Consider the following 115,343-nt stretch of genomic DNA (forward strand, 5'->3'; position numbering starts at 1 on the left):
CATCACGCTCATATTTTACTTCTGTCGCTTTCCCAGCACGATCTTGGAATCCAGCACGTAAATCCGTCCATTTGGCTGTATCCTGTCCGTTGACTGAGATGATCCGGTCACCTTCAACAAGTCCTGCTTGATCGGCAGGTGAACCTTTTTGTACTGTACCGATGACGCTTTCCCCTGTCGGAGAGCCATTATATAAGGCAAGACCGAATAAAATGACGAACGCGAGGACAAAATTCATGAACGGTCCTGCAGCAATCGCAAGGACGCGTTTCCAAACGGATTTCGAACCAAATGTGCGATCATACGGCGCAATTTGTGTCCGTGTCTGACCTTCGACAAGAAATGCTGTCGGGGAGACAGGGTATCGGACCGAGGTCTCATCCTGTAACCCAACGAGTTCGAGTTGACGCAACAAGTCAATCCGCTCGACAGTAACGACTTGGTCGACTTGTGGCTGATCTGAATCGAAATAAATCGTCTCGATGACACCGTCTTTTAACTGTAATCCGACGGTTTGACCTGATTTGATCTCAACGAGTTCAGGTTCTTCACCCGCCATCTTGACGTAACCGCCAATCGGCAACAGGCGTACCGTATACAACGTCTCATTCTTAAACACTGAAAAGATCTTCGGTCCAAATCCAATCGCGAATTCCCGACAGAGAATACCTGCCCGCTTCGCCATTACGAGATGACCCCATTCATGGACGGCGACGAGTACACCGAACATCAGTACGATTGAAATAAAGGTCGTCATTACTTATCCCATCCTTAGTTAGCGAATGTAAGAGACGATACGAACTCACGCGCCCATCGATCGGCTTCAAGGATTTGATCCAAGGAAGGCTCGTCGATAAGGGTATGAGCTTGAAGCGCCGCCTCAACGCTCGCTTCGATTTCTAAAAAGCGAATGTCCCCTTTTAAAAAACGGTCCACTGCTTGTTCGTTCGCAGCATTGAGTACTGATGGCATCGAACCACCGGCTTGACCCGCTTCAAAAGCAAGTCGTAACAACGGATAACGTTCGAATGAAGCATCAGCAAAGTGTAAGCGTCCGATTTCCTTTAAGTTTAACCGTTCTCCCCCTTGGATTTCAAGGCGGGACGGATATGTAAGAGCGTACTGAATCGGCTCCCGCATGTCGGGCATACCAAGCTGCGCCATGACGGCACCATCGTTGAACTCAACCATCGAGTGGATGATCGATTCACGATGAATGACGACATCGATATCCGCATAGTCGACATCAAATAACCAGTGCGCTTCAATGACTTCGAACCCTTTGTTCATCATCGTCGCCGAATCAATCGTGATTTTTGCTCCCATCGACCAGTTCGGATGCGCCAGTGCTTGTTCGACCGTCACGTCTGCCAGATCTTCCCGTGATTGATCACGGAAGCTTCCGCCTGACGCCGTTAAGATGATTTGACGCATATCCTCTCGCCGCTCCCCGTTCAAGCATTGGAAGATTGCCGCATGTTCACTATCAACAGGTAAAATCGTCACGTTTTTTTCGCGCGCGAGCTTCATGACAAGGTGCCCTGCCGTGACGAGTGTTTCTTTGTTCGCAAGACCAATCGTCTTACCCGCCTCGATCGCGGCAAGCGTCGGACGTAAGCCGACAGCTCCTACGACCGCTGTAATGACTGTATCGACTTCAGGATGCGTCACGATATCAAGCAATCCTTCTTCACCGATGACGATCGTCGGCTGATAACTCAACTGCTGCTCGAGTTCTTGACGTGTTGTCTCATCTTGAACTCCGACAAGCATCGGTTGCAAACGATTCAACCACGGTACGGCGACCGTCGTGTTGCGACCAAATGCAAAACTCGTCAATTCAAAAAGGTCTGGATTAGCCGCAATGACATCAAGTGTCTGCGTACCAATCGATCCCGTTCCACCGATGATACTGATTTTCTTCATAATGAAGTGCCTCCTCAAGCAAAGATATCGAGTACGACGAGGACCGTAAAGACGATCATCATGCTGTCGAACCGATCTAGAATACCACCATGGCCCGGTAGTAACGTTCCAGAATCCTTCACACCATAATGGCGTTTGTAAGCGGACTGGACCAAGTCACCAAGTTGCCCAACGACGGCAACGATGATGGCAAGGACAATGACTTTCCCAAAACCGACTGTCGGTTCGATACTTTCAAACACGACACCGAGTAAGATGGCAAGTAGCACGCCACCGACTGCCCCTTCAATCGTTTTGTTCGGGCTGATTGACGGCCACAGTTTATTCTTACCAAATCGTTTCCCGACGAAGTACGCCCCTGAATCCGTAAACCAGATCAAGAGAATGATCAAGAGCGACCACGTTAATCCATGTTCGAGTAAGCGGATGTAGGCGAACGATGCAAAACCGACACCAACATAAACCGCAGTCAGAAGTAAAAAGGCGACATCATCGAACGTAAAGACATTTTTCGAAAACACGTTCCAAAAGAGACCGATCAATAAAATGATCATTGCCCAAGCGATTGGTGAAAGTCCGATTGGGAGTGTCCGATCGACTGCCTCTTCATAGATACCGACGAATGGTAATAACGTACCGATCCCGAATAAAATCCGTGGAATGCGCGAGCCGCTCCATTGTCGCATCCGGACGAGCTCGGTATAACCGAGAATCGTTAGTACTGCCATAAACGCTAAAAAGGGAAGTCCACCGATGTACAAAAGCGCCAAAAAGATGGCGCCTGCCCATATCCCTGTGATAATCCGAGTTTTCATAAGCTAGTTCCTCATTTAATCAGACGCCGCCAAATCGGCGTGTCCGTTGATTGTAATCTTCAATTGCTGCCAAGAAAGCATCCCGACGAAACTCTGGCCACAAGACATCTGTAAAATAAAACTCTGCGTACGCCGCTTGCCAAAGTAAGAAGTTCGATAACCGTTGTTCGCCACTCGTTCGAATCACGAAATCGACATCGGTTACGGATCCTGTCATTAGCTCGCGCTCGATCGTCTCCGGTGTAATCGCATCCGGTGACAATGTTCCTGCCTGAACCTGTGCGCCCAGTTTTTGCATGACTTGCACGAGTTCATCGCGTCCTCCATAATTCAGAGCGAAAATCAGACGAAGTCCTGTATTGTGTTGCGTATCCAGTTTCGCTTGTTCGACCGCCTCACGCGTGAAATGAGGGAGGCGAGATACTTCACCTGCTACCTCGACCTTAACATTTTGGGCATCGAGTTCTTTCAAATCTGATTCTAAAAACTGAGCTGGGAGCTTCATCAAAAAATTAACTTCTTCTTCTGGACGCGTCCAGTTTTCAGTTGAAAAGGCATATAGTGTCAAGCTTCTGATACCAAGCTCATTTGCAACTCGAACGACTTCTCGAATCGATTTCATCCCTTCACGATGTCCCATAATTCGCGGAAGCCCACGTTTTTTTGCCCATCGTCCATTTCCATCCATGATGATCGCAACATGTTCTGGCACCCGTTCATAGGTTTCGGTTTCTTTCGTCTGATTCAACCATTGAAACATTCGCACTTCCTCCTCTCTCAATTATGAAGAAAGGGACTCTTCGTGTGACAAAGAGTCCCCCACATGACGATCCGTCGCGTCATACTTCCATGATTTCTTGTTCTTTTTCCGTTGCCGTTTGATCAAGTTGTTTGACGAACTTGTCTGTCAACGTCTGAACATCTTCTGTATAACCACGTAGATCATCTTCTGTCAATGCACCATCTTTTTCTTGTTTCTTCAACTGTTCGTTCGTGTCACGACGAATGTTACGGAGGGCAACCTTGCCTTCTTCCGTATACTTCTTGACGAGTTTAACCAGTTCCTTCCGACGCTCTTCCGTTAATGGTGGAATCGCAAGACGGATGACCGTACCATCAGATGATGGTGCAAGACCAAGATCAGCACGTTGAATCGCTTTTTCAATCTCACTCACCATTGACTTATCCCAAGGAGTGATCAAGATTAGGCGTGCCTCTGGTGTGTTGACATTCGCTACTTGATTCAGCGGTGTTGGTGAACCATAGTATTCGACTTGAACGGGATCCAAAATCGCAACGTTCGCACGACCTGCACGGAGTGTCGCAAGTTCCTTCTTAAGTGAAAGATGTGCTTTTTCCATCCGTTCTTCGGCTTGTTTTAAGATTTCTTTTGACATATTAGTTCCCCCTTACGATTGTCCCGATTTCGTCACCGATGACGACACGTTTGATGTTACCTTCTTCCATCAACGAGAAGACGATGAGCGGGATGTCATTGTCCATACAAAGTGATGTAGCTGTAGAATCCATGACTTGGAGTCCATCTTTTAAGACATCCAAGTAAGAGAGCGTCTCGAATTTTTTCGCTTCTGGATCAACGTTCGGATCCGCTGAGTACACACCATCGACATTGTTTTTCGCCATCAAGATGACTTCTGCTTCGATTTCTGCTGCACGAAGAGCAGCCGTTGTGTCAGTTGAGAAATAAGGATTTCCGGTACCTGCTGCAAAAATAACAACTCGTCCTTTTTCAAGATGACGCATTGCACGGCGACGAATATATGGTTCTGCTACTTGGCGCATCTCGATCGATGTTTGAACACGTGTTTCAACACCTACATCTTCTAAACTGTCTTGAAGCGCAAGCGAGTTCATGACTGTCGCTAGCATCCCCATATAATCGGCATTGGCCCGGTCCATCCCAAGTTCTGCACCTGTTTTACCACGCCAAATATTTCCAGCTCCGACAACGACCGCTACTTCAACATTTAATTCAATCAATTCGCGAATCTGTTCCGAGATGGATTTGACGATGACAGGATTAATCCCAAACCCTTGATCTCCTGCGAGCGCTTCTCCGCTCAATTTTAACACAATCCGGTTATATTTCGGTTGCATGACTATGTCCCCCTTGCTAAATTCCGTAAAAAAGGAACACGAACCACTTCCACACGAAAGTGGATTGAAGCATACGTGTTCCTTCTCTTGTCATCAGGATGATCCCGATTCTTATTTTTTAAGTTGGTTCATAACTTCTTCAGCGAAGTTCTCTTCGCGTTTTTCCATACCTTCTCCAACTTCGAAGCGTACGAATGACACGACTTTACCGCCTTTAGATTCTACATATTTACCAACTTTGAAGTCTGGATCCTTAACGAACGTTTGATCGACGAGGCAGATTTCCTCGAAGAACTTGTTCATACGACCAACGATCATTTTTTCAACGATGTTAGCTGGTTTTCCTTCGTTCAATGCTTGCTCAGTGAGGACTTTTTCTTCACGTGCTTTTTCTTCTTCTGTGACAGAAGTACGGTCAACGTAAAGTGGACGTGCTGCTGCGATGTGCATTGCAACGTCTTTTGCAACTGTTTCGTCTGTCGTACCTTCGATAACGACGACTGAACCGATGCGACCACCCATGTGGAGGTAAGAACCGAAGACTGCATCATCTGCTTTTGTGAAGAGCGCTACGCGACGGAGTGAGATTTTCTCTCCGATTGTTGAAGCTTCTTCTGAGATGTATGTGTCGATTGTTTTGCCTGCTTCGTATTCAGAAGCAAGAGCAGCTTCTGCTGTCTCAGAACCGTTACGGAGAACAGCGTCTGCGATGTTTTGAACGAGTGTTTGGAAACGTTCGTTTTTCGCAACGAAGTCTGTTTCTGAGTTGATTTCAACGAGTGCCGCTTTGTTGCCGTCAACTGCAACTGCAGTCAACCCTTCAGCTGCGATACGATCGCCTTTTGCTGCTGCTTTAGCAATCCCTTTTTCACGCAAGAAATCTACTGCTGCGTTCATGTCACCGTCAGTTTCAACGAGTGCTTTTTTGCAGTCGAGCATACCTGCACCTGTTTTTTCACGAAGTTCTTTAACCATTGCTGCTGTAATAGCCATTCGATATTCCTCCTTATAACATCCTTAGTTTCAAAAAAAAGGTGATAAAAGGTCGATTCCCTTTATCACCTGGCATCACGAATTACTCAGCGTCTGCTACTACTTCTTCAGTAGTTTCAGGTGCTACGTTATCTTCGCCTTGTTTAACTTCGAGGATTGCGTCAGCCATTTTACCAGTGAGCAATTTGACTGCACGGATCGCATCGTCGTTCGCTGGGATGACGTAGTCGATTTCGTCTGGATCACAGTTCGTATCAACAATCGCAACGATTGGGATGTTGAGTTTGTGTGCTTCTGCAATCGCGATACGCTCTTTGCGTGGGTCAACGATGAAGAGTGCATCCGGAACGCCTGGCATATCTTTGATACCGCCGAGGAATTTCTCAAGACGAGTCATTTCTTTTTTAAGAATGATGACTTCTTTTTTAGGAAGAACTTCGAATGTACCGTTCTCTTCCATTTTTTCGAGTTGTTTCAAACGGTTGATACGTTTTTTGATTGTAGAGAAGTTCGTGAGAGTTCCACCCAACCAACGTTCGTTGATGAAGTATTGACCTGCACGGATCGCTTCTTCTTTCACAGTGTCTTGAGCTTGTTTTTTCGTACCAACGAAAAGAACGTTTCCGCCTTCAGACGCTACTTCACGGATGAAGTTGTATGCTTCGTCTACTTTTTTGACCGTTTTTTGAAGGTCGATGATGTAGATTCCGTTCCGTTCTGTGAAGATGTATTTCGCCATTTTTGGGTTCCAACGGCGTGTTTGGTGACCGAAGTGTACACCAGCTTCTAACAATTGTTTCATCGAGATTACTGCCATGATGAATTCCTCCTTTTGGGTTTTGGATGTCCTCCGCGATGATCGTCTGTCCAGCTAACCTATTAAAGGCACCGCAGCTGGCGATACATGCGTGCGTAATTAACACCGTAAACTAATATAGCATAAAGATTAACGAGGAGCAACCTTCGTTTGACGAGAAAGTTTAGCAATTAAAGCGACCTCACCCGTTCCCCGGTTCAAAGAACGAGCGAGTGTCTCAAGATCTGTTCCTTCGCGTAAAGCCTGCTCCACATCTGTTAAGACCTGTTCTTCGTTCTGTACTTCAGAAGGAACTGGTGTTTCAATATATGATTCAGCTCGTTCATTTTGTACACCATTTTCCTCAGGTAAAACTGATTCTATTGATGGATTCTGATATGTTTCATTTATAGGATTAGATGATACCTCAGATTTTACGTTCTGCTCGGTCATTTCATTTACTTGCTCCATAAAGCTTAATAAAACTTGCTCTGTTTCGCTTTTTTCAAGCTCTAAACGGGATATACGATCTTTTAAATCCGCTTGCTGACGAAACAGCACAAGTAGTGCGTAGCATATAAGAGCTGCTAAGAGTATATACACGACTGTCATGATTGATTTCCTTTCACATTGCGACACGATCTGCTAAGTAGGCACTTCCCAATGCATTTTTTAATTTACGGAGAGCCTTAGAGTGGATTTGAGAAATTCGAGATGTTGACAATTCAAGGATTTCGCCAATCTCAGTCAATGTTAATTCTTCATAGTAGAACAAGGAAACGACGAGTTGTTCTTTTTCTGACAGCTCTTTCACTTCCTCTGCTAATTTAGCAATCAACTCACGCATTAATAACATGTCTTCCGGAGTCGCAGTATCAGGGTCTAGATAGGAAACGGTCATTGCTTTCCCTTCATCTTGTAAAGTGACGGCTTCGTCAATCGATAATATATTTGCAAAATAACTTTCAGCTAACGCACTCTTCACTTCATCTGTAGACATTTCTACAATCGAAGATACTTCTTCAATCGTCGGAGTTCTTTGAAGAGATTGCTCTAGTATTTCAACAGCTGCTTCGACCCGCTTTGCTTTTTCTCGTAAAGAACGTGGTAACCAATCGATTTTTCGCAATCCGTCTAAAATTGCTCCTCGAATCCGAAAGGCGGCATACGTGTCGAATTTATTATTATGATTTTGATCGAATTTTTGAAGAGCATCGTACAATCCCATCATCCCTAAACTTTTCAATTCATCCCGATCGACACTTTTAGGTAATGTTGCACTTAGTCGTTGAACATGATACTGAACGAGAGGCTCGTAATTCAAAAGTAATTCATCTGCTACCGTGATATCACGTGTCGATAGCCATCGATCCCAAAGTTGTTGTAATTCCTCACGCATGACCATTCCTCCTCTATATTTCCAACGTCCCGACATTTACTGTCCGGATAACGAGACGTCCTGACTTTGAGTGGAACTCGATCGTCCGCCCATTCGTGCCACCTACATCTTCTGCAACGAGTGGGATTCCTGTCTTTTGTAACATATCTTTGACGGACGCAATGTTTCGTTCTCCAATTCGCATCGATTCATGTTCGTATTTGAATTGGAACATCTGTGCACCACCAGCAATCTTAGCACGTAAGCGTAATGCACCATTTGCTCGTAAGCGTTTTACGATTTCTAAAATAGCAGTATCTGCAAACTTACCGATTTCTGCCTCGCGATTACGACTAATGGCCGAATCTGGCAACATCACATGTGCCATGCTTGATAACCCTCGCTCTTGATCATAGATGACGACCCCAACGCAAGAACCAAGACCAGCAGTGCGAAGAATGACAGGCTGTTTGCTGATTGCGTATTCTGCAATTCCAATACGTATGAGTTCATCCATCAATGTCCACACCCAATCGCTGAAAAACTGTCTGAAACGCATTTGCTTCTGGAAGGAGAAGCAAGTGTCCAGTCAATTCATTCCCGGCACTAGAAAGATGAGTGTCGATATACAAAGCCATATTTCCCGGTGTTGAAGATTCAAGCAATGCCACCTCGAGAAGTGCGCCAACCATATCAAATGCAGAAGCAGGAACACTGACTTGGAGGGACAAATCCAACCAATCTGAAATCGATCGTGCATATGCCCCAATTAGTATATTCCCGATTTCCTCCCAGGCAGAAACCCCCATTTCATGAGAATCAGAGAAAAATTGGAATTCAGATTTCATTAGCTGTCCAATTAACTTTTCTGCATCATGGAGTGGCATCAAAAAAAGCAAGGTCGCTCGAATATCACCTGAAAACCGTAACAATGCGCCAGCCGTGTAAGCTTCTGCACCGCCCACACGATCTATGATCGTTGTAAACGATTCTAATTCGGCAGAAGGCACTTCGATTTCAATTGGTTTCCCTAAAAGTGTAGACAATGCTGTAGCAGCATGACCTGCTCCGATATTTCCAATTTCTCTGAAAATATCTTTTTGATCTGAATTAAGCATGAACGATATCCTCAAATAATCGATTTGGTTCGATTAAAGAAAACAGTTGGTCTTCTCCTTTTGCGACTGCCGTTAGGTAAGATGCATCTTCCTGTTTTTGTTCGCCCAAAGGCTCGATTCTAACTTCAGAAGATTCTACGACTTCATTCGCTCGATCAACGATGAATCCAGCGTCTCCGTGCTCAAGTGTTGCAATGATGATCCGTGTTTCTTCTGTTTCTTCGATCACGTCAAAACCTAAACGTGAACGTAAATCAATCACAGGTGTTACGACTCCACGCAAATTAATTACACCTTTAACGTAAGAAGCAGCATTTGGAATTCGTGTGATGGGAATGAGACGTTCAATTGAACGAACAGATTGTACGTCAATCCCATATGAATTCTCTTCTAGTTGAAAAACAACCCACTTTTGTTCCATCTTCAATTCCCTCACTTTCGTAATAGAGCGTTACTGTCAATGATTAATGCCACTTGCCCATCGCCAAGTATAGTTGCTCCGGAAATAGCCCGAATACCTTCGAGATAACTACCTAGCGGCTTCATGACAATTTCTTGTTGTCCAATCAGTTCAGAAACGATTAAACCTGCCAGCTTTTCACCACTACGAACAACAACAACGGAGTAAGCCTCCGCCTCATGTTGCGGCAATCCATAGACTTCATTTAATGAGATCAATGGAACCAATTGTCCACGGAAATCGAATACTTTCTCGCGATGCGCCTGTAAGATCGAAGAGCTTCTTAACGATGTTGTCTCAATGATTGCCGTCAACGGAATAGCATACGTTTCTTTACCAAGTTCAACCAACATTGCTGAAATGATAGATAACGTAAGTGGTAGACTAATTCGGAAAATAGTACCTTCACCACGACGTGTTTCTACAAATACTTCCCCACCAAGAGATTCAATCTTGGATTTCACAACATCGAGTCCTACACCTCGCCCGGACAAATCTGTCACCGTTTCTGCTGTCGAAAAACCTGGAGCGAATAATAACATCGATGCTTCTTCAATTGTTAATAGTGCCGCCTCTTCTTCCGTAATTAGCCCCTTTTCAATCGCGATTCGTGTGACGCGCTCGTGGTTAATTCCAGCACCATCATCTTCGATTTCAATGAAGACTCGATTTCCCGAATGATAGGCGCGTAATGATAAATTCCCTTCAACAGGTTTTCCAGCAAGAATTCGGTCCGCTTTGTTTTCGATTCCATGATCGATTGCATTACGAATCAAGTGAACTAATGGATCTCCGATCTCATCGATGACTGTTCGATCCAACTCTGTCTCAGCACCAGTGATATGAAGTTTTATGTGTTTTCCGACATCTTTCGATACAGAACGTACCATTCGTGGGAAACGATTAAATACTTGTTCAATTGGCATCATACGTAAAGTCAATACGAGAGACTGTAATTCGTTCGTCCCACGCTTAATTCGCTCAACAGTATCCGTCAATTCAGGAGAACCTACTTCTGCCGCAATTCGTTCTAAGCGACCTCGATCGATGATGAACTCCTCAAATAAGTTCATGAGGCGGTCAATCCGTTCAAGATTGACACGGATCGTTTTTGAAGCGACTGGTGCAGTGACATCCATTGGTTCACTCGTCGTAGAAGTCGCCTCTTTTTGAATCTCTTCAGTAACAGGTTCTTGTTGCAACGTAGAAGTGGCAACTTCTGCTTCTGACGTCGTCTCAAAAGGGACGATGGAAACATTCGCCACTTCTGATACGGCTTCAACTGCTTCTCGAATCGTCTCTTTTTCACTTTGTGTTACGAATAAAATCTCAAATGATGTATCAAAATGTTCTTGCTCTAAGTCATCTGAAGTCGGATTTGATAAAATGACGTCCCCCAGTGATTGAAGACGATCAAACACCATATAAACGCGAGCAGCTTTTAAGATGACATCAGCTGATAGTTCGACTGATAACACGTATGCTTGATAGCCTGCTGCAATCGATTGTTGGACAACCGCTTTTGAATAGACATCACATTCAAAATTCTGTTGCGTAGTAGGTAGAACATTCGTTTCAACTTGTACATCATTCGGTTGAATGAATCGCTTCAATCGATTAACCGTCTCCGTTACATCTAACTTTCCTTTTCCGCCTCGACTAATATCTTCAACCATCGTTTCAAGTTGTTCTGCCGCGACGAATAATACATCAATCAGTTCGGAAGTAGCTGGTTGTTTTTTAGAGCGAACTAAATCGAGAGCACTCTCCATTTCATGCGTTAAGTCAGCGATAGCATCATACCCCATCGTTCCTGCCATTCCTTTGAGTGTGTGAGCTGACCGGAAAATTTGATCAATGACAGCTTCGTCATCCATACGTTGTTCGAAATCCAATAAGCTTGTATTGATTGCTTGAAGGTGCTCCATTGATTCATCAAGGAACAATCCTACATATTCATTTAAGTCCATGAATGATTTCCTCCTTTATTTCCAACTTAATGGACATGATCTTTCCCATGCTTTAGCCGACTTAATAATCGATCTAAAAACTTTCGTTCTTTTACGCGAACACCCGTCAATGAAGTAGTAATGTGATCCATTCGCCAACTGACATGACTTTTTCGATCCATGATATAAAATGGCATTTGGGCTTTGACCGCTTTCACTACTGTTTGATCTTCAGGTAGAAAACCAATGAAACGTAGTGATTTTCTTAAAAATTGAGAGCTGACTAATTCGAGCCGATCAAATGTTTCAAGAGCTTCTTCACCATTCGTAGCTCGATTAACAATCACGGAAACAGGCAATTCATTCGCATGATGATGGGCTAATTTTACAAACGCGTACCCATCCATGATGGAAGTAGGTTCTGGTGTAACAACTAGCCATGCTTCATCTGCACTACCAATGAAATCAAACGTTTGATGATTAGCACCGGCACCTAGATCAAGTAATACATAATCATATTCATAGAAGAATCGAAATTCACGTAATAAAAAGGTAATGTCATCACTCGTGAAATTCGTCAATTCAGCAAATCCACTTCCCCCATGAATGAACTGAAGGGTTGGTGAATATTCTACAATTGACTGTTGTAGTGATTCTCTTTTCTTCACACATTCCATCAGTGATAACTTAGAAGATTTACCGAGTAAAATACCAATGTTGGCCATACCGATATCTAAATCGATAATAAGTACCTTCTTGTTTTGAAGAGATAGAGCAACACCTAAGTTGACAGCGACGTTCGTTTTCCCAACGCCACCTTTACCACTAACAATAGCAATCGTTTTAGTTTCATTTACGGATAACTTAGAGCGTAGGACTCGAGCTTGATCTTCTTGCATCATCCCATTCCTCTCTCGACGATCATCTGGGATATCTCTTCTACAGAACTAAACAAGATATCTTCAGGTACTTCTTGACCAGTGGTTATACAATAGATGGGTACATCACTTTCTTCCGCGAGACCAACGATTGACCATAATTCACTTGTCTCGTCCGCTTTTGAGAAAATAATTCCAGATACAGGTACGGATTGAAAGCGATCATACATACGAAGTAGATCTTGATATTTCGCAGTCAGACTGAGTACGAGAAATACATCCGTCTCTTCAAAAGTATGCCGACTTTTTAATTGTTCAACATACCCGACATCAAGGAAATTCCTACCCGCTGTGTCAATCAGAACGATATCGCATGATTGTAATGCTTCTTTCGCTTGTTCAAAGTCATTCAGATCGTATGCAACATGAATCGGGATACCTAGTATATCTGCATATGTGTTTAATTGTTCAATGGCAGATATCCGATATGTATCCGTCGTAATAAGACCGACTCGTTTTTTTTCTGTTAACGTAAAATGTGCTGCTAGTTTTGCAATCGTAGTCGTCTTTCCGACACCTGTAGGACCTGTTAACATAATGAATTTCGAATGCGTCGTTTTCGTCCGAATCTTCGCTTGAACCTCTTCGAGTAATACCGTGTTCAATTCAGCTTGCTGCGTTTGATAATAAGTTGACACAAGTTTCTCGTGTAGGTGTTCTGCCAACTGATTCAACGCTGGCTCCACAAGTAACTTAGCGTACTGTCTTAGTTCTCTTGGTAATGGTCTTTCCCCTGTCGTAATAATTGTAGGGCGTTCTACGATTGATCGCTGTTCTATTTGGTTTACATGAAGGTTCACTCTATTCGGCTGTTCTACTTTAACAGTCCTTTTATCCTCTACATGTTCATCCACCGAACCGACCAATTCTACTTTTCGTTTTGCAAAAACCCCGAAAATACCACCGACTTTTATATGCCGTGTATTCAAGATGATAGCTTCTTCGCCTAACTCCTGTTTAACTCGCTCCATTGCTTCAGCCACCGTATCTGCTACGATTTTTTTCACTATCATTGCTTATATCACCCCAATACTCTTCACTTCGATCGTCGGCATCAATTCGTTATACGATAAGACCGGAATATCCGGGAAGTATCGTTCCGTCAACTGACGAACGAACATTCGAATACTTGGAGAAGTCAGAATGATTGGATGTGCGCCATAGCGTTCAAACTCCATCGTCCGTTCTTGCAGCGTTTCGATGAAGCGACTCGCTTTTTCGGGATCAAGCGCTAAATAATTACCAAACTCTGTCTTCTGGATCGCCGACTGGATATCGAGTTCCATCTCACTTGAGACTGTTACGACGTGTAACACCTCTCCTTGCATGACTTGTTCAGTGATTTGACGTGATAAGGATTGGCGAACATACTCTGCTAGTAATTCACTATCCTTGGTTACTGCGGCATAATCAGCAAGCGTTTCAAAAATTAAAGGTAAATTTCGAATCGATATTTTCTCTTTTAGTAATTGAACGAACACTTTTTGCAAATCCCCAATCGAAAGTAGTTGCGGCGTAACTTCTTCCACTAAAATCGGATGAGATTCTTTTAAATGATCGACCAATTGTTTCGTTTCTTCTCGACCAAGTAATTCAGCAGCATGTTTCTTTAAGAGTTCTGTTAAGTGCGTAGCAACGACAGATGGTGGATCAACGACCGTATAGCCTGACATTTCTGCTCGGCTCCGTGTCTGTTCATCAATCCAGAGTGCCGGCATACCAAATGCCGGTTCAACTGTCTCGATCCCTCGAATCTCTGGATCGTCGACACCCGGACTCATCGCTAAGTAATGATCAAGTAACAGTTCGCCGGTTGCCATCTCACTTCCGCGAATCTTAATCCGGTACTGATTCGGTGATAACTGTAAGTGATCCCGAATCCGAACGGTCGGAAGAACGAATCCGAGTTCAAGAGCTAGTTGCCTACGAATCATGACGACACGATCGAGTAAATCGCCACCTTGCGCTTCATCAGCAAGCGGAATCAAACCATAACCGAATTCGAATTCAATCGTATCAACATTCAGTAAGGAAATAACTGATTCGCTTGATCGTAAATTTTCGCTTGGTGCTTCTTCGACAGCAACTTCTTCTTGCATCGTCTTCGTCGCCTGCTTCATTCGCCAAGCAAAGAATCCAAACAGTGCAGCGATCGGCATCGTGACGTAATCCGGAATCGCCGTGAACAGTCCAAGTAAGAAGATCGCTCCTGCTGCAATTCCAACGAGGAGTGGTGTCCGTGTCAATTGACCGATGACATCCTCTCCAAGATTTCCATCAGACGTTGAACGTGTGACGATAATACCGGTCGCAACCGATATCAAAAGGGCTGGAATCTGACTGACAAGACCGTCACCAACTGTTAGCAACGTATACAAATTGACGGATTCCATCATCGGTAAACCCTGCTGGACAACACCGATGATCATCCCGAAAATCAAGTTGATGATGACGATGATGATGCCTGCGATTGCATCTCCTTTAACGAACTTCGACGCCCCATCCATCGCACCATAAAAATCCGCTTCCGACTGAATTTTTTGGCGACGAGTCCGGGCTTGCAATTCGTCAATCATGCCGGAGTTCAAATCAGCATCGATCGCCATTTGTTTCCCTGGCATCGCATCGAGCGTAAAACGTGCCGAGACTTCCGAGACTCGTTCTGAACCCTTTGTGATGACAAGAAACTGGATTAAGACGAGAATCAAGAAGACGACGAAGCCGACAAGCGCGTTACCTCCGACAACAAAACTACCGAAAGCCTCGATGACTTCGCCACCGTTTCCGTTTGATAAAATCGCCCGTGTCGTTGAGACATTGAGCGCAAGACGAAACAGCGTAACGATCAGTAACAATGTCGGAAATACAGAAAACTCAAGTGCCTCTTTGGCATTCATCGCAACGAGTAGTACCATCAAGGCAATTAAAATATTGATGATGATTAAAAAATCGAGCATGATAGCGGGCAGTGGAATGACGAGCATGAAGACGATCATGATGACGCCTAGCAGAACCGTTAAATCTCGTGTTGATATACTCATGATGCTTCATCCTTTCATTTTGCTTGTTTCAGTTGATAGACAAAGGCGAGCGTTTCAGCGAGCGCCTGATAGAACGTTTCATCCACTGCCATACCAATTTCTGATTGAGCGAATAACGCCCGCGCCAGCGGACGATTTTCAACAATCGGGACATCAGCTGCTGTCGCCTTCTCCCGAATCCGGAACGCGACAGCATCTACGCCTTTAGCAACGACAATCGGTGCCATATGTTTTCCGTCATCGTATTGAATCGCTACCGCATAATGGGTTGGGTTCGTGATGACGACGTCGGCATTTGGTATTTCTTGCATCATCCGCCGCATCGCCATCTCCCGTTGTTGTTGTTTGATTTTCCCTTTGATTTGAGGGTCACCCTCTGTGTTTTTATGCTCATCTTTTAAATCCTGTTTACTCATTCGGATCGACTTCTCGAAATCAAATTTTTGATAAGCGAAGTCCAAAATGGCTAATGCAATCAAAGCGATACTAACAGATAAACCGAGTAAAAATGTTAAATGACCAATGATAGCTAATGCATCACCGATTGGTTCCGAAGTCAACCGTGAAATTTCGACCTTGTTATTCCATAAGACCGTGCCGCTCGTCACACCGATGACAAGCAGTTTAAAGACCGATTTTAAAAATTCGACGAGCGCTTTGACACTAACAATTCGTTTGACGCCTTGTAGTGGATTAATCCGATCCAGTTTCGGTTGGATCGCCTCGCCACTCAAAAGTACACCAATTTGAACAAAATTCCCGAGAACACCGATGACGACCGCTGTTAAAAAGAACGGTGCGACGAGAATTCCCATTTGAATCAGCATCTCGACTAAAATCTGTTCAATTCGTCCCTCCTCAACAGCCTGCAACACTTGACTTGCACTTAGACCATCTTGTAGAACGAGGACGAATCGTCGTCCTAGAAATGGACCAAAAAAATAGAGGACGAGGAACATCGCGAATAACATAAAACTACTTGTCAGATCCGCTGATTTTGCGACTTGCCCCTTCTTGCGGGAATCATCCCGCTTTCGAGGTGTCGCCTTCTCCGTCTTCTCACCAGCGAAGTACTGAAGGTCAAGGCGTAATCGATATGAATGCATGTCCTCAACCTCCTAGTAATCGAATGGCATCTGCAAGTACATCTTGTAGTAATGGAACGAATCGACCGATTCCTGTGATTGTCGCTCCTGCTAATAAAAACAGAATCGCGTATCCCATCAATAGTTTGACGGAAAAACCAATCGCAAAAATGTTGAATTGGGGAGCCGTTTTCGCTAGGAAACCGAGCGCGAGATCCACTAAAAAGAGTGAAACGACTAGTGGCATCGCCATTTGTAAGGCAGTCAACATCGCAAGCCCAACGACACGGATGACAAGGCTCATTCCTGCGTCGCCCGATACCGCAATCAGGCTACCTGGCGGAAAGATTTGAAAACTCGTATAGATGCCGTCAAGTAAAATCAGGTGCATATCAGAAGCGAGCAAGACGAGTAACGTCAGCATGTAATAAAAACGACCAACGATGGGTGACTGCCCACCAAACATCGGGTCATAAGCGGAAGCCATTGCAAGCCCCATTTGCAAATCAATGATGGAACCGGCAATTTGTGGCGCATACAATAAAAAACTGGCAAGTAACCCAAGTGCTAGACCGACTAAAACTTCCGTTCCCATTCGAAAGAAAAAATCGAAATCTTCTACGCGGACATCTGTTTTGACGGCATAACTTGCAAAGTAAGCTAGGCCTGCCGCCAATGCTAATTTATGTTGTGCTGGTAGTTGCTTTGAAGAAAACAACGGAGCTGCAACGAGAAAGCCGACGATCCGACCAAAGATGAGTAAAAAAACACTCAAGAAAGAAAGTAACGTCATTTGCGGGAAACCTCAGCGATTTGTTTGAATAGATCAATCGTAAAGGTCTGTAGCTCCTGCATGATCCAAGGACCAAAAAAGACGAGTGCTAAAAATACGGCAACGATCTTTGGAACGAACGATAACGTCTGTTCCTGAATTTGCGTCGTCGCCTGCAAAATACTAACGAGCAGACCTACGACGAGCGAGACGAGTAGCAAGGGAGCCGATACCTTGAGTAATGTCCAGACGGCAGAACTTGCAAGCTGTATGATCATTTCTTGAGTCATTCGGATCCCTCCCTAACGCATACTGACGAGCAACGATTCAACGATCAGGTGCCAGCCGTCAACTAAAATAAATAACAATAATTTAAACGGTAACGCAATCATGACCGGTGGCAACATCATCATTCCCATCGACATCAGGACACTTGAGACGACCATATCGATGACAAGAAAAGGTATGAAGATCATGAACCCGATTTGAAAGGCCGTTTTTAATTCACTGATCGCATAAGCTGGAACAAGTGCGACAAGTGGAATATCTTCAATTTTTTCTGGTTTTTCATAATTACCGTACTTTAAAAACAACTCTAAATCGTTTGTTCGCGTGTGTTTCGACATGAACCGTTTCATCGTATCTCCCGCTTTATCAAACGCTTCATCTTGACTGATTTTATCTGCCATATATGGTTTTAAGGCCGTCGTGTTTAATTCAGATAAGACAGGCGACATAACGAATAATGTAATGAACAAAGCGAGTCCAACGAGGAGCTGGTTTGGTGGCGTCTGTTGTGTTCCAAGAGCAGAACGGACAAAAGACAACACAACGACAACACGCGTAAAGCAGGTCATCAAAATGAGCAGTGACGGCGCAAGTGATAACAACGTCAGTAACACAAGTAGCTTAATCGATGTCGCTGTTCCTGACGGAGTATCAAGTGATATCAGATTCTCAATCGTATTCATGAGCGACCTCGATTCTTTTGCAGTTGTTCGAGTTGTTGTTTAAACGTCTCAAGAAACGGCGAAGGTGAGGATTTCGGGGAAGACTCTTCAAAATCCGTTGGTTCATATCCTTCCAGATCATCCAATGTATCTAATAATTGTACGTTTTCACCGACACCGACGACGTAAATCTTATCTTGTATCTTGACTAACTGAACCGATCGATCTTTCCCGAGTGGTACTCCACCTAAATGGGTCAATCGTCCGGAATGTCTGACACCTCGCGTTCGTTCGTGAATGAATCGTGTCACAAGGATGAATCCGCCGATCAAGACGATAAGAACGACGACTCCTTTAAAAATAGTCAACGCCATGGAAGGACTCTCATCGACTTGCTGAGTCGCCGGTGCATCGTTCTGAGTTGGATTTAATTTTTCTTCGACTGTTTCTGCACTTACGGGAACCGAAAGCAAAAACAGCAGACAAATCAGCAAAGTCACTTTTTTCATGACGAGACAGTTTTCGAAACCGCTTCTAGTACACGATCTGCTTGGAACGGTTTAACGATGAAATCTTTAGCACCTGCTTGAATAGCATCGATAACCATTGACTGTTGTCCCATTGCTGAACACATGATGACTTTAGCAGCCGGATTAATTGCTTTAATTTCCTTTAAAGCAGAGATTCCGTCCATTTCTGGCATCGTGATATCGAGTGTGACGAGATCTGGTGTTAATTCCTTATACTTTGAAACAGCCTCTAATCCATTCTCCGCTTCGCCAACGACATCGTAGCCATTCTTCGATAAAATTTCCTTGATCATCATTCGCATGAAAGCAGCGTCATCTACGATTAATACTTTTGCACTCATTTTATAGTTCCTCCTTAGAACATCCGAAGACGTTCTTTTGTATTTACGATTTCTGTAATGCGTACTCCGAAGTTTTCTTCAATGACTACAACTTCTCCGGTTGCAATCAACGTGTTGTTTACAAATACATCTACTGGTTCACCTGCTAATTTATCAAGTTCAATGATGGAACCTTGCGTCAGTTCTAGGATATCTCTAACCGATCGTCGTGTACGTCCTAGTTCAACCGTGACGTTCAACGGTACGTCATACAACATACCAATATTAGCCGGCGTACCGTCTACTTGTGCATCACTTAATTGACCGAATTGGACAGGACTGACAGCAACACTTTCTTTCACTACTTGTTCCTGAACTGGAGCAGGTTTTGCTGGCGGTGGAGAAGCTTCAACGGCTGGTGACGGTTTAGGTTGCGTTTGTGCTGCAGGTTGAGCCGGTGAAGGCTCATTTGATACTTCAGTACTCGCTAAGAACAACTTTTGAATGAGTTGTTTAGAAAACTCGAGCGGTGCCAACTGTACGATTTTCGAATCAATCAATGTCCCGATTTTCAAATCGAACTCAATGATGACCATACTGTCCCAAAGAGAGAAACTATCTACGATACTTTTCTCTTGCGAAAAATCAAAAATTTCAACAGCTGGAGGTGAGATATCAATTCTCATGGAGAATACCGTGGACATCGATGTAGCGGCAGCTCCCATCATTTGGTTCATTGCTTCTTGTACAGCTGAAAGCGCAATCGGCTCCATCTCAGCAGTTTCATCAATGACACCATCTCCGCCCATCATTAAGTTCGCAATAATGGAGGCATCCCGTTGTGTTAAGATGAGGACATTTTCACCTTTAAAACCTTCTGTATATCCAACGCGTAAGGCAACATGCGGAATGGGATAACGACTTCTTAATTCATCCATCGTAATCATTCGAACATGTGGCGTCGTAATTTCTACTTTTTGATTCAACAATGCGGATAAAGCGGTAGCTGAATTTCCTAATGAAATATTCCCTACTTCTCCAAGCGCATCGATTTCCATCTCATCTAAAACTTCTTCATCCGATTGGGTATCGCTTGCATCATCAGAATCAGATGGTGTTCCTCTTAATAAAGCATCGATCTCATCTTGCGAAAGCATATCGCTCATGTTATTCCTCCTCAATTCGTTGTATGACTTGTAAAGCGAGATGCTTCCCATTTAGACCTGGTCGCGCCTTGAACATTTTACGATCATCGACGAACAGTTCAACCGGATCAGATGTACGTGTCTTCAGGGATAGACAGTCGCCAACTTCGAGGTGTAACAACTCACCAAACGACAGATCCGTCTGGCCAAGCACTGCTTTCAAATCGACGACAGAACTCATTAATTGAGTCTGCATATGTTCAGACGCTTGATCATTGATTGACTTACGCTTATCTTGTTGCATCCAAAAATGACTGGATAGTTTAGGTAAAATCGGTTCTAATGTAACGAAAGGTAAACATACATTTAATGTGCCACTCACTTCACCGACTGTTACATAAATGGACACAAGAATAACCGTTTCGTTTGGAGAGACGAGCTGGAGAAATTGTGGATTGATCTCAAGATCATCGTATTCAGCTTCTAATTCTGTAATCGATTCCCAAGCCGCTCCATATTGCACAAATGCTCGTTTAAACAGTTGCGTCAATATACGTGTTTCAATTTCAGTTAAGTTCTCAATTTTGTTCATTCCTTCGCCCGGTCCACCAAGCAGACGATCTAACATTGCATAGGCAATATTTGGGTTCACTTCAAAAATGACTTTCCCGTCTAATGGTTGAAGGTTGACCAAATTGATTAATGTCATATTTGGAATAGAATGAATGAATTCGTCATAAGGCAATTGTTCCACTGTATTCACTGTGAACTGGACATATGTTCTTAACTGAGCTGAAAAGTGAGTCGTTAGCACTCGAGCAAATTGCTCATGAATGCGCGTTAAGTTTCGTAATTGGTCTTTAGAGAAACGAAGGGCACGTTTGAAATCATATACCTTAACGCGCCGCTCTTCTTCTTGACTCCTGATTTCCTCAACTTCCATATCTCCACTTGAAATAGCTGATAGCAAGGCGTCAATTTCATGTTGTGATAATACTTCGCTCATGCTGCCACCTCACTGGATGATTTTTTTCGTAGTGTAGACACGTTGGACATCACCCTCTTGGATGAGTTTTTTGAACTGGACACGTAATTTTTCTTCCAGTTTCTCCATGTCGGCTTTCGAATCCAAATCCGATTTTTTCATGGTAGATAAATCCCCAAGAATGATATTGTTAATTTGGAATTTACGTAATTCTAAATCATCCCGTGTTTTTTGGTCATCGGTTACGATTGTAAATTGTACATTCAAGAAACGTTCGTCTGAGATGTTCGTCGTCAAATCATCAGTCTGAAGACTACGTGCATCAAGCTCTTCTCCAGTCGGCTGTTCTACTTTTGCTTTCGTTTCATCTGGAGCAATCAAATATTTCATTACCATGTACCCAGCTCCAACCATCATGAGAGCAACGATGACCATGATCAATGGTAATTTAAGCTTACTTTTCTTTTTCTCTTCTTCCGCCATCATCGATCCTCCTTACACTCGTCAAACCGGTCAATCCGATTTGACGATAAAATTGAATTGCTGCCTCCGTCACTTCCTCCATCGATTCTTGTACGACATACGTTTGTCCACCAATGAGGTGAATCGTCGTATCAGGAGTCGAACGAATGGATTCAATCAAGCTGGCATTAATGACTAATGGTGTTTTCCGTAACGTCGTTAACTGAATCATCGTTTCAGATTGACGAGTTCTTCTAACACTTGGTCACTCGTTGTAATGATTCGTGTGTTTGCCTGGAAACCGCGCTGTGCAATGATCATTTCCGTAAATTCTTCTGACAAATCGACGTTTGACATCTCGAGTGTTCCAGATGTCAATTGACCGAGACCTTTAGTGCTCGGTGTTCCTGTTGCTACCGGACCCGAGTTTTGTGAAGCTGAGAATAAGTTCACACCTGATTTTTCAAGACCACCCGGGTTAGGGAAGTTTGCTAAGGTAATGTACCCTACCGTAGTTAGCGCACCCGTATTATTTACATAAGTGACTAATCCATCCTTCCCAATCGATAAGTTTCGTGCATCGGTAGGGATTTTTAATTTTTGATAACCAGCAGTCGGCGTTGCAGGTGCATCCGGTAAGCCGTTAGGAACAGGACCTGTTGGAACAGCAGCTGTTCCAGTACCAACAACGTAGTTTCCATCACCAGTAACGATGTTTCCGTCTAAATCCGTATAGAAGTTTCCAGATCTCGTATAGCGAATACCTTCCGCTGTCATGACTTGATAGAATCCTTCACCAGAAATCCCGACGTCAAGCGTCCGACCGGTATTTTGAAGTGCTCCTTGGTTGTAGACGTTATCGACTGTTGACATCGATGCCCCAAGACCGACTTGTTTCGGGTTTGTTCCCCCGACATTACCACCCGCACCAGAAGCAGATCCGACAGATTGGTTAACTAAATCCTTGAACGTAACACGCCCTTTTTTGTAACCGAATGTATTAACGTTTGCGATGTTGTTACCGACGACATCCAATTTCGTTTGGAAGTTTTTCAATCCACTGATTCCTGAATACATTGAACGTAACATTATTTTTCCTCCTTAGATTTGATTTGCGTCAGGTCATACACACTGACCCGTTTACCGTTCGATAATTCAGCGATGACATCCACACCATCTCGTTTGACACTTAGTACAGTTGCTGTCTCTTCCGTTGAAGACGTTTCACCCTCAGCGTTAGCAGACGGTGTATAACTGACATCTTTCCCAATCAGGTTACTGTACGTCATCAACGCACCCGCATGCTGATTTAGGATCATCGTTTCCATTCCTTTTCCAATCGATTGCATCTGTTCTAACGAAGAAAACTAAGCCATTTGGGCAATGAACTCTTTATCTTCCATCGGAGCTGTTGGATCTTGGTTCGACAACTGGGCGATTAAAATCTTCATGAACATATCTTTATCCATCGAATTGTTGGATACGGTTTGCTTTTTTTCAGGTAACTGAAACGAAGAACCGTCATTTTTAATCCCTTCCGTCATCTTCTTCCTCCTCTCGCTCTTTTTCTTGCTGATGTGAAGAAGATTCCTGTTTTTCCTGTTCACGTCGTTCTGAAGAGAATCCTTGTTCAAATTCTCTTGCAGCAGTCGCAATGATACCTGTTTCGATTTTCACAACCGGACTCTGTTGATGTAGTGTCGTATGTAGTTTTCCGAGTTGTTGTTCGATCAATTGCTTCGTTTGCTCATTCGCCATGAAAAGCTTAATCGTAAGTTCATTTCCTTTTCGATCTACTTGAACGACTAGTTCACCTAACTGTTCAGGATATAAACGAATAGAGATTTTTGAAGAACCATCTTTACCGTTTATAAAAGGTGCTTGCTTTAACGCCGCTTCGATTCGATTCATAATTTGCTCATCGACCGGTAAAAATGGAACTGTGCGATTCACGCTATTGAAAAGGAGCGCATGATTCATTCGATTTACACTTACTGCCGGTGCTGCTGTATTCGCTTTAATATCTTGTTCCAGTGCTGAGGAGGGCTCTTGACTTTGTTTCTGAATAACATTCACTATTTTATTCTGACCCGTTTCCATGAACTTTTCTTTTGACGGCGTCAGTTCATTTTTGACGGGTAAAATCAACTTCTCCATGTTTTCTTCTACTGGAGCCGTTCCAATACTTTGCACGGAATTTACTTCTGGCTTCAATTGCTGATTCTGTTTCTGTAATACATTTCCGATCAACGTATTAATTTGAGCGGGAGTGATAGATGATTGATCGAGTAGCTGAACAGCAGATTCGATATTTCCTTCTTGAATCGCCTTTAAAATCTGAACAATCTCTCGATGCTTCACCGAATGAATTGGAAGGCTACTGACCTCAGGTTGCTCCAGCACTTCTAAAATCATTTCTGGATGATCCATAAGCGACTGGATATTTTGAAGCAATACAGCCTTTTCAGATTTTCCATCTACATCTACACGTTCCGAATCTTTTAGTGATACATCCGGTATTCCTTGATTTACAGTCAACTCATTGTTCGTTAGAAATTGTAAAAGTGTCGCAAACTTACCTGTTGCATCTGTTGCGTTCCCCATCTCATCGGTACCTATCGCTGTTCCTTGTACCGGATTCATTTGAAGATCTGAAATATTCATGATCTCACCTCTATTCCGAAGCTAATAATTGAGTTAATGCTGCTGCTTTTTTGGCATCCATTTTGGCAATGATTGCAGCTTGCTGTTCTGCATCGATGTTTTCAATGATCGAAACCACTTCAGTTGGGCTGAGCTCATTAAAGATTAATGCTGCTTCTTTAGGTGACATTTCTGCATATACATCAGATACTGGTGTTTTCTTAGTTTTCTTCTCACTCGAAGAAGTAGTTGAAGCAGCAGGAGCTGATGCTTTTTTTAACTGATCCCGTTCTGAGATTAGTTTCGTGATTTCTTGTTCTTTCACTTGCAACGTTTGCTTTTGTTCTTCTTTTTCATTGCGTAATTTCTTAATTTCGTTGTTTGCTACTTTTAAACGTTTGACCAACTCTTGGTCATTAGAGGTAGCAGTAGATTTTGCTGTTTTTTCTGTATCGAACGGTAAAGATAATAATGGTCTTCCGTTCGCATAATTCAACACGAAGTATGCTGTCAGCAAGATGATGATAAACGGGATGATCACTAATGGTAATATCCACTGCTTTGACGTCTTTTGTTCACTCATATCGTTTGACCTCTTTTAAAATGTAGAAGAGATAGCTCATCTAGTTGATTTTGTTCTACTATTGCAAGTTCTCGTCGTACTTCAATAAAATGATTTTCTTGTAGTTTGGTGAATTTTTTCTCTTCGATCATGGCTTCTTTTAATGCCAATTGCGCTTTTTCATAAACGTTCTTAGCTTGCGTGACGAACAACTGTTGTCTCTCGATTTGTTGCTTCACTACATCCCTGGCTCTTTCACGATATTGTGAATCAACCAACTCAATCCGTCCGATTTGATCCTGTTCTTTCAAAAACGTTTCGTACCGGACCAACAGTTGATACAGCTTCTGCATTTCCTCTTCATAACGCATCTTTTTTTCAGCTGTTTCTTTTGAGACTCGATCCTTTTCCGCTTCAGCGAGCGGAATGATTCGTTCATATATCGTTCGCATGTCCGCTCCCCTTATGGAATAATCTGAAATAGTCTTTCAATTGCGGCATCTAAGTCACTCACTTCATGGACAGACTGTTTTAGAAATTCGATAAGTTGTGGATAGATTTGAATGGCCCGATCGATTTCTGGATTTGTTCCGCTTTTATACGCTCCAATGTTAATCAAATCTTCCGCATCTAAATAAGTAGAGAGAAGCTGACGAAAAACGATGGCCTTTTGTTTATGCTCTTCTGAAGTGATTTGATTCATGACACGACTGATGGAGCGTAATACATGAATCGCAGGATATTGTCCTTTGTTCGCTAAATTCCGATCCAGTACAAAGTGACCATCCAAAATTCCGCGTACAGCATCTGCAATCGGTTCATTCATATCATCCCCATCAACCAAGACGGTATAGAATGCTGTGATCGAGCCTTTTTCAGTCTTACCGCTTCGCTCCAAAAGTTGTGGGAGTAGCGCAAAGACACTTGGTGTATAGCCTTTTGAAGCGGGAGGTTCACCTGTCGCTAGTCCGATTTCACGTTGTGCCATTGCAAATCGTGTAACGGAGTCCATCATCAGGACGACATTTTTCCCTTGATCCCGAAAGTACTCAGCAATCGCTGTTGCAGTGTAAGCACCTTTAAGTCGTACAAGGGGCGATTGATCACTCGTTGCTACAACGATGATCGACCGACTCATTCCTTCCTCACCTAACTCCGCTTCGATAAACTCTTTGACTTCACGTCCACGCTCTCCAATTAAAGCAATCACGTTGATATCCGCTGTTGACCGTTTCGCAATCATTCCTAAAAGTGTGGACTTTCCGACGCCTGATCCTGCAAATAACCCAACACGCTGTCCTTCACCTACTGTTAATAACGTATCAATTGCTCGTATCCCAGTTGAGAGTACTTCGCTAATACGTGGGCGACTAAGCGGACTTGGTGGCTTTCTAACAATGGATGTTGTTTTTAAATGCTCTAGGTTTTCACCGTCTAATGGTCTGCCTAGTCCATCTAACACTTGACCTATCAACTCTTCGCCTACAGGAACGTGTAACGGTTTACCTGAAGCAACAACGATGGACCCTGGAGCGATTGCTGTCGTTTCACCATAAGGCATAAGTAGAACATGCCCCTCTTTAAAGCCAACGACCTCTGCTTCAATTTCATGGTGTGCGTTCAATTGAATAAAACAGCGCTCTCCAATTGATACAGCAGTAGGTCCTCTCGATTCGATCATCAAACCAATAACTTGGACTACTTTACCTGAATGTCGAAGCAGATCATCAAATTTAATGTCTTGAATCGCTTCTTGCAAATGTTGAACTTTATACATCCGTCAACACCTCAAAAATCTTTTTCTCAAGATGTTTAAAACTGGAGTGTAACCCACCCGTAATCGCTCCATTTTCAGAATCGATTCTAAAATCACGTGGTGACAATTCTGGATCTAACCGGAGTTGGACACTGACTGTCGCTCCGAGAATAGATTGAATCTTATCTTCCATCATGACTAAGCGTTCAAAATCTTGAGGCGATGCATAGACAAATAATTTCTCGCGATCTCTAAACTGGATCAATAGTTTATGAATCATCTTATACAATGTCTCTTCATCGGAATCTAATAGATTTTCTAGAAATAAATGCGTCGTTTGAAGAGCAGCTACACATAGATCATGTTCCATCATCATAAGTTTCTCTTGAAAACGTTGCTCTAATTTCTCACTTAACGCATTTAAGTCAGACATTGCCTTATCATATGTTGCGAAGCCGCTTGATTGTCCTTCAACAAACCCTGCTTCATACCCTTGCAGCGTTGCCGCCTCGAGCGTTCTTAACTTTTCTTCTTCCAATTGCGCTAGTCTTGATTCGTGTTCTTCCATCAAACGCTTTTCTAAAAGTGTCAATTGATTCTGACGTTCTAACCATTCTTCTTCATAGGAAACCGTAACGAGATTACTGTCATGATCAACGTTTTCAGACGATGCTACTGGCTGATGAATCAAACGCTGCGATTTAGACAAGACACTCTGCCGTTTAATGACGTTAGACAACGATATCATCTCCTCCACCGCGTGCGACGACGATTTCACCCATATCTTCTAAACGACGAATGATACCGACAATTCGACTTTGTGCTTCTTCGACATCGCGTAATCGAACAGGACCCATGAACTCCATATCTTCTTTGAACGACTCGACCATCCGCTGAGACATATTTCGATACACCATGTCTTTGACGTCATCAGATGATACTTTCAATGCTAAAAGAAGATCCTCATTTGAAACTTCACGAATGATACGTTGAATTGCACGTGCATCCAATGTGACAATATCCTCAAATACGAACATCCGCTTTTTAATTTCCTCAGCGAGTTCAGGATCTTGAATTTCAAGCGTATCCAAAATCGTTCGTTCTGTCGTTCGGTCAACTCCATTCAACACTTGAACCACTGCTTCAATCCCGCCTGACTGAGCATAGTCTTGCATTCCTGCTTGAGACAGGTTACGTTCTAAAATCAACTCAACTTCACTAATGATTTCCGGATTCATTCGATCCATCGTAGCAATTCGTCTCGCTACATCCGACTGTGCCTCTGCCGGAAGCTCAGAAAGGATTTGTCCTGACTTCGCTGGATCCAAATGAGCAAGGACTAGAGCAATCGTTTGCGGATGTTCATTTTGAATAAAATTCAATAATTGTTTTGAATCTGCTTTTCGTGCAAACTCGAAAGGACGTACTTGAAGTGTTGATGTGAGGCGATGAATCAATTCCATCGCCTTTTCTTCACCAACAGCTTTTTCTAATACGGATTTCGCAAAACCGATACCACCTTGCGTGATATAGTTCTGTGCCATTGCTAAATCATGAAATTCATCCAGAACACCTGCTTTATCTTCAGGGTCAATTCGTTTCATGCTTGAGATTTGTAACGTCAACCATTCCATCTCTTCTTCACTTAGATGCTTATATACGTTCGCCGCGACTTCTGGACCTAATGAAATCATTAGGACGGCAGCCTTTTCACGACTATTCATCTCTAATTTCTTCATAGGATCAATCCTCCGCTAACCAAGTTCTAAGCAGTTTTGCAAATTCGTCTGGATTTGACGCTGCTAATTTTTCTAGTTGTTTTCGTTTTTGTGCTTCATTGCTATTATCTTCAGTCGATAACTCAGGGATTTCTGTTTCGATCGGTGTCCATTCCTCTAAGCTTTCCTCTTCTTCTTTTTTACGTTTACGAACCATGAAGAAAATCATGCCTATGATGACTAAAGCTGCTGCACCTAATGCAAACCAAACCCACATCGGAATTGTTTCTGAAGTAGCGGTCTGTTTAGTTGTCGTGTTAGCAAATGGTCGAGACATGACAACTACTTTATTTGTCAGTTCCGCATCTGTTAACGTCGTTTTAGCATCTTGTTTTGTAATGGACGTACGAATGATAGAATACATCATCGTCTGTAAGTCCGTTTGTAACTGCGGATCAATTTGTGTCTGACCCTTTGGTGGTTCTACAATGATTTGAATACCTAAGTCACGAATTTCATATGGTGCCCCAGAAATCTGTTTCGTGATTCGATTTACTTCATAGTTAATAATATCGTGTGTTTTTTCACTCGTATCTCCAGCTTCACCATTTCCTGTCGGGAAATTGATTGTTTCATTTTCGCCAGTCCCAGCAGTTCCTTGATTCGCTGCACCAGTGTATGCTTCAGCTACTTTTTCAGCAGATGTGACGATTCCTTCGATTTTATCTGGATCTACTGGCTCTACTAATTTTTGTTCTTCCTGACGTTTCGTAACATCTACGTCCGCTGTGACCGATACGAGTGCTTTTTGCGGTCCAAGAACAACAGAAAGCATTTGTTGGATTTGTTTCCGTAAATCGTTCTCTGTTGCTTTTTTAAGTGCCATCGGATCTGTTCCACCTGCTGTCTGCGTCGCATTGCCCGGTTCATAGTACGTGAAGTACTGATCCATGATCGTAATGTTTTCTTCTTTAAGATTTGGAATACTTTTAGCGATCAAATGATACAGACCTTGAACCGTTTGATTATTCAAGTTACTACCTGCGCTAGAGGTCAATACGACCGATACTGTTGAAGATTCTTTCTCATCCGATAAAAAGACACTCTTTTCTGGGAGCGTAATCATGACTTTAGCTGACTCGATTCCATTGACTTGTGTAATCAAGTTTTCGAGTTCCGTCTGCATCGTGTCGCGTTCCAAGATGTTCATTTCTTTATCCGTCGTTCCGAAACCTGCGTTTTCACTAAAGAAGGAATAATCAATTTGACCAGACTTTGGAATACCAGCTGTTGCTAATTCGACTTTCAAATTCTCAACATTCGCCTCTGGAACAAGAATGGTCACGCCATTAGCTTCACTAACAACTTCAGACTGAATACCGTCCTCGTTTAGTTTTTCCGTCACTTGTCCGGCTTCTTGTGGTGATAATTTTGAATAAAGGGGTGTCATCGTAGGTTTAGATAACCAGAGAATAGCGACGATCAACGCTGCTAAAACGACGATAACACTTCCAAGAATCATCGCCTTTTTAGCGAGTGACCATGATTTCCACGTTGTATTAATGGTGTTCCATCTTGCTTTTAATCCTTCGTTCATTCAACATCTCCCACGCTTTCCTTAACATTCACAGTTGCATACGCATCATTTCTTGGTATGCTTCGATGCCCTTATTACGGACCTCAATGGCGAGTTGCATAGAGAGAGATGCTTCTTCTGTTTTAATCATAATATTATGTAGATCTGTTGACTTTCCCGTCGCCAAATCTACTCGTGCTTGAGATGAAGCGCTTTGTGTCGCATTTAATCCATTCATTGCTTGACTTAACACTTCGCTAAAGTCACTTGGTGTTGTTTTAGGAGTCATTTGATTTTGAAGAATGGGTTGTAATCCCTGAATTGCTTGAATTGCCATGGTCATTCATCATCCCTTCATTCTTACTTACCGATCTCCATCGCTTTAACAAGCATTGCTTTCGTCGCGTTAAGAGCTGTCACGTTTGCTTCATAAGATCGTGTTGCGCCCATCATATCGACCATTTCTTTTAAAATGTCGACATTCGGCATTTTGACGTATCCAAGCTCGTCTGCATCCGGATGACTTGGGTTGTATTCTAATTTAAAAGGCTCTTCATCTTTTCGAAGTTCGCTAACCGTTACACCGTTAGCCGTTTCCTTAAGCACTGCTAATTTACGAGCGTAGGGTTGCCATTGACCATCTACAAGTTCTCCCCGTGTCGTTTGAGCATTTGCAATATTTGCTGAAACCGTATCAAGCCGGAGACGTTGTGCAGTTAACCCTGATGCAGAAGTATGAAATCCACCGAACATACTCACTTTTATCTGCCTCCTCTAATTACTGATTGGATTCCTGAAAATTTCCGATTCAGCTGTTCTACTAATGCCTCATACTCGATTTGATTGCGTGATAATTCAGACATCTCAAAATCAATATCGACACCATTTCCATCGTTACGCATAGAAGTCGATTGCTCAACGATCGAACCTTGCGCATCAATTTGAGCATGACGCTTTAGACTCATTTTCATTTGAGAGTCTAGTACATCCGAAAACACTAAACGTTGCGCTTTGTATCCAGGTGTATCAACATTCGCGATATTTTTAGATATTACTTTTTGAGAATCTACAGTACGATTGACTGCTTTAGTGAGTAAAGAATAATCGGAACCTAACCAATCCATTTATCCGCCCTCCATATATGAATAGTTTGGAATTGAAGAATATTAAAACTAGTAAGTCATTAGTAACATATCTGAAATAATTGAAACAAATAGGTCAATGTTTGAAAAGGATAAATTTTAAAAAAAGGGTAATGAGATGTTCATTTTTCACCTTTAATTACCATTTTGTTCAAAAATGATAAATATTACCTATGCATCTACGAATAGAAAAAAGTTTAATTAATAAAAATGGACTAATTTATGATTTACAGAAAATGTCTAAACTAAGATTTAAAATATTTCATTCATGAGCAACAGAATTGATTATACATCTAATACAGAATGAAAAAAACACCAAATTGTAATTTCTTTGAATAAATATAAAAATAGTTCCTTCTCTTTTAACTTTTTTATCCACCCCTTTTCTTGGTATTTTTCATTGATGTTCTACGATAACCATTTAAAGAATAGTGGATCTGCATTGCTTCTTCTGTGATCTGATGGATGTTTGTAAGAAATCGTCTTTAACAAAAAAAGCGATTCTTCTCACATTGAAGAAGAATCGCTTATCTAATACAGACGTTAAAAACGATTAACGAAAAATACGCTGTATCTCATTATTTTTTTAGTTCGATTTAATACGCTCTAACTCATAAAGGAAATTATCGTTCAAAATTTTAATGTAAGTTCCTTTCATTCCAAGTGAACGCGACTCGATGACGCCTGCACTTTCGAGTTTACGCAGTGCGTTGACAATGACGGAACGCGTGATACCGACGCGATCGGCAATCTTTGAAGCGACGAGTAGTCCTTCATTTCCTTCCAGCTCTTCGAAGATATGCTCAATCGCTTCAAGTTCTGAATAAGACAATGAATTGATCGCCATCTGAACGACCGCTTTCTTACGTGCCTTATCTTCCGCCTCATGTGCCTTCTCACGAAGGATCTCCATCCCGACGACTGTCGCACCATACTCCGCAAGCACGAGGTCTTCTTCATTGAAGTCTTCCACCATACGACCGAGAACAAGTGTCCCAAGGCGTTCTCCACCACCGATGATCGGTACGATCGTCGTTTTCGACGTTTCGAACGTATCACGGTTGTCGACTGGGAATGCCGTATGTTCACTATCGATGGCAATGTTTGCTGTCGTTTCCGTGACGTTAAATAATTTTTTCGTGTAATCTTCCGGGAATTGACGTTCTTCTAAGAAACCACGGACCCGGTCATTTTCGATTTGTTGCTTGATTGCGATACCTAGTAACTTACCGCGCCGACTTACGATGAATGTGTTCGATTCCATGACTTCGCTGAGTCGATCAGCCATGACCTTGAAATCAACATGTGTGCTCGCTTCTTGTTGTAACATCGTATTCAGCTTCCGCGTTTTCGCCAATAAATTCATTTTTTCTTCCTCCACTTTATAAGATGAACTGACTTAAGTCTCGATCATCTGCTACTTTTCCAACTCGTTCCGTCACGTATTGTGGCGTGATCGTCACATCCGTCTCCGGCATGTCTGCTGCTTCGAAGGATAATTCTTCAAGGACGCGCTCCATGATCGTATACAAGCGTCGTGCTCCAATATTATCCGTCTCATCGTTTACCTGTGCAGCAATCCGTGCGATTTCACGAATGGCTTCTTCTGTAAAGGTGACATGAACGTGCTCTGCCCCTAATAATGCTTTATATTGTTTGAGTAATGCTTGATTCGGTTCAGTTAAAATCTTAACAAAGTCATCTTCTGTCAAACTATCGAGTTCGACACGGATCGGAAAACGACCTTGGAGTTCAGGAATCAGATCAGATGGTTTCGCCATATGGAATGCACCCGCAGCGATGAACAAGATGTGATCCGTCTTGACTGGACCATATTTCGTAACGATCGTCGATCCTTCAACGATTGGTAAGATGTCTCGTTGAACACCCTCTCGTGAAACACCAGCTGAATCATGTCCTTTTGTCGCGATCTTATCGATCTCATCGACGAAGATGATACCCATCTGTTCTGCGCGACGAACCGCTTCGTCATGGACTTCGTTCAAGTCGAGCAACCGTTCCGCTTCTTCCGCTGTCAAAATCGGACGCGCTTCCTTGACTGTGAGCTGACGCTTCTTCGTTTTCTTCGGCATGACTTGTCCGAGCATATCCTGAAGATTCGCGAGCCCCTCCATGCCTTGTTGCCCAGAGAATAAATCCACTTGGCGTTCTTCAACATCGACCTCAATCATGCGATCCTCAAGTTGCCCTGTCAGTAATTGCTGACGAAGTAACGAACGGTCGGCTGTCGCTTCCGATGTATCCGGCTCTTGTTGCTTCTGGTTCCCTCCAAACAACATCTCAAACGGATTCGTTCCACCACCGAGACCAGATGACGCTTTTTTACCAGATAACGCATCGACGATTCGTTCGTTCGCCACTGCTTCCGCTCGATCTTTGAGCGCTTCTTTTTTCTCATCTTTGACAAGACGTAGAGACGCTTCCACGAGATCCCGCACCATTGACTCCACATCACGACCGACGTACCCTACTTCCGTGAACTTCGTCGCTTCGATTTTGACGAACGGCGCACGGACGAGTTTCGCGAGGCGTCGCGCAATTTCAGTCTTTCCGACTCCGGTCGGTCCGATCATCAGGATATTCTTCGGTGTGACTTCATCCCGCATCGATGCATCGAGTAATTGTCGACGGTACCGATTACGTAAAGCAATCGCCACCGCACGTTTAGCATCCGCTTGTCCGATGACATGTTCATTTAACTTCTCGACGATTTGTCTTGGCGTCAATTCATGCATGGTCATTGCCTCCGATCGTTTCTAGGATGATTTGATCGTTCGTAAAGACACAGAGTTCACCAGCCGTCTCAAGCGCTGCGCGGGCGATCTCCTCTGCTGTGAGATGACTTGCATGTCGAGCTAACGCGCGCCCTGCTGCAAGCGCATAATTACCACCTGAACCGATTGCGAGAATGCCGTCATCCGGTTCGATGACTTCCCCGTTTCCGGATACAAGTAAGAGATGTGTTCCATCCATGACAAGTAAGAGTGCTTCAAGTTGACGCAACATCTTATCGCCTCGCCATTCCTTCGCCAGCTCAACTGCTGCCCGTTGTAAGTTCCCGTTATACATTTCAAGCTTCGCTTCGAATTTTTCAAAGAGTGTGAACGCGTCCGCGACACTTCCAGCAAATCCGGCAATGACTTTGCCACCATAGAGGCGCCGTACTTTTTTCGCACTTTTCTTCATGATGACTTGGTTTCCGAAAGTCACCTGTCCGTCTCCGCTCATCGCGGATTGTCCGTTATGTTGAATCGCAAAAATCGTCGTTGCATGAAACATCAATGTTTCCTCCCTTAGGCACGAGGATGTGCTTGTTGATAAACATGTCGTAATCGTTCCGTCGTTACGTGTGTATACTGACCGGTCGTCGACAGCGATGCGTGTCCAAGTAACTCCTGGACCGCTCGCAAATCGGCGCCTCTTTCCAGTAAATCTGTCGCGAAACTATGACGAAGCGCATGTGGGGTCACATGTTTCCCAACGAGTTGTTCCCCTTTTTTCATGATTTTCCGAATCGCATCCGTCGTCAATCGACGCCCTGAATGAGACAAGAACAACGCTTGCTCATGACCTGCGACTGGATCTCGTGATGGTAAGTACAGTTCTAATGCATCTTTAGCAAAGGTTCCGATTGGTGCGATGCGTTCCTTCCCACCTTTTCCATACACATGGACGTAGGAGTGATCAGTCGCGAGATCACGAAGATCCAGTTGAACGACCTCGCTGACCCGCATACCCGTCGCATATAAAAGTTCTACTAACGCCACATTCCGGTTGCCAAGCGTATCACTCGATCGAAAGGCATCGAGGAAACGTTCATATTCCGTTGGGACGAGGAATGTCGGAAGTCCTTGTTGTCGTTTTGGTGCTTTTAATCCATCGAAGGGATTAGGCTCATCGGTGTCACGTGTCAAAAAACGACCAAATTGTTTGAGGCAGGAAACTTTTTGTGCAATCGTCGCCCGCGCCAGCTCCTGATCGTAAAGAGCATACAAATAACGCCGTGCACTTGCCAATTCAATCGATCGTAACTGATGATCGCGGCAAAAAGCGGCGTATTGTCGAAGTGTTTGATCATAAGAGCGACCTGTATTCGGAGATAATTGACGTTCAATATGAACATACCGCATGAAATCTTCTAGCAGTCGCTCAAAAGCAGTGTCTATCCCCATGAATGCGCCCCCTTCTGACCATTTCATTCTCGAATCGCCCTTAGCATAGCACAGACCAAGTAGTCTGACAATAGACCAAAAACCGAAAAATTAACGAAATTATCACGCTTTTATGACAAATTAAGAAATGGGGAGAAAGAGCGCTAAATCACGCCTTTCTCCCCATCAAAAATCACATATCCGTGAAATCTTTGATTGCTTCAAGTGCTCGCTCTGCGTAGAGCGCATACTTCTCAGGTTTTTTCATCCGAACCGGATGACCGACGAGTGCTGGTACCAATCCGAAGTTGGCATTCATTGGCTGGAAGTTCTTCCCTTCCGTCGTCGTGATATAGTGCGACATCGCACCCATCATCGTTTCCTGCGGGAACGTAACCGGTTCCGCCTCATTGACGAGACGTGCCGCATTGATTCCTGCCGTCAAACCGGACGCTGCTGACTCGACGTACCCTTCGACACCTGTCATTTGACCAGCAAAGAACAAGTCGTCACGTGTACGTGTCTGATACGTTGGTTTCAATAAATTCGGTGAGTTGACGAACGTGTTACGGTGCATGACACCATAACGGACGATTTCTGCATTCTCAAGACCAGGAATCAAGCGAATGATCCGCTTTTGTTCGCCCCATTTCAAATGTGTCTGGAAGCCGACAAGGTTGAACAATGTTCCAGCTGAGTTATCCTGACGCAATTGAACGACAGCATATGGTCGTTTGCCTGTCTTCGGATCTTCAAGTCCAACTGGCTTCATCGGTCCAAACAAGAGTGTTTTCGGTCCGCGTGAAGCGAGAACTTCAAATGGCATACAGCCCTCGAAGTAAATCTCTTTTTCAAATTCCTTCAATGGAACGACTTCCGCATTGATCAGCTCATCATAGAAGAGCTGGAATTCTTCTTCCGTCATTGGACAATTCAAGTAGGCAGCTTCGCCTTTATCATATCGTGATTTCAGGTAAACCTTCTCACGATCGATCGTGTCTCCATCGAGAATCGGTGCCGCTGCATCGAAGAAGTATAGGTAATCTTCACCTGTGAATTGTTTAAGTGATTCCGATAATGCCGCACTCGTCAACGGACCCGTCGCGACGATCGTCGGACCATCTGGAATCGCTTCGATTTCTTCATGATGGACGGTAACGTTCGGGTGGTTTTTCAACGTTTCCGTCACATATCCTGCGAAGTCGTGCCGATCGACAGCAAGTGCTCCACCTGCTGGAACGCTCGCTAAGTCTGCTGCTTTCATGATCAAGGAATCGAGCTGACGCATCTCTTCCTTTAAGACACCAACTGCGTTCGTTAACTGGTTCGCTCGAAGTGAGTTCGAACAGACGAGTTCAGCGAATTGGTCTGTATGGTGCGCGGGTGTCTGTTTGACAGGCCGCATTTCATATAAATCTACTTGTACGCCGCGTTTTGCAAGTTGCCATGCTGCTTCAGAACCTGCAAGTCCCGCGCCGATTACCGTTACACGTTTCAACGGTCATTCCTCCTCTTGCTCCTGATCGATGCGTGTTTCATGATGTCCACAAGATGTACATTCTACTTTCACACCGTTCTTGATTTTCTTTTGTACCATCATACTACTACATACCGGACATGGTTCTTCGACCGGTTTATCCCATGAGACGAACTCACACTCCGGATAGTTCGAACAACCGTAGAACAAACGTCCTTTTTTACTACGACGTTCGACGATGTCGCCCGTTCCACATGTCGGACACTTCACACCGATCTCGACTTGGATCGGTTTCGTATTACGACACTCTGGGAAGTTCGAGCACGCCATGAACTTGCCATAACGCCCCATCTTGATGACCATCGGATGACCACAGACTTCACAATCTTCTCCAGCCGGTTCATCTTTGATTTCAATCTTCTCGATTTCTGCTTCTGCTCGTGTCAGACGCTTTGCAAAGGACTTATAGATTGGATCGACGACTTCCGTCCACTGCATGTCACCTTTTTCGATCGCATCGAGTAAAGCTTCCATGTCTGCCGTGAACTGGACAGTGATGAACTCTTGGAAATAGTCGCTGATCATATCGATGACGAGTTCACCGAGTTCCGTTGGTAAGAATTTCTTCTCTTCAAGCGTCACGTAACCGCGTTTTTGAATCGTATCGAGCGTCGGCGCATACGTCGACGGACGACCGATACCGAGCTCTTCCATCGCCCGGACAAGACGTGCTTCCGTATAACGTGGTGGTGGTTGTGTGAAGTGTTGTTTCGGTTCGATTGCTGATTGTTTCAACTCTTCCCCTTCATCGAGTGGAGGAAGTAGTCCTTCCTTGACGTCTGAAACCGCCTCATCGTCCGTATCTTCGATGTAGACCTTCATGAAGCCCGGGAATTTAACGGTCGACCCGTTCGCACGGAACGTGACGTCGTTCGAGACGAGATCGATTTTGACAGTATCGAGAATCGCTGGCGCCATCTGGCTTGCGACGAACCGTTCCCAAATTAGTTTATATAAGCGGAACTGATCACGCGATAAATACGATTTGACGAGTTGTGGCTCGCGCATCGTCGAAGTCGGACGAACCGCTTCGTGTGCATCTTGTGAGTTCGCTGATTTCTTTTCTTTACGTTTCTCGCTTGCGATGTATTCTTTTCCGTACGCCTGCTCAATGAACCCGTGTGCTTCGAGGTTCGCCGAATCTGACGTCCGTGTCGAATCGGTACGCATATACGTAATCAAACCGACTGTACCTTCTTTTCCAATTTCGATTCCTTCGTATAGCTGTTGTGCGATCATCATCGTCTTCTTCGCTCGGAAGTTCAGCTTACGTGCTGCTTCCTGTTGCAAAGAACTCGTCGTAAACGGTAACGCCGGATTCCGTTTACGCTCTTTTTTCGTGACGGAATCAACTGTAAAGTCTTCTGAGAGTTGATTCAAGATTTGATCGACTTCTTCTTGCGAATGAAGTTCACGCTTCTTGCCATCGACTCCGTAGAAGTTCGCTTCGAGCTTTTCACCGTTTGCATCGAGTTCGAGTTTGATCGTCCAGTATTCTTCAGGCATGAACGCATTGATTTCTTGTTCACGATCGATGATCATCTTGACGGCAACGGATTGAACGCGTCCCGCAGATAACCCTTTTTTAATCTTCTTCCATAATAACGGACTCATGCTGTAACCAACAAGGCGGTCCAAGATACGACGGGCTTGCTGCGCATCGACAAGATCATAGTTGAGCTTGCGTGGTCGCTTGAACGAATCCTTGATGGCATCTTTCGTGATTTCATTGAAGACGACGCGGCACTCCGTTGATTCATCAACGCCTAATGCTTTAGCTAAATGCCATGCGATCGCTTCCCCTTCACGGTCGGGGTCGGCTGCGAGATAGATTTTTTGTGCTTTTTTCGCAGCTGTCTTGAGTTCTTTTAAGACCGGACCTTTACCACGGATCGTGATATATTTCGGTTCATAGTCATGTTCGACGTCGACTCCCATTTGGCTTTTCGGCAAGTCAATGACGTGCCCCATCGACGCTTTCACGGTATAGTTGGATCCGAGATAACGTTTAATGGTTTTTGCCTTAGCGGGTGACTCGACGATTACTAGATATTTTGCCATTGCAATCGCTCCCTATTAGAGGCGTACTCGTATTTTAATCTCACTTATCATAGTAGTCTCGATTCCCATTTGTCAACGTTCAGCCGAATACTTTTTGAAACTTCTTCCGGATCAAGGAGTGGAATCGCTCCTTCTGCGATCAATTGATTCGTTCCGGAAAAGAACGATTCCGTGGGACAACCCGGCAAACAATAGACATCTTTTCCTTGGTCAAGCGCGTGACTGGCAGTATTCATCGTACCGCTTCGTTTCGCCGCTTCGACGATGATCAATGATGAAGATAATCCAGCAATGATTCGATTCCGTTCTAGAAATTGAAATTTTTGAATAGGAGTTCCGGGTGGATATTCGGAGAGAAGAAGACCGTGTGAGAAGATACGTTCAAAAAGAGTAGCATGGGAAGTAGGATATAGGCGATCAAGTCCGCCAGCAAGAACTGCGATCGTTATCTGCTGATGTTTTAAGGATAGACGATGGACGAGGGCATCGATACCATAGGCACCTCCGGAAACGGTGGCGAGATCTGGATGAAAGAAGGGTTGCAAGAAACGCATACGGGAAAGATGGTGCGGTGAGGGGGTTCGACTACCGATGATACTGACGCGTGGAAGTGTTAAGCGGGACGGATCACCGCGGTAAAAGAGGGCATAGACCGGTTGAGGGATCGTCAGTAACACAGTCGGAAACAGTGGATCTCCTTTGACTAGAATCGACTCTTCGATCCAATCAAGCTGTAATGCTTGTTCATACCGTTTTCGAAGACGCGTCGAAACGGGTAATTCATGACTGGGAACGATTCCGAATTGCTCAATCAATCGGACGATCGTGTACGGTACCTGACACATGGCGAAGCGGACATACAGTTCACGTTTCATGAGATCAGCGCTCCTTATTTAAGCTTCTTATTTATATAGAAGAAAGCCGTCCTGATTTGATCAGGACAGCTTCTTTTTTGATTTATTTGACTGTGCTGTTCGTCACGCACTCGTCATAGATCCCTGCTTCTTTGATGACACGGATTAACGTCTCACCAATGATAGCTGGTGTTTCTGCCACTTCAATTCCGTTTGCACGGAGTGTCTTGATTTTTTCAGCAGCTGTTCCTTTACCGCCAGAGATGATCGCACCTGCGTGACCCATCCGTTTGCCGGCAGGAGCTGTTTGACCACCGATGAAACCAATGACTGGTTTCGTCATGTTCGCTTTGACCCACTCAGCCGCTTCTTCTTCAGCTGTTCCACCGATTTCCCCTAACATGATGACGGCTTTTGTTTCTGGATCTTCATTGAATGCTTTGAGCGTATCGATGAAGTCCGTTCCATTGACCGGGTCTCCCCCGATACCAACAGCTGTCGATTGACCGATACCAGCAGTCGTCAATTGATGGACAGCTTCATACGTCAAAGTCCCAGAACGTGAGACGATACCGACATGACCTGGTGTATGGATGTATCCTGGCATGATACCAAGTTTCGCGACACCTGGAGTGATAACGCCCGGGCAGTTCGGTCCGATGAGACGAACTGGTTTGCCTTCGAGGTAACGTTTTACTTTGACCATATCAAGAACTGGAATACCTTCCGTGATACAGATGATCAACGCGATGTTCGCATCTGCTGCTTCCATGATTGCATCCGCTGCGAATGCTGGTGGTACGTAGATGATCGATGCGTTCGCACCCGTTTTTTCGACCGCTTGTGCGACCGTATCAAAGACAGGAACACCACCGAGTACTTCCGTACCGCCTTTTCCTGGTGTGACACCGCCTACGAGGTTTGTGCCGTAGTCGATCATCTGTTCACCATGGAACATCCCTTGGTTACCAGTAATCCCTTGAATAATGACTTTCGTCGATTCGTTCACCCAAATACTCATCTTTAGCTCCCCCTTACTTCACGAGCGCAGCGATTTTTTCTGCGCCGTCTGCCATTGATGTAGCTGCTGTAATCGCTAGACCTGAATCTTTGAGAATTTGTTTCCCTGCATCAACGTTCGTACCTTCAAGACGAACGACGAGTGGCAATTCGAGACCGACTTCTTTTGTCGCCGCAACGATACCTTCTGCGATGACATCACATTTCATGATTCCACCGAAGATGTTGACGAAAATCCCTTTGACGTTCTCATCCGATAAGATCAGTTTGAAGGCTTCTGTTACTTTTTCCTTCGTCGCACCACCACCGACATCGAGGAAGTTCGCAGGATCACCACTGAAGTGTTTGATGATATCCATCGTTGCCATGGCAAGACCAGCACCATTGACGAGACAACCGATGTTTCCATCGAGCGCGATGTAGTTCAAATCACTCTTTGATGCTTCGACTTCGCGTGGATCTTCTTCAGTTTCATCACGTAACGCCACGATGTCCGCATGACGATACAATGCATTTGAGTCGAAGTTCAACTTCGCATCCAGTGCGAGGACTTCGCCATCCTTCGTCGTGACGAGTGGGTTGATTTCTGCGATCGAACAATCCTTGTCGACGAAGAAGTTGTAGAGTTTTGTGACCATGCCGACGAACTTGTTGACGAGCTTCACAGGAACACCCATTGCGAACGCAAGTTTACGCGCTTGGAACCCTTGAAGACCAACTGCAGGATCGACGACTTCTTTGATGATTTTTTCTGGTGTCGCTTCCGCCACCTCTTCGATGTCCATACCACCTTCGCTTGATCCCATGATGACGACACGTCCTGTCACACGATCAAGTACGATTCCAAGATAGTATTCTTTGTCAATCGCACACCCTTCTTCGACGAGAAGACGTTGAACGACTTTTCCTTCTGGACCTGTTTGGTGCGTGACGAGCGTTTTGCCGAGTAACTCCGTCGCATATTCTTTCACTTCTTCTTGCGATTTCGCAAGCTTGACGCCACCTGCTTTACCGCGTCCCCCCGCGTGAATTTGAGCTTTGACGACTTTAATCGGGCCTGACAATTGTTCTGATGCATCGACCGCCTCTTCGACGGTGAAGGCTGCGATTCCGTTTGGTACGGGTACACCGTACGAACGAAGTAATTCTTTTGCCTGATACTCATGTACATTCATGAAAAAATCCCCCTTAACCCCTTTAGTTTCGGCTCTTTCATTGTAGTTAAAATTGGAAGCGCTGTCTATCGTTATCGACCGAAAGCTTTATTTTTTCAGAATTTCATCTTGATCGAGACGATATAAAAAGGCAAATAACTCGGCAATGACACCGTATAATTCTTCCGGAATCTGTTCTGATACTTGAACAGCATCTAGTAACGTCATCAACGTTTCGTCCTGCCGGATCGGAATATCATGTTTTAATGCCTCTTCTAAAATCCGTTCTGCGATGTGTTCCGATCCCTTAGCAACGACCTTTGGGGCATGCATCTGTTCTTCGTATGATAGAGCTATTGCTTTTTTCATATATGAAGATCCACCCTTCCGTTACGCGTTGAGATATCATGTGGTACGCGCTCTTTCGTCTGTTCGACCCAATCGAATCGCGTCAATGCATAGCCTTGTTCCTCAAGACGAGTCTGAATTTGCGGTGTGTAGGCTTGCATGAACGTATTGACGTGCGCATTTGGATGAAAGACGGAAATCGAAACATTCCGGTCTGCGATCAAGACGTCGACAGCGACCTCACCGAGCGTCGGTAATTGAAGATATAAGACGACACGGGCATGATTTGGATCAAACGTCCGTTCGAACGGTGCTTCCATCATGAGATCAACATCTTCGAACGGTCCAAATTGAGGTAATTGAAATAAATAGACTCCTTTCCCTGCTTCGTTCGTTGCTTGGACGAGTTGTTGCGCTAAAATCTGATCACTCGTCTTTCGATCAAGCGTTCGACCTGTCTCGTCACCCTTTGCCAGTTGAACGAGTTCGGTAAGGGCGTGTTTTAACTGCTTCGCTTCTCCTTCCGTCACCGGTTGACCGATTTGCCTTAGGAGTTCCCGTGTTTCCGCAGTCGGTACCGTCTGGCGTTGTAAAAAGGAGTCGAGTAACTGGGGGAGAGTCGACTTTTGCGGAACAGACTCGGTCGAGATGATTTTTAAAACTGGTTGTCCCTCTGCTGAAACGACTTGAAAGCGATACATGTTCCCTTCTTTTAGTTCAGCTGTCGTCCCTGCCGTCAAGACGCGTTGACCGACTTGGAGTTCCATTAATCCGTCGGGTAACAGCTTTAAAACTTTACCGACGATGTTTGCGCCTTCCCGTAACGGTAGGTTCGCATGATCGATGATTTTAAATGGTAATAAGGCACGATGTTCGATTTGCATGATCGTTTCCTCCTAGAGGCGTTCTTTGACAGGGCGGAATGTTTTTCGATGAATCGGTGTGACGCCCAGTGTATCGAGCGCTTGTAAATGTATGGGTGTTCCGTAACCTGCGTGTGTTTCAAATCCATATCCCGGATACTCGATCGCATATTGTTCCATCATCGCATCTCGTGTCTCTTTCGCAACGACACTTGCAGCAGCAATGGAGACACTCCGCGCATCTCCTTTGATAAGAGAGAGTTGTGGTGTATCGTCGTCGAGTGTCATCGCATCGACAAGTAAGGCATCTGGTTTGAGTTGACGAACTGCGTCTTGCATTGCCCGTTTCGATGCTTGATAGATATTAATTTCGTCGATTTCAGCCGGTTCGATGATGCCGATCGCAATCTCAGCAACTTCTTGCAAATGCTTCAGTGCCGCTTGCCGCTGTACTTTACTCATCTGTTTGGAATCCGTTAGTCCTGGATGATAGAAACCGTCAGGTAAGATGACTGCTGCTGCGACGACAGGACCAGCTAATGGACCTCGTCCGACTTCGTCCACTCCCGCAATTCGAACGTACCCTTGCTGACGATACTCGTCTTCAAACGCGAGTCGTTTCTTGAAATCGATCCGTTGCTGCTCTTCGAGTGCAAATCGTCGTTCTGTCTGACGAAACAGCGTATGCACCCCTTTTCGCGTATCTGAAGCCAGTTCCTGCTTCAATTGAATAAATTCTTCTAGTGTCGCTTTTTGCAATCGTTCTTTTACTTCTGCTATCTTCATACATCCTGCTCCTTTGAAAAAAACTTGGACATCAAAGGATGTCCAAGTCCGTTATGCATGCGTTTCCCATTCTTCGACTGTTTCAAGCGTCACCCGACCGAGCTTTTCCGTTCGTAGCTCATGCAGGAGCATTTCGCTCGTCCGCTCGAAATCGACATAGCCACCTGAGACGAAACCACGTTTTTTACCGATTGCTTCAAGTACATCAACCGCTTCTCCCGATACTTCGTCGAGTCGATAGCGCTCACGTAACTGCTCCGGATACCGTGTCTTTAGCTCACGAAGGGCAAATAGCGCGATATCGTCGATGTTTAAGATGTCATCCTTGATCGCTCCCGTCGCTGCTAACCGATATCCGACGACTTGATCGTCGAACTTCGGCCAGAGGATACCTGGTGTATCAAGTAATTCCATCTCACCTGTCTTCATCTTGATCCACTGCTGGCGTTTCGTCACACCTGGACGGTCACCCGTGATAGCGATATTTCGGCCAGCAAGTCGATTGATGAGCGTCGATTTCCCGACGTTCGGAATGCCGATGATCAAGGCACGGATTGCACTCGGATTCCGCCCTTTCTCCCGCATCCGTGCGTGTTTTTCTTTCATTAGTCGTAAAGCACCCTCATGGATTTGATTCAATCCTTTATTGTGCTTCGCGTCAACCGCAACGACATCAACACCATCTGCTCGTAATGCCTGCATCCATTGCTCCGTCACTCGTTTATCCGCCATATCCGCCTTGTTGAGGACAATCAGTCGCGGCTTACCTGCCGTGATCTGTTCGACCATCGGGTTACGGCTCGACATCGGAAGACGGGCATCGACGAGTTCGATCACCACATCGATCAACTTTAGTTTTTCTGTGACTTCCCGACGTGCTTTGGCCATGTGACCGGGGAACCATTGAATCGTCATATCCTTCACCTCGTTCATATATTCCTGGACTTCTTGCTGATCATACGATACATGAAAAAACATCCACTCCCTAGTATACGCAACTTCAGACAAGAAAAGAAGATGAGCTGCTTACTTTTAACGGCAAGCGTCTCATCTTCGTTCGTTTTAATCGACAGAGCGTACATCATTGAATGGATAGAAGACGAAGTTCGTCGTTCCGACGATTTGATCTTCATCCACAAAACCGATATCACGACTATCTTTTGAATTTTGACGATTGTCTCCCATGACGAATACTTTTCCTTTTGGAACAGTCGTCTCTCCTGTTCGCTCTTCAAGCGTGAAGTCTTCCGTCAATGGCACACCACTCATCTGAGCTTTATATTCTTTCAAATACGGTTCGGCGACTTTCTTGTCGTTGACATACAATGTATCGTCTTTGTAATACATCGTATCTCCCGGAACAGCGATGACCCGTTTGATATAGTCTCGTGTTTCCGTTGCATGGAAGACGACGATATCGCCTCTTTCTGGTTCATTAAAATAGTACGGGATCTTATTGACAATCATTCGATCCGCATTGTGTAAGGTTGGCATCATCGATTCCCCATCAACGATGACGGGTACGAACAGAAACGTTCGAATGATGAACGCGATGACGAGCGCTACGACGAGCGCCTTTACCCAACTGAATAACTCCTTCACGAATTCCACTCCCTTGATTAACGCAATTTCTTCCTAAGGACTAGTATACGCATAAACTGCAAAAAAAAGAAGCTTGTCCGGAGACAAGCCACTTTTTCACATGATTAACGACGAATTTCTTTAATACGCGCCGCTTTACCACGAAGGTTACGGAGGTAGTAAAGTTTCGCACGACGGACTTTACCGTAGCGAACGACTTCGATTTGTGCAACACGTGGTGAGTGGAGCGGGAAAGCACGCTCAACGCCAACTCCGTAAGAAATTTTACGGACTGTGAATGTTTCACTGATGCCGCCACCGTGACGTTTGATGACTACGCCTTCGAAGAGCTGAATACGCTCACGCGTACCCTCGACGACTTTAACGTGTACACGGACTGTATCCCCAGGACGGAACGCAGGGACGTCTGACTTGATTTGTTCTTGTGTAAGTTCACGGAACAATTGTTGTGTGTTCATGAATGATTTCTCCTTTTTTCACCAATGTTCTTATCTTCATTTGCTTCAAGCATCCGACAGCGGAACATCGTTAATGGGTGGCTTTTGCCACATGTTTTAACTTATCATAGATTCAGTCGTTTGACAATCCTGAAATCGAGTCTAAATAACGTTGATCTTCATCCGTCAACGATGCATCCACGAGAAGATCAGGGCGCCGCTCATATGTCCGCTTCAGCGACTGTTCCCGTCGCCATTTTTCAATCCGGGCATGGTTGCCTGATAACAAAACATCGGGTACTCGGTACCCTTTATATTCTGCCGGACGTGTATAGTGCGGGTATTCGAGAAGTCCTGTTGAGAAGGAATCATCTTCGTGACTCGCAGACGCACCGAGGACGTCCGGTAAGAGGCGGACGACTGCGTCAATCATCGTCATCGCAGCGAGTTCTCCTCCCGTCAAGACGAAGTCTCCGAGCGAGACCTCATCCGTTACCAACTGATCATGGATTCGCTGATCAAACCCCTCATAGTGACCACATAAGAAGACAAGTTCTTCTTCGTTTGCCCATTCTTCCGCCATTCGTTGCGAAAACCGTTTACCGGTCGGTGTCATGACGATGATTCGTCGTTGTCGTTCCGGTAGACTTGCCATCGCATCGAAGACGGGTTGCGGTGTCAACAACATGCCCGCTCCTCCACCATACGGATAATCATCGACCTTACCATGTCGATTCGTTGAAAAATCTCGAAAATTGATTGTTTCAAGTATGACGTGTTGATCGTCTTGCGCTCGCTTGACGATCGAATGGTCAAGCGCTGAAAACATTTCTGGAAACAACGTCAATACACGGATGTTCATTCCTCGATCAGTCCCGGAAGCGGCGTGATCTGAATGCGTTTCTGTTCGACGTCGACGGAAGCGACGACTTGCTCGATATACGGAATCAGGACATCTTTTTTTCCGTCGCGTTTGATCGTCCAGACGTCATTTGCGCCCGTTTCGAGAATGTCGGATACGACTCCTATTTTCGTCTCACCGTCATAAACCGTACAACCGATGATCTCATGATAGTAAAATTCATGCTCGTCTAAGTCCTGTAAGTCTTCTGCATGGACATAGAGTTTCAATCCTTTGTACTTCTCGACGTCATTGATATGATGCATGCCTTTGAACGTCACCATGATGAATTGTTTATGCTTCCGGTAGCCACTGATCGTTACCGGTGTATACGTGCCTTCAGAGCCGAGAAAGACTTCTTTTCCGACCTTAAAGCGTTCTTCCGGGAAATCCGTGCTTGCAAGTAACTTCAATTCCCCTTTTAGACCGTGCGTGTTGGCGATTTTCGCAATTTCCAACCATTCCATTCGTTTCACTTCCTTTCTTGAATTAAAAAAAGGAGGTAAGCTTTCGCTCACCTCCTAACGTCTTACTTCGCGAGTTTCGCGTTGTGGAATTTCTCCATGATACCAGCTTGTGAGAAGAGATTACGAACTGTGTCCGAAGGTTTAGCACCTTCAGAGAGCCATTTAAGAGCTAGCTCTTCGTTGATTTTAACTTCTGCTTCTGGTTTAGCAACTGGATTGTAGTATCCGATTTGCTCGATGAAACGACCATCACGTGGTGCACGTGAGTCTGCTACTACCACACGGTAGAAAGGTGATTTTTTTGCGCCCATGCGCTTAAGACGAATTTTAACTGCCATTCGTAAGTCCCTCCAAATAATAAATGATTTTTTCGTTTAGTCAAATTGACAACTTCATTAGTATACAACGTTACAGCAAAAGAGAAAAGACTTTTAAAAGAATGGAAGGCCAAAGCCTTTCTTTTTCCCTTTGCCCATCTGTCCGGAAAATTGTTTCATCATTTTCCGCATGTCTTCGAACTGTTTGATGAGGCGGTTGACTTCTTGGATACTGCGTCCGCTACCACGGGCAATCCGCTTCCGACGACTCGCATTCAAGATTTCAGGTTCAGTCCGCTCTCGTTTCGTCATCGATTGGATGATCGCTTCGACATACACGAGTTGCTTCTCATCGATTTGGGCGTTTTTCAACCCCTTCATCTTCCCTTTACCTGCCCCAGGGATCATTCCCAACAGTTCGTCGAGTGGACCCATCTGTTTCACTTGCTGCAACTGCTCGATGAAATCATCGAATGTAAACGATGCATCGCGCATTTTGTTTTCTAACTCTTTGGCACGCGTAGCGTCCATTTGTGACTCTGCTTTTTCAATCAGTGTCAGCATGTCTCCCATGCCTAGAATCCGAGACGCCATCCGCTCGGGATAGAATGGTTCGATGGCATCGAGCTTCTCTCCAAGACCGACGAACTTAATCGGTGCTCCGGTGACTGCCTTGATGGAGAGTGCTGCACCACCTCGCGTATCTCCGTCGAGCTTCGTCAGAACGACTCCCGTTACGCCAAGCTTCTCGTTGAAGCTCTCTGCGACGTTGACGGCATCCTGACCCGTCATCGAATCGACGACAAGGAAGATTTCATGCGGTTTGGCGATCTCCTTAACATCAACGAGTTCCTGCATCAGTTCCTCATCGACGTGTAAGCGACCTGCCGTATCGATCAACACGATATCGTGATGATGCTCTTTTGCATAATCGAGTGCACCGGTAACGATTTCTTGTGGACTAACCTGATCTCCCATCGAGAAGACAGGTAACTCCAATTGTTTTCCGAGTGTCTCTAATTGTTTGATTGCTGCCGGACGATAAATATCCGCCGCAACAAGCAAAGGACTACGATTATGTTTTTTACGTAAATGATTGGCAAGTTTACCCGTTGTCGTTGTTTTACCTGCCCCTTGCAGACCGGTCATCATGATGACGGTCGGAGGACGGTTCGCAAGCGTCAACGGTGACACTTCTGCACCCATCAGATTCGTCAATTCATCGTGGACGATTTTGACGACTTGTTGTCCTGGCGTCAAAGACGTCATGACATCCTGTCCGACGGCGCGTTCCTTTACATCATTTACGAATTGTTTGACGACCTTGAAGTTGACGTCGGCTTCGAGTAGCGCTAAGCGAACTTCGCGCATCATCTCTTTGACGTCTGCTTCAGAAATCTTACCTTTACCTCGCATTTTAGCGAGACTGGCTTGAAGCCGTTCCGATAATCCTTCGAATGCCATTAAGAATGCCTCCTACTCTAATTGCTCCAATGTCTCAATGATCACTAGGGCTTCACCCGGAAGGTCGCATTGCTTCAGCTGATCGAGTAACTGCTTTCGCCGTTCGTGTTTCTTGAACAGCGATAGTCGTTCTTCATACTGCTCGAGCATGGCTTCCGTGCGTTTTATGTTGTCGTAGACTGCTTGTCGGCTGACTTCAAACTCATCGGCGATCTCACCTAAGGAAAAGTCATCTAAGTAATAGAGTGACATGTAATTCCGTTGTTTTGGCGTCAAAAGCTCCTGATAAAAGTCAATCAGATAATTCATCCGGTTCGTTTTATCAAGTGTCATTCGAGCACCTCCGCAATGTTAAGTGAAATTCCTTTACAGATAGTATAGTACAGCCCTCACAGTGTGTTGTCAAGTTTTTTTCTTTACATGAAACGTCGCTTATTCCGCGCTTTCTTCCGTGTCGACGTTTTCTTTTTCTTCAAAGACATCGCCGAACAGTCCATACACGAATTGTTCTGCGTCAAACGGTTGTAAATCATCGATCTTTTCACCGAGACCCACGAACTTAACCGGCAGATTCAGCTCGTTCTTGATTGCAAGAACAATCCCGCCTTTTGCTGTGCCATCAAGCTTCGTCAAGACGATTCCGCTGACGTTCGTCGCTTGTTTGAAGGCTTTTGCCTGCACCATCGCGTTTTGCCCTGTTGTCGCGTCAAGCGCCAACAATACTTCATGGGGTGCACCAGGAATTTCACGTTCGATGACGCGCTTGACCTTTTCGAGCTCGTTCATCAAATTGACCTTGTTTTGTAGGCGTCCTGCCGTATCACAAATCAGGACGTCGACCTTACGTGCTTTCGCTGCTTGGACGGCGTCATAAACGACAGCAGCCGGATCGGAGCCTTCGCCTTGACGAATGACCGGTACACCGGAGCGTTCGCCCCAGACTTGCAGTTGATCGATCGCACCAGCCCGGAACGTATCCCCCGCTGCTAACATGACGCTCTTGCCTTCTTGTTTTAAGCGGTTCGCAAGTTTTCCGATCGTCGTCGTCTTACCGACCCCGTTGACACCAACGAAGAGGATGACATTCAGCTCATGATCAAGATCAAGGGCTGTCTCTTCTTCTTCGACTAACATGTTCGCGACGACTTCAACGAGGACATCCCGGACTTGTTTTGGATCCTTGACGTTACGTCGTTTGACTTCTGTCTTTAGTTCCTCGACCAAATCCATCGTCGTCGTCACACCGACGTCGGCTTGGATCAACACTTCTTCTAACTCTTCGAAAAAGTCTTCATCGACTTCACGGAAGCGGTAGACGAGATCATTTACGGCACTCGCTAATCCGTCGCGTGTCTTCGTCAAGCCTTCCGTAAATTTAGTCGTGACTTCTTGTGTCGAAGTCGTCAAGCGGTCTTTCAGTTTTTTAAAGAAACTCATCGTTTAATCTCCTTTGGTTCTTCACTTAATGTACGTCGTGCCTCTTCTAGTTTAACGGATAACACTTCAGATATCCCGTTTTGCTGCATCGTGACGCCGTAAAGGACATCTGCCGCCTCCATCGTTCCTTTCCGATGGGTGATGATGACGAACTGTGTCTCGCGTGCTAGCTGATGTACGAACTCGCCGAATCGCGCGACGTTCGCTTCGTCAAGCGCCGCCTCGACCTCATCGAGGACACAGAACGGGACAGGACGTGTCTTTAGAATCGCAAATAATAAGGCGATTGCTGTCAAGGCACGCTCTCCACCGGACAAGAGCGACAAATTCTGCAGCTTCTTACCAGGCGGTTTCGCAACGATATCAATTCCACTCGTCAACAGATCACTCGGGTCAACGAGGACTAGATCGGCTTCACCGCCCCCGAATAACTCGCGGAATGTTTCCCGGAAGTGTTCTCGGACAGCATCATACGTTTGACGGAACAATCGAATGACTTCTCGGTCCATCTCTTCGATGACGCCATAGAGATCGGTTTTAGCAGCGACGAGATCATCCCGTTGCGCGGATAGGAACGTAAACCGTTCATCTACCTCTGCGAATTCCTCAATCGCACCGATGTTGACGATGCCGATTTCTTCGAGTTGGCGTTTGAGCAGATGAATTTCCTCTTTTGCCTCTTCATACGATAGATCAAGTGGTGCAATCAGTTCGAGCAGTAATCCCATCTCTTCCAGCATTTCTTGTCTTGTCTCAAGACGCGTGCTCGTTTTCCCTTGCGAGAGTCGTAGTTGCTCGAGTGCCTGTTTCGTCGTTTGTTGATCGTCCTTCGTTTTCGCTTCGCGGATCCGGATCAAGCGCAGGGATTCTGCTTGTACTTGAATCCGTTGTCCGATCGCGGCGAGTTCGGTCTCGACCCGTTGTTGTTCCTGTTCCTGTTCACGCTGTTCCGCGTGCAAGGCATCAATCTTCGCTTCGTCGAATCCTTCAAGGACATGACGCAAGTCACGGCGTTTATGACCACGTTCAAGCTTCGCGTGACTGACCTGTTCCGTCAGGCGTTCGATCTCTTGCGAAAGCTGCGCTTGTTTCATTTGGATCGTCCGCTCTTCGAGAACTGCTTCCGCTTGTTCCTTCTTCAGTTCGTCCATCGTGACGGCACCACGGGCTTGCGCATCCTTAAGACGATCTAAGGCTTGTCTGAGCTCTGTTTGACGCTCCGTCCATTTTGCGATCTCGACTTCCGACGTCTCGATGATCCGACGTGCTTCCTGTTCTTGTTCGAGTACACGTGCCATCTGTCGATCTTCAACCGACAATTCAGACGTCATGACAGCGAGATGACGGTTCGCATCTGCTAACGTATCGCGCGATTGTTCGAGTTGCCCTTGTAATGCTTGAATCGTTTCTGTCCGTGTCCGAGCCGTAGCATCAAGAGTCTGGATCGCCGCTCTCAGATCTTCTAAGCGGCGCATCTGCTCCCGAATGACCGCTTGCCCGCGCGTCAGTCCCTCTTTTAACTCGTCAAGTTCGCGCGATTGACTGAACAATGGTGTACCTTTTTTCCGGCTTCCACCGGTCATCGTACCGCCGACGTTGACGACATCTCCTTCGAGCGTGACGAGACGATAGCGATGTCCTGTCGAACGGGCGATTTGGTTCGCCTGTTCAAGTGACTCGACGACGAGTGTCGTACCGAGCAAGTTCATCTTTAATTTCGCCAACGTCTCGTCTGTCGTCACGAGATCACTTGCGATCCCGACGAACCCAGACATTCCACCGACTTGTTCTCGTACTGAACGATTGACTTCGCGTGCTTGGAGTGAGGCGAGCGGCATGAACGTCGCTCGACCGGCATTTAATCGTCGAAGCTCCTGGATCAGACGACGTCCTGTTGCATCGGTATCAACGACGATGTTTTGCATCGCACCACCAAGCGCTGTCTCGATTGCCGCTTCAAAGCGCGCCGGAACCGAAATCAACTCCGCGACCGCTCCGTGAATACCTGGGTGCTGATCTCGTTGTTTTAAAATCGTCTTCACAGCACCGAAATAACCGCTATAGTCGGCTTTGACGGATTCAAGGAATTCAATCCGGTCTTCCGTCTTATGCCGACGTCGCTCTAAATCCGCAACGGACTGTTCGACTTGTCGCAACGCATGTTGTTGTTCATTTCGTGCCGCAAGTGCCGTTGTCTCTTCTTCCGTTGCTTGGTCCAACTTCGTCCGGATCGAAGCGACATCCGCCTCTAGTCGAGCGACGTCTTCCTCGAGTTGACGACGCGTCGATTGTTTCGTACCGCTGTCCGCCGTAAATGAACGTTGTTGTTCTTCTGCCTGCATGAGATCTTGCTTCGCCCGATTATAGGCATTATTCGTCGCAGCTAATCGACTCGCCACTTCAAAGGCTTCCGAACGTAATACTTCGGCTTCCTTATCAAAATCACGATCGGTTTGTGTCAGCGCTTGATCGGCTCGTTCCCGTTCAGCCGTGATCCGTTTTGCTTCCTGATCGACTTCTGCTTGGCGTTCCTGTAAAGCGGTCAGTTCGAGTTCCAGTTCCTTGACGCGTTCTTCGACGACGGCAACCTCTTGTTCGAGTCGCTCTTTCGTCTCGGTCCCGTGTTTTTCACGCTCTTTCGCTAGGTTAAGGGCACCTTGGATTTCAACCAGTCGCGTCGAGACATGTCGAAGTTGCTCCTGCAACGCGTTTTCTTGTTGTCGTTCTTCTTCGAGCGTCGATTCTTGATTCTCTCGGGACAAGACGGTCTCTTCGTAAGTCGTCTTTTGAGACGCAAGGCGTTCTTCACATTGTGCGATGTCACGCGCTAGTGTTTCGAGCTCCGTCTGATACGTCGTGATTTCATGCGCCAAGATACCACGCTCGAGGACATCATGCCGTTCTCGAGCGACGAGATACTCCTTCGCGAGCGCCGCTTGTTCACGTAACGGCTCGATTCGTCCGCCAAGTTCATATAAAATATCATCGACACGCGATAGATTCGCTTCCGTATCACTTAATTTCCGCTCGGCTTGCTTCTTGCGATGACGATACTTCAAGACGCCTGCTGCTTCCTCGATAACAGCACGACGTTCTTCCGGTTTACCGGAGATGACTTGTTCAACTCGCCCTTGTCCGATGATCGCAAACGCATCACGCGACAAGCCTGTGTCCATGAACAGATCAAGAACATCCTTCAGGCGACATGGTTTTTTATTTAAAAAATAATCGCTGTCTCCGTTGCGGCTGACACGCCGCGTGACGCTGATCTCCTGATACGGTAACGCGACCGTTCCCGACTCGTTGTCTAAGACGAGCGTCACCTCGGCAAACTGTTTCCGGTGTTCAGACAGACTGCCGGCAAAAATGACGTCTTCCATCTTCGCCCCACGCAGTGACTTCGCAGATTGTTCTCCGAGCACCCAACGGACAGCGTCCGATATATTTGATTTCCCACTTCCGTTCGGTCCGACGACTGCCGTGACACCCGGAAGGAATTCTAGTTCAGTTCGACTGGCAAATGATTTGAAGCCATTGATTTCAATTCGTTTTAAGTACATCTTGATCACCCGTATGTTTAAATTTCTTTTGAATTTCTTTCAGTTTACCATAGCCGAAACGCGAGCAACATGATAGGTTTTAAGGTAGTATCACGCGAAACAAGAAGAAGAGGAGCGAATAACACGATGACGATTGAACAAATGATTGAAGCGATCTTAGATAAATTGAACATCATCAACAAAGGGGTCATTAAAGCAGAACAATTCGACGGTTCAAAAAATGAGGACTTAAAAGAGATTTATGAGTTCGTCATGATGCGCGACTCGTTATCACTGGCAGAGGTCGACGCGATCGTCGACGAACTGAAATCCCTTAAGACTGTCTAATCAAGCGAACTTCACACGATAAAGGCCGATCATCTCTCACGCATTCGAGAGATGGTCGGCCTTTTGTTGCTTAAAACTGTTTCTTTAATTCAAGTAAGGCTTGTTTTGCTGCCTGTTGCTCTGCCTCTTTTTTCGATCGGCCTGTCCCGATCCCTTCCAGCTCATCCGCGACTTGGACACGCGAGATGAATTCCCGACTATGCGCCGGACCGCGCTCCTCGATGATTTCATACTCGATGACACCTAAGCCGACACGTTGAATGGCTTCCTGTAATTGACTCTTAAAATCTGTCTGTTCTTCAAAAAAGCCTGTCGCCACTTTCGGAAAAACCGCTTCGGCGAGGAATCGTTCGGCTGCTTCGATGCCTTGGTCAAGATACAAGGCGCCAATGAAGGATTCGAAGACATCCGCAAGTAAGGCTGGACGATTCCGACCACCGGTCAGTTCTTCCCCCTTACCTAACAGAATCATATCGGAAAACTGATAGTGATTCGCAAATTGGACGAGTGACGGTTCACAGACGATTGCCGCTCGCAATTTCGTTAATTCCCCCTCGGAACGTTCCGGGTAGTGTTCGAATAGATAGCGTGACACCGTCAACTCTAAGACAGCGTCCCCTAAAAATTCTAGACGTTCGTTATCCCCTTCCGACTCGCGTTGTTCATTGACGAACGAAGAGTGCGTGAAGGCCTGTTTTAATAGCTCGACATTAGAAAACGTGATATTCAGGCGCTCTTGTAACGCTTCGAATTTCTGCTCAATTTGAGCGAGCGTCCGAGCATCCTTGCGTCGTTTTACATAAGGTCCTTTTCGGACACGACGTCCTTTTTGATTCGTCATAGTTCCTCCTAAACAGCTAAAGCCCACCGCAAATTGCGGTGGGTCAGCTTCAATGATCAGACTTGTGTTTCGATGTAGTTGACGACATCGCCGACAGTCTTCAAGTTTTCTGCTTGCTCATCTTCGATCGTGATTTCGAACTTGTCTTCTAAGTCCATGACGAGTTCCATGACTTCGAGAGAGTCAGCACCGAGGTCGTCTTTGAACGATTTATCAAGTGTGATTTCACTTTGTTCTTTTCCTAATTTTTCTGCGATTGCTTCTTGTACGTCTACTAAGATTTGTTCTTTTGTCATTTTAAAATCCCTCCATGAGTTGAGTATATAAGATGATTGCCGATTTGGCAAAGTACTACCGTTAGTTGTGTTACATCGTCATGCCGCCATCGACGGCAAGAGTTTGTCCTGTGATGTATCGCGCTTCATCTGAAGCGATGAAACTGACGAGTGAAGCGATATCGTCCGTTTGACCGAAGCGTTTCAACGGAATTTGCCCGAGTGACAGGTTCCGCTGTTCTTCCGTCAATTCATCCGTCATGTCCGTCTCGATGAAGCCTGGACAGATGGCATTGACTGTGACACCTTTACTCGCGAGTTCACGTGCGACGGATTTCGTCAGCCCGATCAGACCCGCTTTCGCTGCGACATAGTTCGCTTGCCCTGGATTTCCGGAAATACCGACGACTGATGCGATGTTGATGATACGACCGCTTGTTTTTAACAATGGACGTGTCGCAGCTTGCGTGACGAGAAACGCACCTTTCAGATTCGTATCGATGACAGCATCGAAATCCGCTTCCTTCATGCGCATCAGCAAACCATCACGCGTGATGCCGGCATTATTGACGATACAATCCAGTTGACCGAACGTGTCGATCGTCTGTTTGATCATCTGTTTGACAGCATCTGCTTCAGCGACATTCGCTTGAATCGCGAGTGCCTCTCCGCCTGCTTCCTTGATTTCACGGACGACTGCTTCCGCCTTGTCCGTGCTTCCTGCATAGTTGACGACGACACGGAAACCATCTGTTGCCAATCGCTTCGCGATGGCAGCTCCGATGCCGCGTGACGCGCCAGTGACGAGTGCTACTTTACTCAACGAATTCCCTCCGCTTCCAATTGCTCAAGTGTCGTGATGCTGATGATCTTCGCATCTTTTTTGATTCGTTTCACGAGACCGCTCAACGGAGATGATGGACCAAACTCGATGAATGTATCCGCACCTTCTTCGATCAGACGCTCAACGCATGATTCGAATCGAACCGGTGAGTAGAGCTGCTGAACGAGCAAACGAATCAATTCGTCTGGTTGATCATGGAACGCACTGTCGACGTTCGAGATGAATTTCGTCTTCGCCGCTTCAAACGGTGACGAGACGAGAATGTCTTCGAATCGTGGTGCGAATGGTGTCATGAGTGACGAATGGAATGCACCTGAAACATCAAGCGGTAAGACACGTTTTGCTCCGAGCTCTTTTAACTTCGCTGTAGCGGATTCGACCGCTGCGATTTGTCCGGAGATGACGAATTGCCCAGGACAGTTGTAGTTGGCGATTTGAACGATTTCTCCCGTCGCCGCAATCGATTCGACCGCGTGATGGGCTGCCTCGACATCATTCATGCCGATGACCGCCGCCATCGTTCCACCCGTGACTTGATTCATGAGTTTTCCGCGTTCGCGGACGAGATAGACGGCTTCAGACGGTGTGATGACAGAAGCTGCGACGAGCGCGCTATATTCTCCAACACTGTGTCCGAGTACGAAATCAGGTGTATGTCCTTGTGCTGCGTACTGCTGTGCGAGTAATGCACTGTGTGCGACGATGGCTGGTTGAGCGATATCTGTTGCTTTCAATTCATCCTTCGTCCCTGTCGTCATCAGCGTCGTCAGATCCAGACCAATTCGCGTTCCGAGGTCAGCGAGTGCTTGGCGTGTCTCGTCTTGCGTGATGAGCGTCTGTCCCATTCCAGGCGTCTGTGACCCTTGTCCCGGAAACATCCAAACTGTTTTCCCCATCTCGTCTCACTCCTTCTTAACGTGCTTCTGTTGCCTTCGCTTGAACGATTTTAGCAACGACTTCTTGTTCGACCATCTTCTCAGCTTGAACGAGCGCTCGGCTGAAGGCGTAGGCATTACTTGAACCATGCGCCTTAATGACCGGAGCCGCTATGCCGAATAGTCCGGCACCGCCATATTCTTCATAAGCGAGCAACTGCTTCATTTTTTTTAACTTCGGTTTTAGTACGAGAGCGGCGAGCTTTGATGTCCAAGAGCTCATGAATTGTTCTTTCATGACACCCATGATCATACTGGCAGCCCCTTCTGTACTCTTAAGTAACGTATTGCCGGCAAAACCTTCCGTGACGATGACATCGACGTCACCGCTCATCGCTTCTCTCGCCTCGACGTTCCCAACGAAATGAATCGGTGCTGTCTCAAGTAGCGGATACGTTTCCTTCGTCAGTGCATTCCCTTTACCGGCTTCTGATCCGATATTCAGGAGTCCGACTTTTGGACGTGTGATGCCGCGAACTTGTTCTGCGTAGACAGACCCCATGATGGCATAATCGAGCAGATGCTCTGCCTTCGCATCTGGGTTGGCGCCAACATCTAAGATGACGACACCTTTCCCATTACGTGTCGGGAAAGTCGGGGCCAGTGCAGGACGGTCAACTCCTTCGATTCGACCGATGACGAACAATCCGGCAGTCATGAGCGCTCCCGTGTTGCCTGCTGAAATCAAGGCATCTGCCTCTCCTGATTTCACCAGGTTTGCAGCCACAACGAGTGAGCTATCTTTCTTGCGGCGAATCGCACGTACCGGTTCATCTTCTCCAGTGATGACGGATGCCGCGTGGACGATCGTCACGCGCGGATCCTCGATTGTGTATGAGCGTAATTTCAACTCATCTCCGACTAGTCGGATATCGATGTTTTCGTTTGGACGTTCTGCCAAATAGGCAACGACCCCTTCTACGATGGCACGGGGTGCGTGGTCGCCCCCCATAGCGTCAACTGCTAAAATCATTTCGATTCCTCCTTACTACTTCGATACACCGTGAACTCACCGATGAAGACACATTCTTCACCGACATAACTCTCCACCGTGATGTCAGAACGACCATCTTGACGATGGGAACTGACGAATGCCTTCGCAACGACGCGTTCTCCGACGTGAACGGAGCGTGTGAACTGAACGTTCGCACGTGTCGTCAACGCGAGTTCATCATCAATGAGCGCAATCGCAAGCGAGTTTGCCTGCGCGAACAAAATATGTCCGCGGGCGATCGCATTCCGACTAAACGCATGTTCCGGCAAAATCTCAAGGATCGAGATCGCAGATGTATCGAGTTTCAGGTCAATCATATCACCAATGACTTCATTTTCAGTCAACGTACGCACATCATCCAGCCGTTCGGTCGCGACGTGTTTAATTCGCTCCCGTAATTCCGGAATCTTTAATTCCATCCGGTCGAGACGAATCGTCTGGATACTGACACGGAATCGTGTCGCCAGCGCTTCATCCGTGATGAACGGATTTTGCTCGATCGTCTGTAATAATTCTTGTTGTCTCTCTTTTTTAGGTACCCGCATGTATGTTCCTCCCACAAGAAGGATGACCACTATTATTACCTGGTACTAACAGTAGTATATATCCCTTGTTGTTCACTTTCAAGTATTATTCGATTCTTTCTCCTTCAAGTAGCCCTTGTCGTTCGATATAGTCACGCAAGACATCGTATTCCGGCGCTTGCCAAAAGGCGTCCGATCGCAGTAAGCGGACTGCATCTTGTCGCGCAGTTTCCATGACTTGTATATCGAGCGCAGGATCAGTCAAGACGAAGCGCGGTAATCCACTTTGTTCGGTACCGAAGAAATTTCCGGCTCCGCGCAGTTTTAAATCCTTTTCCGCTAGCTTGAAGCCATCGTTCGTCTCCGTCATTGTCTTGATCCGTTCTTTTCCCGTATCGGAAGAGGGATCGGCGATTAGAATACAGTAAGACTGGGCATCGCCTCGACCGACGCGCCCTCTTAATTGGTGTAACTGCGCAAGACCGAAGCGTTCTGCATCATGAATGATGATGATCGACGCGTTCGGAACGTTTACACCGACCTCGACGACCGTCGTTGAAACAAGAATTTGAACAGTATTCTCCTTAAACGCCTGCATGACCTCGTCTTTTTCTGAAGAAGTCAAGCCCATGCATCAAACCGACATGATAGGGCTTGAACCGCTCGGTCAATGTCGCATGTAATTCGATCGCATTTTGAACTTCGAGTGATTCGGATTCCTCGATCAATGGCGTGATGACGTAGGCTTGTCGACCTTGCGACAATTCTTTCTCGACGAATCCGAAAACGCGTTCCATCTGTTGCGGTTTCGCCCAGTAGGTCTCGATTTCCTTTCGTCCCGCCGGCATCTCATCGATGATCGAAACATCCATATCTCCAAAGACCGATATCGCAAGCGTACGCGGAATCGGTGTCGCTGTCATATATAATACATCTGCCTGTTCGGCTTTCGCGCGCAATCGTTTCCGTTGTTCGACACCGAAGCGATGTTGTTCATCGGTGATGACGAGATGTAATGCCTTGAACTGGACGGTGTCTTGAATCAGCGCATGTGTTCCGACCAAGACGTCGATCTCTCCTGTTGCGAGGGCTTCGAGCAAGTGTGCGCGCGCTTTCCCTTTAACGGAACTCGTCAGTAGACCGACTCGGATCCCAAGTGGTTCAAGCAATGGGGCCAGCGACGCTGCATGCTGTTCCGCTAAAATTTCGGTCGGCACCATCAAGGCGCCTTGTCTTCCGGCACGAACCGTCGCGAATAAGGCGATGGCTGCGATGACGGTCTTTCCGCTTCCGACATCCCCTTGCAGCAACCGATTCATTCGTTCGCCGCGACCGATGTCGTCTAGGATCTCTTTTGTCACACGTTGCTGGGCACCTGTCAGCGGAAACGGCAGGCTCTTGATGAAATTGGCAATATCCGTTTCATGTAAAGGCAAGGCAACCCCTTGACCTTTCCGTCGCCCAAGACGTAACGCCTGTAATTTCAGTTGGAAATAGAGGCACTCCTCGTAGACATAACTCCGACGAGCAGCCGTTAACTCTTGTCGATTCGTTGGGAAATGGAGCGACTTCAACATCGTCATCCGGTCTTGCAACCGATACGTCTTCCGGATGCTATCCGGGATTCGTTCAGCTAATCCCTCAGTCTCCTTGAACGCCAAGTCGACGACGCGTCGGAATGTCTTCATCCGCATGTCACCCCGGAGCGAGTACACGGGTGTCAATTCGCCTTCGATTGCCCCGAATTGCAATTCCGTCGCAGAGATCGTCATCCGGTGTAAATCCCACTTGCCACTGACCGTCACTTCTGCCCCGAGTTGCAATTGGTCTTTGTAGAATGCCCGGTTGAACATCGTTACGGTCACACTATACCGTTCTTCAACGAGCAGACGGAACGTTAAACGATTCTTTCCTTTGCCGTAATAGCGCACAAGTGGTTCAGACTGGACTTGACCCGTGAACTTGACTTTATCCTCATGGATTGCTTCCGTTAGACTTCCCGTCACGAAGTCGTCATAACGAAACGGGACGTGCTCGAGCACGTCCGCAACGGTGAGAATATTCATCTCTTCTAGTTTTTTCGCTAAATCCCGTCCGACACCTTTTAATGTCTTGACGTCACGTGATGGATTCATTCGATAACTCTCCGAAGATTTTTGCTTCGAGCCAGCGACCCGTCGGCGTATTCGCGAGTCCACCTTTTGCTGTCTCGCGAAGCGCAGACGGCATCATCTGACCAATCTCATGCATGGCTGAGATGACTTCATCACACGGAATCCGTGACGTGATTCCAGCGAGTGCCATGTCGGCAGCGACAACAGCATTCGCCCCACCCATCGCATTGCGTTTCACGCATGGCACTTCGACGAGTCCTGCAACAGGATCACAGACGAGTCCGAGCATGTTCTTCAGCGCGATCGCAAAAGCATGCGCTGACTGATCCGGTGTTCCGCCCGCCATCTCAACGATGGCAGCAGCTGCCATCGCTGTTGCTGAACCAACTTCTGCCTGACAGCCACCAGCCGCTCCGGAAATCGACGCATTGTTCGCGACGACGAAGCCGAACGCACCGGATGTGAACAAGAAGCGTAACATCTGCTCACGCGTTGGGTTTAACCGATCTTTGACCGCAAATAACGTACCTGGCACGACGCCGGCACTCCCTGCTGTTGGTGTCGCACAAATTTTCCCCATCGCGGCATTGACTTCATTCGTTCCGATTGCTTTACTAACGGCGTCCAGTAATAAATCACCGGATAAACCTTTACCTGAAGCACGGTACCGTTGAAGCAAGACAGCATCTCCACCGGTTAGTCCTGTCACCGACTGGACACCGTCACCATCAAGCGAACGAGCGACTGCTTCTTCCATCACTTGCAGGTTTCGTTCCATCATCGCATAGACTTCATCTCGCTCTAAATGACGAACCGTCATCTCTTGCTCGATCATGACTTCCGAAATCGGAATATTTCGTTCCGTCGCGATGGCGACGAGTTCTTTTACGGATTTAAACATGTCTTCACTCTCCCATCATGACGGCACGCTCGACTTGAGGTAACCGATCGATTTCTTCCAATACTTCTGCCGTTATCCGGTCATCAATCTCAATTGCCATGAGTGCTTGTTTTCCTTTTTCATGCCGTGACACTTCCATATGCCCGATGTTGATTTCGTAATCAGCCAAAATGCTCGTCACGGCTGCAATCGCACCAAAGCGGTCATGGTGCAAGACGACGAGTGCCGGTCCCCCACCGGACAAACGAAGCGGTACACCATTTAATTCTGTGATTTCAATCGTTCCCCCACCAATTGAAATACCAACCAATTCAAACTCTTCTACCCCATTCGTCAAATGGACACGAGCCGTATTCGGATGATCCGTCAACGCTTCACTCGTCTCGAAATGAATCTCAATCCCTTTCGACTTCGCGATATCGATCGATTGTGGAATCCGGTCGTCAAACGTATCGTATCCGAGAACACCGCCGATGATGGCGACATCCGTTCCATGTCCACGATACGTATCCGCGAATGAACCGTAAAACGTGATGTGGATGACAGTAGGCGTTTCCCCGAATAATTTACCCGCCATCAATCCAATCCGTGCAGCTCCCGCTGTATGCGAGCTCGATGGACCAACCATGACTGGTCCGATGATGTCAAAGACGCTACGATATTTCATTTCTTTTCCCCTCTCTATGAAACAAACGAAATCCCACCTCTATTATCGCAGATGGTGGGATTCGTGAAAAGGCTAGTCGCCCTTTTTCAGTATGATGGTTTTATTCGACGCTTAAAATGTACGAATAAAGTGGTTGTTTGCCGTCGTGGACTTCCACTTCAGCATCCGGATTAACCGATTCGATGTACGCAACGAGGTCGTCGACTTCTTCTGTCGAAACGCCTTCACCATAAAGAACCGTGATGATTTCGTCGTCCTCCGTGACGAGTGTATCGACGAGTTTCTTGACGGCACCAAGACTTGAAGCGTCCGTAGCGACGATTTGTTTTTCAGCAATCGCCATATGGTCGTCTTTCTTGATTTCTACACCATCGATGTTCGTATCACGAACGGCATATGTGACTTGGCCCGACTTAACAGCTGCAATCGCATCTGCCATATGCGCTTCGTTCTCTTCGACAGTCGCTTCTGGATTATAAACGATTGTTGCTGCTAAACCTTGTGGGACTGTTTTTGATTTCACGACCGTCACACCACAATTCGCAACAGATGCTGCTTGTTCAGCGGCCATGATGATGTTTGAGTTGTTTGGATAGACATAAACGTGTTCAGCGTGTGCATCCTCGATCGCCTTAACGATATCTTCCGTCGACGGGTTCATCGTTTGTCCGCCTTCGATAACGACACTGACACCGAGTGATTTAAAGAGTTCGCTGATTCCTTCACCCATTGCGACTGTCACGAGGGCTGCTTTCGCTTTTGCCTTCGGTGCAGCGACTGGAGTGACTTGGTTCGCTCCTTCTTCTTCAAGGATCGTCGAGTGTTGTTGACGCATGTTTTCAATCTTAACAGCGACGAGTTCACCGAAACGTTGTCCTTTTGTGATGACTTCTCCTGGTGTTTCAACGTGGACGTGAACTTTAAGGAGTTCTTCATCCGCGACGACGAGCAACGAATCACCGAATTCCGCTAATTCGTTCCGGAAGTCTTCTTCGCTGAACGGTGCATTCGCAAGCTTGTCATCTTGGAAACGAACCATGATTTCCGTGCAGTAACCGTAATGGATTTCTTCTGTCGACATGAAGCTTTGAGCCGTTTTATGATGCTCTGCTTCGACGAGTGCTTCCATGACAGGCGCATGCGGCTTGTCGAGTTCTTTTCCTTCGAGTGTTGCGAGGAATCCTTCATAGATACAGACGAGACCTTGACCACCAGAGTCAACGACGCCTACTTCTTTTAATACCGGAAGAAGTTCTGGTGTACCGTCGAGCGATACTTTCGAAGCTTCGACGAGTTGACGCATCAACTCTAAGAAATCCGTCGTCGTCTCAGATTGTGCGATAGCAGCGACAGCTGTTTCACGGGCAACCGTCAAGATTGTTCCTTCAACCGGTTTCATGACTGCTTTGTATGCAGTATCGACACCTTTTTGCAACGCATCTGCGAATTCCTTCGTATCAATCGTTGTTTTGCCTTCGATTGATTTCGAGAATCCACGGAACAATTGGCTTAAGATGACGCCAGAGTTTCCGCGCGCCCCCATCAATAATCCACGTGCGAAGACGTTCGCGACTTCCGATACAGAATCCGAAGTTGATTTACCTGCTTCTTTTGCACCTGAAGTCATCGTCAAATTCATGTTCGTTCCCGTATCACCATCTGGCACAGGGAAGACGTTCAATGAATCGACGAAATCTGCATTTTGATAGAGATTCGCCGCGCCATTTTGAATCATCTTGACTAACTGCGCTCCTGTTAAACGATCTACACTCACTAAAGTTTCCTCCTCTATTCCCGCCTTAGACATTCGTCAAGCGGACTCCTTGGACAAAGATGTTCACAGATGTCACGTCAAGACCTAGTGCCTGACTGAGCGTGTATTTCACGCGACTCTGTACGTTATTCGCCACCTCTGAGATTTTCGTTCCATAACTTACGATGATATGCATATCGATATGGACCTGCTCTGAAGCCTGTCGAACGATGACACCGCGTGCAAAGTTCTCACGTTTTAAGAGTTCAGCAAGACCATCCTTGATTTGAGACTGGGATGCCATACCAACGACACCAAAACATTCCATTGCCGCGCCGCCCGCAAGTTGCGCGACGACATCATTATCTACATCAATCTTTCCATAGGTCGTTTTCATCTCGATCGCCACCTGAGTAGCCCCCTTTGAATATTGTATTCTTCTCATAATTCTACTATAAGGACCTACTATTGAAAAGTCGCCGTACTGACTATACAATGAATAAGTGAAAAATAGTAGCGGTCAAATGAACTTTTACCATCATCCTCATCCATTATTTTAAATTTCGAGGTTGTCTGTCAAGTTTTTTTCTTGTCAGCTACTTTTTTTATGTTGCAACCGCCCTGACACCATGCTAAGATAGCAAAGTGTCTATTAGGACGAACGCAAAACAACATAAAAGGAGGCGGAACGCATGGCACGTAAATGCTACGTTACTGGGAAATCGCCAAAGTCGGGTAACAACCGTTCACACGCATTGAACAAAACAAAACGTACTTGGGGAGTCAACGTACAAAAAGTACGTATCCTCGTCGACGGTAAGCCGAAAAAGGTTTGGGTTTCAGCTCGAGCTCTTAAATCAGGTAAAGTCGAACGCGTATAAGGCGCAACCACCGGATGGGAATCTTCCCTTCCGGTTTTTTTATACCCTCATTTATTTTTCTCATAAACTAATTGTCGCTTTTATTGAAAACGCTTACAATAGGAACGTACTTTATTTTGTCAGAATTGGGGGAAGTCATCATGCAACTCAAACGAGAGATGACGAGTCGACACCTGTTCATGATCTCACTCGGTGGAATCATCGGGACAGGCTTATTTTTAGGGTCAGGGTTAACGATTTCACAAGCAGGACCTCTCGGGGCGGTCCTCAGTTACATCGTGGGTGGGACCATCATGTATCTGACGATGTTATGTCTAGGGGAATTAGCGGTCTATATGCCGGTCTCGGGGTCATTTCAGACCTATACGACCCGCTTCATCGGACCAGGAATCGGCTTTGCCGTCGGTTGGATTTATTGGCTCGGCTGGGCCGTGACGGTCGCGCTCGAAATCACGGCTGCTGGCAGTTTGATGGACCGCTGGTTTCCGAACGTGCCGGTCGTCGTCTGGTGTACCATCTTTACGGTCTTGCTATTCGGTCTGAATGCCGTCTCCGCCAAAGCATTCGGTGAAGCCGAATTCTGGTTCTCGAGTTTGAAGGTCCTCGCGATCCTTTTCTTCATCATTCTAGGTGGCGCTGCCTGGTTCGGCTGGTTACCGATGGAAGCAGATCGCCCAACATCGTTATTTGCGAACTTTACGGCAAGCGGTTGGTTTCCAAACGGGATTCTCGGTGTCTTGACGACGATGATCGCCGTCAACTTCGCCTTCCAAGGAACGGAATTGATCGGTGTCGCGGCTGGGGAGTCCGACACGCCTGAAAAATCGATTCCAAAAGCGATCCGCAATACAGTCTGGCGGACGTTCATCTTCTTCGTCTTATCGATTACGATCGTTGGTGCATTAATTCCGTATGAGACGGCTGGCGGAGTCAGCAGTCCGTTCATCATGGTCTTTGATGCGATCGGCATTCCGTACGCTGCTGATTTGATGAATATCGTCGTCTTGACGGCACTATTATCCGTCGGAAACTCCGGATTATATGCGGCGACCCGGATGTTATGGGCGATGGCGCAAGAAGGGATGATTTCAAAGAAATTATCTTACGTCAATGCACGTGGTGTGCCGATGCGTGCTTTACTCTTTACGATGATGTTCGCGATGTTATCGCTCCTGACCGCGTTTTTCGCAGAGGATACCGTCTTCATTTGGCTCTTGTCCTTAGCCGGACTTGGCGCTCAAGTCGGCTGGATTTCCATCTCTGCTTCTCAGCTCGCGTTTCGTCGTCAGTTCGTCCGAAACGGACACGATGTATCCGAACTGAAATTCAAGACACCACTCTATCCGGTGTTACCACTGATTTCGCTGACGTTAAACGTCGTCGTCCTCGTCAGTCTTGCGTTTCAAGCGGATCAACGAATCGCTCTATACATCGGTGTTCCTTTCTTCCTCGTCATGTGGGGAAGTTATCATCTCTTCGTCAAAGGAAAACATCTATCCGCCCAAAGCGACATCCGTGTCGCCCCTTCTCAACTCGAAGAATAATTTCATACAAAAAGAGGTCGCGGAGTCATCCACGGCCTCTTTCCTATGATTGTGCTATTCCTTAAGCGTCCGCATCATCAATAGTTCTCCTTGATGGAGCTCTACCTTCGCTTCTGACGCACACCATTCATTACTGACGGTCAAGGAACCTCCGACCGGTACTGGATGTGCATCAAGTGGATATTTGACTCCGGATAAGCTTAAAGTCGATGGTACGAGTGGAATGAACGAAAGATAATAATAGCTCCCTGCTTCGACTGCATACGTTCCCTCAGCCAAGTATCGTACCTCTTCTCGTTTCGTCACGAGTCGTGCCTCTGGGTATCGCTTCAATAAATATACATTTTGGACGGTCATGTCGAGCCGCCCACCTGTCGCCCCGATAATGAAGGTATCCTCAAACTGTTTCTTCTCTGAGACTGTACGAAGTGCCAGTTCGAGATCCGTTTCATCTTTCTCGGCCGGATGAACGATTGCCCCTTCTGGTACATAACCAAGCGAATCAAAATCACCAATCGTCAGGTCGCATGTCAGCCCAAACGATTCAATCGTCTGAACACCACCGTCAACACCGACGATAAAATCACCTGGCTGACAAAACGTCCGTAAATCCGGCGCTTCTTCTCGCGGACCGGCACAGACGAGAATCGCCCGCATCTCAGACGCCTCGTGCCGAATAACGGAGTAAGCGTGGCGCAGTCGTGAATAAAAGACCCGCAACGACACCACAAAGAACGTAAGACGGTACCATGTATGTCGCGTTATAAATCAATGAATACGGTACGACTGGACCTTCGGCATACTCGGCAAAAAAGACGATTCCACTGATGACATGACAGATATAACGGAGTCCTGCGCCTAATAACGTCGCCAGGAGAACGAACGCCATCAAGCTTTTCTTTTGTCCATTGCGCGCGGCTAGTCTGACTTGACGCGCGAACAGACCACTTAATCCGACGACACCATACGCAATCGTATAGTCAAGCATCGGTTGAACGATCGTCAAGACTTGTGGAGCGAACATCAATTGAATCGTACCGACAAGCGCTCCCGTAACGACCCCTCCAACGACACCATGGCGAAATGCCATGACGAAGATCGGTAACATCGCTAAGCTGATTGAGCCTCCTTGTGGCATTTTGAATGGAATCAGTAAATCAAAGACGACTCCGAGACTGGCAAAGATGGCAATTTCCATCATCATTTGTAACCGTTTCATGTTATTTTTCCTCCTTCATTGTACGAGAGGACGCAAAAAGGCAGTACGACGAACGCCGTACTGCCTGCGTGCGCCACATCCCTACGTCCGTTTGAACGGAACAGGTTCGAAGGGTTAAAGTCTAAAAGACTCCTCTCAGCCGCTTTTCAAGCGACACCCCTTGCGGTCATCATATTTCGTTTTCTCGTTCTTATTATACGGCAGCCCCTTGACGAATGCTAGTGATCGCTTCCGCATAATCTGGTGCATTGTAGATTGCTGATCCTGCGACGAGAACGTTCGCACCGTTATCGATGCAAAGCTTTGCCGTTTCCGGATTGACGCCACCGTCAATCTCGATTTCAAATGTCAGACCACGATCTGCTTTCATTTGCGCAAGTGCTGCGAGTTTCGGCATGACACGCTCGATGAAGGCTTGTCCACCGAAGCCCGGATTGACAGTCATCAATAAAACCATATCGACATCCTCAAGGACGTGTTCAATCGTTGATAATGGCGTATGGGGATTCAAGACGACTCCTGCCTTTGCGCCCGCTGCTTTGATTTGTTGCAAGACACGATGGACATGATTCGTCGCTTCGACGTGGAACGTCACGATGTCAGCTCCTGCCTTGACGAAATCTTCAACGAAACGTTCTGGCTGGTCAATCATCAAATGGACATCGAGAATCATATCCGTCTTTTGACGTAAGCTGCTAAGCACAGGTAATCCAAATGAGATGTTCGGTACGAACTGACCGTCCATGACATCAAAATGGATATAGTCCGCGCCTGCTGCTTCGACTGCTTTGACATCACGCTCAAGATTCGCAAAATCTGCTGATAAGATCGATGGTGCAATTTTAATCATCTTCAATACCTCCGGGCTCGATTCTTGATTTCGTCTATAAACATACCATAGTTCTCATAACGAGAGGACATGATTTCTTGGGCTTCGACGGCTTCCTTTACGGCACAACCGGGTTCATTCAAATGCAAGCAACCTCGGTATTTACAATCATCTTGTACAGCGACGAATTCAGGAAAACTCCACCGTACATCCTCGATTTCCATATCATACGGAAAATCGAGGTTCGAGAAACCTGGCGTATCGGCAATCAATCCTTCGGCAAGCGGCATTAATGTGACGTGGCGCGTCGTATGACGTCCGCGTCCGAGTGATTTCGAGATCGCACTTGTTTCTAAATCAAGAGAGGGCTCCAGTGCATTGAGCAATGAACTTTTCCCGACACCGGATTGTCCGGCGAGAACGCTCGTTTTTCCAGCAAGTAACGGACGGACTTGCTCAACACCCGTCAACGTCTCACTTGATGTCTCGATGACCGTATACCCAATCTTCCGGTAAGCGGCAATCGCCTCTCGGACAGCCGGTCCTTTGACTTCGTCAAGTAAATCCATCTTCGTTAACAGGATGACGGGTTGGATTTCCTTCGCTTCGATCAAGACGAGAAATCGGTCGAGCAAGTGCGCTGAAAAATCAGGTTCTGCCGCCGAGACGACGAGCAATGCCTGGTCGATATTCGCGACTGGAGGGCGTACTAAAAAGTTGTCCCGCTCCTTCACTTCGAGAATATATCCCGTCTCACTTTCGATATGAAGAACGACTTCGTCTCCGACGACTGGACTGATGCCGCGTTTTCGGAAATTCCCTCTTGCCCGTGAACGGACCTCTCCTTCTGGTGTCATGACATCATAAAAGCCACCCTGCAGGCGTATGATCGTTCCTTCTCGATTCTCTTCGATGCGTTGTTCCGTCATCCTATGCACTCCTTTTTCATCACATTCATTGTGCGTCTTTTGCTTGATTGTACGTGATGGTTTTTGAACGATACACCGTATCGTCTTTATAGATCGTAATTTTTCCTTCTTCTCCCGGATCGATCGTCACCGGCACGTCAAATGTCTCATCTTGATCAATCGATTCCTCGATGACGGTCCGCTTTCCTTTTGCATCTTCCGTCTCAATCCGGATGACTTGTTTCGGTGGTTCCTCGTCCTCGTTCTCGCTGACCGCATCATAGACGACCTTTTCAGGGAACGTTGCCGTCACCGTTTTTTCTTCCTCACCTTTTGAGATGAACACAGTCACGGAGTCGTTCGGTTCGACTTGTGCACCGGCTTGCGGGAATTGACGGATGACTTGATCGAGCTTCACGTCACTTGAAAATTCTTGTTCAAACGTGCCGTCGAGACCCATTTCATCGAGATACGCTTTTGCTTCATCACTCGATAAGTTCGTCAAATCTTTCAATTCAAAGGACGAAGTTCCTTCTGAGACAGTGATCGTAATCGTCTGTTCTTTTGCAATCACTTCCGTTCCAGCAGAGATCGATTGTCGGATAACATTACCTCGCGCGATTTCATCCGACTTTTCACGTTCGACTTCGACTTTTGCGAATCCAGCCTCTTTTAATGTGGCGATCGCCTCTTTTTCAGCGTCATCTGTCACATCCGGTACTTCGACCGGAGCACTACCTGTAGAGACGACCAAGTTGACTGTCGAACCCTTCTTGACTTGTGCGTTTTCACGCGGTGTCTGACTGATGACATCGCCTTCCTCGACTGTATCGCTATTTCGTTCTGTCGTCTCAACAACGAATCCAAGTTTCTCAAGCTTCGTTTCCGCTTCGTCTCCATCCGACTTGACGACAGATGGTACGGTGACCGTTGGATCTGGCCACATCGCAAACGTCGTAGCTGCACCACCTAGCAATATGAGCAATAAGAGGACGATCCACCAGCGTTTTTTCTTTTTCTTTTCCGGTGTTTTCGGTTGAACGGTCGTGACAGCGGGTGATTCTGGTTCCACTTTTGATTCTTCTGGCACTTGTACAGGCGATAAGACCATCGTCTTTTCCATCTCATCCTCTTCTGCACCACGGATGCCTTCACTTGCTCGTTCGTCAGACAACGCCGTCACCATATCTGTCTTAAAGGCTGCGACGGACTGTTGGCGGTCATGCGGTGCTTTTGCGAGCGCCTGCATGATACAGTTCTCAAGCGCTTGTGGCACTTTCGGATTCAAGACGGATGGGCGCCGCGGTGTATCTTGCAGATGCTTTAAAGCGATCGCAACCGGGGAATCACCTTCGAACGGGACTTGTCCTGTAACAAGTTCGTATAAAACAGCACCAAGCGAATAGATATCCGACTTCTCATCCGCAAATTTACCTTTTGCTTGTTCTGGTGAAAAGTAATGGACGGATCCAAGAACGGACATCGTATGCGTCAGCGTCGCATTCGACATTGCCACAGCGATTCCGAAATCCGTTACTTTGACGGTACCATCTTCTCGAATCAACATGTTTTGCGGTTTGATATCGCGATGGATGATCCGGTGTGCATGGGCGTGATCGATCGCATCACAAATTTGAGCGATGATATCGACGGCCTGCGGCACAGGTAATGCTTGATTTTCACAAAATGTTTTTAATGTCATACCATCGATATACTCCATGACGATGTAATAGATGGCATCTTCTTCGCCTACATCATAGACGGCAACGATGTTTGGATGATTCAAGCTGGTAGCAGCATGCGCTTCACGTTCGAATCGACGAATGAACTGTTCGTCATGCGAAAATTCAGTCCGTAAAATCTTAATGGCAACATGACGCTTTAAAATCTCATCATAGGCTTGATAGACATTCGCCATCCCGCCACTTCCAACTAGCCGTTCTATGCGGTAGCGGTCATTTAATCGATCTCCGTATCGCATATTCAGACCCTCTTTCTTTCTTTGAACCGGATGGCGGCAATCGTAATATTATCCGCGCCTCCTCGAGCATTCGCTTCTTTCACCAATCGTCCGACGATTTCATCAAGCGGCTCATCCTGTAAGATGATCTGTTCGATGACATCATCTGGCACTTCATCGGTCAATCCGTCACTACAGACGAGGACGAGGTCATAGTCTGGAGCATCTCTGACTTGAATGTCGACTTCGACCGTTTCGTTCGAGCCGACCGACCGTGTGATGACATTCTTACGTGGATGATTTTCGACTTCCTCATCCGAAAGTTCCCCCATTTGTCGTAACATGTTGACGTAAGAATGATCATCCGTCAATTGTTTTAACGCCGTACCTTCAAGGGCATAGACCCTACTATCTCCAACATGACCGATGACGAGCAAATCTTCGACCCAGCATACGCAGGCAATGGTCGTTCCGACGATTGCAAGTTGCTCGTCTTTTGAAAACTGAAGAATCCGGGCATTTGCCTCGGCTACACGTTGTTCTATCCATTCAGACAATTCCATCGGGCGATTTGGCATGAGTGAAAAGGATGCTTCAAATACCTCGCGAACGATCGCACTTGCGATATCGCCAGCAGCATGACCTCCCATACCGTCCGCAACGACGGCAAGACCACGTTCGGCGTTCCCGACGAGTAATACCGTATCCTCATTTTTAGTCCTGACTTTTCCAGTAGTCGAAAGGTGAGCTAGCTCCATGACAGTCCTCCGTTCGTGTCAATCTTCTCGTTTTTTAAACGCGGCAATATAGAAGCCGTCCGTTCCGACTGTCGTCGGTAACAACTTGAGTTCTGCTCGATCCCCGATCAGATGTCGTACGGATTCTGGCATGCGTGCCGCGAAGGATGTGTCAAAATCGAACCCTTGATCGAGAATGAACGCTGTCTGCCCCTCGTTCTCGGTCGGATCAATCGTACAAGTCGAATAGACGAAGGTTCCACCCTTTTTAACGAGTGGTAAGACAGATGTCAGAATATCTCGTTGAATTTTCGGGAGTTGCTCGAGTTGTTCCGGACGTTTCGTCCATTTGATATCTGGTTTTCTCCGAATGACACCGAGTCCTGAACAAGGTGCGTCGACAAGAATCCGATCAAAGGATTCTACTTCGAAGCGTTCCCCTGCTTTACGGGCATCTAACGCTTCTGCTTGAACAGTCGTAAGACCTAATCGTGTCGCTTGCTGTTCAATTAATTTAATCTTATGTGGATGAAGATCAAGTGCCTGTAGTGTTCCCGTTGTCAAACCTTCAGCAATATGCATCGCTTTCCCACCAGGTGCGGCACAGCTGTCGAGTACATGGTCAGATGCTTCTGCACCAAGCGCACGGGCGACGAGCATTGAGCTCTCATCCTGCAGAGAAAGATACCCACGGTCAATCAGATCCGTTTTTTGAACGCTTCCTCGTTCGATTTCGAGACCGTCTGGCGCGACCGTAGATGGTTTTGCCGTCACACCTTGGTCGAGTAGAAGCTCGATCGCTTCCTCTCGCGTCGTCTTCGTCCGATTGATGCGAACCGTGACCGGTGCAGGTGTGTTATTCAATTGACAGATTTGAAGTGTTTCTTCTGGACCAAACAGTTCAATCCAGCGTTCGACGAGCCACTGCGGGTGACTCGTTTCGATGCTGATTCGTTTTGCAACAGGCTCGATCTCAGCGAAACTAGGCATTCCCGCCCGTAATACATTCCGGAGCACTCCGTTGACGACTTTCGAGACGTGGACTTTTCCACGTTTTTTAGCAATCTCGACAGCTTCATGGATGACGGCATGATCCGGTACACGATCAAGATAAAACAATTGATACACACTCATCCGTAACAACGGACGCATGAACGGATCAAGTTTTTTCTGTTTCGCTAGATACGGCTCCAAAATATAATCCAGTGTCAATTCACGACTGAGCGTCCCGTAGACGAGTTCCGTGAACAAGCCGACATCTGTTGCTGAGATAGCACGCTTTTCAAGCATCTGGTGGACCGTGATTGTCGAGAAGGCACCACCTTGACCAATTTTCATCAGTGTCGTTACTGCTGCGTCACGTACATTCATGCGTTCTCACCTACTTGTTGTCCGAGTTCAAGCGATTGACCGATCCCGCGCATGAACGTAGCACCGTCCATCCGTTTTTTTCCGGACGGCTGTAAGTCGATCAGCTTCAACGCTGTCTCCGAACCTGTCGCGATGACGGGACCATCCGCTTCTAAAGCGATGATTTCGCCTGGTCGTCCCGTTCCTTTGACTTTCGTCGCGAAAAAGACTTTCAATCGGTCATCACCAAGCATCGTATACGTACTTGGGAAAGGATTCATTCCTCGGATTTGATCATAGAGTGTCTCACCCGGTAACGTAAAATCAATTCTTTCCCGCTCGCGTGAGATGTTCGGCGCAAACGTCGCTGCTTCCTCATCTTGCGCTTCCGGTGTCAATTCACCTGCGAACAGACGCGGTAAGGTCTCAAGCAACAGTCGCGCTCCTGCGTCCGCTAATTTTTCAAACATCGTTCCGACTGTATCGTTCTCTTCGATCGGAACAATGATTTTTGACAACATATCACCGGCATCCAATCGATCGACCATATACATGATCGTCACGCCTGTCTCTTTTTCTCCATCGATGATTGCTTGATGAATCGGTGCACCGCCACGATATTTCGGTAGGAGTGACGCATGGACGTTGATCGCCCCAAAACGTGGTGCTTCCAAAATAGCTGTCGGTACAATCTGACCGTAAGCTGCCGTGATAATGAGATCTGGTTTTAAATCAAGGACGTCCTGATAGTCTTCACGAATCCGTTTCGGTTGCAACACAGGAATATCGTGTTCCATCGCGACGAGTTTCACAGGTGTCGGTTTGACTTCCCGTTTTCGTCCGACCGGCTTATCTGGTTGCGAGACGACACCGACGACGTCATACCCAGCATCGATCACTTCACGCAGTGTTCCTGCCGCAAACTCAGGTGTCCCCATGAAGACGACGCGCGGTTTTTCTTGCTCGACGAGTTTATCCGTGAACAGGACACCGTCTAAATGATCCATCTCGTGCTGGATGGCACGTGCAAAAAAGCCGTTTGCTTTGATTTTGACCGTCCGCCCGAGACGATCTTGCGACTTGACGACGATGCGGTCGAACCGTTCGACCGGTCCGAAAATGCCTGGCATGCTGAGGCATCCTTCGTCATCGATTTGTGAACCATCGGCTTCGATGATTTCCGGATTGATCAGCTCGATCGGTCCTGTCTCATCATCCGTATGGACGACGGCTACACGGATCGGTTGATTGATTTGCGGTGCCGCTAAGCCGACACCATCATATTCGTACATCGTATCGAACATCCGGTCGATCATCTTACCGAGTTTTTTATCGAACTTCGTGACAGGTTCACATACCTGTCGTAATACATCATTTGGTACTTCTACTACTTTATACATACAGACACCTCACATGAATACAAATGGATTCAAGTCGATCGCGACTTGTGTTTTTGATTTTTGACGACGGGCTAAGATATCACGGAGATGTGTCCGGACATCTTCCTGCCCTTTATGTTTAATTAAGACCTGTTGTCGGTACATATTCTTCAGTCGAGCAAGTGGCGCATCGAACGGTCCATTGACGACTAAATCCTCCGATTCGAAAGCCCGCAGCTCGGAAGCAATCTGTTGCGCTTCTGCTTGTGCTTCGAGTGGATGTGTCGCCGAGACCGTGATCAAGCCAAGGAACCAGAATGGAGGGTGTCCCCCGAGTTTGCGCAACTGCATCTCCCGCTTATAGAACGTTTCGTAATCATGCTGTTTCGCCGTCTGAATGACGTAGTGCTCAGGATTATAGGTCTGGATGATTGACTGTCCGGCGAGTTGCCCCCGCCCGGCACGACCCGACACTTGCGTGATCAACTGGAACGTTCGCTCACTTGCCCGAAAATCCGGAATACCGAGCGTCGCATCAGCAGCGAGCACCCCTACGAGCGTGACATTTGGAAAGTCGAGACCTTTTGCAATCATCTGTGTTCCGAGAAGAATGTTCCCTTCCTTACGCTCGAAGGCATCGAGTAACTTCTCGTGTGCGCCTTTACGAGACGTCGTATCTTGATCCATCCGAATAATCCGTGCTTCCGGAATCAAATGCGCCAACTCTTCCTCAATCTTTTGCGTCCCCGTTCCGAACTGACGAATCTTCGTCGATTCACAGGACGGACAAGTTTTCGGCATCGCCGCCTCGAATCCACAATAGTGGCACTTCAAGCGATCTTCATGTTGATGATACGTTAAATTGACGGCACAATGCGGACATTGAAGCGTCTCCCCGCAATCCCGACATAAGACGAATGTCGTGTACCCACGACGGTTCAAAAGTAATACCGTCTGTTCCCCACGCTCGATTCGTTCTTTGATGCCTTCGATGAGCGCGAGGCTGAACGGAGTCCGATTGCCCCGTTCAAGTTCCTTACGCATATCAACGATGTCGACTGGAGGCAGTTCTCCACCGAATCGTTCACGAAGCGGTAAGTAGCGATAGACCCCTTTTTGTGCCCGCGCATATGTCTCGAGTAACGGCGTCGCGCTTCCGAGCACGACAGGACATCGATGATAGGCCGCTCGCCATTTTGCAACATCACGCGTATGATAGCGCGGATTCTCTTCTTGTTTATAGGTTGTTTCATGTTCTTCATCGAGAATGATGATTCCGATATTCGTCAGCGGTGCGAACACGGCGGATCGTGCACCGACGACGACATCAACCTCACCTTGTGCGATTTTGCGCCACTCATCATACTTTTCTCCGAGCGATAGACCGCTATGCAAGACAGCGACCCGTTCTCCGAAACGACGTTTGAACCGTTTGACCATCATCGGTGTCAGACTGATTTCAGGGACGAGCAAGATCGCTTGTCTACCGCGTTCGAGTTGTGCATGAATCGATTCAAGATAGACTTCTGTCTTACCGCTTCCTGTTACGCCATGTAACAAAAACGTTCCGGTCTCCGCTTCAGCTGTTATCGCCGAGACGGCTTCCTGTTGCTTTTCCGTCAAAGAAGACGGCACAAAGATGTCTTGGACGAGATGCTCGTAAGGATTTCGCCGTACATCAATCGTCTCGACTTCAATGATGCCCTTTTTCTCGAGGGCGTTCAATGTTGCGCTCGTTGCGCCTGTCGCCTGCTTGATTTCACTCCAAAGCGCATTCGGAAATTCTTCGATATACGAGTAAAGTGCCGCTTGTTGGCTCGCTTGTTTCGTAAAAGTTGCCTGTTCCTCGAGGAGATGAATCCGTTTATCCGTTTTAGACGTCTTTTTCTCGCGAATGACCGGTTGAAGCGTCACGTCAGCTTGTTTCGCCGCTGTTAAGATGATTTGTTGGACTTCCGTTGGTAATTGACTCATTTTCTTACCATGATATGCCCGAAGTGGGCCCGACTCGACTATGACCAGTTTATCATAACTCACCTTCAAGGCAGCCGGCAGCATCGCAAGCAGTGCCGTCGCCTGAAAACACAATGTCGTTTCTGATAGATAAGCCGACAGCTCGAGTAATTCCTGCGTATAGGTCGGCGTCTCATCTAAGACACGAACGATCGATTTGACGTTCGTCAGATCAGATGTGGCTTTCGTCCCGACGACGATCCCAAGCAACGCACGTGGACCGAACGGAACCTCGACGCGCATCCCGGGAACGATCAGCTCCTGCCAAAGTTCCGGCACGGCATAATCAAATGGACGATCGACAGTGGCCGCTGCGACATCGACGATGACTTCAGCTATCATGCCAATGCCTCCGCAAATTGGCGCATGAGCGCTTTAGCGAGCGTCGATTTCAATTGTTGATCGTATCGCGTGACGGAATCATTCTTCCCGAAGACGACGACCTCATTTTCGTCGCTGACAAATCCGATGTCAGAACGAGAGACATCATTCGCGACAATGAAATCCGCCTTCTTTCGGACGAGTTTCTGTTTCGCGAACGTCTCGACGTCCGTCGTCTCCGCTGCAAATCCAACTAATACCTGATGTTGTTTCTGCTCACCGAGCGTCTTCAGAATATCCGTCGTCTCCTCGAGTTCAATCCGCAATGGTCCGTGAATTTTCTTCTGCTTCTGATCGTACTGGACAGACGGTCGATAGTCAGCTACGGCAGCGGACATGATGACGATGTCTTGCGTCTCATAGTCACGTAACATGGCTTCAAGCATCTCTTCCCCTGATTCAACAGCAATCGTCGCCATCCCGGTCGGTAATCCGATCCGAAGGGGACCATGGACGAGCGTGACATCTGCTCCTGCGTCTCGTGCCGCCTCTGCTAGCGCAATTCCAGTTTTCCCTGAAGAATCATTCGTCAAATAACGAACCGGGTCAATCCGTTCAACGGTCGGACCTGCACTGATCAAAACTTTTCGCCCAGCTAGATATTTTTCTTCAAAGAACGTTGAGAGTGTTGCGACCAAATCTTCTGGTTCCGGTAAACGACCTTTTCCGACCCAACCACATGCGAGATTTCCGACTCCCGGTGCAATCACCTGGACACCATCCTGCTTGAGTTGTTCGATATTGCGGACAGTCGCCGGATGTTCGAGCATGTTGACATTCATCGCCGGTGCGACGATGACGGGACACGTTGCTGCAAGGATCGTCGTCGTAATGAAGTCATCTGCGATCCCGTGCGCGAGTTTTGCAATCAAGTTCGCGGTCGCTGGTGCGACGACGATCAAGTCCGCTTCGTCCGCTAAATCGATATGGGCGATTTTTGACGGATCATGCTCGATGAAGACGTCATCATAGACCGCTTTTCGCGTCAGTGCTTCAAACGTCGTCTTACCGACGAATTGTTGCGCATTACGCGTCATCGCGACTTGAACGTGTGCGCCTGCTTGGACGAGTTTTGAAGCGAGTGCTGCTGATTTATAGGAAGCGATTCCACCGCCGACACACAGTAGAATGTTTCGGTTGGTTAACATGTAGGTGTCCTCCTTATTGAAAAAAACAGCCACGATGACAAGTGGCTGCTTCAAAATTAGTCTTGCGGTTGGTTCGTGACGGATACTTCTTCGAAATAAAGCTCTTCTAAAGCTTTCCCGACCGGTTTATGCGATTTTGGGTTCGTGACTCTCACGCGTTTCCCGTCTTGGATTTGACGCGCACGCTTAGCGGCAACTGTAACGATCGTATATTTCGATGGCACTTTCTTTTGAAGCTTATCAACTGATGGATATAACATATCACTTAACCTCCATGGCTTTTTTATATAGGGACGCGACACGTTCCCGACTGCAATGTTCCGCTGTGACGATCGCTTGAATTCGATCACAGGCTTTATGAATTTCGTCGTTCGTCACGACATAGTCATACGCATCCATCATCTCGATCTCTTCCTTAGCGACGAGAAGACGTTGCTTGATGACTTCCTCCGATTCCGTTCCACGCCCTACGAGGCGGTTCCGCAATTCTTGGAGGCTTGGAGGTGCAAGGAATAAGAAGACAGCTTCCGGAAAATGTTCTTTGACCTGCATGGCCCCTTGAACTTCGATTTCGAGAATGACGTCTTTTCCTTCATCTAGGATCTGGTTTACCCATTCGACAGGCGTTCCATAATAATTCCCTACGAATTCAGCATATTCCAAGAGTTGATTGTTCGCAATCATCTCTTCGAATTCTTCACGCGATTTAAAGAAATAGTGGACACCATCTACTTCTCCTTCACGCGGTTGGCGCGTCGTACAGGATACCGAGTAATGCAGATCGTTATCCTGATCTTCGCGCAAGGCACGACAGACCGTTCCCTTTCCGACACCACTTGGACCAGATAATACGAGTAATAAGCCACGCTCTTTGAAAATCACTTCAAAACCCCTCCATCTCACAAACTTCACATTGTTTCATATTAGCAGTAGAGACGGGAAGTTCGCAAGTCATCTTTTTTAGCTCGACTGCTTTATCATACCATAACGATGCCATTTCTGTTACCTTTAGAAAGTGAGAACGAAATCAAGAAAGAAGGTAATCGTATGGCTTTTGACGGATTGATGACGACACGCGTCGTCGAAGAACTCCAACCGCTCGTCGGAGGACGGATCAATAAGGTATACCAACCGTATACATTGGATTTAGTATTCCAGGTCCGGGCTGAGCGAAAAAACGTATTGTTGCTCGCCTCTGCGAATGCCATGTATGCACGGATGCACATTACGTCGGAAGCGGTCAGCAACCCGAGTGAACCCCCACTCTTCTGTATGATGCTCCGCAAACATGTCGAAGGTGGGTTCATCGAATCAATCGAACAACTCGAACGTGACCGAATCATCGTCTTACGCGTCCGGTCCCGGAACGAACTCGGTGATGAGGAAGCGAAAAAAATCTATGTCGAGTTGATGGGACGTCACTCGAACATCATTTTGACCGATGGACAAGATAAGATCCTCGATGCGATCAAACACTTGCCACTCAGTCAAAATACCTTCCGGACGATCATGCCAGGGATGACATACCAGCTTCCGCCGGCACAGGATAAAGTGGATCCGCTTACGGGAGATATCGAAAAGGCGCTTCACCGGATTGACTGGAACGCTGGGAAGCTCGATCGTCAGTTACTTGGTCTCTTCAGTGGTCTATCTCCGCAAATTGCAAAGGAAGTCGTCACACGGGCAGGTCTCGCCAACCGGACGAATCTTGCATCTGCCTTTCAAGATGTCCTGAAGGAACTCGATGGTCCTTATGTCTTACAACGGATGGAAGGTGGTAAGGAACGCTTCGCGCCGGTCCGGCTAACGGAAGGATCCATCATCGACGAGAAGACGTTCGAGACGAGTGGTCAAGTCCTCGACGCCTTCTTCCATCAAAAAGCAAACCGCGATCGCGTCAAACAACAAGCAGCCGATCTCGAACGGTTCATCAAGAGCGAGTACGATAAGAATATCTTAAAGCGCTCAAAACTCGAAAAAGATTTAGAAGCGACGTTACGGATGGATGAGTGGAAACATAAAGGGGAACTGCTGACGACCTATCTTTATCAGCTCGAACGCGGGATGAAGGAAGCGACCGTCGTCGATTACTATGACCCAGATGGTGCTGAAATCACGATCACGCTTGATCCTCGTTTCTCGCCGAATGAGAACGCGCAACGTTATTACAAACGGTATAACAAATTAAAAACCGCCAAAGTCGAAGTCGCGCGTCAGCTCGAGAAGAACCAAGCTGAGATTGCGTACTTCGAAGGCTTACTTGCGCAACTCGATGTCGCATCCCCGGAAGACATCCGGGAAATGCGCGAGGAACTCGTCGAAGAAGGTTATCTGCGCGAACGACAAAAGAAGAAAAAGAAACCGCAGCTCCCACAACTCGAAGAATACCGTTCTTCGACTGGTCTTCCATTCTTCGTCGGAAAGAACAATAAACAAAATGATTACGCGACGTTCAAGTTCGGACGCAGGTCCGATACGTGGTTACACACGAAGGATATCCCGGGATCACACGTCATCATTCAAAGTGATGCACCGGACGAGACGACGTTGAAGGAAGCAGCGATCGTCGCGGCTTATTTCTCGAAGGCACGTGAGTCGAGCCAAGTCCCGGTCGACTTCACGGAACTACGTTATGTCAAAAAACCGAGTGGTGCAAAGCCCGGATTCGTCATCTACACGGATCAAACGACTCTTTACGTCACACCTGATCCAGATGTCGTCCAATCCTTACGTCAATGACGCTACACAAAAAAGCGCTGTTTTTCCTAATTGTTACTTAGGAGAAACAGCGCTTTTTCATCTTCACTTCATTTTTTCTAACTGTTCCCGGTAATCGAGCAAATGCCCATGAATGATATCCTTCGCCTCGCTTAATTCTTGATCGAATGAGAACATCGCCTGTTTTCGTTCGTGGGAGAAGATGACATCGTAATGATGGCTGAGTAAGAAATCAATTTCCTGACCGAGCGTCTTTTCCTGTTCTTCTGTCATCGGGATATCCCGATGACTGGCAATGCTTTCAAGCAAGACGAGCAACTTGTCTTCAAGATCGACAAGCTCTTTCAGTCGAATGAACGCTTCACTTTGACCGCTCGCCACTAGTGGATATTTTTGATCCTCTTGAAGCATCAACATCATTTCCTCATGTTTGAGGATTTGTTTACGGACGGCAAGCAAGCGTCCATCATCTTGCACAAGACTTCGCCAATCTTCCATCAACTGTTGCGTCGTTTTTTTGACGAGCAAGAGTAAACGATCCTCATAGTGTGGCGGGAAGACGATGTAATTGACGAGGACGGCAGATAACACACCGACGACGGTCAACAACGACCGTGATAAGGCATAGTGGACGTAGTCAGCGGTCGGGCTCTCGAACATCAAGACGATTGCAAAGGCAGCAAACGTCGACATATCCGTTCGTCCAATCATCGAATTGAGAACGAGCGAGACGACGACGGCGAGTCCGATCGTCAGTGGATTGGCGCCAAGCGTCGCAACGATGGCGAGTCCACACATCAGTCCGAGTACCGTTCCGAAAATCCGATTGAAGACGATTTTAAATGAGCGATGAATCGTCGGTTGCATCGCAACGATGGCTGCGACAGCCCCCATTCCTGAATAAATACCGAATACATACCAAGAGATGCTGAGTGCAAGAGCTACCGCGATGCCAGTCTTAATCGTTCGAAGTCCAATCCGAAACTTTAATTTCACTCGAGCGTCACCTGCCCGACTTCACTATTGACTGTCACTTCCGGTTTTTCTTGTTTCGACAGTTCATAAATCGTCTCATCCTTATTCTTTTGTTTCGTATATCGATCAGAGGCTTTAATATCGCCTCCTGTGTCGATCGTAATCGTACCGGCTGATTTATCTGGCTTCAATTTCGTCGCGCCGTCAATCGTCGTGACGTCAAGACTCAACTTCGCCATATAGTCTGCCAGCGAGACACTCTCGCCTGTCACCTGCGCATGTACGGCGTCCATTTCCTTGACGGAAATCGCACGTGTTGCATTCAGTGTAATCTCATCACCTTTTACTTTATCGAGACTCATCGCTTCTCCATCCATTTCGATCGTTTTTGCGTAGATGCCCATCCCTTTCAGTGTACCGGCATCGACATCAACACGGTTCATATAACTTGGTAATCCTACTTGAATCGTATAGTCTGCTGTTTTCTCGCTCGGACGATTGCCAAGTCGAGACAGCCAACCATCTCGTCCTGTCACCGTCACCGTATTCGTCGATGTACTGATTTTCAGTCGCTTCCCACTCGACGCACTATCGACGAGTTTGATTTGGACGTTTCCGTCTGTGCTTCGAACGAATTGTACCGTTGCGTGCGGCGCCTCGATGGCGAGAGATTTATAGCGATTCGTCGTCTTAAATGACTCGCCGCGCGATAACAATTCCGTTGAGACGAGCAATGTGATCGAATAGATGACGACAAGTCCGAGAATGACACCACCGTATAAGTAGATTGGCCGTTTCACTGGTCCTTTTTCTCCAATCCGGTTCAATCGTGCATCCATCTTTTGTTTTTGTTTATTTTTTAAGCGTGTGAACGACGATTGTTTTCGTTTTCGCACACTCCTACTATTATGTTCTTCCATGTCAGCCCCTCCATCTCATGTCTTCCATTATTCCGAATATCCGAATCGGCTGTCAACAGCCCCTTTCTTATCATAGAAGAAGTTCACCGTTTCGCCATCGGGCGGAAGAAGGAAGGAGGTCAGAAAAACGGCAACAAAAAGGAGAGGAACCATGACGTTTCCTCTCCTTTACTTAAGAACGGATTATAATTCGAGTGACTCGCCAATCGCGAGTGGATGGCCCGTTTGACCTTGTGCTTCAATCTTTTCACAGAAGGCGTTCGCATCTTGTTTGATTAAATCAAATGTATCGTAGTGGATCGGTACGACGGCTTTCGCTTGCAACATATCTGCAGCAATCAACGCGTCGTCCGGACCCATCGTGAAGTTATCACCAATCGGTAAGAAAGCTAAATCGATTTCGTGATGGGCACCATAAAGAGCTAAATCCCCGAACAGTGCCGTATCACCTGCATGATAGATTTCCTTTCCTTCGATCGTCAGCAAGAATCCAGCCGGCATCCCCATGTACGTAATCGTCTGTTTTTCCTCATCGATGATACTTGATGAATGGAATGCCTGTGTCATCTTCACTTTACCAAACGGAAACTCAAACTGTCCGCCGAGGTTCATCGGGTGAACGTTGAGCCCTTTGAAACTCAGATACGTCGCCAGTTCATGAGTAGCAATGATTGTAGCTCCCGTCGCTTTCGCGATTCGCTCTGCATCAAGCATATGATCGGCATGCGCATGCGTCAAAAGGATGAAATCCGCTTTGACGTCATCGGGATTCGTCGTCGCTTTTTCGTTACCGCTAAAGAATGGATCGATGACGAGATGATGCCCGTTCGTCTCGATTGTTACTGTCGATTGTCCGTGATAAGTCAATTTCATGAGTGTCACTGCCTCTCGTTTAGGATTCGGATAATTGATTCCCTTCCCCCCACGCGCATAAACCTTTCATGGCCGGTTGCAGTGTAAATGCCGCCTCTGTCAATTTGTATTCGACGTGTAAGACGGCTTCATCATACTCAATCCGCTCGATCATTCCGAGTCGTTCAAGTTCTTTTAACTGATCGGTCAAGACTTTCCGAGAAATCCCGGGAATGGCACGTTGTAACTCTAAAAAACGTTTCGGACCGTTCTCTAACGTGCAATATAATTGTGGACGCCATTTTCCGCCGATGATGGCGAGCGCCCGATTGACCGGAAATTGTTCTGTCGACATGTTGTTCTCTCCTCCAGAGTAGTTACTTCAAAGTGCGTACTATGCAATCGAGTGTAGCGTAAGTTAGAGTATGCGTAAATCATTTTGCAAAAGGAGTGTTAAGCATGACGTATCCACGTAATTTTTCGCACATCGGTCTTTCCGTGCCGAATCTCGACGAAGCCGTCCGTTTTTATCAAGAGGTGATGGGCTGGTATATCATCATGGAACCGTCTGATGTCCTCGAAGATGATTCTGCCATCGGTGTCATGTGTACGGATGTCTTTGGTGCAGGGTGGAACAAGTTCCGGATTGCTCACATGGCGACAGGTGACCGCATCGGAATCGAGTTGTTCGAATTCCCGAACAATGAACAACCCGAAAACAACTTCGAATTCTGGAAAACAGGCATCTTCCATTATGCGATTCAAGATCCAGACGTCGAAGGACTCGTCGAAAAAATCGTTGCCCATGGTGGCAAACAACGGATGCCAATCCGCGAATACTATCCGGGAGACAAGCCGTATCGAATGGTCTACTGTGAGGATCCATTCGGTAACCTCGTCGAAATCTACTCTCACTCGTATGAACTCACGTATTCGGAAGGAGCGTATTAAACATGAAAGCATGGTTAAATCACTCAGGTACAGCCATTGGTCAATGGACATTTGAAGAGGTCGAGACGCCGACGCCAGGAGAAGGTCAAGCTTTGATTCGCGTCAAGACCGTCGCACTGAATCCCGTCGACTATAAGGCGACTAACAATCCAGCTTGGACGTTCCCGCATATTCCAGGCGTCGATCTAGCTGGTGTCGTCGAACAAATCGGACCCGGCGCAGAAGTGAAAATCGGCGATCGCGTAGCGATTCATACGAACCTGCAACGCGATGGTGCTTTTGCTGAATATGCACTCGTCGATACACGTGCCCTCGCCCTGATTCCGGAAGACATCTCATTCGCTGAAGCCGCTGCGATTCTTTGCGCAGGCATGACGGCCTATGAAGCCATCATTCAGAAGATGAACACGACAGGAAAAGAGACGATCCTCATTCATGCTGGTGCAGGTGGTGTTGGTGGCATCGGCATTCAACTCGCAAAACGCCTGGGTCTTTCAGTCGCAACGACTGCTTCGACGGAAAACCACGAGTGGGTCAAGCGACTCGGTGCCGATCTTGCAATCGACTACAAAAAAGAAAATGTCACGGATGTCATCCGCGATTGGACGAATGGTCGCGGCGCTGACTTGATTTTTAATACGGTCGGTCGAGATGAAGCAACAGCGGATCTCGGACGTCTTGCCTTCTCGGGGCAACTTGCCTTCATCGCCGGTGGTCCCGATCAGTCGGTCGTCAAGCCGTTCACGCTCTCCCCTTCGATCCATGAAGTAGCACTCGCGGCTGCTTATGCAAGCGAAGATGACCGTGCCATCCGAAACCTCGGTCATATGGCAAGCGAGTTATTAAAACTCGTCGCAGCAAAAGAACTAGATCCACTCGTCACAGAAGAGATTCCAGCAGCGGACATCGTCAAAGGATTGCAACGTCTATCTGAACGCCATGTCCGTGGTAAAATCATCGCTACATTCAATTGATTTCTCAGTTTGACATGAAACAGCCGATCGTCCTTAGATAACAGGATGATCGGCTGTTGTTGTACATATCAATGTCTAGACATGTCCAAGAAACAAGTGGCTCGATATTCATCGATAGCGCTCTTGTTTCTTGATATGTAAGGATCGCCCGACTAACTCGAAACCGACATGCTGATAGATCTTATTCGCTGTCTGGTTCGACCAATCGGTGTAGAGCGTCACGACCGGATAAGACTTTAGTAGATGTTCAGATAGTTTGGCGACGAGATAAGAGGCATACCCATTTCCACGCAGTTCTTTCGGCGTATAGACGTAAGAAATCGTAATCCCAGTTTGCGTCGGACGCGTTGCTGCCGCCATCGCGACAAGCATATCTCCACGAAACAGTCCGAACAAGCTTCCTTGCTGGATGTGGCGCGTCATCGACTGATGGAGTTGCGTAAGCTGTCGCTCAGAAGGTCGCGTTTCAACTTCATGTAAAAATCCGGACGCAAATGCTAAGGCTTGTTGTCTTTCATCGTCCGAAATCGGTCGGAAGACGACGTTTTCCGGAACAAGCGGCATCTCGACCTCTGTCAGTGCATACATCCCTTGTTCCATATGTACCTCATACATGGAATGTGGGAGTAAAAGCGGCGCTAAGATGGCCTGTTCTCCGACGAATCCTGGACTATCCAGAATTCGCGCGAGCTTTCGGATTCCTTCTTGCGAGAACACATCACCTGCGACGATGGCTTGCTCCGGTATCGTTTGCAATATGACGAGACGATGATCGTCTTCTTGTGCCGTTGCCATCAAGAGCGGTTCATCCCCACGTTCTAATATGCCAAGAATCAACTGATGGGTATCCGGACGTTCAAGCAAAAACGGGAGGACGACCTTTTTGAACTGTTCATAATCACGATAATGCGTCACCATAGTCGACGACCTCCTTTATTTTTCTAGTGTACCAAAACATTCACTAGAAATCGTAGGTCGTCCGACGGAATCTATCGATTTTAGACATTCGCTGTAAAACGTTCGCTCCAAGCGACTGGATCTTTCGACCAATCCGCCAACTGTTTTTGCTCTTCTATAGTAATATCACCTTGTTGTTGTGCGGTTTCGAGTAACGCTTCGAACGTCAGTAATGCATCCGCTTCGATCTTTGCGTCGCGGAGATTGTTTGACAAGCGCTCCATCCCGTACGAGAAGATCGCTTGAATGCGAATGACATTTGCTCCCTTCGCTTGCAGAGCTTGCGCCGCTTCGATTGCAGACATCCCCGTCGATAATAAGTCTTCGATGACGACGACACGTTGTCCAGGTTGAATGACACCTTCGATTTGATTCCCTTTACCGTGTTTCTTGTTGCCACTACGTACGTAGACCATCGGTAATCCTAGTCGTTCCGCGACGAATGCTGCGTGTGGAATACCTGCCGTCGCAGTTCCAGCAATCACATCGACTGCAAGTCCCTTCACTTTCTCAGCGAGTGCATCTGCAATCAAGGAACGAACTTCTGGGTACGAGAGCGTCAAACGATTATCACAATAAATCGGTGAACGAAGTCCACTTGCCCATGTGTATGGATCGTTTGGCGATAAGGTGACGGCTTCAATACGGAGTAACGCACTAGCGATTGGATTTACCATGAGAATTGCCCCTTCCATTGTTCAAGTAACATCAGATAGACCTGTTCTGGATGTTCTGCACGCGTAATCGGACGACCGATCACTAAATCCGTCGCTCCATTTTGACGAGCATCAAGAACGGTCGCGACCCGCTTTTGATCATCCGCTTGACTGTTCGTCGGACGAATGCCGGGTGTGACGAATCGAAAATCTGTCCGACAAGCTGAAACTAGTTCCGGAAGATCGAGTGCTGAACAGACGATACCATCTAGTCCTGCTGCTTCTGCGAGTTGCGCATATTCACGAACGACTGCCGGCATCACTCCTTCAATCTTTAAATCGCGTAACATCGCTTCATCCGTCGATGTCAACTGAGTCACGCCAATCAGTTGTGTCTCAGCGTTCGTCTCACGCAGTCCTTCTCGGGCTGCGATCATCATCTCTTTCCCACCAGCAACATGGACGTTCGTCAGTTCGACGTCTAATTGTCCGATGATACGCATCGTCCGACGTGCCGTTTCTGGAATGTCGTGGACTTTGACATCGAGGAACACCGCATGTCCGCGCTCGACGAGTTTTCGGACGAAGGTTCCGCCTGCTGCATAAAACAATTCCATCCCGACTTTCACAGCTGGTCTTGTCGCTTCGAACCGTTCGAGAAACGAAAAGACTTCTGCTTCGGTCGGAAAATCAAGCGCGATGTAAAGTTGATTCATATGCTTTCCCCCTGATGTCTAAAATATGATCAATACCAAGTTCGTCCATGCGTTCCGGTAACTGCTGAATCAATTCTTGACAGATGTATGGATTGACGAAGTTTGCGGTACCGACGGCAACAGCCGAAGCTCCAGCGTAAATCATTTCGAGGACATCATCGACCTCCATCACGCCACCCATGCCAATGATCGGGATCGAAACGGCTTGCGCGACATCATGAACCATCCGAATCGCAACCGGTTTGATCGATGGACCGGATAATCCACCAATCCGATTGGCAAGGATCGGCTGCCCCGTCCAGACATCGATTCGCATCCCAACGAGTGTATTGATCATCGTCAGACCATCTGCACCAGCTGCTTCGACGGCACGTGCCATCTCAACGATCGAGGTGACATTCGGTGATAGTTTGACGTAGACTGGTTTAGTCGAGACCCGTTTGACACGTCGTGTCAATTCAGCAGCAAGCGACGGATCCGTTCCGAATTGAATTCCACCCGATTTGACGTTCGGACAAGAAATATTTAATTCCAGTGCATGAATGCCAGGATGCTGACTCATTTTCTCTGCGACGAGCTCATATTCTTCCGGTGTCGAACCCGCGACATTGGCGATGATCGCCGTATCGAACGTCTCGAGGAAAGGCATCTTATTCGTTAGGATGCCATCGACACCCGGGTTTTGGAGACCGATTGCATTCAACATCCCCATCCCACTCTCTGCGACACGCGGCGTCGGGTTTCCGTAGCGTTCTTCACCCGTCGCTGCTTTAATCATGATCGCCCCAAGCTCTGATAAATCATACAACTTCGCATATTCCTCACCGAACCCAAAACATCCGGATGCCGGCATGATCGGATTTTTTAAAGAGAGTCCCGGCAACTCGACACGCAATCGTTCCGTCATAGTACGACCTCCTCTGCCCGAAAGACTGGACCATCGGAACACGTCTTGACGTACCCGCCCGTCGGTGTTTGACAGACACAGGCAAAGCATGCTCCGATCCCGCACCCCATTCGGTTTTCGATCGACAGATACTTATGTTCAATCGGTTGTTGCTGTAGTGACTTCAGCATCGGTTCCGGTCCGCAGGCGAGTAGGACATCGTAGCTTTCCGGATGTAAGGCAGCCGTGACGAACCCTTTTGTGCCATGCGTCCCATCGACGGTCGTGACCGTCGTCTTACCGAGCGCTTGGAATTCCGCTTCGTAAAAAACACTTGTTGCCGTATCGAATCCTAGAATCGCTTCACATGTCACACCCCGGGCGACAAGTTGGCGCATCGTCTCATACAGCGGTGGTACACCGATCCCCCCACCAACGAGGACGACGCGTTGAGTTGGATGGATAGCAGCAATCGGAAACCCGTTTCCAAGCGGTCCGAGGGCATCGATCGTATCATCCGGACGCAAAGAAGCCAGTTCTGCTGTTCCTTGTCCGATTTCTTTAAAGAGAAACGTGATCAAATCATGGTCGACCCGGGCAATCGAGATCGGTCGGCGTAAGAGTGGCCCGACGCGAAGATGCATGAATCGCCCTGGCGCGATGACCTGAGGTTGCTCAAGGCGACAGACGAGTTCTGTCGCACCTTGAGCTACCGTTCGTCGAGAGACGACCGTCAAGAGTTGCTTCATTGGATCACCACTTTCTTTTCATGTGTGAAGGCTTGGATCGCACTGGCTTCAAATGAGCGACTTTCGATGACACGTAGAATTGCTTCCGCCGTATCGAGTGATGTCAGACAGACGACTTGATTCTCGGCTGCTGCCCGGCGAATGATGAAGCCATCTTTCGTGACTTGCGAGTCCCGACTCATCGTATTGATGACGTATTCGATTTCCCCTTTTTCAATCACGTCGAGCATCGATTCGGAAGACGAGTCGATTTTGCCGACCGTCTGGACCGGTAATCCTTGCTCCGTCAAGTACGCTGCCGTTCCTTCCGTTGCAAGTAACGTGAATCCAAGTGAGGCAAAGCGTCGTGCGAGATCCGTCATTTCTGCTTTATCTGGATCTGCGACTGTCAAGAGGACACGACCGTGCTCTGGAATCGCCATCCCTGATGCGAGCAACCCTTTATAGAGTGCTTTTTCAAGCGTCCGGTCCGTTCCGATGACTTCTCCGGTCGATTTCATTTCTGGTCCGAGCGTTGGATCGACTTCTTTAAGCTTCGCAAACGAGAAGACCGGTACTTTGACTGAGACGAGTGGTTCTTCTGGTAAGACACCACTTGTTAACCCGTAAGAAGCGAGCGTTTCACCGAGAATGATGTCCGTTGCGAGACGCGCGACCGGAAGACCCGTCACTTTCGAGATGAACGGCACCGTCCGGCTAGCACGCGGGTTGACTTCAAGGACATAGAGAGCGCCGTCCGCGTAGACGAACTGGATGTTGAGCAATCCTTTGATACCGAAGGCTTTGGCGATCCGTGTCGTATAATCGACGATCCGGTCCTTGATGTCTTGTGAGACACGTTGTGGTGGATAAACTCCGATCGAGTCACCCGAGTGAACACCGGCACGTTCGATATGCTCCATGATGCCGGGGATAACGACGTCCGTTCCATCGCAGATCGCATCGACTTCAAGCTCGATTCCTGTCAGATACCGGTCGACGAGGACTGGTCGCTCCGGTGAGGCGATGACCGCATGTTTCATGTAATGTTCGAGTTCTTCTTGCGCATAGACGATTTCCATTGCTCGTCCACCAAGGACATACGATGGACGAACGAGGACCGGGTAACCGAGTGACGCCGCTGCTGTGACTGCTTCTTCAACCGTCACGGCTGTTTTTCCTGGTGGTTGCGGAATCTCAAGTGCCGTTAATGCCGCTTCGAACTGTTTTCGATCCTCTGCCCGGTCGAGATCCTCAAGCGATGTACCAAGAATTTTCACACCTTCTGCCGCTAACGATTCGGCTAAGTTGATCGCTGTCTGTCCACCGAACTGGACGATGACGCCCGGACGCCTGACGTTCATTCGTACAGAGGAACTCTCGCCCGAACTGGACGATGACGCCGAGCGGACGTTCATTTCGGATGACTTCGAGGACATCCTCCGTCGTCAATGGTTCAAAGTAGAGACGGTCGGAAATCGAGAAGTCGGTCGACACGGTTTCCGGATTGTTATTGACGATAATTGCTTCGTAGCCGGCTTGACGAATCGCTTGAATCGAATGGACTGTCGCGTAATCGAACTCGACTCCTTGACCAATCCGGATCGGTCCCGATCCTAGGACGAGAATCGAAGAACGGTTCGTCGCGATTGCTTCATTTTCGCGTTCGTATGTTCCGTAATAGTATGGCGTGTCGGATGCGAACTCTGCCGCACACGTATCGACCATCTTATAGACCGGGTGAATCGCTTGTGCTTCACGCATCCGGCGAATCTCCGTTTCCGTTTGTCCGGTGATCCGAGCGAGCATCGGGTCACTGAATCCATATCGCTTCACATGCAGGAGTAGCTCAGGTGTCAAACCAGTTGCGACTGATTGCTCGAGCTGCCAAATATGGTGCAACTTTTCAAGGAACAGGCGATCAATCGCTGTCCAGTCATGAATCTGTTCGACGCTGTAACCGCGGACGAAGCCCGCGTACAAGGCGAAGAGTCGATCGTCCGTCGCTTGGCGAATCGCTTGTTGTAACGCATCATCTGCCATTTCGATGAAGCGTGGCATATACAGATCCGCTGTACCGATTTCAAGCGAACGGACCGCTTTCAGTAATGCCTCTTCCATCGTCCGTCCCATTGCCATGACCTCACCAGTTGCTTTCATCTGTGTGCCGAGTGTCCGGTCCGCCGTTTCGAATTTATCGAACGGCCAGCGCGGAATCTTGGCGACGACGTAATCGAGTGCCGGTTCGAACGAAGCAAAACTTGTCTCGGTGATCGGGTTCTTTAATTCGGACAAGGCATACCCGACGGCAATTTTCGCAGCCAGTTTTGCGATTGGGTAACCCGTTGCTTTTGACGCGAGTGCAGACGAGCGTGAGACACGTGGGTTGACTTCGATGACATAGTAGTCGAAGCTCGTCGGATCCAGTGCGAACTGGATGTTACATCCGCCCTCGATTCCAAGTGCACGAATGATATCGAGCGAGACGTTTCGCAACAATTGATAATCGCGATCCGATAGCGTTTGCGTCGGAGCGAAGACGATCGAGTCTCCGGTATGAACGCCGACGGGATCGAAGTTTTCCATCGCACAGACGATGATCGCTTGGTTCGTCGCATCGCGCATGACTTCGAACTCGACTTCCTTCATCCCGGCAATTGATTTTTCAAGAAGTACCTGTGTTGCCGGACTTGCCTTGAGTCCCCCTTCGACGATTCGCGTGAACTCTTCTGGTGTGTTGGCGATTCCGCCGCCCGTTCCCCCAAGCGTATACGCCGGACGGATGATGATCGGTAGACCGATCTGTTGCCGGAATTGTTGTGCCTCTTCGAGCGTATGCACGATTTCACTGTCCGGCACACCATGCCCGCGTTTAAACATCAGTTGACGGAACAAATCACGATCTTCTGCCTCTTCGATTGCTGACAATTTCGTACCGAGTAACTCGACACCATACTCAGCAAGGACACCGAGACGATCCAGTTCGACAGCCAAGTTCAGACCCGTTTGACCTCCGAGTGTCGCAAGCAAAGCATCCGGACGTTCCTTGCGGATGATCCGTGAGACGAACTCTGCTTGGAGGGGTTCGATGTAGACACGATCAGCGACCGTTGGATCCGTCATGATCGTTGCTGGGTTCGAGTTGACGAGGATGACTTCATATCCTTCTTCCTTCAAGGCTTGACACGCTTGTGTTCCAGCGTAGTCGAATTCAGCTGCTTGTCCGATCACGATAGGACCGGACCCGATAACGAGAATTTTCTGGATATCTTGACGTTTAGGCATGAGAGACCTCCTGTTGTTTCGTGATTTCTTCTAAAAACTGTTGGAATAGACCGTTCGCATCCATCGGACCAGGTGATGCTTCCGGATGGTACTGGACGGAGAAGACCGCTGCTGTCGTATGACGGATTCCTTCGACCGTTCCGTCGTTGATCGCAAGATGCGTCACTTCAAGCACGGTATCGCGTAATGACTGTTCGTCGACGGCATACCCGTGGTTTTGCGACGTGATATCGACGCGACCAGTCCGGATATCTTGGACTGGATGATTCGCCCCTCGGTGACCGAATGGGAGCTTGAACGTATCCGCCCCGTGCGCTAGTGCGATCAACTGATGACCGAGACAGATGCCGAAGATGACGACTTTTCCCGTCAATTCTTGAATCATCGGAATCGCTGTCGGGACATCCTTTGGATTCCCTGGTCCGTTCGATAGCATTACACCGTCCGGACGATAGCGTAAGACTTCCGTTGCACTGACGTCGTAGGGCACGACGACGACTTCACAGCCGCGTTTGACGAGTTCGCGGACGATTCCGAGCTTCGCACCGAAATCGACGAGAACGATCCGCGGTCCAGCACCCGGAATGATGTACGCTCGTTCCGTTGAAGCCCGCTTGACTTGATCCGTCTCGATAGGTGCATTTTGAAGATGAACCAGTTCTGCTGCTAAATCGAACTCACCGTCAACGAGTCGTCCACGCATGACACCTTTCGAACGGATATGCCGTGTCAGTTGACGCGTATCGATTCCACTTAATCCTGGAATATCAAGATCTTGAAGTGCTGCATCGAGCGACATCTCACTTCGGAAATTCGACGGCGTCTGACAATGTTCACGTACGATCAGTGCTTTAGCGAGCGGACGCGTCGTCTCATAATCTTCTCGGTTAATCCCGTAGTTTCCGATCAACGGGTTCGTCAACACGATCATCTGATCGCAGTAAGATGGATCCGATAACATTTCCTGATATCCTGTCATTCCGGTCTGGAAGACGACCTCTCCTGTTGTTGTCGTATCTGAGCCAAACGCCGTTCCTTCAAACGTCATCCCATCTTCTAGTATCAGTGTCCGTTTACGCATGTGCTGTGTCCTCCTTGAATACGATTTCTCCCTTGACGAGCGTCATGACCGGGAATCCTTTTAACCGTTCTCCTGCGAACGGTGTGTTCTTGCCTTTTGAGCGGAATCGTTCCGGTGATACGGTACGCTCCGTTTCTAGATCAAGCAAAACTAGATCTGCTTCCGCCCCCACTTCGAGTTTCCCATAAGGAAGTTCAAAGATGGCTGCTGCCTTATCCGTCAAATTCCGAATCAGTGTCTCAAGTGTCATCTCTCCTTCAGCGACGAGCTTCGTATAGAGGAGTGGGAAGGCCGTCTCGAACCCTGTGATGCCGAACGGGGCGCGTTCGATACCGAGTGCCTTCTCTTCTGCCGCATGGGGAGCATGATCGGTCGCGATGCAATCAATCGTTCCGTCCGCTAACCCCTCGAGCAATGCTTGGCGATCTGCTTCACTTCGTAAGGGAGGATTCATTTTAAAGTTCGGGTCCTGATTCGGTATGTCTTCATCGATCAATACAAGATGGTGCGGTGTGACTTCTGCCGTCACCCGGATCCCTGCTCGTTTCGCGTCACGGATGACACGGACCGATTCCTTCGTCGAGACATGACAGACGTGATAATGACAGCCGGTCTCTTCTGCAATCAGGACATCACGTGCGATGTGGATGCTCTCAGCAAGCGACGGAATACCTTGTAGTCCTTCTCGTCGACTGTAGTTCCCCTCGTGCACACATCCTGCTTTTAGCGAATCATCTTCGCAGTGGGCAACGATCGTTTTCCCGAGGCGTGCAGCTTGTTGCATCGCTGTCCGCATGACTGCTGCCGTCTGGACTCCGACACCGTCATCCGTGAACGCGACGGCATCTGTTAATTGGTCGAACGCGACGAGTTCTTGTCCGAGTTGATTTTTTGAAATCGCCGCGTAAGGCAAAACCCGGACGGACGCCGTCTCTTCAATCTTCTGGAACAAGGCATCGAGTGTTTGGCGATCGTCTGGTACGGGACGCGTGTTCGGCATCGGACAAATCGTCGTGAATCCACCCGCTGCTGCTGCTGCCGTGCCGGTCGCAATCGTCTCCTTATGTTCGCCGCCCGGTTCACGGAGGTGGACATGGATATCGACGAATCCTGGTGCGACGAATAATCCAGACGCATCAATGACCGTTTCGTTCGCTTGTGGTGTTGCTGCTAAATCCGTGATTTTCCCGGCATCGATTCGAATATCCCCCGTCCGGACTTGTCCCGCCTCGTACCATCTCGCATTCTCAATTCGTGTTGTCATCTGCATCGTCTCCTTTGATTGATTTCGTTGAAAAGCACCATTCCAGAATCGCCATGCGTGCAAAGACACCGTTTTTCATCTGTTCAAAGATCCGCGATCGCGGATGTTCGACCAGTTCGTCGGCAATCTCGACTCCCCGATTGACCGGTGCCGGATGAAGCACGATCGCGGAATTCTTCAGACGGTTCATCCGCTCATGCGTCAATCCATACGTGGCGTGGTACACTGTTGGATCAAATCGCGTCGACCCGTCATGCCGTTCGTGCTGGACACGCAGTAACATCAAGATGTCGCACTGCTCGACTGCTTCATCCATCGGAAGATACGGTATGCCCATCGCAGGGTCGTACCACTCAACAGGTCCTGATCCATAGACGATGGCACCGAGTCGTTTTAAAATGTCAGCGTTCGATCGGGCGACGCGACTATGTTGTAAGTCCCCACAGATGACGACGACTTTTCCTTCGACCGTTCCGTACGTCTCGACCATCGTCATCAAATCGAGTAAGGACTGGGACGGATGTTGACCGCTTCCATCTCCCGCATTGATGATCGGAATATCGAGTGTCTGCATCAATTCTTCGTAATATCCGGTCGCTCCGTGGCGAATGACTAGACCGTCGGCGCCGATTGCTTCGAGTGTCTTACATGTATCGCGTAACGTTTCTCCTTTTTGCACGGAGGAAGTCGCCGTTTCGAACGGCAGTAAATGCATGTTCAGACGATGTTCTGCCATCTCAAAGGAAGAACGTGTCCGGGTCGAGTTTTCAAAGAACAGATTGACGAGTGTCTTATCGGAAAAATCTGGTGCTGGCTCGCCTCGTTTAAAAGCGAGACTGCGTTCAATCAAAGAATTGATTTCTGTCATGGATAAGCTTTCTAAATTGACGAAATGCCGGTTTTTTAGGATCGTCTTCATGTCATTCACTCCTCTTCAGGTCATGAAAAAGGCGCACCTTCTAAGTGAAGGTGCGCCGAAAGAAGGCAGAGTGATTCCCTGCTTCTTTTCATGGCCCTCACTTTATCGTTCTCTCGGAACGTCTTAAAAGTTGTTAGCTACCGATTGAGTTGTAGAGGTTTCCGTTGTTTCTTCGACCTGCTCTGTCGTTTTTGGAAGAACTAGATTCAGGATGATCCCAAGAAGCGTCGCTAGTGCCATTCCTTCGAGAGAGAAGTTGCCGATTTTAAGCGCCGCGCCTCCGATGCCTGTGACGAGAATGACAGCTGTGATCGTCAAGTTCCGTTTATCGGCAAGGTCGATCTTACTTTCCGTCAGCGTCCGAAGACCATTCGACGCGATGACTCCGAATAAGAGAATACTGATTCCACCCATGACCGGTGTCGGAATCGTCTTGATGAATCCTTCGACATATCCGAGGAATCCGAAGCTGATCGCAAGAACCGCCGCACCACCGAGGACGTAGACACTGTAGACACGAGTGATCGACATGACACCGTTGTTCTCACCATACGTCGTAACCGGTGGTCCGCCAAGCATCGAAGCGACTGTCTTCGCGATCCCGTCACCCAGTACGGTCCGGTGCATCCCTGGATCGAGGAGCGTCTCGCGCCCGATAATCCGTGATGTCACTTTTTGTTCGCCAATGTGCTCCGTCAGTGTGACGAGCGTCACGGGAACGATCAGAAGCAACGCGGCTGTATTCCACGATGGTGTGTAATTCAAGAACGGAATCGTGAAGTCCGGCACGTGGAAGAACGTTGCTTGTTGGAGTGGTGTGAAATCAATGATTCCGACCGATGCCGCAACGAGATAACCAACCGTGATCCCGAACAGGATCGGAATCGTACTCCACATTCCTTTTAAGTACGTCATCGCAAGGAGTGTGACGCCGAGTGTGGCCATCGCAACGAGGAAGTACAGTCCGTTGTACTTACCGTCCGCTCCGTTCATCGCCATGTTGACAGCGGTCGGGGCGAGCGATAGACCGATGACCATGATGACCGGTCCGATGACGACCGGTGGGAGTAAGCGAAGCAACCAAGCAGCTCCTGTGTAGCGGATGAGAAGTGAGACAAGTCCGTAGACGAGTCCAGCGACCATTCCGCCGATTAAGGCATCCTCGACACCCCACCGTTCACTGACGGCAATGATCGGGGCAATGTAGGCAAAACTCGAACCAAGATATGTGGGTACTTTGAAGCGGGTAACGGCGAGGAAAATCAGTGTGCCGACTCCGCTTGCGACGAGCGCGACCGATGTGTTGAGTCCCGTTAAGAGCGGGACGAGCACGGTCGCACCAAACATCGCGAAGACGTGTTGTAGGCTGAGCATCAGCCAGTTTAGAGGGTGAGTAGGTACTTCTTGTACATCAAGTACTGCGGCATGTTTTGCCATATGGATGACTCCCTTTCTGGTCTCTCTGGACCACCTTAAAGGTTTTGAATTTTAGCGTTTAATGAATACTTGATCGGCTTCATCGACTTCGGCGAGCGCAACGACGACTTGTTCCTCACGGGATGTCGGGACGTTCTTACCGATGAAATCTGGTCGAATCGGTAACTCCCGATGTCCGCGGTCGACGAGTACAGCGAGTTGAATCATACTCGGTCTTCCGTGATCGACGAGCGCGTCCATCGCGGCGCGAACGGTGCGACCTGTGTAGAGCACGTCGTCAACGAGGACGACGATTTTCCCGGTGATATCTTCCGGTAGATCAGAACCTTTGATTTCTGGTTCTAAACTTCGTTTCGACAAGTCATCCCGGTACATTGAGATGTCGACGACACCGAGTAAGACCGGTTTTCCTTCGATTTGTTCGATGCGCTTCGCAAGTCGACGAGCGAGTGTCTCGCCTCGCGTCTTGATTCCGACAATCATCAAATCATGAATTCCTTTGTTACGTTCGATGATTTCATGGGCGATCCGTGTCAGTGCACGTCCGATCGCGGCTTCATCTAAGATGACGGCTGGTTTCATGGTTTCTCCTTTCATACAAAAGACCTTCTGCGGAAATCCGCAGAAGGTCATCGAAGACAGAATCATGGCATACGTCATGTATGCATGCCTACACACAATCGTGGTAGGTTCTCCCTTTCGCAGCCTCTCCGGACTCGATTAAAGGTGATACTAGTTAGGTAGGATCGTCACTCGGACGACCGAAGTGTCAGTAGAGGATGTCTCGCATCGCTCTCTAGGTGATACTCTACCGTTTTATTAGAAAAACGTCAAGACTCTAATTCAAGTTTTTTCAATTGACCGATTTCAAATGTCATCTCTTCTGGGAGCGGTGCTTCAAACCGCATCCACTCACCTGTGCGTGGGTGTTCGAAACCGAGAACCGCAGCATGCAAGGCTTGACCGTTCATTTTCATCGTCTTGCGTGGACCATATTTCGGGTCACCAGCAAGAGGGAAACCGATATAACGCATATGGACACGGATTTGGTGCGTCCGTCCTGTTTCAAGTTTACATTCAACGACCGTAAAGCCCTCGTACCGATCAAGAACACGGAAATGGGTCACGGCAGACTTTGAATTCTTATCCGTTACCGTCATCCGTTGACGGTCGTTCTTATCGCGTCCGATTGGCGCTTCAATCGTTCCGAGTTCGTGCGGGATTTCACCGTGTACGAGCGCGATATAAAGACGCTCCGTCGTCTTCTCTTTCAATTGATGTGCCAGTGATTCATGCGCTAAGTCGTTCTTAGCGACCATCAACAGACCTGACGTATCCTTATCGATTCGGTGAACGATTCCTGGACGTTTGACGCCATTGATGCCTGAGAGATCTTGACAGTGGTGTAATAAGGCGTTGACGAGCGTTCCTGAGACATGCCCTGCCGCCGGGTGGACGACCATCCCTTTTGGTTTGTTGACGACGATGACGTCCGAATCTTCATAGACGACATCAAGTGGGATGTCTTCCGGCAAGATTTCGAGTTCCACTGCTTCCGGGATATGGACCTCAATCGATTCCGTTCCCGATAATTTATAGTTCGGTTTGACGACACGACCGTCGACTTCGACGCGCCCCGCTTTCAACCATTCCTGTACTTGCGAACGCGACCAATCGTTTTGTTCTGCGAGCCATTTATCAATGCGCCCTGTCGCTCCATCCGCTTGCACGGACCATGTTTCTACTTCATTCATTTATCCATCGTTCCTTTCTTAGTCAACCGTTCTTCGAACATGACGCTAATTAGCATCGTGATGACACCAAACGTCAAACAGACGTCTGCGACATTAAATATTGGAAAATTATAGCCGAACGGGAAGAAGTGGAAGAAATCAACGACTTCTCCTCGTGCCATTCGATCAATGAAATTTCCGATCGCACCACTGAGTAATAACGCGATGCTCCAAGCAAATACCTTATTTTTCGTGCCTTCCTTGTAGAGGAAGTAAATCAATCCAATGACGACGACGACCGTAACGATGAAGAAAAAGCCGAATTTACCTTCGAGCATTCCCCACGCAGCGCCTCGATTCCGATACGAGTTGAGATAAAAGAAATCCGGAATGACCGTGATGGCTTGACCGATCGTCATGTTTTGAACGACAATCCATTTCGTCAACTGGTCGATTCCAACGAGTAAAGCAGCAATCCCTAAGTAAAGCCACATCCTATTGTCCTCCGCATCCAAAAATAATGAGGGGCGTCCTGCGAAGTCGCAGTCGCCCCTCCCTTTGTATCATTATAAAGAATTGACGACTTCAGTACAACGTGGGCAAAGCGTCGGATGAGCCGGATCTTGTCCGAGTTCCGTCGAATATGTCCAACAACGTTCACATTTTTCACCGTCAGCTTTTTGAACCGTGATGCCGGTCGTCTCATACATCTTATCCGCCGTTTCAACGAATTCGAGTTGTGAGACTTGGAGTAACTGCTCAAGATGATCGATTGTTCCGAGCAAGGCTTTCGTCTCTTCCTTCGGTGCAAGCAAGAGTTTCGCTTCGAGTGTCTTACCGACGAGTTTCTCAACGCGCGCTTCCTCGAGTGCTTTTAAGACATCATCGCGGAATGTCAGGAACGCGTTCCATTTCTCGATGAGGGCAAGTCCTTCTTCTGAGACTTCGACCGTTTTCGGAAGGTCTGTCAGGAAGATACTCTTCGTTTCAACAGCTGGTACGAATTCCCATGCTTCGTCTGCTGTGTGTGGCAAGACAGGTGCCATCAATTGCAACAAGGCAACGACTGTATCATACATGACCGTCTGAACCGCACGACGCGATGTCGCGTCTGCTTTTTCGATATACAGGATATCTTTCGTGTAATCGAGGTAGAACGACGACAAATCAAGGACACAGAAGTTATGGAGCAATTGATAGACCGACATGAAGTCGTACGCATCATAAGCCGCTTTTACTTTTCCAACAAGTTGGTCCAGTTTCGTACGCATGAAACGATCTGACTCTGGTAAGTCTTCAAATGCGACGCGGTGCGTCGCAGGATCGAATTGATCCAAGTTTCCGAGGAGGAAACGAACCGTGTTCCGGATTTTACGATATGATTCTGAGACTTGTTTGAAGTTATCCATCGATGCCCGGACATCAGCTTGATAATCGACTGATGCGACCCACAAGCGAAGGATCTCTGCTCCAAATTGTTGCATGACTTGAATCGGTGCAATCGTGTTACCGATCGATTTCGACATCTTGCGACCTTGACCATCCAGAACGAATCCGTGACTGACGACCGCTTTGTATGGTGCTTTTCCTGTCGTTGCGACGGCTGTCGATAGCGACGAGTTGAACCAACCACGATATTGGTCAGATCCTTCAAGATAGAGATCCGCTGGACGTGTCAATTCAGGACGTGTCGCAAGGACACCGGCATGTGATGAACCAGAATCGAACCAGACATCCATGATGTCCGTTTCTTTTTTGAAGATACCGTTCGGGCTTGCTGGATGTCTTTTTGAAGATACCGTTCGGGCTTGCTGGATGTGTGAATCCTTCAGGAAGCAAGTCGACTGCTTCGCGCTCATACCAGACATTTGATCCGTGAGCTGCAAATAGATTCGCGATATGATCAATCGTTTCTGGTGTGACGATTTCCGTTCCATCTTCAGCGTAGAAGATTGGAAGTGGAACGCCCCAAGCACGTTGACGTGAGATGACCCAGTCGCCGCGGTCTTTGAACATGTTGTGGAGACGTGTTTCCCCCCACTCTGGTACCCACTGGACGCCTTTGATCTCATCAAGGATTTCCGCACGGAAGTCTTTGATTGAAGCGAACCACTGTGGTGTTGCCCGGAAAATGACCGGTTTTTTCGTCCGCCAGTCATGTGGATACGAGTGTTTGATGAACGATAGTTTCAAGAGTGCACCGGCTTCTTCGAGGGCAAGACCGATTTCTTTATTCGCATCTTCATAGAACATGCCTTCGAATCCAGGTGCTTCTGCTGTCATGATCCCTTTATCGTCGACTGGGCAAAGGACGTCAAGACCGTACGCTTGACCGATGCGGAAGTCATCTTCCCCGTGACCTGGAGCCGTATGAACGACACCTGTCGCTTCCGCTGTAACGTGATCGCCAAGCATGACGAGTGATTCACGGTCGTACAGTGGATGTTTTGCTTTCATGTATTCGAAATCCGCACCATTAAAGACACGTCCGACTGTTGCATCTTCCCATCCGAGTGCTTCGATGACTTCAGGAACAAGTGTTTCCGCTACGATATAGCCTTTTCCTTGATACTCGATCCGCGCATACGTTAATTCCGCACTGACAGAGATTCCGAGGTTCGCTGGAATCGTCCATGGTGTCGTCGTCCAGATGACGAAATGATCCGTCGGCTCTAAGATGTTTTTTCCGTCCATGACTTGGAACGCGACATAGATGGCAGCTGACCGTTTATCTTGATATTCGATTTCTGCTTCAGCTAATGCCGATTCAGAAGACGGTGACCAATAGACCGGTTTCTTCCCTTTGTAGATATAGCCTTTGTTCGCCATATCCCCGAATAAACGAATTTGAGCTGCTTCAAATTCTGGTTGCAGGGTGATGTATGGGTTGTCATAGTCACCGAGAACGCCGAGGCGTTTGAATTGTTCGCGTTGGTGATCGACTTGTTCGAGCGCATATTTCGCACATAATTCACGGAATTCTGCGACCGTCATCGATTTACGATCAACACCGGCTTTTTGAAGTGCTGTTTCAATCGGTAATCCGTGTGTGTCCCAACCAGGCACGTACGGAGACTGGAAGCCGTTCATCGATTTGTAGCGGACGATGATGTCTTTTAAGACTTTGTTTAATCCGTGACCCATGTGGATGTCACCATTCGCATACGGAGGACCATCGTGGAGGATGAACGTCGGCTTTCCAGCGTTCTTTTCCTGGACCGCAGCGTAGAGATTCATCTCTTCCCATCGTGCTTGCATATCTGGTTCACGTTTTGGCAAGTTGCCTCGCATTAAAAACTCCGTTTTCATCATCAATAAGGTTTCTTTGTAATCCATCTGACCATCTCTCACCTTTCGCTTTAAAAGTACAAAAAAAGCCAAGCTCATCCCTGAGATAGGGACGAGCTTGGCTGAACTCGCGGTACCACCCTACTAATCCCGCTCGCCAGTTTGACGACGCAGGACCGCTTAAGAACTCGATAACGGGAGTGAGCCGGCATGACTTACTGTTCAGCGAACGTTCAGTCATGCACTCCAAGGGGATACCCCATCTTTTTCGTTGCTCGGGCTTCCACCATTCCCCCGATTCGCTGTCAACCGTCCAAGATACGACGTGTCCTTGTCATTGATTTTATTTATACGACATCGTCGTCATTATACGCAACTGCTGGAACATCGTCAAGCGCTCCACGAGAAGAGAAATCAAACGCATCCCAGTCATGGCTCGTCAATAATTCCATCTGCGCATCGATCAATACTTTGAATCGATTACGATAGAGTTCGATTTTTTTGCGCATTTGCTCGACTTCGAAGTCTGTCCGTTGTGCCCGGCGTTGCGCCGCATCTTGCAACTGCTCTGCTTCACGTTCTGCTTGCTTTAGGATCAAGCTCGCTTCTTTTGAAGCATTGGCTTTGACTTCTTCAGCCGCTTCCTGTGCAACGATGATCGATTTATTCAACGTTTCTTCCATCGAACTGAAGTAGTCGACACGCGCTTGCATGTTTTGGATGACTTCTTGTTGTTGACGGTTCTCACGTAACAACAATTCAAAATCCTTGATGACTTGATCTAGGAATTCGTTCACTTCATCTTCGTCATAGCCGCGAAACTTTCGTGTGAACTCCTTATTATGAATATCGAGTGGCGTTAATGGCATGATGAATTCCTCCTCCGCATTTATCTTATCCTTTTAAAATACCGTATTGTAGTTTGATTCGATCACGTTTCGTTGATCCGAGGATTGCAATCAACTTGACGCGTCCTGTTCCACGCAAGGAAAGTAAGTCGCCTTCTTCTAGCATGAAGCTCGAATCATCCACTACTTTATAATTCACTTTACTCTCACCCTGTTTAATGAGCGCCTGTGCTTTTTGACGTGAGAAGCCTAGAATTTCACTCACGACCGTATCGAACCGAAGTGAGCTGACAAACCCAAGTGTCTCTTCCCACTCTTGATCCTTCACTTTCAAGCGATCTTCTGCGTCTACGCGCGAAAGACGAATCTTCGTCTTCCCTGCTCGTTCGACGTTTGCTTCGATATAGGTCGCGACTTCGTCCGCGACGGCAAACTGTACTTGATCCTGAATGATGACGTCGCCGAATTTGGCTCGTTTCAATCCGACGTTCAATAATGTACCGGTGACTTGACGATGAGAAAGTTCAACGAATTTAGTAGGATAATGAATGCGATAGATGGAAATGTCAAAGTCATCCGCGTTGTATTCATAATAATCTGGTGCGAGGATTGCCCGTTTACGTTCAGCGCCTTCGAAACCGCCCTCAAAAAAGAGGGCGCATTTCGAACCGACGAGTTCTTGTGTGATTTGTTGTTCACGTGGATCTAGGAAATCCGTTAATTTGAACGTATAGGTCGCTTCCACATGATCGATCCAGTTCAAGACTGAGTCGACGAATTCCCGCTCGCTTCCACGATAATGATCATATACGCTCATACTAAAAAGATTGCTCGGATACCCGATTGAGCCAAGTTCAAGACGAGGAAGGCTACAATCGGCGAGATATCCAGCATGCCCCCGATAGGCGGGATGATACGACGGAAGGGCGCTAGGAATGGCTCGACCAACATCGCGAGCACTTGTCCGAATTTAGAATCACGGGCATTCGGGAACCACGAAAGCAGGATATAAACGATCATGACGTAACTGTAATACTGTAACAACGTACTCAATGTACGACCAATTGCGTACATCACTTGAGAATCCATACTTACCACCCCTTATGATTAATATCATCTTCTCCAAGAAGATTCGAGATGCTACCAGCTAACTCGACGTTGTTCGGAACACAGAGGAGGGTATTCTGACTGATCGTCGTAATCGTTCCATCGAGAGCGAAGACGACACCAGATAAGAAATTAATCATCTGTCGTGATTGATCTTTTGACATACGCTGCATATTGACGATGACAGCACGGTTCTGACGAAGATGTTCCCCGATTTCCTGGGCTTCGTTGAAGACACGTGGTTCACTCAAGATGACTTGCGATTTCGTTTTTTTCGTCGCATGAAGCGGCACGATATTCGATTGTCTCACGCTGTCCTCCTTTTGAGTAACACTTGGGGTAGATTCCTCGTAATACTCTTCATACTCTTGTTGTGAAGCACCTCTACCTTTATTTATTGTAGCATCATTTTCATATTCAAGTTCATCTAAATCGTCGCTGTTGCCGAGAAATAGATTTTGCATTTTTGATTTAAAACCCATATCCATTCTCCCTTCTTCTCGTTTAGGTGTGAACGAGCGTCGTCCCGATTCGGACGAACGTCGCCCCTTCTTCGATGGCGATTTCAAAATCCGATGACATTCCCATAGATAACTCCGTACATGGAGCATACGACAATTTTTTCGCCTTGACCTCTTCTTGCAATGTTTTTAATGACCGGAATACCTCACGGATACGCGCCGTATCTTCCGTCAACGGTGCCATCGTCATCAGTCCGATGACACGAATCGCGGGATATTGACCGATTTCGTGTAAGAACGATGGTACATCCTCAGGCGCGATGCCTTGCTTCGATTCTTCCCCAGAAACGTTGACTTGGATGAAACAATCAATGATTCGGTCTGTTCGTTTATTGATCTCTTCCGCCAAATGAAGACGGTCAAGGGAATGCAACACGTCAATGGCATCGATGATTTGACGAACTTTACGCGTTTGTAGTGTACCAATGAAGTGCCACGTACAAGCAGTTCGTCCGAGCTCTGCCTGTTTTTCAAGCAATCCGTCCGGACGATTTTCTCCGAGATGGGTCACGCCAGCTGCTAATAATTCAGAAGCAACTTGACTTGAGACTGATTTCGTCACACCAATCAACTGTACCTGCTTTTCAGAAGAACTCTTTTCACTCGCTTGTTCCATTCGTTTTGTAACTTCTTGTACATTATCAAGAATTGACATCCAATGACTCCTTTACGATCAAACTTGCAAAGCGCCCACCGTGGTCACCGTGGCGATAAGAGAAGTAATCTTCCGCCTGACAGTGTGTACATAGACCTGAGTCAAGGACATCACCGACTCCACAACGCTCAGCTAGCGCAGCATTCGTTTTTTGTAGCGATAACATCGCTTTTCCATCTTCCTTGCGTATGTAAGGAGACTCATCGAGTTCAAGCGCATCGATTGCATCGATGACCGGTTGATCGACTTCGTAACAACAATCACGAATCGATGGACCAATGACCATTTGAATCGATGAACGACTCGCACCCGCACGTTCCATTTGCTTGACTGTTTCCTCGACGATATTGCCAACGGTTCCGCGCCAGCCGGCATGCGTATTCGCGATGATTCCTGTCGTCGGATCACAGAAGACAAGCGGCACACAGTCAGCGAAGAGCATCATCAATAAGACATTCGAATCGGTCGTCACCAATCCATCTGTACCCGGAATCGCTGTTTCGTAATCCAAAGCACCGCGCCCGGAGTCAAGTGTCGTCACCTGTTCGACGTGATTTCCGTGAACTTGCTGTGCCCAAATCGAGTTCTCGAGCGAGAGATCAAGCTGACGTGCGATGACTTGTCGATTCTGGATGACACCGTCGCGATCATCGTTGACATGTAACCCTAAATTTCCGTTTTCATGAGGGGCAGCGAACTTCGTCGTAAAGGCGGCACGTACGGTACCTGTCGGTGTATCCCATTTGATCCATTGTCCAAACATGTTCATGCCTCCTTTGATTTTAAAAAAAGAGGCGCCGCTTTCGCGACACCTCATCGTTTAGCAGTCGTGTCACTGGAACATCGATCAACGATTATTCCGGCGAAGGAAAGATGGGATGTCCATCGTTTCTTCGACATCTGGCTCTTTAGCCGGTTCGGGATTCGAGCTGACAGGTGTCTCTTCGACTTGTGGTTTTGACTCCTCTGTTGGTGGTGGAGTCGCTTGTTTTTTCTTCAATAAATTCTTCATCATTTCTTGAGCGGATGGAATTTCGAAATCGAGTGGTTCGTTTTCGAATTCCGTCGCGATGACTGTAACGATGATTTCATCTTCTAGGTTATCGTTGATGACAGAACCAAAGATCAAGTTGACTTCCTCATCAGCTGCACTCTGAACGATTTGTGCGGCTTCCGTCACTTCGTACAAGCTAAGGTTCGCACTACCTGTGATGTTCATCAGAACACCTTTCGCGCCTTCGATCGAGGTCTCAAGCAACGGACTCGAAATCGCTTTTTTCGCTGCTTCCGTCGCGCGGTGTTCGCCTGTCGCGACACCGACACCCATTAAAGCAGAACCTTTTTCCGTCATGATCGTCTTCACATCGGCGAAGTCGAGGTTGATCAGACCAGGTACGGCGATCAAGTCAGTGATACCTTGTACACCTTGACGCAAGACGTTATCTGCTTCTTTGAACGCTTCAAGCATTGGTGTGTTCCGATCAACGATTTCAAGTAACTTATCGTTCGGAATGACGATCAACGTATCGACTTTTTCTTTGAAGTTCTGGACACCTGAGACGGCATGTTGCATCCGTTTACGTCCTTCGAACATAAATGGTTTTGTGACGACGCCGACTGTCAATGCACCGATTTCTTTTGAAATCTCCGCGATGACAGGAGCAGCTCCTGTACCAGTTCCGCCACCCATCCCAGCTGTGACGAAGACCATGTCAGCGCCTGAAAGGATTTCTGTTAATTGCTCACGGCTCTCTTCCGCCGCTTTTTTACCGATTTCCGGATTGGCACCCGCACCGAGACCACGTGTCAATTTAGCACCGAGTTGTAGTTTTACGTCAGCTTGTGACATGTTCAATGCCTGCGCGTCCGTGTTTACTGCGATGAATTCTACGCCTTGGACACCGTGTTCAATCATTCGGTTGACGGCGTTCGAACCGCCACCACCTACACCGATGACCTTGATTTTTGCTACTTGGTCCATCATTTCATCAAAATGCAACATAAAAAGGGCCCCCTAATATTTTTTACTCATTGGATTTTTTGTAGGCATTAACCAAAGAATTTCTCAAAGAAACTACTGAATGACTTTTTCTCTTTCGGAGGCTGTTCACGTGTTGGCCGTTCGTTTCGCGTAGGTGACGTCTGTTCGTTCATGAGCAGTGCATCCTGTTCATGTCCGTGCGCTACGGCTTCCTTCTCTTCCGCCCGGTCGAAACCTGATTTCGATACGGCGCTTCTTGAGAGCACATAACGTAACATACCGGCTGCGACGGCATACTTCGGATGACGAATACCAAGACTAGCAGGTTGATAGACATTGACGCTCTGCTTGAAGATTCGTTTTCCGAGCTGATCGATTCCCGGTAATGAAGAACTTCCCCCACATAAGATTAAGCCACTATTCATGTGAGCGTATCCTGCTTGCGTCATTCGTTTTTGAATCATCTCGAAGATTTCCTCAAGTCGTGCTTCTAAAACGAATCCAATCTCTGATTGTGGTTCGAAACGATGTTCGCCGTTGATCGTGACGTAGGAAACTTTCTCTTCCGGATCCCCGAGTGCTTCAAGCGCAACACCATATTCTTCTTTAGCAAGTTTCGCGTCTTGATATTTACAATTCATCTTGTACGTCAAATCACGTGTCAGATGATCACCACCGTATGGCAACGTCGTCGAGTAGACGAGATCATTCTTTTCGTAGATGGAAAGTGTCGTCGTCTCATGACCGATATCGATGATTCCGACACCGAGTTCGAGTTCATCAATCGATGCTGCGATTCTAGATACCGCTAAACTCTCCAGCACATATCCAGCAAGCTCTAAACCAGCCCGTTCAATGGAACGTTTAATGCTATGTAGGATCGTCTTCGCTCCGATGATGAGCTTCCCTGTTACTTCGAGACGATAACCGATCATTCCTCTCGGATCAGTGATTTCTGTTTGCTGATCGACCGTAAAGGTCTTCGGCAAGACATCGACGACACTGAGTTCGTTCGGAATTCGCATGACCATCGCAGAATGCAGAACGTCTTTCACGTCATCATCCGTGATTTCATTGTCCTCACCTTTGATCGATGTCATCCCTTGGCAATCCTTCACTTGAATGTGTTCACCGGAAATAGCGACATATACTTCACCAATTGGTTCACCAAGTGTACGTTCCACTTCCGTAACCGCTTGTTTAATGGCTTGTACCGTTTGATCGATGTCAACGATGACACCTCGTTTAACACCCGCGGATGGTGCAGAACCTTCAGCAAGAACGTTCAGCGTTCCACCAAGTAGTTCACCGACGATGAGTTTCACCTCCGATGTCCCAATGTCGAGCGCGGCAATCGTACCTTTCGTTTCCATGGGAGTGACACCTCCACTTTCATAATACTAATCCTTTTTATTCCTAATTATATTCTAGGAATGAGTCAGGCTTCTTCTCGTTTAAGTCTACACTATATAAATACTTACGAAAAGAAGTTATTGCCCGTCTTAGCGTTCGAATAGATTACGATTTGATGACGATTCGAACAAAGGTCGACGAATGAAAACACACGTTTGTTTTTTTATTCGTCAGCCCTTTACGAATCTTCTATTTTTTTCCTTTATATGGCTTGAAATAGATACCGCCATCAATTGTAATCGTTCCCGTCTTTCCTTTTGGTAAGGCAGAAATGACCTTTACGTATTCATTCAAGGAATTTGAAAAGGATGATGTACTGAGTAACACCGTATTCCCATCCGTCATGAATAATTTCAGACCACCCTTGTCCGTCTTATCGTTTGCGACGATTTCAGAGATCCGACTACGTACTTTCGGCTCGATCTTAACGAGTTCCTTCGTCAACCGATTTAATGATTGATCCGTAAATCCAGTCAGAATTGGTGCATCGAACAATTCTTCCTTCGACTTTCCGGGAATGATCGTTCCGTCCGCCAGTACGATCCGGTCTCCTGGTTTATCCTTTGCGTAAGCGATCTCTTTCTCTTCCGTCACCGTCACGCGATATTGATGCAAAAACTGTTTTTGCATCGTTGCTTCCTGAATGCCTGGAACCCTCTCGATTCGTTCAAGAATGTCTTCCTCTGATAGATTAAAGGCGTGTGTCTCATTCACCTTAACTCCTGATGCCTTCAAGATATCTGATGTTTTGACATTAAGATTACCATCAATATCAAATCGAGCGACCCGAGAATAACTCGACTGTAGATAAAAAACGACACCGACCAATAGACCAATCAGAATCAGGACATAGATGAGCCTCCGGTTGGCTTTTTTGCGACGTTGTTCACGGATATAAGGTATCTTATCCTCGAGGCTGCGGACGTTCTCGTCCTCTTGTGGTCGTCCAACCGCTCTCCGTTCCCTCACGTCTCATTCCCCCTCTATAACGTAACAATTCATTTCCCTATCGGTCTTTTCCTGCAATAGTTTAGTTTTTTTGTCCTGTCAGTCGTAACAATTCATCAACTAAGTCCCGTGAAGCGTTCGGCATACCGAGCGCAAGCGCCGCTTCAGACATCATTTGTTGTTGTGCTAACGCTTTTTCGCATGCCTCAAACAACCGATCACCCGTTAGCTCTTGTTCACGAATCAATAGACTCGCACCTGTCTCGACGAGTGATGAGGCATTGACCTCTTGGTGATTTTCCGTCACGTAAGGACTCGGGATGAGCACACTCGGTAAGCCGAGTGTCGTCAGTTCTGCCAATGTGCTTGCTCCCGAACGTGAAATGACGAGTTGACTTGCTTTTAAGATGTTCGGTAAATCATATACGAATGGGCGAAGTTGAATGCGTTCTGGTAAGGAACCAACGCGTGACATAATCGTATCGTAATGAATTTGACCAGTAACGAAGAGGAGCGACCAGCCTGCTTGCTCGACCTTTGGCATCATATCGACGACTGCTTCGTTGATTGCAGGTGCGCCACGACTACCGCCATAGATGACGACGAGAGGACGTCCTTCCTCAAAACCGAAACGTTGTCGCTCTTCAAGCGGATTGATGTTGAGCTCTGCCACTTCAGAAGCACGCGGATTTCCGATTAAAACCGTCTTCGCTTCATTCTTACCGAAGTGATGTCCAGACCCTTTAAAAGAGAGTGCAACACGATCCACATACCGAGCTAAAAATTTATTCGTGATACCAGGTAGACTGTTTTGTTCATGAACGAGTGTCTTGAAACCCATTTTTGCAGCCGTATACAATACCGGTCCACAAACGAACCCACCTGTACCGACGACGATATCCGGTTGGAACTGACGCAGTAGTCGACGAACACGCCGGACGCTCTTGACGAACCGGATACCAGTCTTGACGTTTTCGAATGACAAGGAACGACGGATGCCAGAAATCTCAATCGATTCAAATGGAATTCCCGCACGACGGACGATATCCGCCTCGAGACCATTTTCTGTTCCGATATAGAGGACCTCACACGGCATGCGTTGTTCGAGCTCCCGGATCATAGCGAGTGCCGGATAGATGTGACCGCCTGTACCGCCTCCAGAGACGACGATTTTCATACTGTTGTTCCTCCTACTTCATGTACGGCACGAACGAAATGATCGCCGCGCTCTTCATATGTCTTGTATTGATCCCAACTTGCAGATGCTGGTGACAGAAGAATGATGTCGCCGGGTCGTGACACTTCAAACGCTACTTTCACGGCTTCATCCATCGCCTCAACGACGGTCGACGCATAGCCATTTTCTGACGCAAGCGTTCCGAATCGATGACCCGTCTCCCCCAGTCCGATGACATGTTTGACATGCTTCATTGAATCGAGTAACGGTGTCAAATCCGCTCCACGCTCGAGTCCGCCACATAACCAGATGATGGGTGCCGTAAATCCAGACAACGCCGCTTCTGTTGCCACATTATTCGTTGCTTTTGAGTCGTTGTAAACTTTTCGGCCAGCAATTTCACCGACGAACTGTGTCCGGTGCTCTACACCACCAAACGTCCGTAGAACATGTTGAACGTCAGATAATGCTAAGTTAAACGGTTCGACGAGTGTTAAGGCTGCGAGAACGTTCTCGACATTATGCCCACCACCGAGAGCTAGTTCACTAACAGGTAAGATACTCGTCCCATTGATTGTCAACGTCTCGTTCATGATTTCTGCATACGCCGATTGACGACGAGAGAACAAGAGTGGCGTTACTTCAGCTGTCTTTCCGAGTGCATTGACGGACGCATCATCGGCATTCAAGACAAGACGATCCGTTTCTTTCATGTTCTTAAAGATCCGGGCTTTCGCTTCGCCATACGATTCAAAATCACCATGATAATCCAGATGTGCTGGTGATAAATTCAAAAATGCTGCCGTATATGGTCGGAACTGCTCGATCCCCATCAATTGAAAACTTGATAATTCAATGACGATGATATCGTCCTGTTTCGCCTGACATGCGATTTCAATTGCCGGGAATCCAATGTTTCCTGCCAAATGTACACGCCGCGTACCGGTTTTCAACAACTCATGGACCAGCGTCGTCGTCGTCGTTTTCCCGTTCGATCCTGTGATGGCAATCCACGTCGCATCGGTTGCTTGATACGCTAGTTCTACTTCTGTCCAAACCGGAATGTCGCGTCGTAAGGCTTCTTGTAGCAGATCGATGTGATACGGAATTCCTGGATTCTTGACGATCAAATCGATATCATCGAGTAGTGTGAGCGGGTGCTCACCGTAGACCGTCTTAACATCGAGTGATGCAAGCGTCGCTTGATCACTCTCGGACGGCGTTTTCCCGTCATTGACCGTTACTTCTGCACCAACACTCGCTAAATACCGAGCTGCTGCGATTCCACTTTTCGCCGTTCCGAGAACGAGCACTTTTTGATCATTCCATTGTCGTTGTTCCATTGTTGAATCGCTCACTTTCTCTCTTCTTTTTTATTACACGAATAGATAGGCGATGAATGCCATCAAACAGCTGATTCCTGCGAATGTACCGACGATCCGCCATTCGCTCCAACCGACCATTTCGAAGTGGTGGTGAATTGGGCTCATTTTGAAAATTCGTTTTCCTGTCGTCTTAAAGGAGATGACTTGTAGAATGACTGATAATGTCTCGACAACGAAAACGATACCGATTAAGACGAGTAGTAATTCCAGTTTTAAGACAATCGATATACCTGCTAATGCAGCTCCAAGTGCAAGTGACCCTGTATCTCCCATGAAGATCTTCGCTGGGTGCGCATTGAATAATAGGAATCCGATCAAGGCACCGACCGCTGAGAAAGCAAAACAAGCAGCGCCTACTTCATCTGCGATAAACCAACTGTATAATCCGAAGAACAAGAATGTTGGAATCGCTGTAAATGATACGAGACCGTCCAATCCATCCGTCAAGTTGACTGCATTTGAGAAACCAACTAACCAGAACAAGGCAACAAACGGATAGACGATACCGAAATCAAGCTCAAAATCGGTAAATGGAATCGATAGATACGTCGCGTCACTTGTAAATCCACCACTCAACCAGACAAATAACAATCCGACGACGATTTGTCCAAGTAATTTTTGTTTTGAATTCAGACCAAGGTTACGTTTCTTGACGACTTTGATGTAATCATCAATGAAGCCGATAACGCCATACGCAAGTGTTAAAAACAGTAACGATAATTGTGTCGTCGATAGATCGCCCATGACGACTGCACCGAGAACGCTGACGATCATCGCGACAAGAATGACGATTCCACCCATCGTCGGTGTTCCGGATTTGACCTGATGCCATTGCGGTCCTTCTTCCCGAATTTCCTGACCGAACTTCAATTGGTGTAGAAACGGAATCGCTTTTGGCATGACGAGTAATACAACAAGAAATGCAAGAATAAGACTGATGAATAATGTGATCATAGCAGACACCCTTTTTCAAAAATTAGTTTTCGTTCAGATAGGTTAATATCTGTTCAAGCGCCATCCCACGTGACGCTTTCAATAAGACGATTGTTCGTTCTCCGAGCAATGGGCGCAATCGTTTTGCAGCATCCTCGACGGTTGTCGCGAATTGGATTTGAACAGACGGGTCGCTGATTCCTTCAGCAATCCACGCGCCTTTCTCCCCTACTAGGATAGCATGCGAGACAGGTAACGCAATCCGCTTTCCGACCGAGGCATGTAATAAGCGTTCTTGGTCCCCTAATTCATACATATCGCCGAGGACGAGAACGCGTGTCGTATACCCTTCCAGCGCAGTGACCGTCTCAATCGCTGCATTCATTGATGTCGGACTCGCGTTATACGCATCATTGATGACCGCAGTCTCTTCAAAGAGTAATCGTTCCATCCGCATCGGTGTCAATTCAACCGCATCGAACCCTTCTTGAATCCGGGCGTCCGTCACGCCAAGTGCACGTGCTGTCGCAATCGCGTATGCTGCATTTCGGACTTGGTGTTTCCCTAGCACTGGTAGGTGAAAAGCGGTGCCATCGTAAGTAAAGGCCGTTCCAAAGAACGTTGCTTCCTTCGTTTCGATCCGGTACGTATTTCCGATTTGATAGCCGATCTTCTCCGCTTCGACTTCTGCGAGAAGTGGTTCGTCACCATCAACGAATAAATGACCACCGGGTTTGAGTCCGGATTGAATCTCAAGCTTCGCTTTGGCGATGCCACTGCGTCCACCGACTTGCTCCGCATGCGATTCGCCGATGTTCGTGACGAGTGCGATATCTGGCTCAGCTAGATTCGATAGGAATTCAATATCGCCAAACCCGTTCATTCCCATCTCAAGCACAGCGACTTCTGTATCAGCTGGCATCATGAGAATCGTTAACGGCATTCCGATATCCGAATTGAAGTTTCCTTGTGTCTTATGTGTCTTAAACGTCGTCTTGAGTACGCTCTCGACCATGTCCTTCGTCGATGTCTTCCCATTTGATCCAGTGATGGCGACGATTTTTGGCGCAATCTGCAGTAAGTATCGTTTTGCGATGTGTTGCAGGGCAACCAATGGTTCATCGACTTCTAAAAAGACGATATCGATGTCTGGTCGATCAATGCCTTTCTTCCATAAGGTGACGATCGCTCCTTGGTTTTTTGCACCTTCAAGGAATCGATGACCATCAACGCGTGCTCCTTGAATCGGAACATAGAGACCGTCTTCAAGTTGTGCGCGTGAATCCGTTGCAAAATGACGAACGATACGATCATCTTTCACATCGAGATGCAACCATTCAGCGAGTTGCGTAA

Annotated in this window: 119 protein-coding genes, 3 pseudogenes and 1 riboswitch (2 of these 123 cut by a window edge); of the genes and pseudogenes, 6 read left to right on the forward strand and 116 right to left on the reverse strand. The window is 47.2% G+C overall.

Annotated elements, in window-relative coordinates:
* The 62 genes from rseP to smc form a co-directional block, all read right to left on the reverse strand.
* On the reverse strand, positions 1 to 757 hold the 5' portion of the coding sequence (gene rseP / locus EXW93_RS09910) for an RIP metalloprotease RseP (protein WP_174316414.1). The gene continues 485 nt to the left of window position 1, outside the view; 757 of the gene's 1,242 nt are visible here — the first part of the coding sequence; it begins with the start codon at positions 755 to 757; the stop codon falls past the left edge of the window.
* A 14-nt stretch (positions 758 to 771) separates the two neighbouring features.
* Positions 772 to 1,926: a 1-deoxy-D-xylulose-5-phosphate reductoisomerase gene (locus tag EXW93_RS09915; protein ID WP_035396787.1), complete on the reverse strand. Its 1,155-nt coding sequence runs from the start codon at positions 1,924 to 1,926 to the stop codon at positions 772 to 774.
* Positions 1,927 to 1,940: 14 nt separating this feature from the next.
* Positions 1,941 to 2,741: a phosphatidate cytidylyltransferase gene (locus EXW93_RS09920; RefSeq protein WP_023468689.1), complete on the reverse strand. Its 801-nt coding sequence runs from the start codon at positions 2,739 to 2,741 to the stop codon at positions 1,941 to 1,943.
* Between the two features lie 19 nt (positions 2,742 to 2,760).
* The gene (locus EXW93_RS09925; RefSeq protein ID WP_023468690.1) at positions 2,761 to 3,501 is read right to left on the reverse strand and encodes an undecaprenyl pyrophosphate synthase; all 741 of its coding nucleotides are present in this window, start codon (positions 3,499 to 3,501) and stop codon (positions 2,761 to 2,763) included.
* 79 nt (positions 3,502 to 3,580) lie between these two features.
* The gene (frr, locus tag EXW93_RS09930; RefSeq protein WP_023468691.1) at positions 3,581 to 4,138 is read right to left on the reverse strand and encodes a ribosome recycling factor; all 558 of its coding nucleotides are present in this window, start codon (positions 4,136 to 4,138) and stop codon (positions 3,581 to 3,583) included.
* A gap of 1 nt (position 4,139) precedes the next feature.
* Positions 4,140 to 4,859 carry a UMP kinase gene (gene pyrH, locus EXW93_RS09935; protein WP_023468692.1) on the reverse strand — a complete coding sequence of 240 codons (720 nt, stop codon included), beginning with the start codon at positions 4,857 to 4,859 and terminating at the stop codon, positions 4,140 to 4,142.
* Positions 4,860 to 4,970: 111 nt separating this feature from the next.
* Positions 4,971 to 5,852, reverse strand: a complete 882-nt coding sequence (tsf, locus tag EXW93_RS09940; RefSeq protein ID WP_023468693.1) for a translation elongation factor Ts — start codon at positions 5,850 to 5,852, stop codon at positions 4,971 to 4,973.
* An 82-nt stretch (positions 5,853 to 5,934) separates the two neighbouring features.
* On the reverse strand, positions 5,935 to 6,669 hold the full coding sequence (gene rpsB, locus EXW93_RS09945) for a 30S ribosomal protein S2 (protein ID WP_012370721.1): 735 nt from the start codon (positions 6,667 to 6,669) through the stop codon (positions 5,935 to 5,937).
* A gap of 129 nt (positions 6,670 to 6,798) precedes the next feature.
* Positions 6,799 to 7,260 (reverse strand): hypothetical protein, encoded by a 462-nt coding sequence (locus tag EXW93_RS09950; protein WP_023468694.1) that lies wholly within the window; start codon positions 7,258 to 7,260, stop codon positions 6,799 to 6,801.
* A gap of 13 nt (positions 7,261 to 7,273) precedes the next feature.
* Positions 7,274 to 8,047, reverse strand: coding sequence for a FliA/WhiG family RNA polymerase sigma factor (locus EXW93_RS09955; protein WP_023468695.1), 774 nt, complete (start codon positions 8,045 to 8,047; stop codon positions 7,274 to 7,276).
* Positions 8,048 to 8,060: 13 nt separating this feature from the next.
* On the reverse strand, positions 8,061 to 8,543 hold the full coding sequence (locus EXW93_RS09960; protein WP_023468696.1) for a chemotaxis protein CheD: 483 nt from the start codon (positions 8,541 to 8,543) through the stop codon (positions 8,061 to 8,063).
* Complete coding sequence (locus EXW93_RS09965) at positions 8,536 to 9,144, reverse strand: chemotaxis protein CheC (RefSeq protein ID WP_023468697.1); 609 nt, start codon at positions 9,142 to 9,144, stop codon at positions 8,536 to 8,538. The genes EXW93_RS09960 and EXW93_RS09965 overlap by 8 nt, the downstream gene beginning before the upstream one ends.
* Positions 9,137 to 9,565, reverse strand: coding sequence for a chemotaxis protein CheW (locus EXW93_RS09970; RefSeq protein WP_023468698.1), 429 nt, complete (start codon positions 9,563 to 9,565; stop codon positions 9,137 to 9,139). Before EXW93_RS09970 ends, EXW93_RS09965 begins: the two co-directional genes overlap by 8 nt.
* A gap of 11 nt (positions 9,566 to 9,576) precedes the next feature.
* Positions 9,577 to 11,574, reverse strand: a complete 1,998-nt coding sequence (locus EXW93_RS09975) for a chemotaxis protein CheA (RefSeq protein ID WP_023468699.1) — start codon at positions 11,572 to 11,574, stop codon at positions 9,577 to 9,579.
* A 26-nt stretch (positions 11,575 to 11,600) separates the two neighbouring features.
* A complete protein-coding gene (locus EXW93_RS09980; protein ID WP_035396779.1) occupies positions 11,601 to 12,455 on the reverse strand; it encodes a MinD/ParA family protein in 855 nt (284 codons plus the stop codon).
* Positions 12,452 to 13,504: a flagellar biosynthesis protein FlhF gene (locus tag EXW93_RS09985; protein ID WP_023468701.1), complete on the reverse strand. Its 1,053-nt coding sequence runs from the start codon at positions 13,502 to 13,504 to the stop codon at positions 12,452 to 12,454. The genes EXW93_RS09980 and EXW93_RS09985 overlap by 4 nt, the downstream gene beginning before the upstream one ends.
* Before the next feature lie 3 nt (positions 13,505 to 13,507).
* Positions 13,508 to 15,532: a flagellar biosynthesis protein FlhA gene (gene flhA, locus EXW93_RS09990; RefSeq protein ID WP_023468702.1), complete on the reverse strand. Its 2,025-nt coding sequence runs from the start codon at positions 15,530 to 15,532 to the stop codon at positions 13,508 to 13,510.
* Positions 15,533 to 15,546: 14 nt separating this feature from the next.
* Positions 15,547 to 16,638 (reverse strand): flagellar biosynthesis protein FlhB, encoded by a 1,092-nt coding sequence (flhB, locus tag EXW93_RS09995; protein WP_023468703.1) that lies wholly within the window; start codon positions 16,636 to 16,638, stop codon positions 15,547 to 15,549.
* Positions 16,639 to 16,642: 4 nt separating this feature from the next.
* Positions 16,643 to 17,410, reverse strand: a complete 768-nt coding sequence (gene fliR / locus EXW93_RS10000) for a flagellar biosynthetic protein FliR (protein ID WP_023468704.1) — start codon at positions 17,408 to 17,410, stop codon at positions 16,643 to 16,645.
* The gene (gene fliQ, locus EXW93_RS10005; protein ID WP_023468705.1) at positions 17,407 to 17,679 is read right to left on the reverse strand and encodes a flagellar biosynthesis protein FliQ; all 273 of its coding nucleotides are present in this window, start codon (positions 17,677 to 17,679) and stop codon (positions 17,407 to 17,409) included. The genes fliR and fliQ overlap by 4 nt, the downstream gene beginning before the upstream one ends.
* Before the next feature lie 12 nt (positions 17,680 to 17,691).
* The gene (gene fliP / locus EXW93_RS10010; protein WP_023468706.1) at positions 17,692 to 18,360 is read right to left on the reverse strand and encodes a flagellar type III secretion system pore protein FliP; all 669 of its coding nucleotides are present in this window, start codon (positions 18,358 to 18,360) and stop codon (positions 17,692 to 17,694) included.
* Entirely contained in the window at positions 18,357 to 18,713 is a 357-nt protein-coding gene (locus tag EXW93_RS10015; RefSeq protein WP_244150216.1) for a flagellar biosynthetic protein FliO, read from the reverse strand. The genes fliP and EXW93_RS10015 overlap by 4 nt, the downstream gene beginning before the upstream one ends.
* 131 nt (positions 18,714 to 18,844) lie before the next feature.
* A complete protein-coding gene (locus EXW93_RS10020; RefSeq protein ID WP_023468708.1) occupies positions 18,845 to 19,210 on the reverse strand; it encodes a response regulator in 366 nt (121 codons plus the stop codon).
* A 14-nt stretch (positions 19,211 to 19,224) separates the two neighbouring features.
* The gene (gene fliY / locus EXW93_RS10025) at positions 19,225 to 20,355 is read right to left on the reverse strand and encodes a flagellar motor switch phosphatase FliY (RefSeq protein ID WP_174316415.1); all 1,131 of its coding nucleotides are present in this window, start codon (positions 20,353 to 20,355) and stop codon (positions 19,225 to 19,227) included.
* A gap of 1 nt (position 20,356) precedes the next feature.
* A complete protein-coding gene (gene fliM / locus EXW93_RS10030; RefSeq protein ID WP_023468710.1) occupies positions 20,357 to 21,340 on the reverse strand; it encodes a flagellar motor switch protein FliM in 984 nt (327 codons plus the stop codon).
* Between the two features lie 9 nt (positions 21,341 to 21,349).
* Positions 21,350 to 21,802: a flagellar basal body-associated FliL family protein gene (locus EXW93_RS10035; protein ID WP_023468711.1), complete on the reverse strand. Its 453-nt coding sequence runs from the start codon at positions 21,800 to 21,802 to the stop codon at positions 21,350 to 21,352.
* Complete coding sequence (locus EXW93_RS10040; RefSeq protein ID WP_023468712.1) at positions 21,774 to 22,013, reverse strand: flagellar FlbD family protein; 240 nt, start codon at positions 22,011 to 22,013, stop codon at positions 21,774 to 21,776. The genes EXW93_RS10035 and EXW93_RS10040 overlap by 29 nt, the downstream gene beginning before the upstream one ends.
* Positions 22,010 to 22,870: a flagellar basal body rod protein FlgG gene (gene flgG, locus EXW93_RS10045; RefSeq protein WP_174316416.1), complete on the reverse strand. Its 861-nt coding sequence runs from the start codon at positions 22,868 to 22,870 to the stop codon at positions 22,010 to 22,012. The genes EXW93_RS10040 and flgG overlap by 4 nt, the downstream gene beginning before the upstream one ends.
* The gene (locus EXW93_RS16460) at positions 22,870 to 23,100 is read right to left on the reverse strand and encodes a hypothetical protein (protein WP_174316417.1); all 231 of its coding nucleotides are present in this window, start codon (positions 23,098 to 23,100) and stop codon (positions 22,870 to 22,872) included. The genes flgG and EXW93_RS16460 overlap by 1 nt, the downstream gene beginning before the upstream one ends.
* A gap of 48 nt (positions 23,101 to 23,148) precedes the next feature.
* Positions 23,149 to 23,325 (reverse strand): flagellar hook capping FlgD N-terminal domain-containing protein, encoded by a 177-nt coding sequence (locus tag EXW93_RS16465; RefSeq protein ID WP_174316418.1) that lies wholly within the window; start codon positions 23,323 to 23,325, stop codon positions 23,149 to 23,151.
* Entirely contained in the window at positions 23,309 to 24,445 is a 1,137-nt protein-coding gene (locus EXW93_RS10060; RefSeq protein ID WP_174316419.1) for a flagellar hook-length control protein FliK, read from the reverse strand. Before EXW93_RS10060 ends, EXW93_RS16465 begins: the two co-directional genes overlap by 17 nt.
* A 10-nt stretch (positions 24,446 to 24,455) precedes the next feature.
* Entirely contained in the window at positions 24,456 to 25,007 is a 552-nt protein-coding gene (locus EXW93_RS10065) for a MotE family protein (protein WP_174316420.1), read from the reverse strand.
* Positions 25,004 to 25,438, reverse strand: a complete 435-nt coding sequence (locus tag EXW93_RS10070) for a flagellar export protein FliJ (protein WP_023468717.1) — start codon at positions 25,436 to 25,438, stop codon at positions 25,004 to 25,006. The genes EXW93_RS10065 and EXW93_RS10070 overlap by 4 nt, the downstream gene beginning before the upstream one ends.
* Before the next feature lie 11 nt (positions 25,439 to 25,449).
* Positions 25,450 to 26,763 (reverse strand): flagellar protein export ATPase FliI, encoded by a 1,314-nt coding sequence (fliI, locus tag EXW93_RS10075; protein WP_035396772.1) that lies wholly within the window; start codon positions 26,761 to 26,763, stop codon positions 25,450 to 25,452.
* Positions 26,756 to 27,481: a FliH/SctL family protein gene (locus EXW93_RS10080; protein WP_371811149.1), complete on the reverse strand. Its 726-nt coding sequence runs from the start codon at positions 27,479 to 27,481 to the stop codon at positions 26,756 to 26,758. Before EXW93_RS10080 ends, fliI begins: the two co-directional genes overlap by 8 nt.
* Entirely contained in the window at positions 27,474 to 28,481 is a 1,008-nt protein-coding gene (gene fliG, locus EXW93_RS10085; RefSeq protein ID WP_023468720.1) for a flagellar motor switch protein FliG, read from the reverse strand. Before fliG ends, EXW93_RS10080 begins: the two co-directional genes overlap by 8 nt.
* 4 nt (positions 28,482 to 28,485) lie before the next feature.
* Positions 28,486 to 30,057 carry a flagellar basal-body MS-ring/collar protein FliF gene (gene fliF, locus EXW93_RS10090; RefSeq protein ID WP_174316422.1) on the reverse strand — a complete coding sequence of 524 codons (1,572 nt, stop codon included), beginning with the start codon at positions 30,055 to 30,057 and terminating at the stop codon, positions 28,486 to 28,488.
* Between the two features lie 28 nt (positions 30,058 to 30,085).
* Positions 30,086 to 30,373 (reverse strand): flagellar hook-basal body complex protein FliE, encoded by a 288-nt coding sequence (gene fliE / locus EXW93_RS10095; protein ID WP_035396905.1) that lies wholly within the window; start codon positions 30,371 to 30,373, stop codon positions 30,086 to 30,088.
* A gap of 23 nt (positions 30,374 to 30,396) precedes the next feature.
* Positions 30,397 to 30,795 (reverse strand): flagellar basal body rod protein FlgC, encoded by a 399-nt coding sequence (gene flgC, locus EXW93_RS10100; RefSeq protein ID WP_023468723.1) that lies wholly within the window; start codon positions 30,793 to 30,795, stop codon positions 30,397 to 30,399.
* 2 nt (positions 30,796 to 30,797) lie between these two features.
* Positions 30,798 to 31,160, reverse strand: coding sequence for a flagellar basal body rod protein FlgB (gene flgB / locus EXW93_RS10105; protein WP_023468724.1), 363 nt, complete (start codon positions 31,158 to 31,160; stop codon positions 30,798 to 30,800).
* A 604-nt stretch (positions 31,161 to 31,764) separates the two neighbouring features.
* Positions 31,765 to 32,544, reverse strand: coding sequence for a GTP-sensing pleiotropic transcriptional regulator CodY (gene codY / locus EXW93_RS10110; RefSeq protein ID WP_023468725.1), 780 nt, complete (start codon positions 32,542 to 32,544; stop codon positions 31,765 to 31,767).
* A 16-nt stretch (positions 32,545 to 32,560) separates the two neighbouring features.
* On the reverse strand, positions 32,561 to 33,934 hold the full coding sequence (gene hslU / locus EXW93_RS10115) for an ATP-dependent protease ATPase subunit HslU (RefSeq protein ID WP_023468726.1): 1,374 nt from the start codon (positions 33,932 to 33,934) through the stop codon (positions 32,561 to 32,563).
* A complete protein-coding gene (gene hslV, locus EXW93_RS10120) occupies positions 33,927 to 34,478 on the reverse strand; it encodes an ATP-dependent protease subunit HslV (RefSeq protein ID WP_023468727.1) in 552 nt (183 codons plus the stop codon). The genes hslU and hslV overlap by 8 nt, the downstream gene beginning before the upstream one ends.
* 14 nt (positions 34,479 to 34,492) lie before the next feature.
* On the reverse strand, positions 34,493 to 35,398 hold the full coding sequence (locus EXW93_RS10125) for a tyrosine recombinase XerC (RefSeq protein WP_231496840.1): 906 nt from the start codon (positions 35,396 to 35,398) through the stop codon (positions 34,493 to 34,495).
* A gap of 145 nt (positions 35,399 to 35,543) precedes the next feature.
* Positions 35,544 to 36,848 carry an FADH(2)-oxidizing methylenetetrahydrofolate--tRNA-(uracil(54)-C(5))-methyltransferase TrmFO gene (gene trmFO / locus EXW93_RS10130; RefSeq protein WP_023468729.1) on the reverse strand — a complete coding sequence of 435 codons (1,305 nt, stop codon included), beginning with the start codon at positions 36,846 to 36,848 and terminating at the stop codon, positions 35,544 to 35,546.
* Between the two features lie 3 nt (positions 36,849 to 36,851).
* A complete protein-coding gene (topA, locus tag EXW93_RS10135; RefSeq protein ID WP_029342082.1) occupies positions 36,852 to 38,948 on the reverse strand; it encodes a type I DNA topoisomerase in 2,097 nt (698 codons plus the stop codon).
* A gap of 47 nt (positions 38,949 to 38,995) precedes the next feature.
* Positions 38,996 to 39,823, reverse strand: coding sequence for a DNA-processing protein DprA (dprA, locus tag EXW93_RS10140; RefSeq protein WP_174316423.1), 828 nt, complete (start codon positions 39,821 to 39,823; stop codon positions 38,996 to 38,998).
* Positions 39,824 to 39,905: 82 nt separating this feature from the next.
* Positions 39,906 to 40,823, reverse strand: a complete 918-nt coding sequence (sucD, locus tag EXW93_RS10145) for a succinate--CoA ligase subunit alpha (protein ID WP_174316424.1) — start codon at positions 40,821 to 40,823, stop codon at positions 39,906 to 39,908.
* A gap of 13 nt (positions 40,824 to 40,836) precedes the next feature.
* Positions 40,837 to 41,997, reverse strand: coding sequence for an ADP-forming succinate--CoA ligase subunit beta (gene sucC, locus EXW93_RS10150; protein ID WP_023468732.1), 1,161 nt, complete (start codon positions 41,995 to 41,997; stop codon positions 40,837 to 40,839).
* Positions 41,998 to 42,084: 87 nt separating this feature from the next.
* Complete coding sequence (locus EXW93_RS10155; protein WP_023468733.1) at positions 42,085 to 42,345, reverse strand: EscU/YscU/HrcU family type III secretion system export apparatus switch protein; 261 nt, start codon at positions 42,343 to 42,345, stop codon at positions 42,085 to 42,087.
* Positions 42,342 to 43,208: a flagellar hook-length control protein FliK gene (locus tag EXW93_RS10160; RefSeq protein ID WP_174316425.1), complete on the reverse strand. Its 867-nt coding sequence runs from the start codon at positions 43,206 to 43,208 to the stop codon at positions 42,342 to 42,344. Before EXW93_RS10160 ends, EXW93_RS10155 begins: the two co-directional genes overlap by 4 nt.
* Before the next feature lie 12 nt (positions 43,209 to 43,220).
* Entirely contained in the window at positions 43,221 to 43,973 is a 753-nt protein-coding gene (locus tag EXW93_RS10165; protein WP_174316426.1) for a ribonuclease HII, read from the reverse strand.
* Between the two features lie 51 nt (positions 43,974 to 44,024).
* A complete protein-coding gene (gene ylqF / locus EXW93_RS10170; protein WP_035396901.1) occupies positions 44,025 to 44,888 on the reverse strand; it encodes a ribosome biogenesis GTPase YlqF in 864 nt (287 codons plus the stop codon).
* Between the two features lie 147 nt (positions 44,889 to 45,035).
* The gene (gene lepB, locus EXW93_RS10175) at positions 45,036 to 45,575 is read right to left on the reverse strand and encodes a signal peptidase I (RefSeq protein WP_023468737.1); all 540 of its coding nucleotides are present in this window, start codon (positions 45,573 to 45,575) and stop codon (positions 45,036 to 45,038) included.
* Between the two features lie 104 nt (positions 45,576 to 45,679).
* Positions 45,680 to 46,033, reverse strand: coding sequence for a 50S ribosomal protein L19 (rplS, locus tag EXW93_RS10180; protein WP_023468738.1), 354 nt, complete (start codon positions 46,031 to 46,033; stop codon positions 45,680 to 45,682).
* A gap of 112 nt (positions 46,034 to 46,145) precedes the next feature.
* Positions 46,146 to 46,874 (reverse strand): tRNA (guanosine(37)-N1)-methyltransferase TrmD, encoded by a 729-nt coding sequence (gene trmD / locus EXW93_RS10185; RefSeq protein ID WP_174316427.1) that lies wholly within the window; start codon positions 46,872 to 46,874, stop codon positions 46,146 to 46,148.
* On the reverse strand, positions 46,871 to 47,380 hold the full coding sequence (gene rimM / locus EXW93_RS10190) for a ribosome maturation factor RimM (protein ID WP_023468740.1): 510 nt from the start codon (positions 47,378 to 47,380) through the stop codon (positions 46,871 to 46,873). The genes trmD and rimM overlap by 4 nt, the downstream gene beginning before the upstream one ends.
* Before the next feature lie 62 nt (positions 47,381 to 47,442).
* Positions 47,443 to 47,718 (reverse strand): 30S ribosomal protein S16, encoded by a 276-nt coding sequence (rpsP, locus tag EXW93_RS10195; RefSeq protein WP_023468741.1) that lies wholly within the window; start codon positions 47,716 to 47,718, stop codon positions 47,443 to 47,445.
* A 93-nt stretch (positions 47,719 to 47,811) separates the two neighbouring features.
* Positions 47,812 to 49,161, reverse strand: a complete 1,350-nt coding sequence (gene ffh, locus EXW93_RS10200) for a signal recognition particle protein (protein ID WP_050677490.1) — start codon at positions 49,159 to 49,161, stop codon at positions 47,812 to 47,814.
* A 12-nt stretch (positions 49,162 to 49,173) separates the two neighbouring features.
* Complete coding sequence (locus EXW93_RS10205) at positions 49,174 to 49,494, reverse strand: putative DNA-binding protein (protein ID WP_023468743.1); 321 nt, start codon at positions 49,492 to 49,494, stop codon at positions 49,174 to 49,176.
* 99 nt (positions 49,495 to 49,593) lie between these two features.
* Positions 49,594 to 50,598: a signal recognition particle-docking protein FtsY gene (gene ftsY / locus EXW93_RS10210; RefSeq protein WP_023468744.1), complete on the reverse strand. Its 1,005-nt coding sequence runs from the start codon at positions 50,596 to 50,598 to the stop codon at positions 49,594 to 49,596.
* Positions 50,595 to 54,158, reverse strand: a complete 3,564-nt coding sequence (smc, locus tag EXW93_RS10215) for a chromosome segregation protein SMC (RefSeq protein ID WP_174316428.1) — start codon at positions 54,156 to 54,158, stop codon at positions 50,595 to 50,597. Before smc ends, ftsY begins: the two co-directional genes overlap by 4 nt.
* A 126-nt stretch (positions 54,159 to 54,284) precedes the next feature.
* Between smc and EXW93_RS10220 the strand changes: the two genes are divergently transcribed.
* A complete protein-coding gene (locus EXW93_RS10220; protein WP_023468746.1) occupies positions 54,285 to 54,485 on the forward strand; it encodes a DUF1128 family protein in 201 nt (66 codons plus the stop codon).
* 70 nt (positions 54,486 to 54,555) lie between these two features.
* Here EXW93_RS10220 and rnc read toward each other — a convergent pair whose 3' ends face one another.
* From rnc to EXW93_RS10275, 11 genes and pseudogenes are all read right to left on the reverse strand, one after another.
* Entirely contained in the window at positions 54,556 to 55,326 is a 771-nt protein-coding gene (gene rnc / locus EXW93_RS10225) for a ribonuclease III (protein WP_023468747.1), read from the reverse strand.
* Between the two features lie 56 nt (positions 55,327 to 55,382).
* Positions 55,383 to 55,622 carry an acyl carrier protein gene (gene acpP / locus EXW93_RS10230; RefSeq protein WP_029342095.1) on the reverse strand — a complete coding sequence of 80 codons (240 nt, stop codon included), beginning with the start codon at positions 55,620 to 55,622 and terminating at the stop codon, positions 55,383 to 55,385.
* Between the two features lie 70 nt (positions 55,623 to 55,692).
* Positions 55,693 to 56,424, reverse strand: coding sequence for a 3-oxoacyl-[acyl-carrier-protein] reductase (gene fabG / locus EXW93_RS10235; RefSeq protein ID WP_174316429.1), 732 nt, complete (start codon positions 56,422 to 56,424; stop codon positions 55,693 to 55,695).
* The gene (gene fabD / locus EXW93_RS10240) at positions 56,421 to 57,341 is read right to left on the reverse strand and encodes an ACP S-malonyltransferase (protein ID WP_035396761.1); all 921 of its coding nucleotides are present in this window, start codon (positions 57,339 to 57,341) and stop codon (positions 56,421 to 56,423) included. The genes fabG and fabD overlap by 4 nt, the downstream gene beginning before the upstream one ends.
* A gap of 16 nt (positions 57,342 to 57,357) precedes the next feature.
* Positions 57,358 to 58,353, reverse strand: a complete 996-nt coding sequence (gene plsX / locus EXW93_RS10245) for a phosphate acyltransferase PlsX (protein WP_050677493.1) — start codon at positions 58,351 to 58,353, stop codon at positions 57,358 to 57,360.
* Positions 58,350 to 58,919: a transcription factor FapR gene (gene fapR, locus EXW93_RS10250; protein WP_023468752.1), complete on the reverse strand. Its 570-nt coding sequence runs from the start codon at positions 58,917 to 58,919 to the stop codon at positions 58,350 to 58,352. Before fapR ends, plsX begins: the two co-directional genes overlap by 4 nt.
* An 85-nt stretch (positions 58,920 to 59,004) precedes the next feature.
* Positions 59,005 to 61,033: pseudogene (gene recG / locus EXW93_RS10255) on the reverse strand (ATP-dependent DNA helicase RecG).
* Positions 61,017 to 61,913, reverse strand: a complete 897-nt coding sequence (gene sdaAA / locus EXW93_RS10260) for an L-serine ammonia-lyase, iron-sulfur-dependent, subunit alpha (RefSeq protein WP_023468754.1) — start codon at positions 61,911 to 61,913, stop codon at positions 61,017 to 61,019. Before sdaAA ends, recG begins: the two are co-directional and overlap by 17 nt.
* Positions 61,914 to 61,917: 4 nt before the next feature.
* Complete coding sequence (gene sdaAB / locus EXW93_RS10265; RefSeq protein WP_023468755.1) at positions 61,918 to 62,580, reverse strand: L-serine ammonia-lyase, iron-sulfur-dependent subunit beta; 663 nt, start codon at positions 62,578 to 62,580, stop codon at positions 61,918 to 61,920.
* 100 nt (positions 62,581 to 62,680) lie between these two features.
* Positions 62,681 to 64,354, reverse strand: coding sequence for a DAK2 domain-containing protein (locus EXW93_RS10270; RefSeq protein ID WP_369792079.1), 1,674 nt, complete (start codon positions 64,352 to 64,354; stop codon positions 62,681 to 62,683).
* A gap of 25 nt (positions 64,355 to 64,379) precedes the next feature.
* Positions 64,380 to 64,742, reverse strand: coding sequence for an Asp23/Gls24 family envelope stress response protein (locus EXW93_RS10275; protein WP_023468757.1), 363 nt, complete (start codon positions 64,740 to 64,742; stop codon positions 64,380 to 64,382).
* A gap of 283 nt (positions 64,743 to 65,025) precedes the next feature.
* Here EXW93_RS10275 and rpmB point away from each other — a divergent pair, with 283 nt between their 5' ends.
* Together rpmB and EXW93_RS10285 are read left to right on the forward strand one after the other, a co-directional pair.
* Entirely contained in the window at positions 65,026 to 65,214 is a 189-nt protein-coding gene (rpmB, locus tag EXW93_RS10280; protein WP_023468758.1) for a 50S ribosomal protein L28, read from the forward strand.
* Positions 65,215 to 65,354: 140 nt separating this feature from the next.
* Positions 65,355 to 66,758: an amino acid permease gene (locus tag EXW93_RS10285; RefSeq protein ID WP_174316430.1), complete on the forward strand. Its 1,404-nt coding sequence runs from the start codon at positions 65,355 to 65,357 to the stop codon at positions 66,756 to 66,758.
* 54 nt (positions 66,759 to 66,812) lie between these two features.
* Here the strand turns inward: EXW93_RS10285 and EXW93_RS10290 are convergent, their stop codons facing one another.
* From EXW93_RS10290 to gmk, 12 genes are all read right to left on the reverse strand, one after another.
* Positions 66,813 to 67,415 (reverse strand): thiamine diphosphokinase, encoded by a 603-nt coding sequence (locus EXW93_RS10290; protein WP_035396754.1) that lies wholly within the window; start codon positions 67,413 to 67,415, stop codon positions 66,813 to 66,815.
* A gap of 1 nt (position 67,416) precedes the next feature.
* Positions 67,417 to 67,977, reverse strand: a complete 561-nt coding sequence (gene thiT / locus EXW93_RS10295; RefSeq protein ID WP_023468761.1) for an energy-coupled thiamine transporter ThiT — start codon at positions 67,975 to 67,977, stop codon at positions 67,417 to 67,419.
* Between the two features lie 61 nt (positions 67,978 to 68,038).
* Positions 68,039 to 68,148, reverse strand: a riboswitch (TPP riboswitch).
* A 22-nt stretch (positions 68,149 to 68,170) separates the two neighbouring features.
* Positions 68,171 to 68,827, reverse strand: a complete 657-nt coding sequence (rpe, locus tag EXW93_RS10300) for a ribulose-phosphate 3-epimerase (protein ID WP_029342106.1) — start codon at positions 68,825 to 68,827, stop codon at positions 68,171 to 68,173.
* A gap of 2 nt (positions 68,828 to 68,829) precedes the next feature.
* The gene (gene rsgA, locus EXW93_RS10305) at positions 68,830 to 69,735 is read right to left on the reverse strand and encodes a ribosome small subunit-dependent GTPase A (RefSeq protein ID WP_023468763.1); all 906 of its coding nucleotides are present in this window, start codon (positions 69,733 to 69,735) and stop codon (positions 68,830 to 68,832) included.
* Positions 69,736 to 69,760: 25 nt separating this feature from the next.
* The gene (gene pknB, locus EXW93_RS10310; protein ID WP_174316431.1) at positions 69,761 to 71,695 is read right to left on the reverse strand and encodes a Stk1 family PASTA domain-containing Ser/Thr kinase; all 1,935 of its coding nucleotides are present in this window, start codon (positions 71,693 to 71,695) and stop codon (positions 69,761 to 69,763) included.
* 2 nt (positions 71,696 to 71,697) lie between these two features.
* Positions 71,698 to 72,432, reverse strand: a complete 735-nt coding sequence (locus tag EXW93_RS10315) for a Stp1/IreP family PP2C-type Ser/Thr phosphatase (RefSeq protein ID WP_023468765.1) — start codon at positions 72,430 to 72,432, stop codon at positions 71,698 to 71,700.
* 18 nt (positions 72,433 to 72,450) lie between these two features.
* Complete coding sequence (rsmB, locus tag EXW93_RS10320) at positions 72,451 to 73,782, reverse strand: 16S rRNA (cytosine(967)-C(5))-methyltransferase RsmB (RefSeq protein ID WP_174316432.1); 1,332 nt, start codon at positions 73,780 to 73,782, stop codon at positions 72,451 to 72,453.
* A complete protein-coding gene (gene fmt, locus EXW93_RS10325) occupies positions 73,779 to 75,161 on the reverse strand; it encodes a methionyl-tRNA formyltransferase (RefSeq protein WP_174316433.1) in 1,383 nt (460 codons plus the stop codon). The genes rsmB and fmt overlap by 4 nt, the downstream gene beginning before the upstream one ends.
* A gap of 9 nt (positions 75,162 to 75,170) precedes the next feature.
* Positions 75,171 to 77,495, reverse strand: coding sequence for a primosomal protein N' (gene priA / locus EXW93_RS10330; protein ID WP_174316434.1), 2,325 nt, complete (start codon positions 77,493 to 77,495; stop codon positions 75,171 to 75,173).
* The gene (gene coaBC, locus EXW93_RS10335; RefSeq protein WP_023468769.1) at positions 77,492 to 78,682 is read right to left on the reverse strand and encodes a bifunctional phosphopantothenoylcysteine decarboxylase/phosphopantothenate--cysteine ligase CoaBC; all 1,191 of its coding nucleotides are present in this window, start codon (positions 78,680 to 78,682) and stop codon (positions 77,492 to 77,494) included. Before coaBC ends, priA begins: the two co-directional genes overlap by 4 nt.
* A 56-nt stretch (positions 78,683 to 78,738) precedes the next feature.
* Positions 78,739 to 78,942, reverse strand: a complete 204-nt coding sequence (gene rpoZ / locus EXW93_RS10340; RefSeq protein WP_023468770.1) for a DNA-directed RNA polymerase subunit omega — start codon at positions 78,940 to 78,942, stop codon at positions 78,739 to 78,741.
* A 1-nt stretch (position 78,943) separates the two neighbouring features.
* Positions 78,944 to 79,561: a guanylate kinase gene (gene gmk / locus EXW93_RS10345; RefSeq protein ID WP_174316772.1), complete on the reverse strand. Its 618-nt coding sequence runs from the start codon at positions 79,559 to 79,561 to the stop codon at positions 78,944 to 78,946.
* A 168-nt stretch (positions 79,562 to 79,729) separates the two neighbouring features.
* On the opposite strand from gmk, the gene EXW93_RS10350 reads away from it, so the two are divergent.
* Positions 79,730 to 81,421 (forward strand): Rqc2 family fibronectin-binding protein, encoded by a 1,692-nt coding sequence (locus tag EXW93_RS10350; protein WP_174316435.1) that lies wholly within the window; start codon positions 79,730 to 79,732, stop codon positions 81,419 to 81,421.
* Between the two features lie 63 nt (positions 81,422 to 81,484).
* Here EXW93_RS10350 and EXW93_RS10355 read toward each other — a convergent pair whose 3' ends face one another.
* The 4 genes from EXW93_RS10355 to EXW93_RS10370 form a co-directional block, all read right to left on the reverse strand.
* Entirely contained in the window at positions 81,485 to 82,396 is a 912-nt protein-coding gene (locus EXW93_RS10355) for an FUSC family protein (RefSeq protein WP_058704466.1), read from the reverse strand.
* Positions 82,393 to 83,295 carry a DUF4097 family beta strand repeat-containing protein gene (locus EXW93_RS10360; RefSeq protein WP_023468774.1) on the reverse strand — a complete coding sequence of 301 codons (903 nt, stop codon included), beginning with the start codon at positions 83,293 to 83,295 and terminating at the stop codon, positions 82,393 to 82,395. Before EXW93_RS10360 ends, EXW93_RS10355 begins: the two co-directional genes overlap by 4 nt.
* A 183-nt stretch (positions 83,296 to 83,478) precedes the next feature.
* A complete protein-coding gene (locus tag EXW93_RS10365) occupies positions 83,479 to 84,168 on the reverse strand; it encodes a metal-dependent hydrolase (protein ID WP_023468776.1) in 690 nt (229 codons plus the stop codon).
* Between the two features lie 19 nt (positions 84,169 to 84,187).
* On the reverse strand, positions 84,188 to 84,502 hold the full coding sequence (locus EXW93_RS10370) for a winged helix-turn-helix transcriptional regulator (RefSeq protein ID WP_023468777.1): 315 nt from the start codon (positions 84,500 to 84,502) through the stop codon (positions 84,188 to 84,190).
* A 104-nt stretch (positions 84,503 to 84,606) separates the two neighbouring features.
* Between EXW93_RS10370 and EXW93_RS10375 the strand changes: the two genes are divergently transcribed.
* Entirely contained in the window at positions 84,607 to 85,098 is a 492-nt protein-coding gene (locus tag EXW93_RS10375; RefSeq protein ID WP_023468778.1) for a lactoylglutathione lyase family protein, read from the forward strand.
* A 2-nt stretch (positions 85,099 to 85,100) separates the two neighbouring features.
* Positions 85,101 to 86,072 carry a zinc-binding dehydrogenase gene (locus EXW93_RS10380; RefSeq protein WP_055968652.1) on the forward strand — a complete coding sequence of 324 codons (972 nt, stop codon included), beginning with the start codon at positions 85,101 to 85,103 and terminating at the stop codon, positions 86,070 to 86,072.
* 108 nt (positions 86,073 to 86,180) lie between these two features.
* On the opposite strand, the gene EXW93_RS10385 is transcribed toward EXW93_RS10380, so the two are convergent.
* The 27 genes and pseudogenes from EXW93_RS10385 to EXW93_RS10515 form a co-directional block, all read right to left on the reverse strand.
* Positions 86,181 to 86,990 (reverse strand): GNAT family N-acetyltransferase, encoded by an 810-nt coding sequence (locus tag EXW93_RS10385; RefSeq protein WP_023468780.1) that lies wholly within the window; start codon positions 86,988 to 86,990, stop codon positions 86,181 to 86,183.
* Between the two features lie 80 nt (positions 86,991 to 87,070).
* Positions 87,071 to 87,706: an orotate phosphoribosyltransferase gene (gene pyrE, locus EXW93_RS10390; RefSeq protein WP_074668419.1), complete on the reverse strand. Its 636-nt coding sequence runs from the start codon at positions 87,704 to 87,706 to the stop codon at positions 87,071 to 87,073.
* A complete protein-coding gene (gene pyrF / locus EXW93_RS10395) occupies positions 87,700 to 88,401 on the reverse strand; it encodes an orotidine-5'-phosphate decarboxylase (RefSeq protein ID WP_035396734.1) in 702 nt (233 codons plus the stop codon). The genes pyrE and pyrF overlap by 7 nt, the downstream gene beginning before the upstream one ends.
* On the reverse strand, positions 88,376 to 89,308 hold the full coding sequence (locus tag EXW93_RS10400) for a dihydroorotate dehydrogenase (RefSeq protein ID WP_174316436.1): 933 nt from the start codon (positions 89,306 to 89,308) through the stop codon (positions 88,376 to 88,378). The genes pyrF and EXW93_RS10400 overlap by 26 nt, the downstream gene beginning before the upstream one ends.
* The gene (locus EXW93_RS10405; RefSeq protein WP_174316437.1) at positions 89,305 to 90,036 is read right to left on the reverse strand and encodes an iron-sulfur cluster-binding protein; all 732 of its coding nucleotides are present in this window, start codon (positions 90,034 to 90,036) and stop codon (positions 89,305 to 89,307) included. Before EXW93_RS10405 ends, EXW93_RS10400 begins: the two co-directional genes overlap by 4 nt.
* Positions 90,033 to 93,300 (reverse strand): annotated as a pseudogene (gene carB, locus EXW93_RS10410) (carbamoyl-phosphate synthase large subunit). Before carB ends, EXW93_RS10405 begins: the two are co-directional and overlap by 4 nt.
* The gene (locus EXW93_RS10415; RefSeq protein ID WP_023468786.1) at positions 93,293 to 94,381 is read right to left on the reverse strand and encodes a carbamoyl phosphate synthase small subunit; all 1,089 of its coding nucleotides are present in this window, start codon (positions 94,379 to 94,381) and stop codon (positions 93,293 to 93,295) included. Before EXW93_RS10415 ends, carB begins: the two are co-directional and overlap by 8 nt.
* Positions 94,374 to 95,645: a dihydroorotase gene (locus EXW93_RS10420; protein WP_174316438.1), complete on the reverse strand. Its 1,272-nt coding sequence runs from the start codon at positions 95,643 to 95,645 to the stop codon at positions 94,374 to 94,376. The genes EXW93_RS10415 and EXW93_RS10420 overlap by 8 nt, the downstream gene beginning before the upstream one ends.
* Entirely contained in the window at positions 95,629 to 96,564 is a 936-nt protein-coding gene (locus EXW93_RS10425; RefSeq protein ID WP_050677525.1) for an aspartate carbamoyltransferase catalytic subunit, read from the reverse strand. The genes EXW93_RS10420 and EXW93_RS10425 overlap by 17 nt, the downstream gene beginning before the upstream one ends.
* 123 nt (positions 96,565 to 96,687) lie before the next feature.
* Entirely contained in the window at positions 96,688 to 98,001 is a 1,314-nt protein-coding gene (locus EXW93_RS10430) for a uracil-xanthine permease family protein (RefSeq protein ID WP_174316439.1), read from the reverse strand.
* Between the two features lie 51 nt (positions 98,002 to 98,052).
* On the reverse strand, positions 98,053 to 98,583 hold the full coding sequence (gene pyrR, locus EXW93_RS10435; protein ID WP_035396895.1) for a bifunctional pyr operon transcriptional regulator/uracil phosphoribosyltransferase PyrR: 531 nt from the start codon (positions 98,581 to 98,583) through the stop codon (positions 98,053 to 98,055).
* Between the two features lie 248 nt (positions 98,584 to 98,831).
* Positions 98,832 to 99,755, reverse strand: a complete 924-nt coding sequence (locus tag EXW93_RS10440; RefSeq protein ID WP_035396726.1) for an RluA family pseudouridine synthase — start codon at positions 99,753 to 99,755, stop codon at positions 98,832 to 98,834.
* Entirely contained in the window at positions 99,752 to 100,228 is a 477-nt protein-coding gene (lspA, locus tag EXW93_RS10445; RefSeq protein WP_023468792.1) for a signal peptidase II, read from the reverse strand. The genes EXW93_RS10440 and lspA overlap by 4 nt, the downstream gene beginning before the upstream one ends.
* 72 nt (positions 100,229 to 100,300) lie before the next feature.
* A pseudogene (gene ileS, locus EXW93_RS10450) lies at positions 100,301 to 103,070 on the reverse strand (isoleucine--tRNA ligase).
* Between the two features lie 299 nt (positions 103,071 to 103,369).
* Entirely contained in the window at positions 103,370 to 103,891 is a 522-nt protein-coding gene (locus EXW93_RS10455) for a DivIVA domain-containing protein (protein WP_023468794.1), read from the reverse strand.
* A 25-nt stretch (positions 103,892 to 103,916) separates the two neighbouring features.
* A complete protein-coding gene (locus tag EXW93_RS10460; protein ID WP_023468795.1) occupies positions 103,917 to 104,687 on the reverse strand; it encodes a YlmH family RNA-binding protein in 771 nt (256 codons plus the stop codon).
* Positions 104,684 to 104,959 (reverse strand): YggT family protein, encoded by a 276-nt coding sequence (locus tag EXW93_RS10465; protein ID WP_023468796.1) that lies wholly within the window; start codon positions 104,957 to 104,959, stop codon positions 104,684 to 104,686. The genes EXW93_RS10460 and EXW93_RS10465 overlap by 4 nt, the downstream gene beginning before the upstream one ends.
* A 2-nt stretch (positions 104,960 to 104,961) precedes the next feature.
* Positions 104,962 to 105,288 (reverse strand): cell division protein SepF, encoded by a 327-nt coding sequence (locus tag EXW93_RS10470; protein WP_231496839.1) that lies wholly within the window; start codon positions 105,286 to 105,288, stop codon positions 104,962 to 104,964.
* Positions 105,289 to 105,481: 193 nt separating this feature from the next.
* Positions 105,482 to 106,153 (reverse strand): YggS family pyridoxal phosphate-dependent enzyme, encoded by a 672-nt coding sequence (locus tag EXW93_RS10475; protein ID WP_023468798.1) that lies wholly within the window; start codon positions 106,151 to 106,153, stop codon positions 105,482 to 105,484.
* On the reverse strand, positions 106,140 to 106,916 hold the full coding sequence (pgeF, locus tag EXW93_RS10480; protein ID WP_023468799.1) for a peptidoglycan editing factor PgeF: 777 nt from the start codon (positions 106,914 to 106,916) through the stop codon (positions 106,140 to 106,142). Before pgeF ends, EXW93_RS10475 begins: the two co-directional genes overlap by 14 nt.
* 84 nt (positions 106,917 to 107,000) lie before the next feature.
* Entirely contained in the window at positions 107,001 to 108,155 is a 1,155-nt protein-coding gene (ftsZ, locus tag EXW93_RS10485; protein WP_023468800.1) for a cell division protein FtsZ, read from the reverse strand.
* Positions 108,156 to 108,202: 47 nt separating this feature from the next.
* Complete coding sequence (gene ftsA, locus EXW93_RS10490; RefSeq protein WP_023468801.1) at positions 108,203 to 109,507, reverse strand: cell division protein FtsA; 1,305 nt, start codon at positions 109,505 to 109,507, stop codon at positions 108,203 to 108,205.
* Positions 109,508 to 109,736: 229 nt separating this feature from the next.
* Positions 109,737 to 110,516: a cell division protein FtsQ/DivIB gene (locus EXW93_RS10495; protein WP_023468802.1), complete on the reverse strand. Its 780-nt coding sequence runs from the start codon at positions 110,514 to 110,516 to the stop codon at positions 109,737 to 109,739.
* Positions 110,517 to 110,577: 61 nt separating this feature from the next.
* Complete coding sequence (gene murG, locus EXW93_RS10500) at positions 110,578 to 111,672, reverse strand: undecaprenyldiphospho-muramoylpentapeptide beta-N-acetylglucosaminyltransferase (RefSeq protein ID WP_035396718.1); 1,095 nt, start codon at positions 111,670 to 111,672, stop codon at positions 110,578 to 110,580.
* The gene (gene murD, locus EXW93_RS10505) at positions 111,669 to 113,015 is read right to left on the reverse strand and encodes a UDP-N-acetylmuramoyl-L-alanine--D-glutamate ligase (protein ID WP_041255152.1); all 1,347 of its coding nucleotides are present in this window, start codon (positions 113,013 to 113,015) and stop codon (positions 111,669 to 111,671) included. The genes murG and murD overlap by 4 nt, the downstream gene beginning before the upstream one ends.
* 33 nt (positions 113,016 to 113,048) lie before the next feature.
* Positions 113,049 to 114,011 (reverse strand): phospho-N-acetylmuramoyl-pentapeptide-transferase, encoded by a 963-nt coding sequence (gene mraY, locus EXW93_RS10510; RefSeq protein ID WP_174316440.1) that lies wholly within the window; start codon positions 114,009 to 114,011, stop codon positions 113,049 to 113,051.
* 22 nt (positions 114,012 to 114,033) lie between these two features.
* Positions 114,034 to 115,343: the 3' portion of a UDP-N-acetylmuramoyl-tripeptide--D-alanyl-D-alanine ligase gene (locus tag EXW93_RS10515; RefSeq protein ID WP_254606202.1), read on the reverse strand. It continues 10 nt past the right edge of the window; 1,310 of the gene's 1,320 nt are visible here — the last part of the coding sequence; its start codon lies off the right edge, out of view; it ends in the stop codon at positions 114,034 to 114,036.

Source organism: Exiguobacterium sp. JMULE1 (genome assembly GCF_013337175.1).
In the GTDB taxonomy this organism is placed as follows: domain Bacteria; phylum Bacillota; class Bacilli; order Exiguobacteriales; family Exiguobacteriaceae; genus Exiguobacterium_A; species Exiguobacterium_A indicum.

Bases quoted from the DNA above. Each gene is read 5' to 3' on its own strand.
- EXW93_RS09915 (WP_035396787.1), bottom strand. From the start codon at position 1,926: ATGAAGAAAATCAGTATCATCGGTGGAACGGGATCGATTGGTACGCAG.
- EXW93_RS09920 (WP_023468689.1), bottom strand. From the start codon at position 2,741: ATGAAAACTCGGATTATCACAGGGATATGGGCAGGCGCCATCTTTTTG.
- EXW93_RS09925 (WP_023468690.1), bottom strand. From the start codon at position 3,501: ATGTTTCAATGGTTGAATCAGACGAAAGAAACCGAAACCTATGAACGG.
- frr (WP_023468691.1), bottom strand. From the start codon at position 4,138: ATGTCAAAAGAAATCTTAAAACAAGCCGAAGAACGGATGGAAAAAGCA.
- pyrH (WP_023468692.1), bottom strand. From the start codon at position 4,859: ATGCAACCGAAATATAACCGGATTGTGTTAAAATTGAGCGGAGAAGCG.
- tsf (WP_023468693.1), bottom strand. From the start codon at position 5,852: ATGGCTATTACAGCAGCAATGGTTAAAGAACTTCGTGAAAAAACAGGT.
- rpsB (WP_012370721.1), bottom strand. From the start codon at position 6,669: ATGGCAGTAATCTCGATGAAACAATTGTTAGAAGCTGGTGTACACTTC.
- EXW93_RS09950 (WP_023468694.1), bottom strand. From the start codon at position 7,260: ATGACAGTCGTGTATATACTCTTAGCAGCTCTTATATGCTACGCACTA.
- EXW93_RS09955 (WP_023468695.1), bottom strand. From the start codon at position 8,047: ATGCGTGAGGAATTACAACAACTTTGGGATCGATGGCTATCGACACGT.
- EXW93_RS09960 (WP_023468696.1), bottom strand. From the start codon at position 8,543: ATGGATGAACTCATACGTATTGGAATTGCAGAATACGCAATCAGCAAA.
- EXW93_RS09965 (WP_023468697.1), bottom strand. From the start codon at position 9,144: ATGCTTAATTCAGATCAAAAAGATATTTTCAGAGAAATTGGAAATATC.
- EXW93_RS09970 (WP_023468698.1), bottom strand. From the start codon at position 9,565: ATGGAACAAAAGTGGGTTGTTTTTCAACTAGAAGAGAATTCATATGGG.
- EXW93_RS09975 (WP_023468699.1), bottom strand. From the start codon at position 11,574: ATGGACTTAAATGAATATGTAGGATTGTTCCTTGATGAATCAATGGAG.
- EXW93_RS09980 (WP_035396779.1), bottom strand. From the start codon at position 12,455: ATGATGCAAGAAGATCAAGCTCGAGTCCTACGCTCTAAGTTATCCGTA.
- EXW93_RS09985 (WP_023468701.1), bottom strand. From the start codon at position 13,504: ATGATAGTGAAAAAAATCGTAGCAGATACGGTGGCTGAAGCAATGGAG.
- flhA (WP_023468702.1), bottom strand. From the start codon at position 15,532: ATGAGTATATCAACACGAGATTTAACGGTTCTGCTAGGCGTCATCATG.
- flhB (WP_023468703.1), bottom strand. From the start codon at position 16,638: ATGCATTCATATCGATTACGCCTTGACCTTCAGTACTTCGCTGGTGAG.
- fliR (WP_023468704.1), bottom strand. From the start codon at position 17,410: ATGACGTTACTTTCTTTCTTGAGTGTTTTTTTACTCATCTTTGGTCGG.
- fliQ (WP_023468705.1), bottom strand. From the start codon at position 17,679: ATGACTCAAGAAATGATCATACAGCTTGCAAGTTCTGCCGTCTGGACA.
- fliP (WP_023468706.1), bottom strand. From the start codon at position 18,360: ATGAATACGATTGAGAATCTGATATCACTTGATACTCCGTCAGGAACA.
- EXW93_RS10015 (WP_244150216.1), bottom strand. From the start codon at position 18,713: ATGGCGTTGACTATTTTTAAAGGAGTCGTCGTTCTTATCGTCTTGATC.
- EXW93_RS10020 (WP_023468708.1), bottom strand. From the start codon at position 19,210: ATGAGTGCAAAAGTATTAATCGTAGATGACGCTGCTTTCATGCGAATG.
- fliY (WP_174316415.1), bottom strand. From the start codon at position 20,355: ATGAGCGATATGCTTTCGCAAGATGAGATCGATGCTTTATTAAGAGGA.
- fliM (WP_023468710.1), bottom strand. From the start codon at position 21,340: ATGAGCGAAGTATTATCACAACATGAAATTGACGCCTTGCTATCAGCT.
- EXW93_RS10035 (WP_023468711.1), bottom strand. From the start codon at position 21,802: ATGGCGGAAGAAGAGAAAAAGAAAAGTAAGCTTAAATTACCATTGATC.
- EXW93_RS10040 (WP_023468712.1), bottom strand. From the start codon at position 22,013: ATGATTCAGTTAACGACGTTACGGAAAACACCATTAGTCATTAATGCC.
- flgG (WP_174316416.1), bottom strand. From the start codon at position 22,870: ATGTTACGTTCAATGTATTCAGGAATCAGTGGATTGAAAAACTTCCAA.
- EXW93_RS16460 (WP_174316417.1), bottom strand. From the start codon at position 23,100: ATGATCCTAAATCAGCATGCGGGTGCGTTGATGACGTACAGTAACCTG.
- EXW93_RS16465 (WP_174316418.1), bottom strand. From the start codon at position 23,325: ATGACGGAAGGGATTAAAAATGACGGTTCTTCGTTTCAGTTACCTGAA.
- EXW93_RS10060 (WP_174316419.1), bottom strand. From the start codon at position 24,445: ATGAATATTTCAGATCTTCAAATGAATCCGGTACAAGGAACAGCGATA.
- EXW93_RS10065 (WP_174316420.1), bottom strand. From the start codon at position 25,007: ATGAGTGAACAAAAGACGTCAAAGCAGTGGATATTACCATTAGTGATC.
- EXW93_RS10070 (WP_023468717.1), bottom strand. From the start codon at position 25,438: ATGCGAACGATATATGAACGAATCATTCCGCTCGCTGAAGCGGAAAAG.
- fliI (WP_035396772.1), bottom strand. From the start codon at position 26,763: ATGTATAAAGTTCAACATTTGCAAGAAGCGATTCAAGACATTAAATTT.
- fliG (WP_023468720.1), bottom strand. From the start codon at position 28,481: ATGAAGAAATTAGAGATGAATAGTCGTGAAAAGGCTGCCGTCCTAATG.
- fliF (WP_174316422.1), bottom strand. From the start codon at position 30,057: ATGAACGAAGGATTAAAAGCAAGATGGAACACCATTAATACAACGTGG.
- fliE (WP_035396905.1), bottom strand. From the start codon at position 30,373: ATGGCAATTCAAGCAATTCAGGGATTACAACCCATTCTTCAAAATCAA.
- flgB (WP_023468724.1), bottom strand. From the start codon at position 31,160: ATGGATTGGTTAGGTTCCGATTATTCTTTACTCACTAAAGCAGTCAAT.
- codY (WP_023468725.1), bottom strand. From the start codon at position 32,544: ATGAATTTATTGGCGAAAACGCGGAAGCTGAATACGATGTTACAACAA.
- hslU (WP_023468726.1), bottom strand. From the start codon at position 33,934: ATGCATGAATTGACGCCAAGACAAATCGTCGAGAAGTTAAATGAACAT.
- hslV (WP_023468727.1), bottom strand. From the start codon at position 34,478: ATGTTTCATGCAACGACGATTTTTGCGATTCAACATAACGGACAATCC.
- EXW93_RS10125 (WP_231496840.1), bottom strand. From the start codon at position 35,398: ATGAAATGGTCAGAAGGGGGCGCATTCATGGGGATAGACACTGCTTTT.
- topA (WP_029342082.1), bottom strand. From the start codon at position 38,948: ATGGCAAAATATCTAGTAATCGTCGAGTCACCCGCTAAGGCAAAAACC.
- dprA (WP_174316423.1), bottom strand. From the start codon at position 39,823: ATGAAACGTGAACTGTATGTCCGCTTCGCCATGTGTCAGGTACCGTAC.
- sucD (WP_174316424.1), bottom strand. From the start codon at position 40,823: ATGAGTATTTGGGTGAACGAATCGACGAAAGTCATTATTCAAGGGATT.
- sucC (WP_023468732.1), bottom strand. From the start codon at position 41,997: ATGAATGTACATGAGTATCAGGCAAAAGAATTACTTCGTTCGTACGGT.
- EXW93_RS10155 (WP_023468733.1), bottom strand. From the start codon at position 42,345: ATGAAAAAAGCAATAGCTCTATCATACGAAGAACAGATGCATGCCCCA.
- EXW93_RS10160 (WP_174316425.1), bottom strand. From the start codon at position 43,208: ATGCAAATCGAACATCGTGCCTTATTACCATTTAAAATCATCGATCAT.
- EXW93_RS10165 (WP_174316426.1), bottom strand. From the start codon at position 43,973: ATGAAGATAGCAGAAGTAAAAGAACGATTGCAAAAAGCGACACTAGAA.
- ylqF (WP_035396901.1), bottom strand. From the start codon at position 44,888: ATGACGATTCAATGGTTCCCCGGTCACATGGCCAAAGCACGTCGGGAA.
- rplS (WP_023468738.1), bottom strand. From the start codon at position 46,033: ATGAACACACAACAATTGTTCCGTGAACTTACACAAGAACAAATCAAG.
- trmD (WP_174316427.1), bottom strand. From the start codon at position 46,874: ATGAACATCCGTGTATTGACGTTGTTTCCAGAAATGTTTTCAGCGCTT.
- rimM (WP_023468740.1), bottom strand. From the start codon at position 47,380: ATGGAATGGTTGGAAATTGCGAAAATCGCCAACACGCACGGTCTAAAA.
- rpsP (WP_023468741.1), bottom strand. From the start codon at position 47,718: ATGGCAGTTAAAATTCGTCTTAAGCGCATGGGCGCAAAAAAATCACCT.
- ffh (WP_050677490.1), bottom strand. From the start codon at position 49,161: ATGGCATTCGAAGGATTATCGGAACGGCTTCAAGCCAGTCTCGCTAAA.
- EXW93_RS10205 (WP_023468743.1), bottom strand. From the start codon at position 49,494: ATGACACTTGATAAAACGAACCGGATGAATTATCTGATTGACTTTTAT.
- ftsY (WP_023468744.1), bottom strand. From the start codon at position 50,598: ATGAGTTTCTTTAAAAAACTGAAAGACCGCTTGACGACTTCGACACAA.
- smc (WP_174316428.1), bottom strand. From the start codon at position 54,158: ATGTACTTAAAACGAATTGAAATCAATGGCTTCAAATCATTTGCCAGT.
- EXW93_RS10220 (WP_023468746.1), top strand. From the start codon at position 54,285: ATGACGATTGAACAAATGATTGAAGCGATCTTAGATAAATTGAACATC.
- rnc (WP_023468747.1), bottom strand. From the start codon at position 55,326: ATGACGAATCAAAAAGGACGTCGTGTCCGAAAAGGACCTTATGTAAAA.
- acpP (WP_029342095.1), bottom strand. From the start codon at position 55,622: ATGACAAAAGAACAAATCTTAGTAGACGTACAAGAAGCAATCGCAGAA.
- fabD (WP_035396761.1), bottom strand. From the start codon at position 57,341: ATGGGGAAAACAGTTTGGATGTTTCCGGGACAAGGGTCACAGACGCCT.
- plsX (WP_050677493.1), bottom strand. From the start codon at position 58,353: ATGATTTTAGCAGTTGACGCTATGGGGGGCGACCACGCACCCCGTGCC.
- fapR (WP_023468752.1), bottom strand. From the start codon at position 58,919: ATGCGGGTACCTAAAAAAGAGAGACAACAAGAATTATTACAGACGATC.
- sdaAA (WP_023468754.1), bottom strand. From the start codon at position 61,913: ATGTTTAAATCCGTAAAAGAACTCGTCGCCATCGCGACGGAACGAAAT.
- sdaAB (WP_023468755.1), bottom strand. From the start codon at position 62,580: ATGAAATATCGTAGCGTCTTTGACATCATCGGACCAGTCATGGTTGGT.
- rpmB (WP_023468758.1), top strand. From the start codon at position 65,026: ATGGCACGTAAATGCTACGTTACTGGGAAATCGCCAAAGTCGGGTAAC.
- EXW93_RS10285 (WP_174316430.1), top strand. From the start codon at position 65,355: ATGCAACTCAAACGAGAGATGACGAGTCGACACCTGTTCATGATCTCA.
- EXW93_RS10290 (WP_035396754.1), bottom strand. From the start codon at position 67,415: ATGCGGGCGATTCTCGTCTGTGCCGGTCCGCGAGAAGAAGCGCCGGAT.
- thiT (WP_023468761.1), bottom strand. From the start codon at position 67,977: ATGAAACGGTTACAAATGATGATGGAAATTGCCATCTTTGCCAGTCTC.
- rpe (WP_029342106.1), bottom strand. From the start codon at position 68,827: ATGATTAAAATTGCACCATCGATCTTATCAGCAGATTTTGCGAATCTT.
- rsgA (WP_023468763.1), bottom strand. From the start codon at position 69,735: ATGACGGAACAACGCATCGAAGAGAATCGAGAAGGAACGATCATACGC.
- pknB (WP_174316431.1), bottom strand. From the start codon at position 71,695: ATGCGATACGGAGATCGATTAAATGACCGCTACCGCATAGAACGGCTA.
- EXW93_RS10315 (WP_023468765.1), bottom strand. From the start codon at position 72,432: ATGGAGCTAGCTCACCTTTCGACTACTGGAAAAGTCAGGACTAAAAAT.
- rsmB (WP_174316432.1), bottom strand. From the start codon at position 73,782: ATGAATGTACGTGACGCAGCAGTAACGACACTGATGAAAATTGGTCAA.
- fmt (WP_174316433.1), bottom strand. From the start codon at position 75,161: ATGTATAAAGTAGTAGAAGTACCAAATGATGTATTACGACAGGTATGT.
- priA (WP_174316434.1), bottom strand. From the start codon at position 77,495: ATGATAGCTGAAGTCATCGTCGATGTCGCAGCGGCCACTGTCGATCGT.
- coaBC (WP_023468769.1), bottom strand. From the start codon at position 78,682: ATGTTAACCAACCGAAACATTCTACTGTGTGTCGGCGGTGGAATCGCT.
- rpoZ (WP_023468770.1), bottom strand. From the start codon at position 78,942: ATGTTATATCCATCAGTTGATAAGCTTCAAAAGAAAGTGCCATCGAAA.
- EXW93_RS10350 (WP_174316435.1), top strand. From the start codon at position 79,730: ATGGCTTTTGACGGATTGATGACGACACGCGTCGTCGAAGAACTCCAA.
- EXW93_RS10360 (WP_023468774.1), bottom strand. From the start codon at position 83,295: ATGGAAGAACATAATAGTAGGAGTGTGCGAAAACGAAAACAATCGTCG.
- EXW93_RS10365 (WP_023468776.1), bottom strand. From the start codon at position 84,168: ATGAAATTGACTTATCACGGACAATCGACAGTAACAATCGAGACGAAC.
- EXW93_RS10370 (WP_023468777.1), bottom strand. From the start codon at position 84,502: ATGTCGACAGAACAATTTCCGGTCAATCGGGCGCTCGCCATCATCGGC.
- EXW93_RS10375 (WP_023468778.1), top strand. From the start codon at position 84,607: ATGACGTATCCACGTAATTTTTCGCACATCGGTCTTTCCGTGCCGAAT.
- EXW93_RS10380 (WP_055968652.1), top strand. From the start codon at position 85,101: ATGAAAGCATGGTTAAATCACTCAGGTACAGCCATTGGTCAATGGACA.
- EXW93_RS10385 (WP_023468780.1), bottom strand. From the start codon at position 86,990: ATGGTGACGCATTATCGTGATTATGAACAGTTCAAAAAGGTCGTCCTC.
- pyrE (WP_074668419.1), bottom strand. From the start codon at position 87,706: ATGGTAAATCCAATCGCTAGTGCGTTACTCCGTATTGAAGCCGTCACC.
- pyrF (WP_035396734.1), bottom strand. From the start codon at position 88,401: ATGAATCAACTTTACATCGCGCTTGATTTTCCGACCGAAGCAGAAGTC.
- EXW93_RS10400 (WP_174316436.1), bottom strand. From the start codon at position 89,308: ATGACGGAACGATTGCGTGTCGAGTTGCCGGGACTCTCTTTAAAAAAT.
- EXW93_RS10405 (WP_174316437.1), bottom strand. From the start codon at position 90,036: ATGAAGCAACTCTTGACGGTCGTCTCTCGACGAACGGTAGCTCAAGGT.
- EXW93_RS10415 (WP_023468786.1), bottom strand. From the start codon at position 94,381: ATGCGTAAACGGACACTGATACTAGAAGATGGGATGACGTTTGAAGGA.
- EXW93_RS10420 (WP_174316438.1), bottom strand. From the start codon at position 95,645: ATGACAACACGAATTGAGAATGCGAGATGGTACGAGGCGGGACAAGTC.
- EXW93_RS10425 (WP_050677525.1), bottom strand. From the start codon at position 96,564: ATGAAGACGATCCTAAAAAACCGGCATTTCGTCAATTTAGAAAGCTTA.
- EXW93_RS10430 (WP_174316439.1), bottom strand. From the start codon at position 98,001: ATGGCAAAACATGCCGCAGTACTTGATGTACAAGAAGTACCTACTCAC.
- pyrR (WP_035396895.1), bottom strand. From the start codon at position 98,583: ATGAAACCAGCCGTCATCTTAGATGAAGCCGCGATCGGACGTGCACTG.
- EXW93_RS10440 (WP_035396726.1), bottom strand. From the start codon at position 99,755: ATGAATGAAGTAGAAACATGGTCCGTGCAAGCGGATGGAGCGACAGGG.
- lspA (WP_023468792.1), bottom strand. From the start codon at position 100,228: ATGTGGCTTTACTTAGGGATTGCTGCTTTACTCGTTGGAATCGACCAG.
- EXW93_RS10455 (WP_023468794.1), bottom strand. From the start codon at position 103,891: ATGCCATTAACGCCACTCGATATTCATAATAAGGAGTTCACACGAAAG.
- EXW93_RS10460 (WP_023468795.1), bottom strand. From the start codon at position 104,687: ATGAGCGTATATGATCATTATCGTGGAAGCGAGCGGGAATTCGTCGAC.
- EXW93_RS10465 (WP_023468796.1), bottom strand. From the start codon at position 104,959: ATGGATTCTCAAGTGATGTACGCAATTGGTCGTACATTGAGTACGTTG.
- EXW93_RS10475 (WP_023468798.1), bottom strand. From the start codon at position 106,153: ATGTCAATTCTTGATAATGTACAAGAAGTTACAAAACGAATGGAACAA.
- pgeF (WP_023468799.1), bottom strand. From the start codon at position 106,916: ATGTTTGGACAATGGATCAAATGGGATACACCGACAGGTACCGTACGT.
- ftsZ (WP_023468800.1), bottom strand. From the start codon at position 108,155: ATGTTGCATTTTGATGAAATGATGGACCAAGTAGCAAAAATCAAGGTC.
- ftsA (WP_023468801.1), bottom strand. From the start codon at position 109,507: ATGGAAACGAAAGGTACGATTGCCGCGCTCGACATTGGGACATCGGAG.
- murG (WP_035396718.1), bottom strand. From the start codon at position 111,672: ATGAAAATCGTCGTCTCTGGAGGCGGTACAGGCGGTCACATCTATCCG.
- murD (WP_041255152.1), bottom strand. From the start codon at position 113,015: ATGGAACAACGACAATGGAATGATCAAAAAGTGCTCGTTCTCGGAACG.
- mraY (WP_174316440.1), bottom strand. From the start codon at position 114,011: ATGATCACATTATTCATCAGTCTTATTCTTGCATTTCTTGTTGTATTA.